Genomic DNA, 111,481 nt, shown 5'->3' on the forward strand with positions numbered 1-111,481 from the left:
AATCCAATGAAACCAGCGCGCTGATCGGCAAGCGCAATGGCCAACGGTTGTGGCTGCATGTTTCCTCGACGCCGGTGTTCGATGCCCGGGGCAAGGTCGAAAACATCGTGATCGTGTTGACCGACATTACCCGGACAAAGCTGCATGAGGTGTTGCAGGACAAGATCATCGGCGCGTTGTTGAAAGAGGCGTCGCTGGAGAGCGTGCTGACCCTGCTGTGCGAGGAGATTGAACACATTGCCCCCGAGGTCGCTGTTTCGATCCTCAGTGTGGACAAGAACGGAATCCTCCACCCCTTGGCCAGCCCGGGCTTGCCGCCGGATTACTCCAGGGCGATCGAGGGCCTGTCAGCCGGTCCGGCCAGTGGCTCCTGTGGCACGGCGGCCTACCGGGGCGAGCCGGTTCTGGTGACGGACATTCACCACGACCCGCTCTGGGCCGACTACAGGGCCCTGGCTCAACAGTTGGCTTTCCAGGCGTGCTGGTCGGTTCCGATCCGCAACGCCGCGGGACGGGTCGCGGCGACCTTTGCGCTCTACTTCCGGGAGTCCCGCGGACCGGATCCTCTTCATACCCATCTGGTAACGGCAGGTATCCACCTGTGCCTGCTGGCCCTGGAGCGGGAAGAGGCCCGGCAGTCCATTCTGCGATTGGCCTTTTATGATGCCCTGACCGGCTTGCCCAATCGCAATTTCCTCCTGGCCCAGGCCGAGCGGACCCTGCTTGAAGCGGCTGAAGAGCAGACCGAACTGGCGGTATTGTTTGTCGACCTGGACCGTTTCAAGCAGATCAACGATGCCCTGGGGCACGCCTCGGGGGACGAACTGCTGCAAGTCATGGCGCAACGGCTGCGCAGTGTGCTGCGGGAGTCGGACATTGTCGGGCGTTTGTCCGGGGACGAGTTCGTGTTGGTGTTGCCACGGATGGGCGCCACCCAGGTCACGTTTTTTCTTGAGCGGCTGCTGCTGACCCTCAGCGTCCCGGCCACCGTTGCCGGGACTTGCGTCGTGTTGTCGGCCAGTATCGGCATCAGCCTGTTCCCCAGGGACGGGCAGGATATGGAAAGCCTGCTGCATTGCGCCGATATCGCCATGTACCAGGCCAAGCGCGTCGAACGCGGCAGCTTCAGCTTCTTTCTCGAGGAGATGAACAAGACCGCCCAGGAGCGCTTGATGCTGGAGACGGACTTGCGCAGGGCCCTGGCCGGCGATGAGCTGTATCTGGTTTATCAGCCGCAGGTGAATCTGCGCAGCGGACGTCTGGTGGGGGCCGAAGCGCTGGCGCGTTGGGTGCATCCGACGCTGGGCCCTATCGGCCCCGACCGGTTCATCCCTCTGGCCGAGGAGTGCGGGCTGATCAATGCGCTGAGTCAATGGGTGCTGGAGCAAGCGTGCGAGCAATTGGCGCAGTGGCGTCGGCAAGGGTTGGGGATCCCTTCCTTGTCGATCAACCTGTCGCCGATCAACTTCCACAACCGTAATCTGGCCGAGTTGATCGACCGGCAATTGCAATATTGCGACTTGCAGCCGAGCGACCTGTGTGTGGAGTTGACCGAGGGCGTCTTGCTCTCCAATAGCGCAGGCACCGAGCAAACTCTCCGCGATTTGCACGCCTTGGGCGTGCGCCTGGCCATCGATGACTTTGGCACCGGCTACTCCAGCCTGGGGTATTTGCGGCGCCTGCCGATCAGCGAGTTGAAACTGGACAAGAGTTTCGTCGACGACCTGGAGCGCGATGCTTCCTGCCGTGCCCTGAGTGAGTCCGTCATTGGTATCGGCAAGGGGCTTGGCTTGCACGTGGTGGCTGAAGGCATTGAACAGGTCGCCCAGTGCGATATTCTCGTGGCGCAGGGCTATGAGGTGGGGCAAGGCTATTTGTTCTCGGTCCCGCTGCCGAGTGAGGCGTTTGCACAATGGGTCATGGCGCGTGACACCGAGCGCTGCGTGGACGAAGGCAGCATGGTGATGACCGCGATCACGGACAACCTCAGCCGGCCATAAGTGGATCCGCCTCGTTCTGCGCATAACGCGTGGGCGGCAGCCCGACATGGCGGGTAAAGGCGACGCTGAACGCGCTCGCCGAGCTATAGCCCACGCGTTGTGCAATCTCCGCCAGGCCAGCTTCCTTGCGGCGTAGCAGATTCTTGGCCAGGGCCATGCGCCAGGTCAGCAGATAGGCCATCGGCGCTGTCCCCAATGCGCGGTTGAAGCGCTCGAAGAAAGCCGAGCGGGAGAGGGCGGCCTCTTTCGCCAACTGCGCAATCGTCCAGGCTTGGGTCGGGCTTTCGTGCATTCGTCTGATCGCCACGGCGAGGCGTTCGTCGGCAAGCCCGCGCAAGAGGCCGGGTGAGGTGGTGGGCCCCGCCGTGGAGCGCAGGGCTTCGATCAGCAGCACCTCCAGCAGACGTTCCAGGATCACTTCCCGCGCCGGCCGCCGCTCGCGGGACTCTTCGCTGACCAGTTGAACCAGGGTGGTGAGTCTTTTTTCGCCGCGAACATGGATCAACCGCGGGAGCAGCGACACCAGCAAAGCCGCGTCCGGCGAGCCGAAGACGCAGTGGCCCACCAGCACCAGCACTTCGTGCGGCCCGTCTTGCACACCCAGGCGGAACCCGCCCTGGAGCTGTGCGACGGGCGCTGTCTGAACGTCCTCGGGCGGCGGCTCAAGACTCGACATCGCAAACCCCGGCGAGGAGGGAATCAGGACAAAGTCGCCGGCCTGGAGCTCGATCGGCTCGCGTCCTTCAACCGCGAGGCGGCACGCCCCTTCGAGGATCACACAGTAGAACGGCTGCCCGGCTTCTGATCGGCGGACACGCCAGTGCCCCGCGCCGCTGACGAGCTTCGAGAACGGCGCGCACGGCTGGAGCAGGCTGACGACTTCCGATAACGGATCAATCACGGCAGGACTCTTGCGAATGAGATATGGACTTTCGAGTGTAGCAAGTCCGGATGCGCGGCCGTATCGTTTCCGTACCGTCTATCACCTGCAGGAAGTCATTGATGAAAACCGTTCTGATAACAGGCTGCTCATCCGGTTTCGGCCTTGAAACCGCCCGGTACTTTCTCGACCACGGTTGGAAAGTCATCGCCACCCTGCGCACGCCGCGCGAGGACTTGTTGCCGCACTCCGAGTACCTGCGTGTGCTGGCGCTCGACGTGACCGACCCGCAGAGCATCCAGCGGGTGGTAGAGGCCGCGGGCCCCGTCGATGTGCTGGTCAACAACGCCGGGATTGGCATGTTCGGCGCCCTTGAAGGTACGCCGATGGACGCCGTTCGCGATATTTTCGAGACCAACACCTTTGGCACCATCGCGCTGACCCAGGCGCTGCTGCCCCAGTTCAGGCAGCGCAAGGCGGGCACGGTGGTGAACGTCACGTCGAGCGTGACCTTGAAGCCCCTTACGCTGCTTTCCGTGTACACCGCGAGCAAGGCGGCGATCAATGGGTTTACCGAGTCGCTGGCGCTGGAGCTTCAGCCATTCAATATCCGCGTGAGCCTGGTGCTCCCGGGACGGGCGCCTGAAACACGCTTCGGTGAAAACGCGCAGGCGCGAATACTCATCCCCGAGGCGTATGCCGATCTGGCGAAGAACGTCTTTGCACAATGGGCTCAGTCGTCGGAGATCACCTTGGCGCGCGATGTGGCCGAAGCGGTGTGGCGTGCTGCCAATGACCCGGCGGCGCCGCTTCGCATTGTTGCCGGAGCGGACGCCTTGGCGTTATAGCTCCGCTAATGCGCAGGTCGTGGTGCCGCCATCTGGGTCACTTGAGCCACGCCCCCGGTGTCGTGCCTGTCAGGTCCCTGAAGAACGCAATAAACGCGCTGTCACTGGAAAAGCCCAACTCGAAGGCGCTGTAGCTGAGGCTGCGGCCGGTGGACAGCAGTTCGATGGCCCGCATCAACCGCCACTGTTGCCGCCATTGCTGATAACTCATGCCGGTCTCGCGCTGGAAGATGCGACCGATGGTCCGGCTGCTGGCGCCGATTTGCTGCTCGAGTACCTGAACGGTTGGTGGCAGTTGTTCGGGCATGGCCAGCAGCGGCTTCAAACGTCTGTCCTGGGGCAGCGGTAACAGCATGGGCTGGCGCACCGCGTCACGAATTTCGCTGAGGCACAGCCCCAGCAAATGAACGAATTTGCCTTGTCGCCAATCGGTGTCGAAATCGGCAATGGCGATGGGTTCCAGGACTGCCCGCAGCAGCGGCGTGACTTCGATCACGCAAACCTGTTGTGGCAGTTCGGCGCACAACTCGGCAGACAGATAAATCGATCGATAGTCCACGGTCTGCTGCATCACCGCGCGATGATTCACGCCCGCGGGTATCCAGGCAGCACGGGAGGGCGGCAGCAGGCACAGATGCCGCGCCAGTGTGATGCGCGTGCAGCCCTGATGGGTAAACAGCAACTGACCGCGTTGATGTTGATGGAGGCCAGAGTCGTGGTCCCCCAGAGTGGACGCGATACCAATGACCGGCGCGGGGTATCGGTCGGGGTTGAAAGCGTCATGGGTGTCGAGCCAGGCCATCGATTGTCCGATTTCAATGATTAGTTGTCTGAGTCTTGATAATACGACGCCTGGCACGCTTCAAACTGGCCGCCTGTTTTTCTGGCGAGTGAAGTCGCGATGAAGTCTACAAAGTGGTTGGGGCTGGCGATTGCCCTGTTGATGTTCCCGCAAATCGCGCAAACCCTTTACAGCCCGGCGCTGGCGGATATCAGTCGGGCCTTTGCCGTGGGGCCGCAACAGGCGGCGCAAACCCTGTCGGTGTACTTCCTGTCCTTCGCTTTCGGCGTGGTGGTGTGGGGGCGGCTGTGTGACCGGATCGGACGGCGGCCGGCCATGCTGGCGGGGCTGTTGTTGTACGCCATGGCGTCGATACTGGCGCTGGCTGCGCGTACCTTTGAGGCCTTGTTGGTCGCCCAGGTGCTGGCGGCATTTGGCGCGGCAGTGGGTTCGGTGGTCACGCAGACCCTGCTGCGCGACCGCTTCAGCGGTTTGGAGCTGGCGCAGGTGTTTTCGCTGGTGGGCATAGCGCTGGCCACCAGTCCGGCACTTGGACTGTTCGGCGGGGCGAGTCTGGTGCAGGCCTTCGGTTATCGAGGCGTGCTGGGCTGTCTGTTGCTGCTGTCCCTGGGGTTGGCGCTGTGGTCCTGGCGAGCGCTGCCGGAAACCCGGCCGCTGCATCTGGCCAGTGTCGGGCTGTTCGAAACGCTGTGGCGCATGCTGCGGGACCTGGATCTCTGGCGTTCGGCGCTGTTGGTCGCGGTGTTCAACATTGCCCTGTTCAGCTACTACAGCCTCGCACCGTTCATGTTTGAAAGGTTGGGGCTGAGTGGTCGGATGTTCGGTTACAGCGGCGTGATCCTGGCCTTGGGGTCGGGCCTTGGCGCCTGGGTCAACAAGCGTTTGTTACGCCGTGGATTGACCAGTGCCCGGTTGATCCGTGTGTCTGCGCTGTCGGGATTGTTCGGCGGTGTTGGCGTGTGGCTTCTGCAGGACAGCGTGCTGTTTGTGTTGGCGATGCAACTGGTGGTGCTGGCGTTCGGCATGGCGATTCCCAATGTCCTGGGTTCGGCACTCTCGAACTACGGTGATCGATTGGGCACCGCCGGTGCGCTGTTCGGTTTGTTGTATTACTTGCTGATTGGTGTGGGGATGCTGCTGGCGGCGTGGTCCCAGGCGTTGGGCCTGACCTTGCTGGTATGCGGCTCGTTGGGATTGCTGTTGGCGCTGATGCCGAAGCAATACCGGGCTTGAGCCGCGTAACCGCCTGATGACCCTGCTTTATGTCCGTACCGAGACCTTGTTCCGCGAATAAATCTGCCGGCATTGCGCGGCAAACCCCACGATGAAAAAGCCTAGCCATACCACCAGCGTGCTCAGCACCACGGGCGCCATCGGATGATCGGCAATCGGATGCGAGACGGGGAGGCGGGTGAGGGTTTCATTGGTGGCGGGCACGAATGACAGCAGGAAACTGAACGACAGCCCGAATGCGCTCAAATACGGGCGCGCTCGCCCCAGGAAACTCACTGCTGGCGCCCACGCACCGGCGTAGGCGGCAAGCAGCACAATGACGCCAAAGGCATGCCCGGCATTTAAACCACCAGTACTGGAGACCCCAAAGGACGTGGCGACCGTGAGCGTCAAACTGATGAGATAGACACTGCCGGCGCGGGTCTTCGGGTCGATCTTGTAATAGCGGATAAAGCTGTAGGCGCCTGCAATCACGGGGATCAGGCTGATAACGGTATGAATGGCGCCTAAAGTCGATATGGGATGAGTCATGGCATGTGTCTCTCTACTAGTTGGTTGGGTGTGAAGGCAAAATAAAAGACCGGTCTTCACCAGTCTTCTCAGTAGGGATCAGCGGGTTGAAGTCAGCCTGCTGATGGACAATTGAACCAGCGCCTGGAAGGTCTCTGGATCGCCGAACCCACGCGCTGCCAGCATGGCTCCATGCACGCTGGCCATGAACGCCTTTGCCTCGATCGTCGAGCTGTCTTGCAAGTGAAACTGCCCGGTGGCGGTGCCCTTTTCGAGGACCGATGTGAGCCAGTCGGTCAGGTCCTGGAAATGCCCGCGAACTTCGGCCGCCACTTCGTCAGGAATCGTCGGCAGTTCGACGGCCAGCATCGCGCAGATACAGAACGGAGAGCTGCCACTACGGATACAGGTGGACCAGTAACCGACATAGGCATTGAGCTGTGCCAATGGATCGGCAACCTGCCGACCGAGCGCCGCCAGGCCTTCCCGTGCTTGCTCGCGATACCGCGCGACCACCACGCGAACCAACTCGGCCTTGCTGGGGAAATGGTGATGAATAGTGGCCTTGGTGATACGCACCCGCTCGGCAATATCCGCATAACTGAAGCTGTTGTAGCCCCCGACAGTCAGCAATGACTGGGCATACTCGGCAATTTCGGTCGCTTTCGGGGACAGTTCTGTGTTCATAGACAATTCCATAAAATTACCGCGCAACGCTGGATATACTCGGCCCCGTGAGAGGGGGTTGAGTCAGCCTGCTGGCTGTTGGATGGGATAAACCTACTAGTAGGTTGGTTTTCTGTCAAGCGACGGCTCCCTACGAAAGGGAAAGCCTGCGGTCGGTCAAGGGAGGTGATTTACATGTATGTATTTCTACAGGCGGCTCGCGTGGTGGTGCAGGGCATAAAGGCGTTGGGCATCGCGGCGAGCAATCGCCCTGGAGACGCCTTGACCCATGGCAATGCCGTGCTTGAGCAACGACACGCGGTGCTCAGCCAGTCGTATGTTGACGACGGCATCTTCGGCTTCGAAGGGAAGCCCTATGTAAAGGCGGTCGCCGCTGCGGCGCGGGCGTCACGAGCGGGAAACTGCGAGGAACAGGCGTGCCTCGCGTTCGATATGCTCGCCAGTACCGGGATCGCGCCGCTCGAACTGATGTCCCTGCAAAACCACGTGGGAATGGAAGGCTATCAGGGCCCTGCGGTCAGCGGCGCGATTACAGGGGTTGTGGAGGCCGATTACGCGGGCCCTGATCACGTCTTCGTCGTCTGCGGCCGGAGCGCGCAGACCAATCTGCAAGACCCCACGACCTGGAACAACGACGCCGTCATCTGTGATCCTTGGGCGAAGAGGGCCTATTTCGTGGCCGATATGGCGGATGAGATGAAGCTTATCAATCGGGTCAGTGGGGGCAGCATGGCTACTTCTCAAAAGTATCGTTTTGAGGGGGCGGGGTGGTGAGTTGCGGGCCTTGAAAAAGAGGCTGGCAACGCGAACGTTGCCGTCTTCAGGATCAGCGTGGCGGTGGGCTGCGTGAGGTCCGGTATTGCGCGGTAATCAGGCGTTGCTGTAGATGCCGGAGAAACCCTGCCTCGAAGGCGTCGCGCCGATCACCTTCCGGATAGCCCCGGCGAGCCTGGGTCAGTTGCCACCACAAGGGTTGGGTGGCGCGTCGGTCCAGCCAGAGCCCAGCACAGCGTCCGCCACTGGCGATTTCCTGGGCGAATTGCTCGTCCCAAGGGGTGGGGCTTTGCGATGAGGCATTGGCGCAGGCGTTGAGGCTGATGGTGGTGGTTGAAGCGGGAGAGGGTGGATCACGTTGTCGCAGGATCGCCATGTCGTAGAGGGCGATGGCGTCCTTGATCAGTTTGTCGGCCAGCTTCTGCTGCTGGTCATCCTGAAAGGCCAGGGTTCGGGCACCGTCCAGGCAGAGCCGGGCGGCGTGGCGTAAGTGATCGACCGCTTCGGTGGGGCTCAGGGAGGCGAGTTTGATCAACGTGGGTGTGGGTAGGCGTGAGAGCAGTGTGCGATCAATCATGGAGAGGGGCTCCGTGATTGGATCGGATTAACACCCGATGTGACAGGCGGTGCCCGGGCGTGAAAGGGGGATAGACCATTCTCCTTATCTCCTTCGTGAGGTTAAGGAACTGCCATCCGCCGTTGCGACACGGTGAGGGTGGCAGACCACGCGAGGGTCGCAAACCGGTACACGAAGGAACACCGGCCAAGCCGAAGCCTGCCTCGCGCGGTCCACCATAGAACGCAGCAGCCATACGCCAGAAGCGTTGGCTACATCGTTGCGGAGCTACCGCGCCTTCGTGTGTGAATACAGGTTGCGACACCCGGTCACAGGTATGTCTGTGACTCAACAAGCCTAACGAAGGGGGGAGCATTGCTCAGTCGGTCATGGACCAGGAAAGCGTGCGAAGTATCTGATAGTTTTGTAGGTATGTCTTGTTGGCGAGTCGGGGGCGATTTGTCACATTTTGTTTCTTTGAGAGAGCTGGCTGGAGCTAGGGGATAGTTTTGGTTTTCTCAATCTACTGCTTCAGATGGGCAGTCGCAGTGTATGAAAGGACTGCTACTGACCAAGAGTAGTCATTCCTGTGTGCCTAAGAAACCTCGCCGATTCAGTCCTATAAATTCAGCCGTAGCTATCCCTCTCGGCACGAAAAAATCAATAGCCCCTAGGATTCAAGGCATCCCTTGGTATGGTGGCATTTTGGTTTTTTCTGGTGTACCGTCATAGCTAATAAAAGTAGAACTGATGGATGAGGGATATAAAATGGATAATTATTTTCAAGATACAATCTCAAAAATATATGGCGACGATGACGATTTTGTTGTTGTCGGATTGACCGGTCGTACTGGTAGTGGTTGTTCTACTGTAGCAAACATTCTCTCAAGCAATAAAAAAGATATAAAGCATTCTCTTTTTTCAGGTCATAATCCTAAAGATAATAATCAAAGAAAACAGAAGGTGGTTTTTGGCTGTTTTGAGCATAATTGGGAACCTTTTGTAACGATTCAGGCTAGTACCGTTTTATTGCTGATGCTTTCTGAAGTGAGTGTTGAAGAGCTAGGGGTTTTTATAGGTGGGTCGGGTGATTTAGATCCTGGTATCTCTCTGAGGACAACTGGTATTCTTAAAGATATTCGTGATAAGCCAGTTATTGTTGGCGATATCGGCTCTTTGCGACGATTTTATACAGAGTTTTTGCCAGAGAAAAATGCAGAGCTTAAAAGAGTGATGGGCGGTGCTGCCTATGTTAAGTTGTTTCAACTTGTCGGCAGTAATCTACGGAACTCTGGCTATGTTACCTCTGATGAGGTTGTTAGTGGGAAGTCTTTTTCGTTGGCCGAGCGAATCAATAAAATAATCAAGGATATTCGTAAGGCGCGGGTTGAGGGGGATAAAACATTTATAGTTATTGATGCAATAAGAAATCCATTTGAGGCTATATATTTTCAAGATAGGTACTCATCTTTTTATCTCATGGCTGTCTCATGTCATGATGACGAACGGACACGTAGATTGCGTGGGCTTGGGTATACCGATGCTCAAATAAAAATAGTTGATGATGAAGAGTACGGCAAGCTAGATGCAACTAATCAAAAGGCCTATGTTAAACAGGATATTAAGGCCTGCTTGCAACGGGCGGACTTGCATGTGAGTAATCCGGATTCAGGGAATATGGTCTCCAATTTCAATTCGTTAGCGGACCAGTTATTAACTTTTGTTGCCCTGATGATTAGACCAGGATTGGTGACGCCAACCCCTTTAGAGCGTTGTATGCAAATTGCATATACAGCCAAGCTTAATTCAGGATGTATTTCTAGGCAGGTAGGTGCTGTTGTTACTGATGTTAATTTTTCAGTCCAGTCTGTCGGCTGGAACGATACACCATTTGGGCAGGTTCCTTGCAGTCTGCGTAATCGATTTGATCTGGCAAATGGCTATGATCAAGACGCTTACTCAGAGTACGAAAAGCTCGATGTGAAATTCATCGATGCAGTTGAGGCGGGAAATGAAAAATTTGTAAAGGTTACTAAAACTGGTAGAAATATTTCATACTGTTTTAAGGGCGAATATAATGCGCTTACCGGTAAAGATAATCAAGTTCATACGAGATCTCTTCATGCAGAGGAAAATGCATTTTTGCAAATTTCAAAATACGGTGGTAGAGGGGTTGAAAATGGAAAGCTATTTACGACTGCTAGTCCGTGCGAGCTATGCTCCAAAAAGGCTTATCAGCTAGGTATAAAAGAGATTTACTATATCGACCCTTATCCTGGGATTGCGATGAGTCATATTTTAATGGGGGGAAGCCGAAACCCAGAGCTTGTAATATTCTCTGGTGCTATAGGCAGAGCTTTTCATAACTTATACTCGCCTAAACTGTCCTACAAGGATGAGCTTAATGCGCTTGCCTTGTAACTAATTTGTTTTTCTCAAGCAGCTTCTACTAATTGGAGACTCTGTTGTGAGGTTGTGAGTTTTTTCATTAAAAATGGACGGATTTATGTTTGCTGTTTTCCTGAGTAAAAACGGTACGAATTTATTTTCTGACAGATCTTCTTTCGGCCAATCGTAGCATCCTCATCGGTGGCTTTCGATCAGCGGCGAATGTCTGAAAGTAGGAAATAAATCTGTCATTTTTTCACAAGCGAGTCGCTTGAACAGTTAGGGGGTATTATGCGTTTGCTTAAGCTTGTAAGGACTGCCTCTCGGGAAGCTAATATTCTTGCTGTGTTAGCAACAGCTGCATTACTTTTCAAAATATTTGTGCTCAACCGCTACTCGGCTCCGTTTTTCGGCGTGTATGAATTTGGGGTTATTGTGGAGGCTGTTTTGGCCTCAGTGGTCGCCAGCTATGTCTTCTATCTACTGGTCGTTCATGTCAAGGAGTCCTCTGATCGCGAAATCCTTCGTCCTTACGTTGAGAAACACTCCAAACGACTCATTGGAGAGTGTCTAGCTCAAGTCAGCGATATTGCAAAAAAAACCGGAGTGGATCTTGATTTTTTAAATTTTACGAAATTAGATGTTTCCTCGGCGTTCTCGAATATTTCACCATATTCGCAGGCGCCGCTAATTATATCTACGCAATCGATGCAATATGCAAATTGGCTTCAGTACTTTAATGAGCATAAGAGTCGTAGCGACGAAAGCATTCGCAAGCTTCTCGATCAGTTACCATTTTTGGATGCAAGCCTTGTTAGCATCATTACGGCTATAGATGACTGTATACATTTTTCAACTCTAAGATTTTTAACAAATATAGAGATAAGAAATGAGGATCTCTCATCTTTTTCAGAGGCTTTCTTTGACTACTGTCTGCTGTGTAGACAGCTAAATCTACATTTGGTGCGGATTGGTTTTTCCCCTGTTACTCCATAGGACCTACTTCAGGTCTGCATCGCTTTACGACGCAGCCCGCCCGAACAGGAGTCAATCGCCTGAGGTAGGTTGACGCGGGTGTTGAGTTTCATACTTTAAATGAACGGGAAGTTAGGTTTCCCGCTCAATTAGGAGCACTGTCAGCCGCTAACGCCGACTGTCTGTCCATCCAACACCGAATCCATCCTCAACTGTGCCAGCTCAATCAGATGCACCACGCCCATCGCCACCTTGCGGTTCGAACCGGTCTGGTTGTCGGCGTGTTCATAGGCCGTGGCCGCGGCGGATTGCAGAATTGAGTAGACGTTAACCAAGGCATTTTCCTGATTCCTGGGGTCAGGTAGATGACCATGCAGCACTGTGTTTGGGACTGCTTTCGAACCAGCATCCGGACCAAGGTTGTAGTGAGACAAAACCCGGTCGGCGATACGAGGATCGATGATTTCAACGCTGGGTGTTACAGGCGGATTGGGGGTAGGTTTGAACATGTGGCGTGACTCCAAGTCAGTCAACAAAGAGAGCCGCAACCATCGCTACTAAACGATTGAATGGGTGGCGGCCGAACGCAGGTTAGTAGACCGGTGACTAGGCCCGGCGCGCACGAAGGCGCCCTGCGCACGGCCACCATAAAGCGAAGGCCGAAGAGACGTGCCTTGCAGAAGGGGACGTATTGCGCCTAGTCAAACGGCGGGCTACTAAACCCGATCACTGATGAGCAGTGACGAGTTGAAGCCTAGCCGCGAGAGCAGGCGCAAACAAGCGGTCAGGATTTTCTAGGAAACTTCACTCAATGGAAAGAGAGTTCTCTTGCGAGAGGCTGAAATAACTGATCTCCGTGACAGGTCGCGAGCATCATCTGACCGTTCTGCCAGATAGATGTGCTCCGCTCATTCATAGTAATCCTGTTCGTACGAAACCTGGACCGTGCTCAGCCAGGCACGTTGATCCACAGGGCTTGCTGGGTGAGGACGCTAAAAGCTTTGCGGGCAAGCGAGCGTCGACCGGCGGCCTGAAGTAGGACCAATCTGTAAGTGCTGAAGGGCATTTTGTAAATGCTCTTCAGGGGCTTTATCGCCGTAAAAACTTCCTCCATGTTCCTTCGTACTCCGAACCAGTACGAAGGAACATGGGTTTGAAATGGAGCAACGATTTTTTCGGACGCGACAAAAAAGATTGTCTCTTCTGTCGGCCCGGCCAGCCATGCTCCTGGTGCAAGGAGCCTGACTGGCGGACCGAAAGCTGGGGCTGCTTCGGTGGTGTCGAACAGAAAGACCCCGCCCCGGCGCCTCCGGAGATCCCCCTCAAGAAGGATCCATGGCCGCAGCCGAAACCGTCACAAGGCGCGATCTTTGCCAAGTCCTGTGACCCCGCAAACTGGTGCTGTACGGAGGCGGGCACGGCTACGGAACCGGCCTCCCATTTCGGCAAGGTCATGGTGTCGAAAACCAAGGCGATTCCGGCGGGGGCCGCCATGCTTGGTGTCACACTGGGAGCCGACGCGGCGCTGGGTCGAATCGCCGGAGGCGGCATCGTCCAACAGGGTTTCCGGTGGATGTTGCGCAGCGCGATGGTGGCCGGTGGTGGTGCCACGGTCTTTATCGCCGGCATGCTCCCCGCCCGCATGGGGGACGGCACCCTGTACAGCGACGACGAACTGCGTCAGATGGCGGCTGCGGCCTCCCGTGTGCGTTTCCAGTTTCGTCACGACGCCGAGGGGGCGTTGCAGCTTTACGGTATTCACACCGGGGCTTCCGGGGACGATAGCGTCCGTATTGTCAAAGCCCAATGGCGGGCCGACGGCCGTACGCTGGAAGCCCATCTGGGCGATGGCATCACCTTGCTCTGGACACCCAACGGTGGCCCGCTGCTCACCCCCGAGCTGAAGTTCCCGGAACATACGGATGCGCCGATGGGCAGCATCCTCGTGCATCCCATTGAGGAAGGGGTGGATTCGCAGATCGACGGTTATCCCGTCGCTGACGACGTTACCCTTGGCGACCGGATCATTACGTTCCCGCTCGATTCCGGGTTGAAGTCGATTTATGTAGTATTTTCGAAGCCGTTTGGTGGCACAGGGGCGAAGTACCACATGCCGCCGTTAGAGTTGCCTGCATTTCCAGATGCCGTTTCTGTGAAAGCCAAAAGCAGTGTTCAGGGCGGAGGAGGGAAACGTGCACGATGGAAAGACCGCAAAGGAAGAATCTATGAGTGGGATAGCAAAACGGGGGCTATCGAGATGTATAACAAACAAGGTAAACATCTCGGTGAGTTCAACCACGAAACGGGCGAGCAGATAGACCCTGCAAAACCAGGAAGAGTCACGCCTAAGTAAATTGCGAGGTTAATAATGTATTTATGGATTAGCGGTTTTTTGGCAGGCGATAACGAGGATGACTCGTTGAAGTACTCCCTGACGGTTCAGCCTGATTTTGAGCAGACAATAATGGGCGTTCTTGGCTGGGATGGGTTTGATAAAAGTCCTGACGGTGAATGGTTACTGACATCCGAGCAGGTGAGAGAAATTGCTGCGGTCGTTAATGAAGTACTACCTACGGAATTGGATTTGTTCATCGGCGTACGTCGTGCCTGACCGTATTCGTCAGGTGTTACATGCGATTTGTGTTGAAACAAGAGAGGCGGGAATGCATCTGTATATAACTGGTTTCTTATCGGGAGATCATGATGATGACTCTTTGAAATATGATCTTGATCGCTCCTGAGTTTGAACAGGTCGTCATGGATGTGTTGGGCTGGAAAAGCTTAGCGGAGGAAAGTGATGGGGAGTTGCTGCTAACCAGCGACGTGGTCCAGCAGATTGCTTCTGTTGTCAAGGAACCGTTACCCAACGATCTGGATCTGTTCATCGGCGTAGTAGCTGGAGAGATAGATTAAGTGCTACGCACAACCCACACCGAAGCAGGGATAGGCAGTGACAGGCTGGTTGACAACCTGAGATACGTAATCGAAGCATTCGATAAAGAAACCGAGTTGATGGCCTTTGAGATTGAGCTTCCTGACGACTGCGAGGAGCAATTATCAGCAGTTATGGCGTGGTCCGCTCCTCAGCGTGGAGATGAAGGCTACGATCTTAGTACCTCACAGTTGGATGCCATTGAAGCATTGGCGGGTAGAAAATTTTACGACCAACGCTATATTTTTCAGCTGACCTGTAATGCCTTTTGAGTCGTCGGTGATGCATTTGTGGATTAGCGGTTTTTTGACCGGTGATATAAGGACGACTCGATGAAATGCCTGGCTTTTGTGAGAGAACAGACTCAAGCCAGCAACTCTGTAATCCACCGAGCCTGCCGGGCAACATCCCGCACCTTCTCTTCAGGCACTGCCTGCCGCGCCCGGGCGAAATTGGTCAGGGTCTTCTGCTTCTCGCGCAACACACGCTGCCACTTGGCCAGGAACACCGGGCTGCGTGCCTGCATCTGCAACGGGCCGAAGTACAGCTCCTCGGCGCTATACATCACCGATCCGACGCGCTCGGCGACGATGATTTCGTAGTCGAAGCGGTTTTCCCGCAGCAGTTCCTCGCAGAGGATGCAGTAGCCATTTTCCATCAGCCATTGGCGCAGTGGCTGCTCACCGCCGTTGGGCTGCAGGATCAGGCGCTCCTGGCCGCTCAGGTGTGCCTTGCCGCTCTCGAGGATGTCGCGGATGGTTTCGCCGCCCATGCCGCAGATGCTGATCGCCGTGATTCCGTCTCCCGGCTCGATTGCCGTCAGGCCATTGGCCAGGCGCACGCTGATCCGCTGCTCCAGGTCGTTCTCGCGCACGGTGCGTTCGGCCGCGTGGAACGGCGTCAATGCCACTTCGCCGGCCACCGCCGCCGCGATAACGCCACGGCGCATCAACGCCACCGGCAGGTAGCCGTGATCCGAGCCGATATCGGCCAGGCGCGCACCTGCGGGCACATGCGCCGCCACGCGCTCCAGGCGCATGGACAATGTCTGTTCGTTCAACGGCAACCCCTTTTCACCACGAGCATCCGGCACCTTTGGCCGGATCGGGGCGCGACTCTATCGAGCAACGCCATGCATTTCAAATGCCGGCGACCGGGGCCATGGTTTCCGCTCGCTTCGGCTCGAAAGCCGACCCTCACACCCCACGCTCCTTGGTAACACCCCGCAGGTACGCCGCCATCGCCGCAAACCGTTGCCGGGTTTCCCATTCGAACACCCGGTTGACCAGCGGATCCAGCATCCACCCCAACCACCGTGGTCGCAGCCGGACGCTAAACGTATAAATCAGCTCCGAGGTTGCATCGTCAATATCACGATGGCGCATTGAAGCCGCCCACCACTGAAAGCATCCCGCCGGTTCCACAATTACCGCTGCCGCCACTTGAGCAGGCAGGTAGTTAACGAACCGCGTACGCAACGCAAACAGACGTTTCCAACCACGCCCTTGGTTGATCGTGATCGCACCGATATAGGGGTGATTGCCCCCACCCTCGACCGCCGCATGGGACAGCAACGTATCCCACTGCCGACGCACACTATGGTTGTGAAAAGCTTCAAAAGCATCGGCGGCCGAGGAGGGCATGATCAGGCTGATTCGACGTTGCTTCATTGCGCTTCCTCGACAACGGCAGACGTGAATTTCCAGCGTTGGAATTCAACCTCGAACTCTTCCAACTCCAGTAACCCCATGCACGGGAGCGCTCCCGTCAGGCGAAGTTCGTTCTTCTCCAACTTGCAGGCGAGCAGCACCGCCGCCATGCAGGGAATCTCCGGCCCGTTCCCGCCCGGTGCGGTTAACTGCCAAGTCAAACAACCTTGTTTGCCACCCTCAAGCACCCCACGTACTTGAACCTTCATGGCCCCCTTATCGCTGCCCAGCGGATCAAGCACCCGCGCGGACAGCGCGTCCAGCCGAGCCGCCCATCGATCGATCGGCAATGGCACGCCAAGCCGGCGCAAGGCGGCTGCCGACCAGAGGCAGATATGCTGAATCCGCAGTTCCAGCGCCGCATGGAATTCGACATCGCGCACACCTGGGTATCGGGCCGGAAACAGGGCCAGGTCCGGCACATCGCACGCCGCTCCCAGGCGTGGGCCCAGGCCGACGAAGCTGAAGCGCCGGATGTCCTGCCAACCGTATTGCTTGCGCCATGCGCCGCCATTCCAACGCGCAAAGGCCAACCCGGCATAACCAAACACCGCCTTGATGGTGGCGATGCCACGTGCGGCCTGCTGGCCGGGGGCGATAACGGTCCTGATGCTATCCACGCGGGTAAAGGACTTGGCCAGGTGATCGACCACTGCGGACGACAACCCGGGCACGCTGCTGGCTCCCGAAATGGCAAGCACCCCCGCGGCTTTTGCCTGCGCGTCTACATTGGCTGAGAAGTGCTCGACAAAGTCCCGACCGTCCGCGAGGTCCAGGTAATGTGCGCCGGCAGCACACGCCGCCTTTGCGACGCGATAGTCCTGGCCCTGAAAGGGGCCGGCACAGTGGATGACCAAACCCGGCGAAGCTTCGGCGAGACGGGCTTCAAAATCGATGGAATGGATATCAAGGGGGAGGGTGGTTACGGTCTGTCCGGAGCTGAATCTGTGGACGCTCCCGCCAGTGCTGCGACTGGCCGCGATCACGGTCAAACCGGGCTCCTGTGCGAGGCGTTGGCAGATACGCGCTCCGAAGTTGCCCAAACCGCCGATTACAATAACGCGCATGACTATCCTTGACATAAGCTCTGATCGGCTAGGGTATAAGGCTGCACCGCACAGTTCAATGAAGGTCGAAGTCCCTCCGCAAATCCTCGATACCTTCAGGGCTCGCGGTGGTCCGCTGAACGTTGAATGCACTCCAGAACAATAACGATACCGAGGAACGCAAGATGTCCGAACTCAAGCTTCACCCGCAAGCCGCCGCGTCGCTGCAACACTGGCATGACATGGTCGCCCACGGCGACCTGGCCGCCTTGCCCGAACTGTTGGCGGCGGACGTGGTGTTCCGTTCTCCCATGGCGCATACCCCATACCCTGGAGTACTGGTGGTCTCGACTATCCTCGGCACGGTCATCAAGGTCTTTGAAAACTTCACCTATCACCGTGAGTTGGCTACGGCTGATGGCCTCAGCGTGGTGTTGGAGTTCAGCGCCGAGGTGGCGGGGCGACAGCTCAAGGGCATCGACATGATTCGTTTCGACGAAATCGGCAAGATCGTCGAGTTCGAAGTCATGGTCCGCCCCATGAGCGCGCTGCAGGCACTCGGTGAGGAAATGGGGCGGCGTTTGGCACCCTACCTGGCGGCCGCGAAGGCCCAGGGCTGAAGTTCACGTCTTCAGGCGCCGGCACGACTACCGGCAAGGCGTTGAGCGGGGTTCTTTTTCAAGCCAAGGAACCCCGTAACAATGCTCACCGCCAGCAGTACCACGCAGGCAATCAGTGCCTGTTCCATGCCGAGCATAAACAGCGCTGGCTGCGAGTGCCGGACCAGGCCGCCAAAGAGCGCTACGCCCATCACGCCCCCGACTTGTCGCGCCGCATTCAGCAGGCCGGAGGCGACGCCCGCACGGTTTGCAGGAACTGCCGTCAGTACCGCCTGGGTGATTGTTGGAATCACCAGGGCGATGCCACTGCCGGCAAGGAGCATCGGCACGACCAGAAGCGTGTAGGACTGCGCCGCCAGTGCGGGCAGCATCAGGGCGTAACCGCAGGCAGAAACCGTCAGTCCCGCCATCACCAGGACCCGCTCGCTCAGGCGCTCGGCGAGTCGCCCGGCGAGGATATTCATCAGCATCAGCACCGCCATCATCGGCAGGAAGGCCAGGCCGGTGCGTTGCGGAGTCAATTGCCAGATCGACTGGAAGAGCAGGCTGAAGGTAAAGACCATTCCGTAGAACACCAGGTTGATGATCAAGCCGATGGCGGTCGTGCTACTGACTGTCCGATCCCGGAACAACTCCAGCGGCAGCATCGCATCGGGGTTGCGCGCCTCCAGCCAGAGAAAGGCGCCGCTGAAGGCGATGCACAACCCCATCACGCCCAGGACAGTCGGACTGGACCAACCCAGTTCGGTGGCTTCGGTCAGGGCCAGGGTCAGCGTTCCCAGCGCAAGTACACCGGTCACTTGTCCGGGTAGATCAAGGCTGCGTCCGTGCTGTGCTACAGAGGCGGGAGCATGACGCGCGGTCAGCCAGAGACCGATCAGACCGATGGGCAGGTTGATCAGGAAAATACTGCGCCATCCCAAGCTTTCTATCAGCACGCCGCCGAGTACCGGACCCGCGGCCAAGGCGATACCACCACCGGCGCCCCACCAACCGATGGCCCGGCTGCGGGCAACCGGGTCCTCGAAAACCTGGCGCAGCAATGACAGCGAAGTGGGCACCAGCAGCGCGGCACCCAATCCCTGCACCACTCGCCAACCGATCAGGGCGGCCAGGGATGTCGCCAGGCCGCAGCCGACAGAGGCAAGGCTGAACAAGGCGAATCCCGCCATAAACACGCGCTTGGCACCAAAGCGATCCCCCAGCGCCCCGGCCAGCAGCAGTGAGGAGGCGAATACCAAGCCGTAGGCGTTGACCACCCATTGCAGGTCCAGGACGTTGGCGCCGAATGCCAGACGTAGCGCATCGAGCGCGACATTGACGACGCTGACATCGATCAGCACGACGACAAATCCGAGGCAGGTGGCCACCTGGGTTAAACCGGGGCGCGAGCGGATCGGGCTGGGCATGGGAGCTTCCTTCACATGGAAAGCCTCTAGCGTACGGACGGTCCTTCTGTTCGAATACTCCATAAACCTGCACAGTTAACCGGAGAAAATGCACCGATGTTTGACTGGGAAAACCTGCGTTATTTCATCGCCGTGGCCCAGACCGGGAGCCTTTCCGCAGCGGCACGGCAACTGAAAGTCGACCACGCCACGGTTGGTCGACGTCTGGGCGCGTTGGAAACCGAGTTGCAAGTGCGTCTGGTCGACCGCCTGCCGCGCGCCTGCCGGCTCACGGCCCTGGGCCGGCAGGTGTTCGAGTTGGCCACGCAGATGGAGGCGAGTGCCTTCGCCGTGGAGCGCGTAACGCGCGCCGAACAGCCGTCGATGACGGGGAGGGTGACCCTGAGTGTTCCCCCTGTGCTCGCCAGCAATTTCTTCGCCCGACACTTGGGGGTATTTCGTCAGCAGTACCCGGGCATCCAGTTGTCGATTGCCAGCCAGGTACAGAGCGTCTCGCTGGGACGGCGCGAGGCGGACATTGCGGTACGGCTGTTCCGCCCGAGCGAGCCGCGCAATGTCACGCGAAGATTGGGCCGGATGCCCTTCGGGCTGTACGCCAGCTGTGACTACCCGCATGCACAGCAACCGGATGATTGGGGCTTCATTATCTATGACCCACAGTATGCGGATATGCCCCATCAGAAATGGATGCTGACGGTCGCTGCTCATCGACCGATCGTCTGTGAAGTCAGCGACCTCAGTACGCAGAAAGTGGCGGCGCTCACGGGGATCGGTGTGGCTGGCCTGCCGCTCTTCATGGGCGAGGAGGAGCCTGGCCTGCAACGATTGCCGTTCGAGGGTGAGGCTTTCCATCGCGACATATGGCTGGTCGTGCACGCCGATCTGCGTAATTCGCCGATGATTCGAGCGGTTATCGACTTCATCGTCGACGCAATGAAGCAGATGTTCGAGATTGAGGTGAGCGATGAGTAGGGATGCCGGGCTCACCCATAGTGATCCTTTCGTGTCCCGGCCTTGGCCTCCGGTACGGCAGGCATATCTTCTGCAACCGCGGATACATGCTTCGCCCGGCTGGGCACAAACGCCATCCAGCGCGTCAAGCCATGCCGGCCACTGACCCCCAGTTTGGTGGTGGCGCGCTTGAGGTAGGTTTCCACCGAGCTGTTCTTGACGTTCAGGCGCTGGGCCATTTCCGATACGGTGATACCGGTCAGCAGGCCCAGGCAAACCTCTTGCTCGCGCGCGGAAAGGTTGACCGCATCCTGCGCCAACCTTCCGCTGAAGGCCTGATGCAGGGACTCCAGCTCCGAGTCGGCCTGCGTGGTGCCGGTCCATCGTGTTCCGGGTTGGGCCAGCAGCTGTGCACGGTGCGCCACCAGCGGTAGCAACGTATCGGACAGGCTCTTGAGCAGCGTCAACTCAGCCACGGAGAACGCCCGCAAACTCGCCAGGCGATGGACGCAGATGACCCAGCGCAGATCGCCACTGCCCGACACCAGATGGCACTGGTGAGTGCTGCGCCGTGGGTGTTGCGGGCTCGGCGGTGTCTTGAGCTGGATCAGCAATGGCGCCTCCATCTCCATGACGCTTTGCAGCAGCGGATGGGGCAGCGTGTCCGGCGCGCAAAGGTCGTGGGGCTGGCCGGCGCTGCCGAGGCATTTGCTCGGGCCGATACGGGTCCGGTCCGCATCCAGGGTCCATTCGCTGAGGTCCAGTCCGTGAATCGGCACCAGGCTGTTGACGAACGCCAGCATATGCTCGGCAAAGGCGTCCTCGGCGGCGCTGGAAACCAGTTCGCCCAGGCGCAGGTAAAGGTACGGATCGTGGCCGTGGGTGAGGTCGTGCGTCAGCTTCATGCTGTTATCTTCCCTGATAGTGATTGTTCGAAAAGTAGCTCCATGCTGGGGGCGCCGTTATCAGTCGATGATATCCGACATTCAATCTCAAGGTTTTATCCTACGTCTGTACTGGGAAATAGGGACGCAAACTGTAGGCTTTTCAGGTGGAGGGAAACCCTGGCAAACCCCCTATGGCCATTGGCCTTTATGGCTGTCGAAGCCTTCTGCGCAAGGGTTGTCCGGGGCGGCTTTTCAGTCGTTGTCGGGGTTTCAAGGGACAGACAGGGGCGGCAGGCTGCTGTCTAATAAGCGGTTCATCAGCCTGCAAGAAGGATCTTGTTCCAATCAGCTTCGAGCATTCTCCGAGGTCATGATCTGCAAGGGCACATGGATGCGCTGGCGAAGCGGATCGAAGTCCGGCCGGGTTTGCAGCTCCACCATCAGTTCGATCAGGGCCTGTGCCAACAGCGGCGGCTGTGAGTCGATTACCAGGCTGATCAGGCCTTGCTCCAGTGCTTGTCGCGAACGTTCGGTGGACTCCGGCAGGATGCTGCACAAGGTCGGTGGCCGGGGTTGTTGCGCGAGGGCACTGATGATCCCGTCGCCACCGCCGCCGACCACGCACAGGCCGCGCAGATCGTCATGGCGCGCCAGCAGGTCCAGGGCGACTTCCTCGGTGAGATCGTTATTGTCCAGGTTGATCACTGCCTCGAGCATTTTCAGCCCCGGCGCGTGCTGTGCCAGATAGCTGCGCAGCCCGTCGATGCGGGCCTGGTGCCCGAGAAAGCGGTGCCCGCCCAGCAGCGCGGCGACGCTTCCCCGGCGGGCGCCGCAGGTGTGCGCCACCAGCCAGCCCATGGTGCGTCCCACCTCGTGATTGTCCTGGCCGACATAAGGCTCCTGTGCGGCTTCGTCGATATCCGAAAGCAACGCGACCACGGGTACGCCGGCGACACGGATCTGGGCGATGCAGGCGTTGATCAATGGGTGGGCGAAGCTGACCACCGCCAGGCCGTCGCATTGCACCGCGAGTTGTTCGATCTGGGCCACGATGGCACTGGGGCTGCGATCGAAGACGTAGTCGAACTGGCAGCTCAGGTTGGCGTCGGGCTGGCGTTGCGCCGCTGCGTTGATCGCCGCTGCAAGGTTACCGTAGAAGGCCTGGGCGGTGCCGAGCAGGAGAATGCCGAAACGGTAGCTGGGACGTCGTTCGCGGATGCGTTGGCCGATCAGCCGGGCGGCGAAATAGCCGACGGCTTCGGCCGCCTGGAACACCCGCTCGGCGGTTTGCGGATTGACCGGGGCGCGGGCATTGAGCACTCGGTCGACGGTCGCGACACTCAGGCCGGCCTGTTCGGCGACGGTGGCGATGGTGGGGCGTACACGCGAGTTCATGGCAGGCCTCAGGAGTGCCTTGATAGAAAACTATCAAGCGCTACAGGGACCGGATGATAGCTTGATAGGGAATGAGTGCAAGGGATTGAGGAGCATTTCCCGGCTCCCTATATTTTCCTCCAGCGATGTGATCCCACATCCAGGCAAGCGCCTGAAATCACCCAGCTTGCGGAGAATAAGAAGATGCCCGAACCAAGCGCGACCTTTACCCATGCCCCCCGAGCTTCATCCCGTGACTATCGCCTGACCGGCCCCGAAGCTGCCCGCGCGGTGGAAAAGGGCCTGGCCTCGGGCCAATGGTATCAATCGCCGATACCGCGTAAACATCTCAAGGAACTGATGCAACGTCGCGACGGCCCGGCCTTGCGCGACACTGCGATCTGGCTGCTGGCACTGGTTGCGACGGGCTGGGGCGGCTACTGGTTCTGGGGTTCCTACCTGTGTATTCCGTTCTTCTTCGCCTATGGCGTGCTCTACGGCACGGCCGCCAATCCCCGTTGGCACGAAGCCGGTCATGGTACCGCCTTCAAGACCCGTTGGATGAACGATGCGATCTATCAACTGGCGAGTTTCATGATCATGTTCGAGCCCCATGTCTGGCGCTGGAGCCATGCCCGGCATCACACCGATACCATCGTCGTCGGCCGTGATCCGGAGATCGTCGAGCCACGGCCGCCCAGCCTGGCGAAGATGTTCCTCAGCCTGTTTGCCCTGCCTCATGCCTACAAAACGTGGTGTTCGGTGGTGCGGCATGCCCTGGGACGGATGGACCCTCAGGAGAAGACCTTCATTCCCGAATCCGAGTGGCCCAAGGTGATTGCCTGTGCACGTATCTGGCTGGTCATCTACGGCCTGACCGTGGGGGCTGCGTTGTACCTGCAGAGTGTGTTGCCCCTGATGTTCATCGGCTTGCCGACCCTGTACGGCGGCTGGCTGTCCTACCTGTTCGGCCTCTCGCAACACGTGGGGTTGGCCGAGGACACCCTGGACCACCGCAGCAATTGCCGCACGATCCATATGAATCTGCTGCTGCGTTTTATCTACCTGAACATGAACTATCACCTCGAGCACCATATGTACCCGATGGTGCCGTACCACGCCTTGCCACAGTTGCACGAGGCGATCCGCAACGATTGTCCGCCGCCTTACAGCAGCCTGTTCGCGGCGCTCAGGGAGGTACTCCCGACAATCTGGCGCCAGCGCAAGGACCCGGGTTATTTCATTCAGCGGCCGGTCCCGCAGCCTGCACAGGCTCCAGCCCGGGCCTTGGCCACCAGCTGACACCGGCACCTTCCTTCATTCAGAACAACAAGAGAGATAGTCATGACAGATCAATGGATCGACGTATGCGCCGTGGACGATATCGATGAAGAAGATGTCATCCGCTTCGACCATGCCCAGCATAGCTATGCGGTCTACCGTTCGGCCGAGAGCGAGTTTTTCGCCACCGACGGCCTGTGCACCCACGAGTCCATTCACCTGGCCGATGGCCTGGTGATGGAGCATGTCATCGAATGCCCCAAGCACAATGGGCGCTTCGATTACCGCTCCGGCAAGGCCTTGGGGGCGCCGGTGTGCGTCAACCTCAAGACCTACCCGGTGCGGGTCGAGGCGGGCCGGGTGCTGTTGGCCATTGCCCACTGAGCGGAGGGCGGTTCTGTCATGAATATTGGCAACGCTCCACTGGTCATCGTCGGCGCCGGACATGCGGGCGGCCGGGCCGCCTTGACCCTGCGCGACGAAGGTTACTCCGGACGCCTGATCCTGATCGGCGATGAAACTCATCCGCCCTACGAGCGTCCGCCGCTGTCCAAGGGCCTGCTGCTGGGAGCCCAGGCCCTGGGCGATTACAGCTTGAGCGACCGTTCGCAATTGGCCGGGCTGGAGATCGAGCACTTGTCGGGCACCACCGTGCAACACCTGGATACCCAGGGGCATCGATTGCAACTGGCCGACGGTGGCTGGCTGCCCTATGGCCGTCTGCTGCTGACCACCGGCGGTCGGGCGCGGCGGCTGCCCAATGTTCCCGAACACTGGCGCAATGTGCTTTACCTGCGGACCCACGATGAAGCTATGGCCTTGCGTGAGGGCTTACGTCCGGAGACGCGGCTGGTGATTGTCGGCGGTGGATTTATCGGGCTTGAAGTCGCGGCCAGCGCCCGGGCCCTTGGCTGCCACGTGACTCTGCTCGAAGCCGGTCCGAGACTGGCCGGGCGGGTACTTCCCCAGCGCTTGTCCGAGGCTTTGCTGGCGTTGCATCGAAGCCAGGGCGTGGAGGTTCGTCTGGGGGTGGTGATCGAGGCGGTGGAGGGCGGCGAGCAGGCCGAGGCGGTACGTCTGGTGGATGGCCGTCGCTTGCCTTGTGATCTGCTGCTGGTGGGGATCGGCATGCAACCCAATATTGAACTGGCCAGGGCTGCGGGACTTGAAGTGGGGCAGGGGATTCGGGTCGATGCGCAATTGTGCAGCAGCGCGCCGGATGTCTTCGCCGCCGGGGATGTCTGCGAGTTCCGCCTGCATCCGCAAGGGGCTTTTCAGCGCCAGGAAACCTGGCGTAACGCCGAGGCCCAGGGCCGTCATGCCGCGCTCAATCTGCTGGGCGCCGAGTTGCCCTTCGAGATGATTCCCGGTTTCTGGTCCGATCAGTACGACTGGGGACTGCAGACCGTCGGGGTGATTGCCGGTAGCGAACCGAGTGTCAGCCGGACGCTTTCAGGAGGCGCTTTCCTGTTGTTCTACCTCGATGCCGAACGGCGTTTGCAGGGGGCCTGCGCCTGGGGGCCGGGCAACAGCGGCGCCAGGGACATCAAGTTGTGCGAGCGCCTGATTGCCAGTCGAATCCCCCTGGATGTGCATCTCCTGGCTGATGCCAGCGTGCCTCTCAAACCCTTGCTGCGGAATTGATATGCGTGAATTTCTGGTGTTTCAGTCCTTGTGGGCGATGCTCGATCACCGTGGCCAATGCGAGCAACCCCTGGAGGCGCAACTGGAGCGAATTGCCGTCGCCGGCTTTGATGGGGTTACCGATCATTTCTGGATCGGGCCACACGCGGCACGCCTGAGCGCCGCTGCCCGGGGGCTTGGTTTGCAGATCGAAGGCCAGGCCTTTCCGCGCACGGTGGATGACCTGGCGGCAACGCTCGATGTTGCTTGTCGTCATGGTTGTCATCACCTCACCTTGCAGGCGGATGTGCGTCCGCGAACCCTGGCCGAGGCTGTTCGGTTGGTCGAGGGCTGGCAGCGCTTGGCCGAGCAGGTGGATTTTCCGATTCTCCTGGAAACCCATCGTTACCGACTGACCAGTGACCTGTTGTTCACCCTCGACCTGCTCGCCGAGATGCCGGATCTCCAATTGCTGGCTGATCTGTCCCACTATGTCGTCGGTCGCGAACTGCCGGAGCCGGCCGCTGCCGAGGACGACCAGCAGATCCGGACGATCCTGCACCACAGTTGGGGCTTCCATGGTCGCGTGGCCAGTTGCGAGCAGGTCCAGGTGCCCTTGGGTTTTGCCCTGCATCAACCTTGGCTGGAGCGTTTCCTGGGTTGGTGGCGCTATGGGATCGAGGATTGGCTGAGCCGTCCGAATACCCCGGCCAGCCTGTCCTTCACTTGTGAGCTTGGGCCACCGCCGTACGCCATTACCGGAGCCGATGGCCTGGAGATCAGTAACCGTTGGGACGAGGCGCTGATGCTCAAGGAGCAGATACGTCGGGTGTGGAATGACAGCCTCCAGCCTCGGCACAATGCCCGTCGGCTCAACCTGTGAACCGGTGATAGCCGGATAATCCGCCGGTCATTGTTTTGCGCTGACTCGATCAGTCGGCGCTCACCGAGTCAGCCGAACCATCACCCTTGAGCTCATCGGCAAACCGGCGCATCAGGCGCACCAGGTCATCCACATCCTGGTCGTCCCAGGTTGCGAAAATGGCCTGCCCAAGCCTTTCACGTGCTTCATCGATCCGATCGGTCATCACCTTGCCTTTCTCGGTGATGACCGTTTCACGGACGCGGCGGTCGTTCGCGTTCGCCTGGCGGTCGACCAGGGCGAGGCTTTCCAGTTTCGCCACCTGCCGGCTGACCGTGCTGTAGTCGCGTCCCACGCGATCAGCCAACTCGACAACGCCGATAGGGCCTAGCCGTTCAACCAGGACCAGCAGCGGGAACAGTGCGCCTTCGAGGGAGATACCGGCTTCTCGAACCATCGCTTCGTCACGCTGTGGGCGGTTCATAACGCCCACAATCTCGACCAATGCCCCATGAAGCTCACGAATCCGAGTATTGATATGTGTATTTTGCACATTTTTTGTTGACACTATTTTCCCTCCGGGCTAACACTGATATGTGCAAATTACACATATCGAGGTCGAGATGAAAGCGCAGTGTGAAGTCGATGTACTGATCTGTGGTGCGGGGGCGGCGGGTCTGACGTTGGCGATTGACCTGGCGCGAAGGGGGATTTCCTTTCGCCTGATCGAGAAAATGGATGGCCCGTTCGGCGGTTCCCGTGGCAAGGGCATTCAACCCAGGACCCAGGAAGTCTTCGAGGATCTTGGCATTCTGGACCGGCTCGTCGTGGCGGGCGGGGTATACCCGCTGCAACGGCATTACCGCGACGATGGCGGTTACAGCGATTCCGATCTTATGGAACCTAATGACACGACGCCGGGCGAGCCTTATCAACTGCCGCTGATGGTGCCGCAATTCCTCACCGAGGGCGTGATGCGCGAGCGTCTGCTTGAGCTGGGGCGGCAGCCTGAATTCGGTTGTGAGCTGGTCGCTTTCGAGCAGGACGCGGACGGCGTTACGGCGCAGCTTTCAGGCCCGAAGGGCGAACAGAGTCTGCGCGCGCGCTGGCTGGTGGGTGCCGATGGCGGTCGCAGTTTTGTGCGCAATGCCCTTGGCATCGGCTTCCCGGGCAAGACCCTGGGCGTTCGCGCCATCGTCGCCGATGTGCTGCTGACGGGGCTTGCGCGGGATGTCTGGCACTGTTTCAACGATGGCGACATGCAGCGGCAGCTTTTTCTTTGCCCGCTCGCCGGGACCGAAATGTTCCAGATACAGGGGCCAATTCCGCTCGACGTCGATGTCGACCTTGGCGTCCAAGGGCTGGCAGCCATGGTGGCGGAGCGTACAGGACGCGACGATATCCAGATCCGGTCCGTGTCCTGGGCATCGGCGTACAACATGAACGCTCGGCTGGCCGATCACTACCGTGTCGGTCGGGTGTTCCTCGTCGGGGATGCCGCGCATATCCATCCGCCGACCGGTGGCCAGGGCCTCAATACCAGCGTGCAGGACGCCTACAACCTGGGTTGGAAGCTGGCGGCGGTGGCGCAGGGGGCGCCCGATACCTTGCTCGATACCTACGAGGAAGAACGTCGGCCGGTGGCGGCCTCCATGCTCGGGTTGGCAACCAGGCTGCTCGATGCCCAGACCCGAGGACAGATGCGCCGTGGCCGGGAAGTGCACCAGCTCCATATCGGTTATCCCGAGTCCTCGCTTGCGCTGGGACCGGCCATATCTGCCAGCGGCGTGATCGCCGGCGACCGTGCCCCGGATGCCCCGGTCCGGGGGGCCGCCGGTCAATCGAGCCGACTGTTCGAACTGTTCCGAGGCGGGCATTGGACGCTGCTGGGCTATCAGGTCGAGCGTGGTTCGGTGCAACCACGCCCGGGCCTGCATATCCATGTTTTCGGTCCGCACGGTGACGTGTTCGACTCGGGAGGCCACTTTCACGACGCCTATCATCCGGCGGCCGGCGATTGGCTGCTGGTGCGGCCGGATGGCTACATTGGGGCGATTATCGCGGCCGGGGAGGAGGCGATGCTGGAGGCCTACCTTGAACAGGTCGGGCTCGGCAGCGCGGTCGCTGGTCAGGTCCCCGAGTTGCTGTCGATAAACTTCTCGTAATAGAGATGGAAACCGTCGACATCCTGTTCGGTCAACCACGTTTTGACCGCCTCTATCATCGGCGGCGGACCACACAAGTAAATGTCGAATGGATTGGCGTTCATGGCCTGGCGATCAAAGTGTTCGGGAATTCGCCCTGTCTTGCCTGGCCATTCCGCCGCCGGCTGGCTGACCACCAGGTGATACTCGAAACCTTCGATGCGGGTTTGATAGTCCGCCAGGCGACTCAGTTCGCACAAATCAGTGTGCTGATTGACGCCATAGAACAGCTTGATGGGGTGTTGGCATCCGCCCCTGTCGGCCATCTCGTCGAGCATGCCGAGAAACGCCGAAAGGCCCGTGCCGCCGGCCACCATCACCAGCGGCTTGTTGACCTGGCGCAGATAGAAACTGCCCAGCGGGGCCTCGAACTCCAGCGCTTGCCCAGGTTCACAACGTTCGCGGATAAAGTTGCTCATCACACCATCCGGCAGCAGCCGAATAAGGAATTGCAACTGATTGCCCGGGTTGGGCCGGTTGGCGAAGGAGTAGGAGCGCCAGGCATCGGTGCCGGGCACCTTCAGGCGCGCGTATTGGCCGGGCAGGAAGTCCAGCAAGCGTTCACTGGAACTGGCGTCGACATGCAGGATCGCCGTGCTGCCGGAAACCTGCTCGACCTTGGCGATAACGGCCTGTATGCGCTGGGTGGCGCCGGCATTGCACAGGCTTGAATCGAAGTCGAAGTAAAAGGATGCCGCGGACTGCACGCGGGTCTGGCACGAAAGCATCCTGCCTTGCGCCAGGTCGGTTTCGCTGAACACTTCGTCGTCGACGTAGTCCTGTGTGTACTGGCCGGATTCGCAGCGCCCCTGGCAGGTGCCACAGACACCTTCGCGACAATCCAGGGGAATGTTCACGCCGTTGCGCAGCGCGGCGTCGAGCAACAATTCGTTGGCCTTGACCTCAAAAAACGAGGTCTTGCCATCGGCAAAATTGAAAGCCACTTTGTGGTTCATGGCGCGTACTCCGTGGCTTACAGATGGTAGAAATCGAGCACTGAATTGATCGTGTCGTTGAGCAGCAGCACATGCTTGCGGGCGATCTTCCAGCTCTCGCCGTCGGGCCGCAGGCGGTAGGTGGCGCGGCCGTAGAACTGCTCGGAAGTGGCCATGCGGTAGTACAGCGTCTGCCAGTTGACCCTGACCTCCAGCTCATCGTTTTCCAGCGCCGCGATGCGCACATTGTTGACCATGTGCAAGGTGCGCGGCATCGGGATGGTCGAGGCGGCTTTGCCGGTGCGCAGGCGGAATACCCGATCTTCCAGGCCACCGCGGTTGGCGTAGTAGATCAGCGACATGCCTTTCTTCGGATCGGTGGTGTAGACGTGCTCCGAGTCCCATTGCGGCAGGTGGAACTCGCTGTCCTCGCTGAACAGCTCGAGGTAGGCGTCCCAGTCCTGGGCATCGCAGAGTTCGGCCTTGCGGTAAAGAAATTGCTCGACACGGTATTGCAGTTGCGAATTCATGCTTACACCTCGCGCAGTTGCAGGGGTTGTTCTTCGGCGGCCTTGCGCGCCAGGCCTTCGAGCAGGAAGCGCTGCCAGTTGCCGTGCTGGTTGACGTAGAGCCCTTCGTGGGTGAATTCGGTTCCGGTCAGGGCCGGTTCGATGCCGAGGGTTTCGCTGTTGCGGGTGGGGCCGGTGACCCATTTGTCGTGGCCGCGGGAGATGTCACTCCAGCGCTCCAGGCGAGCCTGGAAGCCGCGTTGGGCTTCACGGAATTCCACCAGGTCGTCGGGGGTGCCGAGGCCGGAGACATTGAAAAAGTCTTCGAACTGGCGAATACGGTTTTCGCGATCGGCATCCGACTCGCCTTTGACTCCCAGGCAGAAGCTGTGGATCTCGGTCTTGTTCCAGGCCAGGGGACGAATGATCCGCAACTGCGAGCTGATCTGGTCAAGGAAAAACATGCTCGGGTAGACGTTCAGGTTGCGCAGGCGATGCATCATCCACTCGGCCTTGTCCTGGCCATACTCTTCGATCAGGCGCGGCATGATCGTGGCGTAACCAGGGCGCACCGCCGGGTTGGGCATATCGCTGAACAGCAGGCTGTGACCGTTGTTGAAGGAGAACCAGCCGTCGTCGGTCTCGGCATCGCCGGCGCCCAGTTTGCTGTAGTCCAGGGTGTCGCCCGAAGCGGTGCCTTTTTCGGCGTTGACCTGTTGGCGATGCTGCACCGTGGCGACGTAGTTGTAGTGCACGGTACTGACGTGATAACCGTCCAGGCCGTTTTCGTTCTGCAGCTTCCAGTTGCCGTCATAGGTGTAGGACGACTTGCCGGGCAGCACTTCCAGCTCGCCAGTGGCCGATTGCGCCACCATCATGTCGAAGAACACCTTGGCGTCGCCCAGGTAGTCTTGCAGGCTGTCGTTGCCGTCGACATCAAGGCTGACGAAGACAAAACCCTTGTAGCTTTCGATACGGGCTTTTTTCAGGCCGCGGGTGGCCTTGTCGAAACCCTCGGGGTACTCACCCGGCGCCTTGACCTTGACCAGGCGGCCATCGCTCTTGTAGCACCAGGCGTGGAAAGGGCAGGTGAAGGTCGACTGGTTGCCCTTGCCGACGCGGGTCAGGGTCGTGCCGCGATGCTGGCAGGCGTTGATCAGGGCGTTGAGGCGACCTTCGCCGTCACGGGTGATGATCAACGGCTGGCGACCGGCACGCATCGTCATGAAGTCGTGTTTGTGGGCGATCTCGCTTTCGTGACAGGCGTAGATCCAGTTCTTCTCGAAGATCAGTTCCATCTCGAGATCGAACAGTTCAGGCTCGGTGAACATTTCCCGGGCGATACGGTAGATGCCTTCCACCGGACGGAAGTCCAGGCAACCCTGGATGAAGGTCTGCCATTGGGCGACGCTTTTCGAATAATGCATGAGTCGGTACCTGTTTCATCGGGCGAATCGGTACCTGCATTTAAAGTGGCCGCCAGCCTTGCGGTCTATCCGCATAGTTGGCGAAGACAGTCCGGAAATTTTGTGGCCGGTAATCGCCCACTAAATACTGGAAACAAGGTCGTCTGCTCACGGGATGACACCTGCCGCCCGCCTATTATGTAACGATGACTTGGCGCGGGGATTGCTTCTGTACCCGCGAACGTGCCGTCAGAGCGCGTACCGATAAAAGCCTTGTTGAGTAACGCCGATGAGTAGCAAACCCGAACATCATTTTCGAGACATCCATGCCGATCGCTTCGATCTGGCCGGGGCGCACTCATGGATGTCGGCTATCTGCGGCCCCCATTTGCTCTATGCGAGCAAACCCGACAGCATCCAGTTCCACCACAGTGGCAACGTGCTCAAATCGATGTCGACCACCCTGGGCATCATCGAATACGGCACCGATGTCACGGTCGGCGTCACCGACGTCGACAGCTTCAACAGCTACAGCCTGAGCCTGCCCTTGAGCGGTGAGCAGGAACTGAGCAGGGGCGGGGTGCTGTTACGCTCTGATCGTGATCATGGCGTCATCGTTTCGCCTAACCAGAGCCAGCAATTGAGCATCACCGGCGACTGCCGCAAGCTGCAGGTGGTCATCACCCGCAGTGCCATGCGCAAGACCCTGGAAGACATGTTGCAGCATCCCTTGGACACCCCGCTGTGTTTCGAGCCCGAAATGGATGCGGTGACCGGGTCCGTTGCCTCGTGGTGGCGCACGGTCAGGCACTTTATCGAGGAAATGGAGCGCAGTGAGCTGTACGGCCAGTTGCTGTTCAATCGTGACCTGGAGAGCGCCTTGCTCAAGGGCCTGATCCTGTCCCAGCCGCACAACTACTCCACCGAGCTGCGCGAACGTCTGGGCATCAAGCTGCCGCACTACCTGGTTCGCGCCAAGGACTTCATTCATGCCCATGCCCGTGACGCGCTGAACCTCGACGATATCGAGGCCGCCGCCGGGGTGTCGCGTTTCAAGTTGTTCGAAGATTTCAGGAAGTACTTCGAAATGTCGCCCATGGCTTACCTGAAGAAATACCGCCTGATGGGTGTCCGCCAGGAAATCCTTGAAGATCGCTCGGCCCACAATATCTCGGTGATCGCGATGGGCTGGGGGTTCAGCCATCTGGGGCGGTTTTCCTGCGAATACCGCAAGCTGTTCGATGAGACGCCGAGCATGACCCTGCAGCGGGTCGATGCCCGGCGTGACAGGTCCTTGTAAGGGGCTCCGGCAATAGGCTCTGTGTCGGGTGTCAGGCCCCGATGGATTTCGGATCAGTGGCACCGCCCCAAGGGGTTCGACATGCTTGAGGTCAAACAGTAAGGCTCGCCTACACACATAGACTGAAACCTTTGATTGCCAGGCGGGTGGTCGATGGCACTGGATATTTCTTCTGTACTGCTGCGAGACTTGAGAGGCCAGCCAGCGGATAACCGCTGAATCACAGTGGCCAGCTTGGGAGTCTGTAGATTGTCAGTAGAACCTAATGCCAAGGGCGGCAAGCCTGACTCCGCATGGTCGGTGTTCCTGGTGTTCTTGCGCCTGGGGCTGACCTCTTTCGGCGGTCCGATTGCGCATCTGGGCTATTTTCGCGAGGCGTTCGTGGTTCGACGCCAATGGCTCAGCGAGCAGAGTTATGTCGATCTGGTCGCCTTGTGCCAGTTTCTTCCGGGGCCCGCCAGTAGCCAGGTCGGCATTGGAGTAGGGCTTTCACGTGCCGGGCTTCGGGGGGCTGTCGCTGCGTGGGCCGGGTTCACCTTGCCGTCAGCTATCGTCCTGGTTCTGTTCGCCCAGGGGATGTCCATCTGGGGAAGTGCATTGCCCAGTGGCCTGCTGCACGGCCTCAAGATCGTCGCGGTGGCCGTGGTGGCTCAAGCGGTCTGGGGCATGGCGCGCAATCTTTGCACCGATGTGCCTCGGGTGACCATAGCCGCCTTCGCTGCCTGCGCCGCTTTGCTGTGGCCCAATGCCTGGGGGCAGATCGGAGTGATCGTCTGCAGCGCTGTCATCGGTTTGCTGCTGTTCAAACCGGCTCAAGGTCGGGCGGCGGAGTCTTTGCCGATCTCGGTCAGTCGCAAAGCCGGGCTGATTTCGCTGGTGCTGTTCTTCGCCCTCTTGGTTGGCTTGCCGTTGGCGATCGAGGTCTGGCCTTCACCCTGGCTTGCCATGGTGAACGCCTTCTACCGTGCCGGTTCCTTGGTCTTTGGCGGCGGGCACGTGGTGCTGCCGTTGCTGCAGGCGGCCACGGTACCCAATGGTTGGGTCGCCAATGATACGTTTCTCGCCGGCTATGGCCTGGCGCAGGCGGTTCCGGGCCCGCTCCTGACCTTTTCGGCTTTTCTCGGGGCCTCCATGAGCGTCCAGCCTTCGGGTTGGGCTGGCGCGACGCTGTGCCTCATCGCTATTTTCGTGCCTTCGTTCCTGCTGGTGATCGGTGTGTTGCCATTCTGGGAGCGCCTGCGGCACAGCGTGCGCACCCGGTCGGCGCTTGCCGGGGTTAACGCGGGGGTGGTCGGGTTGCTCCTGGCGGCCTTGTACAACCCGGTCTGGAGCAGCGCAATATTCAAGCCTCAGGACTTCGGCCTGGCGCTGCTGGCCCTGGTCGCCCTGATGTTCTGGAAGGTCCCGCCGTGGTTGGTCGTCCTCGGTTGTGGCTTGCTCGGATGGCTGCTAAGCGTTGTATAGGGTGGCGGTGACGCTGCCGTCACCCAGGTGGCTGGCTCGCTCAGTAGCGCAAATTCTCCTGGCGCAGTCGCGCGAAGCGCTCAAGGGACGAGGCATCGAGCGCTTGCGCCGCGTCCGCTGCCGCGCCGTCGTGGATCGCTTGCCACACCGCTTGTGAACCGACCGAAGCCCGGGTCGCCGCCAGATCGAAGGTGTCGGGGTAGAGCGCGTGCAGGGTGGCGAGCAGCGTCAAGCCGAGGCTGGCGGCGGGACGCGGAGCGGCGGTCGTGTCGCGCACGATGCTGACGCCATGACAGAGTTGACCGCGCCAGGTCGACTCGGTGGGGACGAAATCGATCTTTTCGAAATGCATGCCTGTATCCAGTGCATTCAGCCTGTCTGCCAGTCGGCCGGCGTCGATCCAGGGGGCGCCTATCCATTCGAATGGATGTGCTGTGCCGCGTCCGACACTCAAATTCGCACCTTCGAGCAAGCCGACTTCCGGGTACAGGTCCAGTTGCGGCAGCGTGCGCAGGTTCGGTGAGAGCGGCACCCAGCCCAGGCCTGTGTCGGCGAAGGTCATGGAGCGGCGGTAGCCTTGCATCGGTACGACGCGCAGGTCCGCGCCGATGTGCTTGTTGTGGTTGAACAGACTTGCCAGTTCGCCGACGGTCATGCCGGGGAGCAGCGGAAGCGGGAAATAACCGGTGAAAGAGGTGTGGCGGCTGTCCAGCAGCGGCCCGCCGAAGCGCTGCCCGCCGAGTGGATCGGGCCGGTCCAGGACAAACAGCGGTATGCCTCGTGCCGCCGCGGCTTCGAGTGCGTAGCCCAATGTGGTCTCGTAGGTGAAGAAACGCACGCCGGCATCCTGGATATCGAAGACCAGCGCATCCAGCCCCTGGAGCGAGCCGGCCGGGAAGCGCTGTGTCGCACCGTAGAGGCTATGGACGGTGAGACCCGTGGCGCTGTCGAGCGTGTCGCCGACCCGCTCGTCGAGATCGGTGTTCAGCCCGTGCTCCGGCGAGAACAGTGCTGTCAGCCTGACGCCTGGCGCATGGGCGAGCACGTCGACGGTGCGCCGGCCGTTGGCGTCGAAGCCGCTGCGATTGGTGATCAGGCCCACGCGCAGGCCGGCCAGTGCTGCAAACTGCTGCGCCTCCAGTACGTCGATACCGGTCCGCACCGGGCCGGTCGAGGTGGGCAACTGAGTGGCGGCCTGCAACGCCGGCCATGCCGACGGCTGCAATCGAGCGATTTGCGCGGTGCTGGTCGGTGTCGCCCGGCTGGCCAGCAGCGCGAGCAATTGGGCACGCAGCGGGCGCGCGTCACCGCGATCATTCGGATGCACGCGGTTGCTCAGGATGACGATGAACTGGTGTGTCTGGGGATCGATCCACAGACCCGTGCCGGTATATCCGGTGTGGCCGAGCATGCCAATGGGCGGTAGACGATCACGATTCGGTACCAAGGGGGCGGCCAGTTCCCAGCCGAGTCCGCGCCACGGCGGGCTCGCGAGGGGCGAGGCGGTCGTGGCGAGTGCGCTAATGCTCTGCGGTCGCAGGATCGGCGTGCTGCCCACGCGTCCGTCGTTCAGTAGCATCTGCGCGAAGCGGGCGAGGTCGTCCGCGGTGGAAAACAGCCCGGCATTGCCGGAGACACCGCCCATCCATTGGGCGGTCGGATCGTGCACGCGGCCCTGGCGCATGCCGGCCTTGTCCGGGGTTGTCGGGGCACTGCGTGCCGCTCGCCCGACGTCCGGGAGAAAGAGCGTGTCGCGCATGCCGAGCGGAGCAAAGATATAAGCTTGGCAATAGGCATCGAGCGAACGGTGGCTGATCCGCTCGACCAGTTCGCCGAGGACCACGAAATTCAGGTCGCTGTAGATGACCCGTTCACCGGGTGCGCTGCGCGGAGACTCTGCGGCGATGGCCTTCAATACGCCTTCGCGGCCGGGCTGAGCGGGGCGTGCGGGCAGGTCCGCGCGTAGCCCGGAGGTGTGCGCCAGCAGGTTACGCACGCTCACTGTGTCCTTGCCGTGGGCCGCAAAGGCCGGCCAATAGTGTGCAACGGGGGCATCCAGGTCGAGGCGGCCGGTTTCGGCCAGTTGCATGATCGCCGTGGTGGTGGCGATGACTTTGGTCAGGGAGGCGAGGTCGAACTCGGTGTCCAGCGTCATCGGCTCAGGGGCCGGTAGTGTGGCGCGCTGTCCAAAGGCCTGGCGGTAGAACACATGGCTGGCGTCCCCGATCAGCACGACGGCCCCCGGGATACGCCCGGCGGCGATCTGCCCCTCGACGATCCGTGCGGCTTGCAGGCGAGCGGCCGCATCGAGGTCGGCGGCCCCGGCGATCTGTATTGTTGCCAGGCCGGCGAGGAGCACCGAGCCTTTCAGTGCCCCGATCAACGTTGCGGCAAATCGGCGGCGGCGTAGTGATTGTGCGGGTTCCATAACATCCATCCATCGCTGTCGGCGGCGTCGGCGGCCTTTATCTGGGCACTGATCGCGGCGGCGTCAAATACGCGATGATCGAAGGCATAATCGCGAAAGGCTTGCAGCCACGGGCGAAAACGCACGCCTGGCAGGTGGGTGCGCTTCACGGCCTCCGCCAGGGAGCGCCTGACGATCTGGCCGGGATCGGTGACCGGGTTGCTCAGCCCCGGCAGTCCCCAGGTGAAACCGGATGGGTAGAGCATCGGCGAAATATAGTCCAGCGGTGCGCCGAGGGTTTCGAGTTGCTGGCCGATGGCGGTGTCGTCGAGATTCCAGCAAACATAGCCGAAGATGTCGGCGGAGACGAATACGTTGTAGGGTGCCAGTCGCGCGCGGGCGGCTTGCAGGAAACCGACGATCGCCGCTGTCCGGTTGCCCCGGGTATTCGGCTGGGCAAAGTGTAATCCGCCCTTGTCAGGAAAGCGCACATAGTCGAACTGAACTTCATCGAAGCCCATTTGTGCTGCCTCCTCGGCGATATCGAGATTGTGCTGCCAGACGTCGTGGGAAAACGGGTCCATCCATTGCAGCTTTTCGTTATCGCGCCATGGCGCGCCTTGCGTGGTGTGCACGCTCCATTCCGGATGCGCGCTGGCGAGCGGGTCGTCCTTGAACACCACGATGCGCGCGATCAGGTACAGGTGTTGCGCATGCAGCCTGGTCAGCAGTGCCGGAAAGTCCTGTACCTGCGGTGCGCGCTCGGCCAGATGGGCGGTGGCGCCACTCTTCTCGCGGGCCGCGCTGTGATAGGGCGTCAGGCCGCGATCGCCCTTGACGTCGATTACCAGGGCATTGATGACCGTGCTCTGGGACAGGCTGACGGCCTGGTTGCGCAGGGTCGCGCTGGTCACGCCGAATACCGACAGATAGACCGCTTTCGGACGAAATGGGGTCAATACGAGGGTGATGGGCGTTTCGTCGGACACCTGGGCTTGCGCACGCAGGTACCCGGGCGCGCGAGCTCCGACGCTCGTGGCCGCCTGGGCGGTCTCGAAGCTCCCGTGCTCATCGGTGCGGGTGACGCCGGCCGAGGTGGTGATGATTGCGCCGACCAGTGGCTCCTGCGTGCTTGAGTCGAGCACGACGCCGCTCACGGCCAGGGCTTCCTGGCCTGTCAGCAGGGTGGCGACGGTGAGCAGTAGCGCAATCGCGTATCGCCTTGAGGAACGGAGGGTCATGGTGTGTTCCCCGCTGCGGGTGTCGTCGGGGTATCCGGTTCGCCGAGCAGGCGGGCGAACGCCCTGGCGCCATAGGCGTCGATCATCAGGAAGCGCGGCAGTGCCAGCAGCCGTGCGTGGCGGTCTGCCTTGCGGGCGTCGAGGGTGAAGGCGGCCACGTAGTGCTCTTCGGCGGCCAGTGCGAGCAATTCGTCGTCGTAGATGCCGTAAGGCCAGGCGAGCATGTCGATAGACGCGCCCGTTTGAGCCTCGAGACGGTGACGTGAATTGTCCAGTTGCGTGCGGACGAACTGCTGGAAGTCGGCGGGTGTACGCTGTTTGCGCTCGACCTTGAAATTGGGATGCCAGTAGGTGTGCGACTGGATGTCGAACAGCCCGCTCTGCTTCAGGGTCCGCAATTGCTCCCAGGTCAGCGCATAGGAAGCGTTCGAGATCGCCGATGGATAGATGAACAGCGTGACCGCAAAGCGATCGCGCAACACAATGGGTAGCAGTTTTTCGAAGACCGAACGATGCCCGTCGTCCACCGTGATCACCACCGGCTTCGGCGGCAGCGTCGCATGGGGATCGCGCAGCCAGTCGACCACCTCACGCAGCGGCACGATCTGGTAGCCACGCTCGTGCAGAACCTGTAACTGGGCTTCGAAGGTGCTCATGCGCACGGTCATCGAGTCGTCCGCCGTTTCCGAGAAACGGTGGTAAACCAGAATCGCGACACGGGGTTCCGCGGGCGGTGTGACGCCGTCCGTGCCCCAGGCCAGTGCGCAGAGACCCGCCAGCACGACACACACCATGAATTTACCGCACATCTGAGCGCTCCTGCGCAAGTCACGCTCACTCGCGTCATCCGTCTCGCGAATGCGAGGCGGATTCAGTGTGTGTCGAGTCCGGCCGCGTCCATATGATGAAAGTCAAAGCCGTGTGACATGGCACTGTCCGGAGTGCTGACTTGATCTATATCAAGGTTAGCTCATCGTTGCCGCGCGACTGTGTGAAAGGACACTATCGGAGGTCTACGTTCATGAATATCGATGAGGCGATTTCGGGCCGTCGCTCGATACGCGAATACACCACGCAAGCCGTTGACGAACCGCTTATTCAGCGCTTGATCAATGCCGCCATCCAGGCGCCCAGCGCGGTCAACCAGCAACCGTGGACGTTCACGGTGATACGTGATCAGGCGTTGCTGGATCGGATCTCTCGCGAGGCCAAGGCCCATATGCTCGCGACCATGCCCGCGGGAACCCTGTCCGAGCACTTCCATTCGGTGCTTAATGATGCGGATTTCCAGATCTTCTATCAGGCACCGGTGCTCATCCTGATTTCGGGGAGCACCCAAGGCCAGTGGATGGTCGAAGATTGCGCATTGGCTGCCGAGAACCTGATGCTCGCCGCCTATGCCGAGGGGCTCGGCAGTTGCTGGATCGGGTTTGCCCAGCGTTTTCTCGATACGCCGGAGGGGAAGAGCCTGCTGGGTCTTCCCGCCGAATGGTTGCCGGTTGCGCCGATCATCCTGGGGCATCCCAAGTCCGTGCCGGCCCCGGTCCAGCGCAACGAGGCGCAGATCCGCTGGATTGGCTGAACCGGGCGATCAGACCGTTGCTCCTACTTGGGCGCGGGGGGTGTCGCCGGCACCATCCGCCAGCCTTCAGGACACTCGCGCACATAGGGGTAGTAGCCCTTGGCTGACGGACAGTAATACCAGTTTGCCGCAGAGGGCGTCGCAGGCGCGGTGACCACCGGCGGTGCTGCGATCACCACCGAGGGCGGGATATCCGGGTAGTAGTACTCAGGGACCGGGTAGTAGTAGACCGGATAAGCCGGAGCGTAATACGGGCCGCTGAGACGTCCCGCCTCCCAACCCAGGCCCAGGCCAAGCGCCAGCCCCCACCAACCCGCGCCGCCTCGATAACCGCCTCCGCGCGGTGCGGCGCTGGCCGGTACCGCGAGACTGGTAGCGATCACAAGCATGCCCACGAGAACGCAACGTTTTACCGAATCGATATTCATGATCTCTGTCCAATAATGGAACGTTCAGTGGCGCTTATTGTTCGACGGTTTCGTCGCGGTCTTCTTCCTGCGCCGGGGTGAGCGATTGCATGGGCATCTGCCAACCATCGGCGGCGGAGGCCCGGTGGTGCATCACTGTCCAGAACAGATCGAAAATGGTCTTCTGTTCGGCGGCCAAGGTGTCGTAGAAGGCCTGGGTACGCACCTGCGCCGCATCCAGGCGTACCAGGTGGGCCTGCATCCACTGGGTCTGGGCGCGCAGGCGCTCTATGCCCCTGGCCATTCTTTCCGGCGTGGTCTGGTCAACCAGTGCCTTCGGGGCGGCGGCGTCCTTTTCACCTTCGCCGTTGTCCTTTTTCAGTTGCTCCTTGGCATCGGCCAGGACCCCTGACGACCAGGTCTCCCAGGCCGGCAATTGCTCCGCTTTCAGATTCAGTTTGCCTTTGAGATCGTCAAGGGTCAGTTGGGTATGTTTGATCCAGTCGAACTCCGAATGGAGTTTGAACATCCCCCCTGACGCTGGCATTTGCGGATTCGCCATGACCTGGGTGGAGGGCAACAGAAAAGCGCTGGCTGCCACCAACAAGCATTGAGCGATCAAACCTGACTTTTTCATCTTCAGCCCCTGCCGGTACCGTGATTGTCAGGTCGAGCATAGGAGTGGCGCACGGGGGGGAATCTGATCTATGTCAGAAGACCCCGAGTGCCTTGATGAATGTTTTCTCAGCGCGCCAATCCGGGAAAAAAGTCTGACGGCGGCCTCGCTAGCTATTTGTTCTTCCAGTATTTCTGCATTTCGAGAAACAGAAACGAGGCGGTCCAGGAAATCAGCACCAGGCCAGTCAGGCCCTGCAGCCCGGTCAGGTACTTGAGGTGGCCGACGGGGGAGATGTCGCCGAAACCGATCGTGGTGTAGGTGGTGAAGGAAAAGTACACGCAGTCCATGAACGAGCCATCGAAGTTGCCCTCCAGGCTTCCCCATTTGCCGGAACTGACCATCAGGTAATAGACCAGGGCGAAGCACCAGACTTCCGCCGCGTGGGCCACCAGCGCGCCGAATACCCCGATGACAATCCTGAAACGATTCGAGAGCTTGAGTCGGGGCAGCCAGTCGTTCAGCCGTAACAGGCACTCGTAGTGGATCACCACGACGACGATGACGGCCAGTGTATTGATCAGGGTGACTGCCAGCATGGTCGGCCTCCAGCAATGGAAGAAAAATGATCGCCTACCACCCTCGCGCCTGGTACCGATCAGTGCTTTCTACCCTGGGGCGACGAAAAATTATTGAGCTAAATCAACAGTGCTTTTTGTAGACCGATAGATGGCCATTTGTTGATAAAGATCAGGGGGCATTGGCAAGGGCGCCAGATACTTGCCACACCCCCTGGAGTTTCCAACGGAGACCCGGGAAAGCGCGCCGTCACAACCGATGTACCCAAGGCTGGCAAACACCGCGTAGCCATTTCCATACCATGGCATGCCGGGCAGGAGAGATCATGAGTACCGCTCCAGTCGTTTCTACAACGCATCCGGCGATCGTTTCAAACGGCCTGAGCAAATGGTTTGGCGAAGGCAATGCGCGCATGCAGGCGGTCAACCAGGTATCACTGGTCGCCGGGTTTGGCGAGATGGTGTTTATCGTCGGTCCCTCCGGGAGTGGCAAGACCACGTTTCTCAGCATGATCTCCGGCATCCTGCGCCCCGATGCCGGCACGGTGACCATCAATGGCCAGGATATCTGGAGCCTGGGCACTGACCAATTGGCCGAGCTGCGCCTCAATAACATTGGCTTCGTGTTTCAGGACTATCACCTCTTCGCGCGCTTGACCGCCGCCGAGAATGTGGCGATTCCGCTGATTCTCCAGCATCACGACTGGGACGATGCCATTGTCCGGGCTCGGCGCAGCCTGGAAGTGGTCGGCCTCAAGGATCGCGGGGATATTCTGCCGGTCAAGCTGTCCGGCGGCGAACAACAACGGGTGGCCATTGCCCGGGCGATTGTCGGCGAACCACAGATTCTGATCTTCGACGAGCCGACCGCGTCCCTCGATGGCGATACCGGGAAAATGATCATCGCCTTCGTCAAGACCCATATCCTCAACCAGCAGCGGTGCATCCTGATCGTCACCCACGATGCGCGGATCAACGAGTACGCCGATCGCATCATTCACATGGAAGACGGGCGCATCACCGAACTGGAACGGGTCGCCTCATGAAAAACCGTCTGCTGTTCGGTGTGGCCGTACTCGGTGTCCTGGCCGGCCTGGTGGCCGCCTATCTGTTTGGGCGCACTCCACAGACGCCGCCGCCGGTCTTCGCCCCGGCGAGCAGTCCCTATGAGACCGCGATTTATGCCAACGGCATTATCGAGAGTGAACAGTCCGGCGGCTCCGACATCGTGATTTACCCGCAGGTGGCCGGGCCAGTGACGCAACTGTTGGTGCACGAGGGGCAGAAGGTGACCCTGGGGATGCCGTTGGTGACCCTTGACGATGCCGTGCCCAGGGCCAATTTCGAGTTGGCACAGGCCAATCTGAGCACTGCCCGGGACCAGTACAGCAAGCGTCTGGCCTCCTACGGCATGGACCCCAAGTCGATCAGCAAGGATACCCTCGATACCGCCAGGGACACGGCGGCCCAGGCCCAGGCGGCGTTGAAGGCCGCGGCGGCGACGCTGGCGCAGTATGCGATCAAGGCGCCCGCGAATGGGGTGGTGTTGGCCATCAACAGCACCGTCGGCAGCTATGTGTCGTCCCAGGGTGCCTATAACACCTACACCGAGGGTTTCACGCCGTTGCTGGTCATGAGTTCCGAGCAGGATCATCTGGCCGTGCGCTGTTACATCGACGAGATCCTGATTGCCCGCTTGCCGGCGCCTGAACATATCCGCGCGCAGATGCAGATCCATGGCACGGAGATCAAGGTGCCGCTGGAGTTCGTGCGGGTGCAGCCCTATGTTTCGCCGAAAATCGAGTTGTCCGATCAGCGCCAGGAGAAAGTCGACCTGAGGGTCTTGCCGGTGATTTTCCGCTTTGAGAAAAAAGACCTCCCGATGGTGTACCCGGGGCAGTTGGTGGATGTTTTCATAGGGCAGAAATAATGGACCAGTCGCGCGTGTTTCGCCCGATGCGGCCCTGTGGCCGCTGGCTGGTCCTCAGCTTGTTGACGCTGACCAGCGCTTGCACCCTCGGTCCGGATTTCTCACGTCCGGCGGCCCCGGCACAGGAGGGTTATATTCGCGATCCGATCAGCGCCACCGTGGCCGCCCAAGGGCAGGCGCAGCGCTTTTTGCCGGGGGCCGAGGTCGCGCCTGACTGGTGGCGGCTGTTCCAGTCCGCTTCGCTGGATGCGGTGGTCCATCAGGCGATTGCCAACAACATGACCCTGCGGGCAGCCGAGGCCAGCTTGCGGCAAAGCCAGGATACGCTCATGGCCGGCTATGGGGTTTTCTACCCGCACCTGGACGTTCACGCGGGCGCCGATCGTGAGCGCAGCGCACCCATCCAGCAAGGACTGGGTACCAAGGGCTCGATCTTCAATGTCGTGACCTTGAGTGGCACGATCAGCTACACCCTGGATATTTTCGGCGGCGAACGTCGAACCGTGGAAGGCCTGCAGGCCCAGGTCGATCATCAGACCTGGCTGACCCAGGCGGCTTACCTCACCTTGACCGCCAATGTCGTCAATGCCGCCATTGCTCGCGCGGCTTATGCCGCGCAGATCCAGGCCACCGAACAACTGATCGAACTGCAAAAGCAGCAGTTGCAAACCACCCAGGTGCAGGTACGCAGTGGTACGACGCCGTATTCGGCGATCCTCAGCTTGCAAAGCCTGATCGCCAGCAACGAGGCGCTGTTGCCGGCCCTGCGGCAGAAAGTCAGCCAGGCCGAGCATTTGCTGGCCACCCTGGAAGGCGTTGTACCGTCCGAAGTCAAACTCCCGGACATCCAGTTGAGCGGGCTGTCGTTACCCAAGGATCTCCCCGTCAGCCTGCCTTCGGTATTGGTCCGCCAGCGCCCGGACATCCTCTCCGCCGAAGCACAGCTGCACCAGGCCAGCGCCGCTATCGGCGTGGCTACGGCGGCGATGTTTCCCAGCTTCAGCCTGACTGGCACCTATGGCACTGCCGGATCGAGCCCCGGATCATTGTTCGCCGGTGCCGGGCGTTTCTGGAGTGTCGGGCCGTCGATCGATATCCCGCTGTTCCAGGGTGGCAGCCTGTGGTTTGGCCGCAAGGCCGCGATCGATGCCTATCAGCAGGCCGCGGCGGGTTATCGGGAAGTGGTGCTGGAATCTTTCGCCCAGGTCGCCGATACCCTCAAGGCACTGGAGTTCGATGCCCAGGCCTTGCAAAAGCAAGCCGAAGCCCAGGCCGCCTCCGCAGAGGCCTTGCGGTTGTTGCAAGCCAACTATCGCTCGGGCCTGGTGACCTATCTGGATCTGCTGGCCGCCGATGTGCAACTGCATCAGGTCAACATCGCCTATTTGCAGGCGCTTGCCCAACGTCATCAGGACACCGTCGGCCTGTTCGTTGCCCTGGGGGGCGGCTGGTGGAACCGAGCCGACGCCACCGGCAGCAGGCCCGGCCCATGAAGCACTTCGGCATTCTGCGCATAGGTTTCAAACTCCTGGTCAATGACCGCTCCAAGTTTTCCGCGTTGCTGGTGGGTATTACCTTTTCGGTATTCCTGATGATGCAGATGACGGCGATGTTTGCCGGGATCCTCAACCGGGCCTACTCGACGGTGACCAATATCGGTGCGGCGATGTGGATCCTGGACCCGGCCGTGAACACCCCGACCAGCGTCATCCCGCTGCCGGATTACCTGCTTGATGCAGTGCGCAGCATGGACCAGGTCCGCTATGCCGTGCCGATTTTCATCGGCGGCGCCCAGGTCCGGCTGGCCAGCGGCACTTACCAGTCGGTCAGTGTGATCGGCCTGGATGACACCAGCCTGTTCGGCCGGCCGTTACTGGAGCAGGGGGCCATCGAGGATATCTACGCCGAAAACGCGTTCATCATGGTCCACGATGCCGAGTTTTCGAAGCTGGAGAACCCAAGGATAGGCACCGCCTTCGAGCTCAATGATCATCGCGGCACCATTGTCGGCATTGCCAAGGTCCTCACCAGCGGCCTGACCGGGGTGCCGACGCTCTACACCACCTACCGGCGCGCCATCGAATACCTGCCGACCACCCGGTTCACCATCTCCTATATCCTCCTGGATCCCCGCGATGAAGCGGCCGTGGGCCAGATCAAGCAACAGGTCTCGAAGTTGGGGTACATCGCCCTGACCAAGGACGAGTTCAACCAGCGCATCGCCAATTACTACATCTATCAGACCGGGGTAGGCACCAATATCCTGATGATGACAGTCATCAGCTTTCTGGTCGGTCTGTCGATTTCCGGCCAGACCTTCTACACCTTTATCCTGGAAAACCTGGACAAGTTTGCCGCCCTCAAGGCCATTGGCGCCAAGAGCCGTGAACTGATCTACATGATCCTGTTCATGGCCACGTTCACGGCGATGACCGGTTATGGACTGGGTATCGGCCTGGTCACGCTGATGATCTCCGTGGCGCGCTCCAACCTGCCCAACTACGCGGCCATCATCACGTTCTGGAACCTCGGGCTGGCCTTCGTCATGGTGCTCCTGATCGCCGGGGTCTCCAGCTATGTGGGTATCCGCAAGGTCCTGAGAATCGAGCCTTTCGATATTTTCAGAGGGTGATGACAACTCGCTGGAGCGCATCGTGATCCTGCTCGGTTGCTGGCCAGGGGGTCAGCACGATTGCCCCCTTGACCGCTCCCGCCCTGAGTTGCGCCAAGGCCTGGTTGGCCTCGGCCAGGGGAAAAACCGTGACGTCGCAATGTACCGGTGTATGGCGGATTTCGTCGAAAAAAGCCGTGCCGTCGTCGCGCGTGAGATTGGCTACCGAGCGTATGCAGCGTTCGCCCCACAGTAGCCGGTAGGGAAAACCTGGCACATCGCTCATATGAATACCGGCGCAGATCACACAGCCCCCGCGGACCGTGGAGGCCAGCGCCTGTGGGACCAACGGACCGACCGGGGCAAAGATCAGGCTCGCATCCAGCAGATGGGGTGATGGCTGGTCCGAAGGGCCCGCCCAGGTCGCGCCGAGTGCACGAGCGTAAGCCTGGCCTTCGGTGTCTCCGGGCCGGGTGAAGGCATAGACTTGCTGTCCCCGGCCCAGCGCCACCTGGATCGCCAGATGGGCCGCCGCGCCGAAGCCGTAGAGACCCAGGTGCTGCGCCGTGCCGGCCATGCGCAAGGCGCGAAAGCCGATCAAGCCGGCGCAGAGCAGGGGCGCGGCTTCAGTCGCGCTCATGCCTTCGGGCAGGGCAAAGCAGAATCGGGCATCGGCCACTGTGTATTGCGCATAGCCGCCGTCCAGGTGACAGCCGGTGAATTGCGCTTGCTCGCAGAGATTTTCCCGGCCCGAGCGGCAGAATTCGCATTCCCCGCATGTCCAGCCCAACCAGGGCACGCCGACCCGCTGGCCGATCCAGCTGGAGGCGACATCGCTGCCGACAGCGATCACTTCACCGACGATTTCATGCCCGGGCACCCTGGGCAGCACCGCCTGGGGTAGTTCTCCGTCCAGCAGATGCAGATCCGTGCGGCACACGCCACAGGCCAGCACCTTGATCAGCAGTTGCCCTTGCAGGGGATGCGGAATCTGCCGTTCCTCCGATTGCAGGGGCTGGCCGGGGGCGTGCAGGACCATGGCATGCATGACGATTCTCCTGAAACAGTGATGTTGCAGCGATCCCGGATCAGCTGCCCATGTTGTTCAGCGGTGCCGCTCGAAGAGAGGCGTCGTCCCGTCCATGGCCTGACCCGATGGGCCGGTGAGGGCGATAACATGACGGGCTTCGCAGGCCGACGGCATCAGGGCGGGGAACTCCTCGGGCGTGAGCGTCTCCTTCTCCATCAGCAGGTTGGCACCGCTATCCAGATCGGCGCGCCGCTGCTTGAGCAGCGCCTGCGCACGTGTATAGGCTTCATCGAGCAAGACACGAATACCCAGGTCGATCTCCCGGGCAGTCTGTTCCGAGTAGTCTTTTTCGCCCATGCCAGGCAGATGTTCACCCAGATAGGTGGAAGACCGCCGTTCCAGTACCGACTGGCCGAGCTCGGCGCTCATGCCGAAGCGGGTGATCAACTGCCGGGCGATATCGGTGGCGCGTGCCAGATCGTCGGCCGCACCAGTGGAGATCTGGCCATAGACGATGTATTCGGCCGCGCGTCCGGCCATCAGCACCACAATCCGATCCTTGAGCATCTGGCAACTGATCAGGAAGTGGTCTTCGGTCGGTCGCTGCAAGGTGTAGCCCAACGAACCGGCGGCACGGGGAATAATGGACACTTTGTGCACCGGGTCCATCCCGGGCAGGGTCGCGGCAGCCAGGGCATGTCCCATCTCGTGATAGGCCACGATCAGGCGTTCTTCGGGATGCAGCAGGCTGCTTTTGTGTTCAAGGCCCACGACGATGCGTTCTACCGCGTTGGTGAAATCTTGCAGGTTGACGCTCGAGCCTGCCCGGCGGGTGGCAACGATTGCGGCTTCATTGATCAGGTTGGCCAAGTCGGCCCCGGTGAAACCAGTGGTGATATCGGCAATTCGCTCGGCATCGGTGCCGGGGTCCAGGGTGATTTTCTGCAGATGGACCTTGAGAATGGCCAGGCGTCCCTTGCGGTCGGGACGGTCGATCAGGATCTGCCGATCAAAGCGACCGGCGCGCAGCAGGGCGGGATCAAGAATTTCCGGGCGGTTGGTGGCCGCCAGCAGGACCACCCCTTCGCGGGGGTCGAAGCCATCCAGTTCCGCCAGTAGCTGATTGAGGGTCTGTTCTTTTTCATCGTTGCCCCCCAGGGTTCCCACGCCGCGTGCCTTGCCCAAGGCATCCAGCTCGTCGATGAAAATAATGCAGGGCGCGGCCTGCCGTGCCTGCTCGAACAGGTCGCGGACCCGGGCGGCGCCTACGCCAACGAACATCTCGACGAATTCGGACCCCGAGATGGAAAAAAACGGTACGCCGGCTTCACCGGCAATGGCCTTGGCCGCCAGGGTCTTGCCGGTCCCCGGAGGACCGACCAGCAGCGTGCCTTTGGGAATATGGGCGCCCAGGCGCGAGTACTGTTCCTTGTCCTTGAGGAAGGAGACGATTTCCACCAGCTCGGCCTTGGCCTCGTCGATGCCGGCGACATCGGCAAAGGTCACGCCGGTATCGCGCTGGACAAAGACCTTGGCCCGCGACTTGCCGACATTCATCATTCCGCCGAGGCCCTGCTTCTCGGCCATGCCGCGGAACAGGAAATGCCAGACCACCATGATCATGACAAAGGGCAGCAGCCAGCCGATCAAGCCGGTGAGCAAGGTGTTTTCAGTGACCCCGGAGAAGGTGGCATTGGACTGTGCCAGTTCGGTCGCCAGGGCGGGGTCGACGCGTACCGTGCTGAATCGATCATGGCCATTGATGGGTTCTTGCAGCTTGCCGCTGATCTGATCCTTTTCCACTTGCAGGTCACTGACTTTGTGCGCGTCCAGCAACTGGAGGAACTGGCTGTAGGGCAGGCTTTCCACTGGGTGGTTTTGACCGAGGAACATCTGCAGCGCGGCAAACGCCAACAAGGCGATGAAGAAATACGACAGGTTCCACTGATGAGTCTTTTTCATGACCTTGGCCCAGGGAGCAAAGAGGGAGGAGAGGGCGGTATTTTCAAAGTCGGGCTATTGCCGGATTCGTCGTTCATGACGGACCGCAACAGCTCGGTCACTCCCTGTTTTTACGCTTTGGGGCTGAGAAATCATTGAGTTATATCAACAATGCTTGAATCCCCCTGTTGCAGTACTGGGCGTAATGTTGGCGGCGACTGCGGGGTTGGCGCGCTCCGAACGGGCTTTGTGCTGACAAGGGCGTCATCTGTGCAGTTGCCTGTTCCGGCTTAACGCAAGGAACGGCAAAACCGTTGAATGGCTTCGCAGGCCCGACACAGCGAATCGTCATCCAAGGCATAGGCGATACGGATGTAGGGGCCCAGCCCGAACGCGCTGCCTTGCACGACGGCCACATCCGCTTCATCCAGCAGCGCGTGGGCCACATCTTCATCGCTGCGTAGCACCCGTCCAGAGAGGGAGGTGCGGCCAATCAGGCCGGCACAGGAGGCAAAAGCATAGAACGCGCCCGTCGGACTCACGCATTCCAGTCCTGGTATGTCATTCAGCAGTGCCACCATCAAGTCGCGACGACGCTGGAAAACCGCCCGGCTTTCCTGGATGAAGTCCTTGGGGCCTTCCAGTGCCGCGAGTGCCGCTTGTTGTGAAACCGAACTCGCCCCCGAGGTCTGTTGCCCTTGCAGCTTTTCCATGGCATCCAGCAACCAGCGTGGCCCGGTGGCAAAGCCGATGCGCCAGCCGGTCATGGCATAGGCCTTGGAGACGCCGTTCATGGTCAGGGTTCGCGCTGCCAGCCGTGGCTCCACCTGGGCCAGGGTATGGAAGGTTTGATCGTCGAAGATCAGGTGTTCATAGATATCATCGGCCAGGATCAGCACCTGGGGATGGGCCAGCAATACCTCGGCCAGTGCCTGGAGCTCCTCCCGGCTGTACACCGCGCCGGTGGGGTTGGACGGCGAATTGAGGATCAGCCAGCGGGTCTGCGGCGTGATTGCGTCATTCAGTGCCGAGGCGGTCAGCTTGAAACCCGTATCGGCATCACAGACGACGATCCGGGTTTCGCCACCGCACAGCTGGACCATCTCCGGGTAACTGACCCAGTAGGGCGCGGGTACTATGACCTGGTCGCCCTCGTTCAGCGTGGCCGCCAGGGCGTTGTAGATCACCTGTTTGCCGCCGTTGCAGACCAGGGTGTCCTGCCAGGTGACGTCCAGGCCGTTCTCGCGCCGGAACTTGGCGGCCACCGCTTCACGCAGCGAACGGACACCGGCGACCTGGGTGTAGCGGGTGTGGCCGTGTTCGATGGCATCAATGGCCGCTGCGCGTACATGCGCGGGCGTATCGAAGTCCGGTTCGCCCGCGCAGAGTGAAATGATCGTTGCGCCTTGCGCCCGCCGTTCCGCCACCCGGTCCATGATCCGGTAGGTCGCCGAAGGTTGCGCGCTGGCCAGGCGCCGGTTCAGGCGTTGAATATCGATGCTCATACTTTCCTCTGCAGGTTGTGATAACCCAATGCGGCCCTGGCTTCTTTCAGGGTTTTGCCTTGGCTGATCAGGGCGCGAATCTCGGCTTCGACCGTTTCGATCTGGCGGGCACAGGCCGCTACTTCGACGGCACGGGCACGGGGCACGATCACCACGCCGTTGGCATCGGCGACCACGATGTCGCGGGCGCAAACCCGGGCGCTGCCGATGGACACCGGTTGGTTGACTGACTGAACCTGTACGCGGTCCTTGCCGGTGCGCATGAAGCGGCCCTTGCTGAAGATCGGGTAGCCATCGCCCAGCGCCTTGTTCACGTCTCGGCAGACACCGTCGATGACGGTGCCGGCAATCCGTCGTGCGCCGGCGTACTGGGTCATGATGTCGCCCCAGACCGTGCAGTCGGTGCGCCCGCCGTTGTCGATGACCACGATGTCACCGGGCGCCACGTCCTCGATAAAGTCACCCACGGTGCCGGGCGGCACGCTGGCCGTGACGTAATGCACGGTGAACGCCGGGCCGACGATCACCTGGCTGTAATTGCCCAGGGGCGCGATCTCGAGGCATTGGCCGGGCAGGCCGAGCTTGTCCATGGCATCGGACACGCCCGGGGTGTCGAGCCCCTCGAAGAGGGCCACCAGTTGCCGGTCTTCCGGGCTCATCGGCTGTGCTCCACATGTATGGCTTCGAACTGGGTGTCATGCATCACCTCGGCCACCGAGCCGCCGCCGCGCACGGCCTCGACCATGCCGTCCTGGCGACGGGCAATGCGTTCGCCAAGGTCGAGCACTTTGTCGATGTGGACAGTGGAGACGAACACCGTGCCGCAGTTGTCGGCGATCACATAGTCATCCTCGCTGACGGCCACGCCGGCCACGTTGATTGTCACGGCGGCATCGACCTGCACCACACGATTGCGCGCGCTGATCATCGTGACGCCACGGCCGTAGACCGGGTAGCCGATCGCTGCGCTGCCGTCGATATCGCGACTGAAACCGTCGATCACCGTGCCGCGTACCTGCTTGGCGGACGCGGCATTGGCGAGGATATCGCCCCAGCAGGAAATGCCTTCGAGACCGCCGGCAATCACCAGTACACGATCGTCGCTGTCGATCTGTTCGACCACCGGAGTGATCAGGTGCACGGTGGGTGTTTTATCGGACTTGGGCGCCAGCAGCACGGTACTGGCCCGGCCGACGATTTTCGGGCACGTCCACAGCGGACGTAGCCCTACCGTGGCACCGGGCAGGCCGAGGAAATCGAGCGCATCGGACACGGTGTTGGTGTCCAGCGCCGCCAAGCGTTCCAGCAAACTCTTGTGGGTCATGGGGGAGCCCCTGTGGTGACGGAGGCGCCCAGTGTCGGCGAGGAGGTTTGATAGGTATATTACTAATCACAGAAGCGTTGGATACGCTGAACCTATGGATAAACCATGATCAATTTCCGTCTGATTCGTCACCTCTGGTTGTTCCTGGCGGTTGCCGAGGAACAGAATTTCGGCCGCGCCGCCAAGCGTCTGGGCATGTCCCAGCCACCGCTGAGCGAGCAGATCCAGGTCCTGGAACAGGCGCTCAAGGTCACGCTCTTCGAGCGTTCGCGACGGGGTGCGAAACTGACCCCGGTCGGGGCCGCGATCCTGCCGGCGGTACGCAAGTTCGCCGAGCAACTGGAGCGTCTGGAACTGGCCGTGGAAGAGGCGGTGGCGGGGCAGTCGGGCCTGTTGACCATCGGCGCGATTTCAACGGCCATGTTTGACGTGTTGCCGGGGCTGATCGAACAACTGAAGCGTGAATACCCGCACCTCACGGTGTCGGTGCGGGAAATCGACAGCGTTGAAGCCGTCCCGGCGCTGGAGGCCGGGGATATCGATCTGGCGTTTGCCCGGCTGGACGGTGATCTGGGGGCGTCGATCCGGTCACTGCCATTGACGGAAGATCGTCTGGTGGTGGCATTGCCCGTCGATCACCCATTGGCCTCGCGTTCGCGTATCAGTCTGTCGAGTCTGGCCAACGAAGCCTTGGTGATGTTTTCTCGGAAGGTCAGCCCGGTGTATTTCGATAACCTGATTGCGACCTGTCGGGCCAGTGGTTTCTCCCCGCGTGTCTTGCATGAAGTGCGTTCGGTCGCGTCGCAGATCGCCTTTGTCAGCTATGGCCAAGGTATTGCGCTGGTACCGGCGTCGCTGAAAAAGCTGGCTCCCGCCAATGTGGTGTTCCGACCGCTGAGCCAGAAGTTGCAGGTGGTCACCACCGCGATGGCCTGGAATACCAGCCGACCCAATCCATTGGTAGAAGCCCTGGTCGCCCGGTTTCGGGCCAAGGTGTGACCGGGGTGTTGTTCAAGGCTGATAGGTTTTGCGTATGAAAACCTTCCTGAATCAGGAATTTACAGAAAACCTGATTCCCTTGAGATTGTCGCCTGTACCGTCGGCAATTCGTGTCCGTGCGAAAACCTTTTGTTCAAGGAGTTACTTCCGTGCCCTCACCGGAAACATTCACCCATACGCAGCTCCCTCTTACAGTCGAAGGGGTTCAACTGAACGTGGCGGCCATTTATCGTGAGGGTGACTTGGCGCCTATTGTCTTCCTGCATGGTTTTGGCTCGACCAAGGAAGACTATGCCGACATCGTGCTGCAGGGTGCCTTTTCCGGTCATCCCTTTGTCGCGTACGACGCGCCGGGCTGCGGTGAGAGCCAGTGCAGTGATTTATCGAGGATCTCCATCCCTTTCCTGCTGCAGACGGCCTTGCAGGTGCTGGAGCATTTCGGTATCGAGCGCTTCCATCTGGTTGGTCACTCCATGGGTGGGCTTACCGCGCTGATGCTGGCCCATCAGTTCCCGGAGCGGATACTCAGCTTTGTCGATATCGAGGGCAATATTGCCCCGGAAGACTGCTTTCTCAGTCGACAGATCGTCGATTATCCGGCGGACGATCCCGAGGTTTTTTTTGCCGCGTTTATCGAGCGTACTCGCCAGGCTCCGGCGTATGCCAGCGCGCTATATTCGGCCAGCTTGCGACACAAGGTGCGGGCCGGCGCGGTGCGTGGGATCTTCCAGTCAATGGTCGAGCTTTCCGATAACGCTGACCTGATGGGCAAATTTCTCGGCCTGAAATGTCCGCGCATGTTCATGTATGGCGAACAGAACGCCTCGTTGTCCTATCTCTCGCATATCCAGGCCGAAGGCGTGCGGCTGGCCCCCATCGCGCAGTGTGGCCACTTTCCCATGTATTCCAATCCGCTTGCGATGTGGCAGCAGATTGCCGATTTTCAGAACGCCGGCCAACGGAGTCCTTTACCCAAAATGGATTGAGCCTGGCCGTCGACCTCCAATAAAAACGCCCCGAATCCTACAGGCGAGGCGTTCTTCTTCTGCTCAGGTGCTTAGTGCCCGGCGCTCTGCCCACCGTCCACATGCAGGATCTCACCCGTCACAAACCCGGCAGACTCCAGGTAGACAATCGCCTGGACGATATCGCTGGTTTCCCCCATCCGCCCGACCGGATGCAGGCGGCCCAGCGCCTCATGGGTTTCTTCGGCATGCATCGGGGTCTTGATGATCCCGGGGCTGACCGCATTGACCCGGATCCCGCGCTTGGCGTACTCGATGGCCAGGGACTTGGTCGCCGAATTGAGCCCACCCTTGGTCAGCGAGGCCAGTACCGACGGCACCCCGTCGATGGCGTGATCCACCAGGCTGGTGGTGACGTTGACGATATGACCCTTGCCTTGTTTCTCCATCTCGCTAATCGCCAGCTGGCTGATGTAGAAGAAACCATTCAGGTTCACCGCCAGCACGTTGGCATAGTCTTCGTGGGTGTAGCCGGTGAACGGCTTGGCGATAAAGACCCCGGCGTTGTTGATCAGGCTGTCGATACGACCAAAACGGGCGACACCTTCACGGATGACGCGCTCGGCGGTGGCCGGGTCGGCAATGTCACCGGCGACGGTGAGGATATCCGGGTCTGTGGACGGCTTGACCGAGCGGGCGGTGGCAACCACCCGGTAATCGAGATCACGGTAGGCCTTGACCAGCGCCGCGCCGATCCCTTGGGAAGCGCCAGTAATCACAACGACTTTTTTTGCATGGCTCATGATAAAACCTCGATGGAAAGTAAGGGGGTAGGGCGTGATCAATCAAGCAGCGGCGGAGGCGATTTCCCGCAGCATCTGTTCGTAGTACTCGACCGACTGCGAGCCGGACACCAGATGACGGCCGTTGAGGATCATGGCCGGCACCGAGTTGATGCCGCGTGCGCGGTAGAAAGCCTCGAGTTCACGGACTTCGTCGGCGAACGCGCCGCTGGCCAGCACTTCACGGGCAGGCGCCGCCTGCAGTCCCGCTTCGGTTGCCAGACGCACCAGGGTTTCCCGGTCGCTCGGGTTCTGCCCGTCGCTGAAATAGGCGCGCAGCAAGGCTCTCTTCAGTTCGATCTGCCGACCTTCCTGCAAGGCCCAGAGCAACAGGCGGTGGGCATCGAAGGTGTTGTAGAAATGGCTGCGTTTTTCCAGGTCGAACTGAAAACCGATGGCCTCGCCCCGGGTCATCAACATCTGCTTGCCGGCGGCGACTTCTTCGGCGCTGCGGCCGTATTTGCGCATCATGTGCCGCACCGCGTGCTCGCCTTCGGCCGGCATGTCCGGGTTCAGTTCGAAGGGTTTGAAGGTCAACTCGACCGAGACTTCATCGGCCAGGTTGGCGATGGCCCGTTCCAGGGCCGTCACGCCCAGGGCGCACCAGGGGCAGACCACATCGGAGATGAAGTCGAGCTTGACGGGCGCGTTCATGACGGGTTCTGCGCCAGTTGCTGGCGGTATTGGGTGGTGCTGATGCCGGCGTAGCCCCAGTTATCCGTGTCGACTTCCTCGATCACGATGTGGGTCAGGTCCGGGCGTTTGTTGAGCACCCGTTGCAGGGTTTCAGTGATTTCGGCAATCACCTGGGCTTTCTGCTCCGAGGTAACGCCATCGCGGGTTATGCGCACGCTGACAAAAGGCATGACAAGTCTCCAGTGACCTGCCCATCGGCATGATGGCAGGCAGTGGGAGCAATTTATTAGGTTGTTAAACGCGGATAAAGGTGGGGCCAAGAACATCATTAGTGAGGTGGTGTAATGAGTTTTGCGCTTGATCGGCGGGTTCGCTTACCCGGTTTGTGATCTATAGTCCTTATCGGATCAGTTGATAATCTCTTTCGCACGGACGCTACAAGGAGCCCCAGCCCGCTCCTTGGGCCATAACCCCGGCGGATGCCCTCTAGCCTAGAAGTGTTGGTACAACGCAGGGAGCACAGCATGTCGATCCAACGACCAGACGGACTGAGGTCGGCTCCCACTATTGCCAGGTCTGCGGCCGCCATTGCCAGGACCACCCGCGGTTTTTTCCAGCGTGGGCTCGATCAGGTCAAGGAAGCCTACATCCTGTTTCCGCTGCTGGCCGCTGTCCTTTTGCTGGCTATCTGGACGGCAACGCTGTACCTCATCAACAGTGAACTGGTACGGGCGCAACGCGGCGCAACCACGGCCAGCCTGGAGATCGGCGCCACCTACGAGGCCCAGATGTTGCGTGCCGTCCACGAAATCGATCAAACCCTCAAGCTGGTCAAATACACCTATGAGGCCGAAGGCGAGCGTAATCCACTGCCCAGGCTCAAGGAGCGGGCGTTATTGCCGCCGCCCCTGTTGTTTGACGTCAGTGTGGTCAACCCGGACGGCGGGCTGGTGGCGAGTACGCGGGCCAACGATACGGAAGCTATTTCGGACCGGGATGAGCAACAGGCACTGCAGCACGACGACACACTGTTGATCAGTCACGCCTGGAAAAAACCGCAGACGGGAGAATGGCGGCTGCGTTTCAGCCGCCGGCTGAATGCTCCGGACGGTGGGTTTTCGGGCATCGCCCGGGTCGAGGTCGATGCGGCCTATTTTGTCAGCAGCTATGACGCCTCGAAACTCGGCGACCATGGCGTCCTTGGTTTGTTGGGTACCGACGGCATTTTTCGGGTACGCCGAAGCGGCGATGCGGTGCTGGCCGGCGATGCGGTGGATTATGCGGCGTTGGTCCCGGACACCGAGGACACCCAAGCACTGTTGGCGACCAATACCTGGGACGGCGTGCGCCGCTACACCAGCGCCCGTCAGCTCTATGACCTGCCCCTGGCGGTGATCGTCGGGTTGTCTGAAGAAGAACAACTGGCCACGGTGACCGGGCAGGCGCATACCTATTTGTGGCGGGCCGCGGGCGGCAGCCTGTTGCTGGTGTTACTGGTCGGCCTGCTGAGCCGGATGAGCTGGCAGCTCGCGCAAAGCCGCTTGCGCACGGCCGAAGCCCAGGCCCAGCTGGTCGCCATTGCGCGTCAGGCCGGGATGGCGGAAATCGCCACCAATGTCCTGCATAACGTGGGCAATGTGCTCAATAGCGTGAATGTCTCCGCCGAAGTGGTTACCCGCAAGCTGCGCACCAGCAAAGCCCTGGGTCTGAGCAAAGCGGTGCAGTTGATGAACGAGCATGTCGAGGATCTGGGTCACTTCATCTCCCAGGACGAGAAAGGCAAGCTGCTTCCGGGCTATCTGAACCAGTTGGTGGACGCTTTGGCGCTCGAACAAAAGAGCATGACCGACGAACTCGATCAATTGACCCAGAGCATCGATCACATCAAGGAAATCGTCGCGGCCCAGCAGTCTTATTCAGGGGCATCCAGTCTTGCCGAGGCCGTGCAGGTACCGCAGTTGATCGAGGATGCGCTGCGCATGAATGCCAGTTTCCTCGCTGCCCGCCAGGTCACCGTGGTGAAAGAGTTTGCCGAAACGCCCTGTTTGCAACTGGACAAGCACCGCTTGCTGATGATCCTGGTCAACCTGATAAAAAATGCCGGCGGCGCGATGGACAATCCAGCCGATCGACCTCCGCTGATTACCCTGCATACCGAGATGCTGCCGGAGCAGACCCTGGTCATCAAGGTGATCGACAATGGCGAGGGGATTGCCGAGGAGAATCTGACGCGGATTTTTGCCCACGGATTCACCACGCGCAAAGACGGCCATGGTTTCGGATTGCACAGCTGCATCCTGGCGGCCATGGAGATGGGCGGGGCATTGAAGGTCCACAGTGACGGGCCGGGACAAGGGGCAATCTTCACCCTGGAACTGCCCAGCCAGGTTTCGAGCCCGGCAGCGGCTGCATAACCCGGGCGTATGGGGTTTTGTCGTCTACAATTTTGCTCGTGGTATCGCTGGATTTTATTGAGCCAACGTTACAAGGAATAGAACGAATGGCCGCAGTCCTCCCCGACACTTCATCAGTCAATCGCCAAGCGTGTTCCCGAGCGAAAGCGTGCCCGGATGTATTCGCATCCCCTGTTGTGGTTGCATTGAACCCATGAGGCTCGCACTCAATACGCTGGCCTTGGCCGTGATGACGTTATATACCGCCACCGTGAAGGCCGACGACGCCACGATGCCCACGTTTTCCCTGAGCAGTTTCGGCACTGCGGGTATTGTTCACTCCAGCGAAAAAAACGCCGACTTCACCTCCAGCATCTACAAGCCCAACGGTGCCGGTCACACCCGTAGCTGGGATGCGGATGTCGACAGCCTGATCGGTGCCCAGGTAACGGCCAACTTTACCCGGCAGCTCTCGGCCGTGGTGCAGGTCATCTCGGAGCAGAATTACGACAACAGCTACCGTCCCACCCTCGAATGGGCGAACTTCAAATACCAGTTCACGCCCGATTTCAGCCTGCGCGCCGGTCGCACGGTGCAGCCGGCTTTCCTGCTCTCCGACAGCCGCAAAGTGGGTTACACCCTGCCATGGGTACGCCCGCCGGGAGAGGTCTATAGCCTGATACCGGTCACCAGCACCGATGGCCTTGACCTCAGCTACCGGCTGCACTTCGGTGACCTGACCAATACCGTGCAGGGCAATGTCGGCCAGGGCGATTTCCGGATGCCCGCCAACACCGGCAGGACCTTGAGCAGGGACGCGTGGGGCATTTCCAATTTGACTGAATACGGGGACTTGACCACCCGCGTCACCTACCAGAAAACCCACGTGACCGTGGAGTCGTTCAATCCACTGTTCGACGGTTTCAGGGACTTCGGTGCGCAAGGCAATGCGATAGCCGACCGTTATGATGTCAAGGGCAAGCCCTTTGAGTTTATCGGCGTGGGGGCCATCTATGATCCAGGCAAGTGGTTCGTCATGGGCGAATGGGGGCATATCGACAGCCATTCGGCAATAGGGACGATAAACGCCTGGTATGTCAGCAGTGGCTATAGAATTGACACCTTCACACCCTATGTCACCTACGCTCGCTCCAAGACGGTCAGCGAAACGTCCAGCGCGGGTCTGACGACATCGGGTTTATCGCCAGACCTCGCGAGCGTCGCGGCTGGCCTTAACGGCGCACTCAACACCCAACTGGCATCGGGCAGCGGCCAGCAGACCCTGTCCGTCGGCATGCGCTGGGACTTCACGAAGAATATGGACGCCAAACTGCAGTACGATCACACGCGTTTAGACAGTAACGCCAGTGGTCCGTTGGTCAATCTCCAGCCGGGCTATGAGCCGGGAGGCTCGTTCAATCTGCTCAGCCTCGCTGTCGATTTTGTCTTCTGATGGCGCCGATCCTGCGGTGTCTCAAACGTGCCGGTTGCACGCTGGCAGGGTTCGCCCTGTGCCTGGGCAGCACGCTTGCCATGGCCGATGTGGTGGTGGTTGTCGCCGCTGCCAGCCCGGTGCAGGCGTTGACGCGCAATCAGGTGGCGGACATCTTCCTGGGCAAGACCAATCGTTTCCCCAGCGGCAAGCCGGTCACTCCGATCGACCAGACGGAAGGCTCCGCAACCCGTGATGAGTTCTACACCAGCTTCACCGGCAAGTCGGCCGCGCAGCTCAAGGCGCACTGGTCGAAAATCATTTTTACCGGCAGGGGCCAGCCGCCGGAAGCGGTAGCCAATGGCGCGGAAGTGAAGAAACGGATTGCCGGGAATCCCGACAGTATCGGCTATATCGAGTCCCGTGAAGTGGATGCCAGCGTCAGGGCGCTTCCTCCCGACCCGCAATGAGGGGTTACCTGCCGAGGGTCTTGTTGGCTGCCTGTGCCTGGAGCAAGACCCCGAACTGATCGGCGGGCACCGGCTTGTTGAAGTAGAAACCCTGGAATTCGTCGCAGGCGTTGTCCCGCAGGAAATCGGCCTGTTCGCGGGTTTCCACGCCTTGGGCCACCACGGTCAGGCTGAGGGTTCGACCCATTGCGATAATGGCCTCGGTCAGGGCCTTGTCTTCCGCCACGCTGGTGACGTCACGGATAAACGAGCGATCGATCTTGATTGAGTCGAGTGGAAACTGCTTGAGTGCCGAGAGCGAAGAGTAGCCAATCCCGAAATCATCGATGGCGATCCGGATCTTCAGCTTTTTCAGGCCGTTCAACACCTGCAGCGCTCTTTTGACATCCTGCATGAGCAGGCTCTCGGCGATCTCCAGTTCCAGCAGGCCGGGCTCCATGCCGGTCTCTGTCAGTATCGTGGCGAGGTCGGTGAGCAGATTGTCATCGACAAACTGCCGGGCCGTCAGGTTCACGGCAACCCCCAGATGCGGCAGCCCCTGCCGTTGCCAGGCGATGTTTTGCAGGCAGGCCGTTCTCAGCACCCACTTGCCGATGGGCACGATCAAACCGGTTTCCTCGGCAACGGGGATAAACTGCATGGGGGCTATCAGCCCCAGGTCCGGGTGTTCCCAGCGTAACAGGGCCTCCATGCCGGTGATCCGGCCGCTACGGATATCGCGTTTGGCCTGATAGTGAAGCCGGAACTCGTTACGTTCCAATGCATGGCGCAAGCCGAGTTCCAGGGTCAAGCGTTCCAGCGACTCGGCGTTGAGTTTCTCGGAGTAGAACTGGAAGTTGTTTTTACCCTGTTGCTTGGCCTGATACATGGCGATATCGGCATGTTTGGTCAGCGTCTGCTCGTCCAGGCCATCTTGCGCATAGAGGCTGATGCCGACGCTGGCGGTTACCCGGAACTCTTGTCCTTGAAGCTTGAAAGGCTTGGCGATGGCCGAGAGGATTTTCTGCGCGGTGTCCGCCACATATTTGGCCTCGGACAGCTCCGGTAGCAGGACCACGAATTCGTCGCCACCCAGGCGGGCGACGGTATCGCTGGCGCGCAGGCAGGCCGTGAGGCGGCCCGCGACTTCCTGCAGCAGTTGGTCGCCGGCATGGTGGCCCAGCGTATCGTTGATGTGTTTGAAGCGGTCGAGGTCGAGGAACAGCACCGCCAGTTGCCGATGATCACGGCGCGCTTCACTGATGTTCTGGCTCAACAGTTTGCTGAACAGGCTGCGATTGGGCAGCGCCGTGAGACCGTCGTGGTAGGCGAGGTACTCGACGCGCTCGGCATAGGCGACCTTGTCTTCGGCGGCGCGCAAGCGACTTTGCGCCAGCTGCCAGTTCATGCGGCTCAGCAGGCCGGCCAGAAGCACCAGCAGCAGACTGCCGGCGGCGGCTCGCCACAGGTAGGTCTGCGCTTGCCGGGTCACGGCGGCCAGGCGTTCTTCGGCGGATAACCCGACAATCACCGCCAGGGGAAAGTCATACAGCTGGCGCACACTGGTGTAGCGTTGCACGCCATCCCAGGCATTGGTCGAGAGCCGCGCCTGGGTGTCTTCGGTATTGGGCGCCAGTGTCGCGTAGTCGACGGCATCGCCGGCCAGCACCGACTCTCCGCTGCGTCGTACCCGGAAAATGCCATCGGTGCCCAGGAGTCCGAGTACGCCCCGGTCGCCGAGTTTCGAATCGTCATAACTGCTGACGAAATAAGCCGCATCGACTTCGACCCGGGCAATGCCCGAGAACGCGCCGTTCGCTGCATTGAGCCGACGACTGAAGCGCAATCGCCATTCCCCCGTCAGCGGATTTTTCCAGGGGCGACTGATCAACAGCGTATCGTTGTGCCGCAGCGTCTGTTGTTCGTCCGGTTCGGTGATATTTCCCGCTTCGTTGGCGCGAGTACTCGCCACGGGTTCACCGTCCGGGGTGACCACACTGACGTCAAACAACAGGGCCGGCGGCAACAAGGCCCGCTCCTTGAGCTTGGGCAGGGGATTACGCTCACCCTCGGTCTCATAGGTGTATTTGACCAGCTTGAGGGTTTGGTCAATTTCACGAACGGCGCGCAACATCTGCGCTTCGTAGGTAGCGCTGATCTCCAGGCTGGTGGTGGCCGCGTTGCGTTGCGCCCGCGTCTGTTCGATCTTGATCAGGTAGAGGGTGGCCGACCAGATGGCCAGTACCAGCAGGGCGGCCAGCAGCGGGAACAAGATGTAGGCTTCCTTGATCGGCTCCAGAAGGCGCCGAAAGAGGCTGTCGCGGTTCTCGGAAGGTGGGGCGACGGGCGTTGCGCTATCGGGAGCCGATCTCAGTCCGTTTGTCCGTTGGATCGACATGCAGTGCTCCCTGCGTTGTAGCAACACTCTAGGCTAGCGGGCATCCGACGGGGTGATGGCTCGAGGACGGGGCCTTGTAGCGTCCGTGCGAAAGAGATTATCAACTGATCCGGTAGGAACTATAGACCACAAACGACACCTGCCCTCCGAGGGGCACTCCGGGATACCCGATCTATCCCTTCTCTGAATTCTCAATACCGGCAATCAGGTCCGTGGCCAATGCGAATGCCGTCGTTCTGGCGGGAGCGCCCAGCGTCTGCGTTCTGGCACTGGCCGTTAGCACAAACGCCACCCGGTTGAGTGGGACTTTTGTGGGGGCGCGGTTACTTTTCCAGCACGACCGGCGGTTTACCTTTCTGCGCTGCTCAGATACTCAAACAACTTGGCCGCCTCCGGGGCCAGTTGCGCTGTGTCCTTGACCCCGACAAACAAGGTGCGCCGCGCCCAGTCATCGCTCAGGTCGACGGCTATCAGGCGAGTGCCGAGCAGTTCGCTCCGTACCGCCTGCAACGGCAATATCCCGATCCCCAAACCCGCTTCGATCATGCGGCAGATACCGTCGAAGCTGCTGACCTGAATGCGTACCTTGAGGACCTTGCCCGCGCTCACGGCGGCATCGTTGATCCGGCGCAGCAGCGAGCTGCCCTGATTGAGCGCCACGTAATCGAAGCCGAGCGTGTCCGTGAAGGACACACGGCCCGCATTGGCCAGCTCATGGCCGACAGGCACCAGCAGCACCAGGCGATCGTTGCGATAGGGCAGTGTGTAGAGCCCCTCGGCCGGCACGTTGTCGGCAAAAATACCGATATCGGCGCGTCCGTTCTCCACGGCTTGAATGATCGGTTCGCTGAGGGCTTCTTCCAGTCCGATGCGCACGTGGGGGTTGGCGCGCAGGAACAGCGTCAGGTCACCCGGCAGGAACTGGACCACCGCCGAGGTGTTGGCGAATAGCCGTATATGCCCGCGCACGCCCACCGCGTAATCACTGGCATCAGAGGCCATGCGGTTGACCCCTTCAAGAATCGTCCTGGCGTGCTCGACCATCCCTTGTCCCGCCGCCGTCAGTTCAAGCCCCCTCGGCAACCGCACGAACAACGGACACTGGGTCGTGCGCTCCAGCTCGGCCAGGCGCTTGCTGGCCGCCGAGACCGTCATATTGGCCTTGTCGGCGGCGCGGGTCAGGTTGCCGGCCTCGGCGGCGAAGATCAGCAGGCGCAAGGACAACAGGTCGAAATGCAGGGGATTGATCATCAAAAGAGTCCAAGGCTTTCCAGTTTGGAAAGGATAGTGGCGAAATATGAAATTTTCATCTGCCGGGTTTGTGTCGATTATCCCTGTCACAAGTACTCGACAAGAACGGAAAACGCCATGGATTTACCTCTGCAAGGTGTGAAGGTCGTGGAGCTCGGCCAACTGATCGCCGGGCCCTTTGCGGCGAAGATGCTCGGTGAGTTTGGCGCCGATGTGATCAAGATCGAGCCGCCAGTCACCGGCGACCCGCTGCGCAAGTGGCGCTTGCTGCACGACGGGACGTCCGTCTGGTGGGCCGCGCAGTCACGCAACAAACGCTCGCTGACCCTGGATTTGCGCCAGGCCGAGGCGCAGCAGGTGGTGCGCCAACTGGTGGCCGATGCCGATGTGCTGATCGAGAACTTCCGTCCGGGCACCCTGGAAAATTGGGGGCTGGGCTGGGACACACTGCATGCGTTGAACCCCAGACTCATCATGTTGCGCGTCTCCGGCTACGGTCAGACCGGCCCCTACCGTGACCGGCCCGGCTTCGGCGTGATCGGCGAAGCCATGGGGGGGCTGCGGCATCTCTCCGGTGAGCCCGGGCGCACGCCGGTCAGGGTCGGCGTTTCTATCGGCGACTCGCTGTCGGCCCTGCACGGGGTGATCGGGATTCTGCTCGCCTTGCGTCACCGTGAACAGAACGGCGGGGAAGGCCAGCAGATCGACGTGGCGCTGTATGAATCGGTGTTCAACATGATGGAAAGCCTGCTGCCCGAATACTCGGTGTTCAACACCGTGCGTGAACCCGCCGGCAGCAGTTTGCCGGGGATCGCCCCGACCAATGCCTATCGTTGTCGCGACGGCGGTTTTGCCCTGATCGCCGGCAATGGCGACAGCATCTATCAACGCCTGATGGAAGTGATTGGCCGCCGTGATCTGGCGAATGATCCCGACCTCGCGCAGAACGACGGCCGCGTGTTGCAGGTCGAGCGCATCGATGCCGCCATCTCCCAATGGACCGCGCGGCTGGGCCTCGATGAAGTGCTGTCGATCCTGACCGAGGCGCGGATTCCGGCCGGCAAGATCTACAACGCGGCCGATATCGCCCAGGACCCGCATTACCGGGCGCGCGACATGCTACTCGACAGCCAACTGGACGACGGCACTCCAGTGACCTTGCCCGGCATCGTGCCCAAGCTGGGCAGCACACCGGGCCGCGTAGCGCGCCCGGCACCCACTCTCGGCCAGCACACCCGCGAGATTCTCGACCAGCTTGGCATCGAGCCCGCGCAGCAGGCCGACTGGCGCCAGCGCGGCATCATTTGAACCCGAGGAATGCCCATGCAACGTCTTTTCCTGCAGGAAGTCGCCACCCGTGACGGCTTCCAGAACGAAGCACGGTTTATCGAAACCGCCGACAAGATTGCCTTGATCGATGCCCTCAGCCAGTGTGGCTTCGCCAAGATCGAGGTCACCTCGTTCACTTCGCCCAAGGCCATTACCGCGCTGCGGGATGCCGAAGCGGTGATGCATGGCATCCGCCGCAATCCGGCGGTGGAGTACACCGTGCTGGTGCCCAATGTGCGCGGCGCCGAGCGGGCCCTGGCGTGCACTATCGATGAAGCCAATCTGGTGATGTCGGTCAGCGAACCCCACAACCGTTCCAACCTGCGCATGAGCCGCGAGCAGTCGTTTGCCCAGCTCAGCGAAGTGTTCAGTGTGATCGGCCAGGCACCGGTAGCGATCAATGTGTCGTTGTCGACGGTGTTCGGTTGCCCGATGCAGGGCGATGTGCCGGTGGGGGAGGTGCTGCACTGGGTCGAGCGCTTTGCCGAACTGGGCGCCCGTGGCGTGACCCTGTGCGACACCACCGGCATGGCCTACCCGAGCCAGGTCGAGGCGCTGTCTCGTGCGGTGCGCGAGCGTTTTCCGGCGCTGCAACTGACCTTGCATTTCCACAATACCCGTGGCATGGCCCTGGCCAATGCCCTGGCGGCCATCGAGGCCGGTGTCGACCGTTTCGACGCCTCCCTTGGCGGCCTCGGCGGTTGCCCCTACGCGCCGGGGGCCAGCGGCAATGTCTGCACCGAAGACCTGCTGCACATGCTGCAGTTGATGGGGTTTGACACCGGGGTCGACCTGGACCGCGTGCTGGCCGCAGCCGCGCAGTTGCCGGGGCTGGTCGGCCACGAGATTCCCAGCCAGATCCTCAAGGCCGGCAAGCGCCTGGACCTGCACCCGATACCCGCCCATGTCGCCAGCCTGGAAAAACAGGTGCCATCGACCCGAACCCAGGAGTTGCAACCATGATCGACCATCTTGACCACCTGGTGCTGACCACGATCGACCCCGTGGCCGCCGAAGACTTCTACGTGCGGGTCATGGGTATGCAGGTGCAGACCTTTGCTGGCGGGCGCAAGGCGTTCGCCTTCGGCCAGCAGAAAATCAACCTGCACGTGCGCGGTCACGAGTTCGAGCCCAAGGCGCACCTGCCGGTGCCGGGGGCGCTGGACCTGTGTTTTATCGCCTCGATCCCCCTGGACCAGGTGATTGCCCATCTGGCCCGTGTCGACTGGCCGATTATCGAAGGCCCGGTGTTGCGCACCGGAGCCACCGGGCCGATCCGCTCGGTGTACGTGCGTGATCCGGACCTGAACCTGATCGAGATTTCCGAGCTCGTGCAGCCGGAGCGTGCAGTATGAGGGTGGTGTTTCTCGACAGCGCCAGTCTGCCCGTGGGCATTGCACGTCCAGCTTGGGTGACGGACTGGCAGGACCGTTCCGACACGACACCGGAGCAGGTGGTGGAAGCTGCCCGCAATGCCGACGCCGTAATCACCAACAAGGTACGCATCGGCCGGGCCGAACTCGAGCAACTGCCCAACCTGAGATTTATCTGCGTCGCCGCCACCGGTTACGACTGTATCGACCTGGTGGCCTGCCGTGATTTCGCCGTAACGGTGTGCAATGTCCCGGCCTACTCGGCGCAAAGCGTCGCCGAGTCGGTGATCGCGTCGATCTTCGCCTTGCGCCGGCAGCTGTTCGCCTACCAGGCCGCCGCCGTGCGCGACTGGCCGGATTCGCGGCACTTCTGCGTCCACCGCGCGCCGATCCGCGATGTGCAGGGCAGTGTGCTGGGTATCGTCGGCAAAGGTGGTATCGGCCAGGCCACGGCACGTCTGGCCAGTGCCCTGGGTATGCAGCTGCTCTATGCCGAACACCGTGGTGTGGTTCCGGTGCGCAAGGGTTATCAGGCGTTTGAAACGGTGCTGGCGCAAAGCGATGTGATCTCGCTGCACTGCCCGCTGACCGAACACACCCGCCATCTGATCGGTGCCGCGGAGCTGGCACGGATGAAACCCGGTGCCTTGCTGATCAATACCGCCCGCGGGCCGTTGGTGGATGAGGCGGCGGTGCTCGCCGCCTTGGACAGCGGTCGCCTCGGCGGCGCGGCCCTCGATGTGCTGGGCCAGGAGCCGCCAACGGCTGACCACCCCTTGCTCACCCAGCGCCATGCCAACCTGATCGTCACGCCCCATGTGGCCTGGGCCAGCCAGAGCAGTCTGCAACGCCTGGCCGACGGCATCCTCGGCAACCTGCACGGCTACTACTCGGGGAACCTGATCAACCTCGTCTCGTAACGGCTTCACCCCCTAACAAGAAGGTCGACCCATGACAACAATAACAATAGGAAAACCGCGCCCTTCAAGGCTGCGCGGGGTGTTTCGCCATCTGTATGTACAGGTGCTGCTGGCGATCGTGCTGGGCATTGTCTTCGGGCATTTCTACCCCAGCCTCGGCGAAGAAATGAAGCCGCTGGGCGACACCTTCATCAAGCTGATCAAGATGCTGATTGCGCCGATTATCTTCTGCACCGTGGTCAGCGGCATTGCCAGCATGCAGAGCCTCAAGCGCATCGGCCGGGTCGGCTTCAAATCGTTGCTGTACTTCGAGGTGCTGACCACCCTGGCGCTGGTGGTGGGATTGATCGGGGTCAACCTGATGCAGCCCGGCACCGGCATGCATATCAACCCGGCGAGCCTAGATGCCCATGCCATCGACAGCTACAGCAAGCTGGCCCATGAACAGAGCGTGGTGGGGTTTCTCACCCATATCGTGCCCGGTACCGTGTTCGGCGCCTTCGCCGAGGGCGATATCCTCCAGGTGCTGTTTATTTCCATCCTGTTTGCCTTTGCCTTGCAGATGCTCGGTGCCGCCGGCAAGCCGCTGCTGAACCTGATCGACCTGGTGGCCCAGGCGTTTTTCCGCATGGTCCGGATCGTCATGCATGTCTCGCCGTTGGGGGCCTTCGGCGGCATGGCCTTTACGGTCGGCAAGTACGGCGTGGGTTCGCTGGGGGCGTATGGCAACTTGCTGATCTGCTACTACGTGACGGCGCTGTTTTTTGTCCTGGTGGTGCTCAATCTGGTGGCGCGATTGGCGGGCTTCAGTCTGTGGCAGTTCCTCAAGTACATCCGCGACGAGCTGTTCCTGGTGCTGGGCACCTCGTCTTCGGAGTCGGCCTTGCCGCGTTTGATGGGCAAGCTGGAGCGCCTCGGCTGCGAGAAATCGGTGGTGGGCCTGGTGGTGCCTTCGGGTTACTGCTTCAACCTCGATGGCAGCTGTATCAACATGACGGTGCTGGCGATTTTCATCGCCCAGGCGCTGGATATCCACCTCGACCTCTGGCACCAGGTGACCTTGCTGTTCATTCTGCTGCTGACCTCCAAGGGCGCGGCCAGTATCACCGGCGGGGCGTTTATCACCCTGGCGGCGACCCTTGGCAGCCTGGATGTCATCCCGGCGGCGGGGTTGGTGCTGGTACTGGGGGTCTACCGGTTTATTTCCGAGGGCGGGGCGTTGATCAATGTGATCGGCAACGGTGTGGCGACGCTATTTATCGCCAAGTGGGAAGGGGCGCTGGACGAAGAGAAGCTGGCGGCCGAATTGCACAAGGGCTGTGCCCGTGAGCGGGAGGTAGAGTCCTGAACGAGTTGTCGTGAGGCAGCCCCAAGACCGCTCAGTCCACGAAAACTGAGCGGTTTTGGGTTTTTGAAGCAGCTTGCCCCGACTTTCTGGCGTTGTTTTCCCCTGCGTCGGGAGCGCCAAGCACAAAGGTCCCGAACTTGAGGGTATCGGCGAGTCGCTCCAGCGTCAGGGCGAACAGGTCCGCCAGGCAAGGCAGGTTGAAATGCGCTTCCATGGTCGCCGACGCGTTCCAGTAGCCGGTCATGATCCAGACGTCATGGCGCGAAGAGCTGCGCGTCAGGCTGTACGAGGTGCAACCGGAGAGGTTCTGCAAGGTTTCAACCAATGCGTTCAGTCGAGCCTGCAGGGCTGTTGAACAACTGTCTCTTGCGTGGATTTCAACGGTGCTGATGGCAACGAGGTGCATGGGGGTTACCTAGGTCAAGGTGGATCGGCCCGTGTGTATCCAGACCCGCGGGAACTGTGTGGCATCGACCCGCATGTCCGTACTCCTGGGTACTCAATAGGATCACCCACACGATACCCAGCCCTCGACTGGACGTCATTGCACAATATGGTCACACTATTTTTCAAAACGGCCAAATGTTCCCTCAGGCCCGAGGTTCAATTTCCTTGATGCAACGTTCATCCGACGATCTGGCGGGCTCACGGGATGTCGATAACATTCCTCGTCCCGTTTATGCCCTGAATGCTTCCCTGGTCTCCGAAGACTGGGAGCATGCCAAGCACCAGCACCGCAAGGCACAACTGCTGTATTCGGTACGCGGCATCCTCAATTGCGAGGTCGAGGACGGGGTCTGGATCGTGCCGCCGCAATGTGCGGTGTGGATCCCGGGCAGCATGCTGCATGTGGCTCGCAGTTCTGGCGAAACGGAGTGCTACTGCCTGTTTATCGAGCCTGAGGCCGTCGCCAATCTACCTCGATTCTGTTGCACCCTTGCGGTCTCGCCGCTATTGCGGGAACTGATCCTGCGGGCGGTGAGCCTGCCACATCTGTATGACGAGCAGGGGCGCGATGCCCGTCTGGTCGCGACGTTGCTCGACGAGTTATGCGAGGCTCCGGTGGAAGACCTGCACTTGCCCATGCCGCGAGACCGGCGGCTACGGCAACTGGCGCAGCGGCTGCTGGACGAGCCTTCGGCCAAGGTGCCGATGAGCGAATGGGCTACGCGTATCGGCATGAGCGAGCGGAGCATGAGCCGGCTGTTGTTGCAGGAAACCGGCGTGAGTTTCGGTCGCTGGCGCCGACAGTTGCATATCATCCTGTCACTGCGACGCCTGACCCGGGGTGACAGTGTGCAGGCGGTTGCCCTGGACCTGGGCTACGAAAGTTCCAGCGGGTTTGTCACCATGTTCCGCAAGGCGGTCGGCAAACCCCCGGCGCGCTATCTGCTGGAGCGCGTGGTCAACACCACGCGGGAGGGCGGCTTTGCCAATGTGCCCGGTGGTATTGTGCTGGCTGCGGATAAATGAAAAAGGCTCCGTATCTTTCGATACGGAGCCTTTTTCCATCTACGTCGGCAATCCTCGATCAAGCCTGCGGAATAGCCTGGAAGGGCGACTCCTTATCCGTACGCTCCTTGCTGCCCCAGGCCGCGACACCGACCTTGATGGCATAGAACAGGATGCTGAAGACCACGAACAGGAACAGTGCCGTCAGCGTGGCGTTGGTGTAGGCGTTGAAGATCACGTGCTGCATCTGGGTGATGTCCTTGGCCGGGGCGATCACCTGGCCGGCGTCCAGCGCGACGCTGTATTTCTTCGCCAGGGCGAGGAAGCCGATGGCCGGGTTGGCGTCGAACAGCTTGATAAAGCCGGCGCTGGTGGTGCAGATCAGCAACCAGGCGGCAGGCAGCAAGGTCACCCAGATATAGCGCTGGCGTTTCATCTTGATCAGCACCACGGTGCCGAGCATCAGCGCGATACCGGCCAGCATCTGGTTGGAGATGCCGAACAGCGGCCACAGGGTGTTGATGCCGCCCAACGGGTCGATCACGCCTTGATACAGCAAGTAACCCCACATGGCCACACAACCGGCGGTGGCGATCAGGTTGGCGGTCCAGGACTCGGTGCGCTTGAGCGCCGGGACAAAGGAGCCGAGCAGGTCCTGCAGCATGAAACGTCCGGCACGGGTACCGGCATCCACCGCCGTCAGGATAAACAGTGCTTCGAACAGAATCGCGAAGTGGTACCAGAACGCCATGGTGTTTTCACCCGGCAGCACATGGTGGAGGATCTGCGCGATACCGACCGCCAGGGTCGGTGCACCGCCGGCACGGGCCAGCACGGTGGTTTCGCCGATGTCCTTGGCCACGGCCAGCAGGGCGTCTGGAGTAATCGCGAAGCCCCAGCTGCTGACGGTCTGCGCCACGCTCACTGCATCAGCGCCCACCACGGCCGCCGGGCTGTTCATGGCGAAGTAGACGCCCGGATCGATGACCGAGGCGGCGACCATCGCCATGATGGCGACGAAGGACTCCATCAGCATGCCGCCGTAACCGATGTAGCGGGCATGGCCTTCGCTGGCCAGCAGCTTGGGCGTGGTGCCGGAGGCGATCAGCGCGTGGAAACCGGAGACCGCACCGCAGGCGATGGTGATGAACAGGAACGGGAACAGGCCGCCTTTCCAGACCGGGCCGGTGCCGTCGACAAACTGGGTCAGCGCCGGCATTTTCAGCACGGGCATGGTGATCAGGATACCGATGGCCAGGGCCATGATGGTGCCGATCTTGAGGAAGGTCGACAGGTAGTCACGGGGTGCCAGGATCAGCCACACCGGTAGTACCGCGGCGACAAAACCGTAGCCGATCAGCATCCAGGTGATCTGGATCCCGGTAAAGGTGAAGGCTTTGGCCCAGACCGGGTCGGCGGCAATCTGCCCGCCGAGCCAGATCGAGCCGAGCAGCAGGAGCACGCCGACAACCGAGATTTCACCGATACGGCCCGGGCGGATGTAGCGCATGTAGATGCCCATGAACATCGCGATCGGGATGGTCGCCATCACCGTGAAGATGCCCCATGGGCTCTCGGCCAGGGCCTTGACCACGATCAGCGCCAGCACCGCGAGGATGATGATCATGATCAGGAAGCAGCCGAACAGGGCGATGGTCCCCGGCACGCGGCCCATTTCCTCACGGACCATATCGCCCAGGGAGCGACCGTTGCGGCGGGTGGACATGAACAGGACCATGAAGTCCTGCACGGCACCGGCCAGCACCACGCCGGCGATCAGCCAGAGCGTACCGGGCAGGTAGCCCATCTGTGCCGCCAATACCGGACCGACCAACGGCCCCGCGCCGGCAATGGCGGCGAAGTGGTGACCGAAAAGAATGTGTTTGTTGGTCGGCACATAGTCCAGGCCATCATTGTTGAGGACGGCGGGGGTGGCGCGACTGGGGTCGAGCTGCATCACCTTGTTGGCGATAAACAGGCTGTAGTAGCGGTATGCGACGAGGTAGATAGCGACTGCGGCGACTACGATCCAGAGGGCGTTGATGGCTTCGCCGCGGCGCAGGGCCACGACACTCAGCGCAAACGCTCCCAGGACAGCCACGGCAAACCAGACAAGGTGTTTAGCCAGACGGTTCATTGCGTGTCTCCTGCCAACAGTCGGTAGACTGCGGCGGTAATTTTTATAATTGTGTCCGCGGTGCGGAGCTGGCCCAATATCCGTGGATGCGGTCAACAAAAGTATCCGCACGACTACGTACGCAGCCTCTACGTAGTTCTACTGAGAGTCCCTGGAATTCGTCATGCAGCTCAAGCATAAAATCGTTGCCCTGGGGATCCTGCCCCTGGTCCTGGCTATCGCGGTCATCTGCGCGCTAGTGATCTCCCTGAACCGCCAACTGGGCGATCAGCAGGCGCAGCTGATCGAAGACAGCATTCTGGCGAGCAAGCGTGCGGAGCTGAAAAACTACGTCGCCATGGCGCAAAGCCTGATCGCGCCGCTCTATGACGACGGCAAGGGTGACGCCCATGCCCAGCAGCAGGTGCTGGAAGAACTGCGCAAACTGAGCTTCGGGATCAATGGCTACTTTTTCGTCTACGACCGCCAGGGCCGCAGCCTGATGCACTCGCGACAGTCGGAGCTGGTGGGCCAGTACCTCTGGGATATGAAGGACCCCCACGGCCTGCCGGTGATCCAGGCATTGCTGAAAAGTGCCGAATCCGGGGAGGGCTTTCAACGCTACGCCTGGAACAAGCCCTCGACAGGGCAGGTGACCGACAAGCTCGCCTATGTGGTGATGCTGGATAATTGGGGCTGGATGCTCGGGACCGGCATTTACCTTGAGGACGTCGAGCGCGCCACCCTGCAGGCCCGTGACGAGGTGGCCCAGGGCATCCGCAAGACCATGCTGGCGATTGCCGCGGTCGCCCTGGTGGCCGTGCTGTTGGTCTTCGCCAGCGGCATGACCCTGAACGTCAGCGAGCATCGCCTGGCGGACAAGAAGCTTCAGCGTTTGACCCAGCGCATCGTCAGTTTGCAGGAGGAGGAGCGCTCGCGGGTTTCCCGAGAGCTGCATGACGGGATCAGCCAGGTCCTGGTGTCCATCAAGTTTCAGTTCGAGCTGGCCAGTCATGTGCTGGAGAAAGGACAGGACCGGGGCCTGGGTATTTTGCGAGAGGCCGTCGAGCGCCTGGGGGAGGCGATTGGCGAGGTGCGCAGTCTTTCCCATGACCTGCGCTCGTCCTTGCTCGATACCCTGGGCCTGGCGGCGGCGATCGGTCAGCTCGCCGCCGAGTTCGAGCAGCGCAGCGGGTTGCTGGTGACCTACGACAACAATGAATTCGATTGCCAACTGGCCGATGGGCTGCCGGTCTCGTTGTTTCGTATCGTGCAGGAAGGCCTGACCAATATCGAACGCCATGCCCAGGCGCACAACGTTTCGATTACCCTGCACGGGTCCGCCGAGTCCATCAGGCTGACGGTGATCGACGACGGTATCGGTTTTAACGTCGCCCAGGTCGAGCGGCGTCACGCCGGCATCGGCTTGCGTAATATCCGTGAACGGGTCGAGCATTTTGGCGGGCGCCTGGAGCTGGCGTCGACGCCGGGAAGAAGTGTGCTGGATGTGCTGCTGCCGCTTAAAATGCCCGCTACAAAGTACTGACTCAGCCCACAACAAGAGCGAGCGCCCCTGATGAGCCTGGTTTACCCAATCCGCGTCGCCCTGGTCGACGATCACTCCCTGGTCCGGGATGGGATCAAGGCCTTGCTGGCGATCATGCCCGCCCTGGAAGTGGTGGGCGAAGCCGAGAGTGGCGCCGAGGCGCTGGAGATGGTGCGGCGCTGCCAGCCGGACCTGCTGCTGGTGGATATCGGCCTGAAGGACATGAACGGACTCGAGCTGACCCGGGTGTTGAGCAAAACCTACCCCTTGTTGAGGATCCTGGTCCTGAGCATGTACGACAACACGGAGTATGTCAGTGAGTCCGTGCGTTCCGGGGCCAGTGGTTATGTGCTGAAGAATTCCCCTTCACGGGAAATCATTGCCGCCATTGAAGCCATCGCCAGCGGCGGGACCTTCTACAGTGCCGCCATCGCCCAGCGGTTGATCGCCGACAAGCCCGCCGATAACGAGCTGACACCGCGCGAGAGCCAGGTGCTGCGCAAGATGGTCGAGGGCATGAACAACAAGGAAATGGCCCGAGAACTGGATATCAGCGTGCGCACGGTGGAAACCCATCGTTTGAGCATCCGCCGCAAGCTCAACATCGACAAGCCCGCGGCCCTGGTCAAATACGCGATTGACCATGGGATCATTTCGCATTAAATCGGCTTAAGGCCGCAGCGCAATGGCATAAGCCAGCACGTTTGATTATTGGACAGGCAAAGCTCGTCCGGTCGATGCTCGGGAATCTTCTTGACGATGGAGTTCCCCATGAGTGCACGACGCCAACTCAAACTAGGCGCCTTCATGCGTCCGGTCAGCATCCACACCGGCGCCTGGCGTTACCCTGGCGCTTATCCCGATGCCAACTTCAACTTCACCCACCTCAAGCGTTTCGCCCAAAGCCTGGAGCGCGCCCGGTTCGATGCGTTTTTCATGGCCGATCACCTGGCCTTGCTGAATATGCCCATCGAGGCCTTGAAGCGCAGTCATACCGCCACTTCGTTCGAACCCTTCACATTGTTGTCCGCCCTCAGCCAGGCCACCGAACATATCGGCCTGGTGGCGACCGCATCGACCACCTATGACGAGCCGTTTCATATCGCCCGTCGGTTCGCTTCCCTCGATCATTTGAGCAACGGTCGCGCCGGCTGGAATATCGTCACCACCGCCAACCCCGATGCGGCCCTGAACTTTGGCCTGGAGCAGGCCTTTTCCCATGATGAGCGTTACGCCCGGGCACGGGAGTTCTACGATGTGGTGACCGGGTTGTGGGACAGTTGGGCGGATGACGCCTTTGTGCGCGATGCCGACAGCGGCGTGTACTTCGATCCGGACAAATTGCACACCCTGGACCACAAAGGCCGTTATCTGAGCGTGCGCGGACCCTTGCATATCGCCCGTCCCGTGCAGGGGTGGCCGGTGATTGTCCAGGCCGGCTCATCCGAGCCGGGACGCCAGCTGGCGGCTGAAACGGCCGAGGTGATTTTTGTCGCGCCCGGCACCCTGGAGGAGGGCCGGGCGTTTTATGCCGACATCAAGCGCCGCATGCATCTGATCGGTCGCAACCCGGAACACTTGAAGATTCTGCCCGGGGCCTTTGTGGTGGTGGGCGATACGCAAGAGGAGGCCCGGCGAATCCGCGCGCACCTCGACAGCCTGGTGCATGAGCAGAGTGCCATGGCCTCGCTGTCGGTGGCCCTTGGGGTCGACGCCACGAAGTTTGATCCGGACGGGTTTCTCCCGCCAATCCCCGAAACCAATGGTAGCCAGAGCTCCCGCGAACGGGTGCTGGCCCTGGCTGATCGCGAGCAACTGACGGTCCGTCAATTGGCCCAGCGCCTCGGCGGTTATGCCGGTTTGTCGTTCGTGGGGACGGCCCGGAGCATTGCCGATGAGATGCAGCAATGGCTGGAGACCGAGGGCAGTGACGGCTTCAACATCATGTTTTCCTGGTTGCCGGGCGGACTGGATGATTTTGTCGACAAGGTGGTTCCCGAGTTGCAGGCACGGGGCATTTTCCGGCGTGAATATGAGGGGACGACCCTGCGGGAAAATCTCGGATTACCACGCCCGGAGAATCGATTCTTTTCCTAGGTGCCGGGGGGCAGGCTGGTCACGGCCATCGACTGGCGGTTACTGATAGTATGTCGCCATGACGATGGAGATTGGTTATGCCCTATGAGCTGGATAATCGCTTGGTGATTGGCGTGGCATCGAGCGCTGTGTTTGACCTCAGTGCTTCGGATGCGGTCTTCAAGAGTCAGGGGGAGGAGGAGTATCGGAAATTCCAGGAGCGCAAGCTGGACGAGCCGTTGCCCAAGGGTATCGCCTTTCCTTTTATCAAGCGCCTGCTCTCTCTGAATGATCTGAGCGCCGATCCGCAAGACCCCCTGGTGGAAGTGGTGCTGCTGTCCAAGAATGATCCGGACACGGGGCTGCGGGTGATGAGAACCATCGATCACTATGGGCTGGGGATGACGCGGGCGATCTTCATGCAGGGCAAGTCGCCTTACGAGTACATCCCGGCCTTGAATATTGCGCTCTTTCTTTCGGCCGACAAGACCGATGTGGATGCCGCCATCAAGGCCGGGTATCCGGCGGGTCAGGTGATGGACTCGAAATCCGATGATGACGAGGATGACGATACCCTCAGGATCGCCTTCGACTTTGATGGCGTCCTCGCGGGGGATGAGTCCGAGTCGGTGATGCAGGCGTCCGGGCTGGTGGGCTTTCACGCCCATGAAGTAAAAAATGTGGCGCAACCCCACAACCCGGGACCTCTCAAGGAGTTCTTTGTGCGTATTGCGAAGATCCAGTCGGAGGAAGAGAAATACAAGGCGCAGAACGCCGAGTACAAGAACCGTCTGCGGGTTTCCATCGTGACCGCCCGCAGTGCGCCGTCCCACGAACGGGCGCTGAATACACTGAAGAGTTGGGGCGTCATGGCCAACGACGCTTTTTTCCTCGGCGGCATCGAGAAAGGTCGGGTGCTGGCGGTGCTGAAACCGCACATCTTCTTCGACGACCAGTCGGGGCACCTGAAGTCGGCCAGCGCGGTCGTGCCTTCCGTGCATATTCCGTTCGGTGTGACGAATCAGCCGAAAAGCTGACTCATCCTGGTCATCTGCCGGAAAATGCTCCCGGGTGCGATTCGGCTTGCGATCTTCAGTACGTTGCTGAGACCTGGGCGGATTTCGGGCTTTCCGGCCTCTATCCCTTTGATTGCAAGTCGTACCAGAAGCGCCACCTCCATGCCTTTTGTACCCTTCATTTCCTGAGCAAACTCGTCTCGGTATAACGGAGTTTCAGTGCCCGGCGGAGCAACCTCGACAACCGAGACGCTGGACTGCTTCAGTTGCGCCCGTAAACATCGGGTATACGCATGGAGTGCGGATTTTGCTGCGCTATAGATAGGCGCGGCGGGGAAGGGAACAAACGCAAGACCGGAGGATATATTGACGATCATGCTCTCGGGCTGTTTGAGTAACATCGGAAGAAACTGCTGGATCATCCATATCGGGCCATTCAGGTTGATGTCTATTTCCTGGGTCAGGTTGACGAGCTCGGACTCGTTCTTCAGCCGGATATTACGCATCACACCTGCATTGTTGATCAGTATGTCGAGATTGGCGAATTGTTCGCTGACGTTCAGAAATAATGAGCGAATACTCTCCGGGTCACTCACGTCGCTTTGAAAAGTGTGTATGCCAGGCAGTAACGCTTGGACTGAGTTGAGCTTCTCCCTATCGCGCCCGGTAATAATTACGGTATTCCCTAGCGCCATCAATTGACGAGCCAGTTCGAGCCCGATCCCACTGCTTGCGCCCGTAATCAGGACAACACGGTTATTCATTTTCATCAGGTTAGCCCTCGTTTTTTGATACGAGCGGCCAGCATGGGCGATACACTATCCAAATGAAAGAAGGCACCCAAACGTTAGATACTTACCCGGCGGAGAGTGTAAAAGATGAGGGACATTCCGAACTTTACCGAGGAGCAGATTGCGGCGGCGCGGTTCTATTCCAGCCTGACTCCCCCGGTAGACATAGATCCGCGTATTTCATCGTTGGTGACGGACCTTATCGGTCGTGTCGCGGACAAATGGACGATGTTGATCCTTGAGGCCTTGATTGATAAAAAACCTTTGCGCTTCACTCGTTTGAGCGAGCGGGTAGAGGGCATCAGCCAGAAAATGCTGACTCAGACCTTGCGCGCGATGGAGCGTGATGGATTGGTGCAACGTACGGTGTACGCCGTGGTTCCCCCGAAAGTCGAGTACACCCTCACTTCTTTAGGCGTGACCTTGAGCGCGGCCTTTTGTGGCGTTTGGGTTTGGGCCGCCAATAACCTGGATGAGATCGAGAAGTCGCGTCGAGATTTCGACGAGAATAAAAAATAAAGCCGCCCATTGTCGGGAGGCTATATCTTGCAGGTCGGCAAGTCCGCAGCCAGCGTTGCCGTCAAGGCTTCTGCCGTATAGGCCGCCGGGTCGCGAAAGCCGACAAAACCATCAAGGATCGACCTGGCCCATCAGCTCAGCCACCGACTCCTGCCGTTTGGCATAACGCTGGGCCAGCACCGCACAGACCATCAGCTGAATCTGATGGAACAGCATCAGCGGCAGGATCAGCACGCCGATGGTGCTGCCGGCGAACAGCACCTGGGCCATCGGCACGCCGGTGGCCAGGCTTTTCTTCGAGCCGCAGAAGAGGATGGTGATGCGGTCTTCCTGGTCGAAGCCAAAGGCCTTGCCCAGCACGGTGGACGCCAGCAGCACCAGCCCGAGTATCACGCCGCAGACCACCACCAGGCCGGCCAGGTCCCAGAGCGGGATCTGATGCCAGATGCCTTCGTTCACCGCTTCGCTGAAGGCGCTGTAGACCACCAGCAGGATCGAGCCCTGGTCAACGAACTTCAGCCAGGCCTTGTTACGTCCCACCCAGGCACCGATCCAGCGTCGGGCGATCTGCCCGGCAATGAACGGCAGCAGCAGTTGCACGCTGATCTTCAGGATCGCATCGAGGGTCGAGCCACCGCTGCCGTGCACATCCAGCAACAAGGTCACCAGCAACGGGGTGAGGAATATGCCGAAGAGGCTCGACGCCGCCGCGCTGCAAATCGCCGCCGGCACATTGCCCCGGGCCAGGGAGGTGAAGGCAATCGCCGACTGCACCGTGGCTGGCAGGGCACAGAGGTAGAGCATGCCCATATACAGCTTGTCGCCGATCAGCGGCGACAGCAGCGGCTTGAGCGCGACGCCCAGCAGCGGGAACAGGACAAAGGTCAGGCTGAACACCAGCAGGTGCAGGCGCCAGTGGCCGGCGCCGGCGATGATCGATTCGCGCGACAGTTTGGCGCCATGCAGGAAGAACAGCAGGGCAATGGCGATATTGGTCAACCAGCTGAAACCGACGGCGACCTGGCCGCCAGCGGGCAGGAAGCTGGCGAGAAGCACCACGCTGACCAGGGTCAGGGTGAAGTTGTCGGGCAGGAAACGAGGGCGGGTCATCAGGCGGGTCATCCAGAAGCCAGAAACAGTAGAGGGACTTTAGCCTGTCTACGGATTGCCGACTAACGCCAATAAGTCCATGAATGTCGCCTAACGGACATAACGCATGGCCCCGTCAGACGATTTTCTTTACCGACACCTGAATCGTTCGACGCCAAGTCGAAAGTGTCCTGTCTACTTCAAGTAGCAGGCTCCGATCCAGTCCTGGGGGTTGGGTGCCAGTTGCCGGGCCAGGGGCAAGTAACGGGCATCCAGTTGCGCGGCGAGCCAGTAGAGTTTGTTGCTGCTTTTCGGCTCCCAGGTGCCGCTGTACCCGGCCTCTCCGACGTTGGCACGGTCGCGGTCAAACTTCACGCTGGTATGCACGAACTCCTGATGGCTGCGTTGACCGTTGGCAGAGGGCACCAGCCAATCGAGCGAACGGACCAGGGAGGAACCGGTGGGGGCGGTGTAAGTCAGCCAGTTGCCACCGTAGGGCTTGGCCGCCAGGGCCGCCTGAACCAGCGGCTCCAGGTCATAGACGACGTAGTGCAGTGCATCGCGCTCCCTGAAGTCGAACACCGAACCATCCGGCAGGAGATTGTCCGCCACCTGTTGCTGGAACAGCTGGAAGGCCTGTTCGAGCATGGCGTGATCAGCCAGTGCGGCGGCGGCCATTGTCACCAGCTTGACGCGATGGCTCTGCCAGTTGTTGATCTCCTTACCGCCCTTCGAACCGTGGAACTGCCGGATTTGCGCGATGTAGCCGTTTCCGAGCTCGCGCAGGAAGGCCTGGCTGGCGGCCCGCGTTTGCGGGCTGAGTGCGTTGGCGGTGAGGGTATAGGTATCGATCAGTTGATCGAGATTGGTCTCGTCAATCGGGTTGAAGTCCGGCTGATAGGTGCGGGTCCAGGCGGCAAGTCCCTCGTCGACCTGTTGCAGATAGCGCGGATCGGCGCTCAGGCGCCAGGCCAGGGCGGCTTGGCGCAATACCGGCCAATCCTTTTCCGCCGCGATGCTCTGCTCACGGATGCCCTGGTTCGGCAGGGTACCTTCCGTATGCAGATGGGGCTGGGCGTGGGTGCCATCGCCGAGATGCCCTTGTGCGGCAGCCAGCAGATGCTTGGCGGATGGGCTGGTGGCGGCGGGCTGGCAGAGGCTCATGATCTGAGGTGAGGCGGCGACTGTCGAGGCGGCGCTCGAGAAGGTGCTGAGCAATGTTGCGCTGATGCCAAAGACCCAAGCTGCTGTACCGGGAAAAACTCGTGACATGCTCTATCTCAACGTTTGATAGGTGAAACCAGTGCTGCTGGTAAGTGGTGGAAAAACTAGCACAGCGTGGTTTCTTTCTTGATGAAACCGGCGAGCGGTAACCTCCATGAAGAGGACGACAACGGCCATGGAGCTCAACACTTCGGCGGCTTGCAGCAAGTAGACCCGGTCAAAGCCGCCGTCAGTGTGAGGGCCGGCTGAATTCCGGAATTTTTTGAGCCGAATGTCGGTTACCCACCACCAGAGCCAATATCGCCAGCCCCTGGACCCCGGCCGCCAGCCCCAACAGCAGCAGTTCGCCATGGGACCCGCCCAGTGACTTCAGTGCACCAAAGAACGCTGGCGCAAAGGCATAGCAGCCTTGGGCGGTGGCGACGATCAGCGTCACCACGCGTTGTGTTTGCTGGCGCGGGAATTCCGCTTGGGCAATCAGCGGTGGCAAGGAGGTGGCGTTGCCGATCCCAGCGCCAAAGAGGATGACCCCCAGCCACAGCAGATCGGGGAAGCTGCCTAATCCGGTCATGACCAGACAGCCGAGCAACTGGCAGCCATAGCTCAGGCAGGCAACGGTGCGCCGGTTGGCATTGGGTGGCATCAGCCAACCGACCAGAAACCGGCCGGCGATGGCGCTTGCCGTTGCCAGGCCCATTGCCAATCCGGCCTTTGCCTCTGTGACGTGATCGACCAACAGCAGGAACAAGTGGGTAATCAGCCCGATCTGGGCGAACAATCCCAGGGACATGGCGGCCGCCAATGTCACGAATCGACGATTGCACCATAGCGAGGTTGCCTTGCTACCCGGGGAGACGGTCGGCTGCTCAGGTGGCTGATCCGCCCCATCGGCATATTGCCCGAGGTCTTCAGGCCGAACCTTGAAGACCTTGATCGACAGCACGGCAATCGTCGCTACCGACACCAGGCCAACCCCTAGCGCGGCCTGGGTGAAGCCGATCCGGTCGATCAGGAACACCCACGCGGATGAAAAGATCACCCCGCCGATACTGGCGCCGTTATAGGCCATCGCCAGGGCGGCCGGACGCTTGGCCACAAACCATGGGGCGATCAGCGCGTTGACGGCGGCGGCCCCCATGGTCACCCAGCCTAATCCACTGAGCAGTGCGGCCAGGAACAATTGGTAGGGTTGATCGGCTACCGACCATCCATAGACGCCGATGCCGAGCAGGATCGATCCGAGCACAGTGGTGCGGGGCAGACCCAGGCGCTTGTACAAGACGGGCAGGTTCACCACCACCAGGGTGCCCGCGAGAAAGTGCAGGGTGACGGCGGCCGAGCACAAGGGCAGCGACCAGCCGGTTCGCTGAATCACCGCGTAGAGGAAGATCGGCGGACCGTAGAAGCCGATCCCCCAGCCGAATACCGCCATCACAAAGGTCGCCGCCACGACCTTTCGGCCAAAAAAATTCGATTGCTGCATGGGTGAATCCCTTCAAGTGGTTTGGCATCAGTATGATGATGAAAAAACCGCGATACTTCGCAAAGGAGTGAACTATGGATGTCGAAGCGGCTGATCTTTCCCTGGCGGCGGTGGCCGGTGCGATTGCTGATCCGGCCCGCTCGCGGATGCTTTGCAGCCTGCTGGATGGGCACGCGCGCACGGCCACGGAGTTGGCCGCCGTGGCCGATATCGGCGCGTCCACCGCCAGCGGCCATTTTTTGCGTTTGCGTGAGCAGGGGCTGGTGGAGATGCTGGTCCAGGGGCGGCATCGCTATTACCGATTGGCCAATCCCCAGGTGGCGCATGCGCTGGAGGCCTTGTTATCGCTGACTGATCGGCGCATGACGCCGTTTCAGCCCAGCACGCCTTCGGCCTTGAAGCGGGCCAGGACCTGTTATGACCATATCGCCGGGGAAGTCGCGGTCAAACTGCATGACGCCTTGTTGCAGGCGAGCTGGATCGAAGAGCAGGGCAAGGACTATGTCCTCACGGAAACGGGCGCCGCGTCGTTGGTGCGTCTGGGCATCGATATCGAGGCCGTGTCGCGCCAACGCCGACGCCTGGCCTATCCCTGCATGGACTGGAGCGAGCGCTCACCACATATCGGCGGTGCGTTGGGCGCAGCCCTTCTGGACCTGCTGCTCAAGCGCGGCTGGGTGAACCGCCATCTCGACTCCAGGGCCCTGAATCTGACGCCGAAAGGCGCGAAGAGCCTGGCAACCGCGTTTGGCCTAAAGGCTCGTTAAAGGCGTCACTGCGCCGTTTCCGCGCCTGCCGCGTCGCGCTCGTTGACCAGCGCCAGCAGCGTCAGGCGATTCTGTGACAGCATCACGTTGCGCACGGTTTCCATGCGTTGCTGGTCGATGGTGTCCCAGCCCAGCGCCCGCAGGACGGGCGCGCGCTTCACGCGAAACACGATGCTCTGGCTGTTGAGGGCCATCGTCCGGATGATCGTGGCTTCGTCATCGGCGGGCCGTCCGGTCAGGCGCCCGACGATGCTGCGGGTGACGTGGGACAACCGCTGATTGAGGCCTTGCTCCATCAGCTTGGCGGCCGATGGCGGACCCAGGCCGGCTTGCTCGCAGGCCATGAAGCGACGCCAGTCGGCGGATTCCGGCGTCTCGAGAATGAACGACAGGAAGACGCCAAGAATATCCAGGTAACGCTCGATCAATGTCTGGTCATCGGCGTGGGGATCTTCCAGCGCCGCTTCGGCGGCCGAGACCTCGTCGGTCAGCTGTGCCCAGAGCTGCGCGAGGATGTGCTCGACGCAGGCCAGGTAAACCCCTTCCTTGTTGTCGAAATAGTATTGCAGCGCCGGCGCATTGACCCCGGCAGCGGTTGCGATCTGGCGCGTCGAGGCGCTTTCGAAACCATGGGTGGCGAACTGGTCCACGGCGGCTTCGATAATCCGCAGGCGCGTTTCTTCCCCGCGCTGGTAGCCGCCTTCATTTGCTGGTCGATGTCGTGCCATGGGTAAGCCTGGAAAAAGAATGCCCGGACAAATTATATCACTTGACATAAATTCGCCATCGCCGCATTTTTTACCAACTGGAATATTTTGGAGTGCGGCATGTCCGTCGATCAGCCTATCGGTCAACACGGTCGCCTTGAGCCCGTGGCTGACAGCAATCTTTCCGAGCGTCGCAACAAGCCGCCACGAGCCTTGATCGGGGTCGGCGTTGTCGCGCTGCTGGCGCTGACCGGCTGGGGCGCGCACTGGTGGTTCAGCGGGCGTTTTATTGAAAGCACCGATGACGCTTACCTGCAGGCCGACAGCATGACCGTGGCGCCCAAGGTCGGTGGGTATGTCGCGCAAGTGCTGGTCAGTGACAACGAAACCGTGAGTATCGGCCAGCCGCTGGTGCGCCTGGACCCGCGCAAGTATCAGGCGGCGCTCGACGAAGCCCAAGCCACCGTGATCTCGCACCAGGCCGATGTGGCCCGGGCCGAAGCCGAGTTGGTGGAGCAGGGGGCCAGCATTGCCCAGGTTCGCGCCCAACTGGACGGCGCCAACGCCGACCTGCGGCACGCCCAGACCCAGGTCAAACGTTACGCGCCACTGGCCCGTTCCGGTGCCGAGACGGAAGAACATCTGGCCGACCTCAACAATCAACTGGCCCAGGCCAGCACCGGCCTGACCGCGCATCAAGCCTCGTTGCGCGCGGCCGAAACCCGCATCGGCACACTCAAGGCACAATTGCAGCAGGCCCAGGCGCAACTGGCGGTGGCCCAGGCCAGTGCCCGGCAGTCGCAGCTGGACCTGGACGACACCACGGTGATCAGCACCCTGGCCGGCCGGGTGGCCGACCGCAGTGTGCGGGTCGGTCAGTTCACCCAGCCCGGTACGCGCCTGCTGACCGTGGTGCCGGTGCAGGCGCTATACCTGACGGCCAACTTCAAGGAAACCCAGATTCACCATATGCAACCTGGCCAGGCAGTCACGGTGCACGTTGACGCGTTGGGCAGTGAAGATCTGAGCGGGCATATCGACAGCCTCTCGCCCGGCACCGGTTCGCAGTTCGCGCTGTTGCCGGCGCAGAACGCCACCGGCAACTTCACCAAGATCGTCCAACGGGTCCCCGTGCGTATCCAGCTGGATGTGCCGGAGTCGGCGCGCGCGGTGCTGATGCCGGGCCTGTCGGTGACCGTCGACGTGGACACCCGCCACCATGGCTAACGCCGCGACGGCCGCCACCACGCAGGGCGCGCCGCAGGAGGCCAATGCCTCGGTGACCGACTGGATCGCGGTCGCGGCCGGTTCCCTCGGTGCCTTGCTGGCCACGCTGGACATCTCCATCACCAACTCGGCCTTGCCGCAGATCCAGGGGCAGATCGGCGCCTCGGGCACGGAAGGCACCTGGATCGCCACCGGCTACCTGATGTCGGAGATCGTCATGATCCCGCTGGCGGCCTGGCTGACCCGGGTCTTCGGCTTGCGCCGGTTCCTGATGGGCACGGCAATGGCTTTCACGCTGTTTTCGTTTTTCTGCGGCATGTCCAGCAGCCTCACGGGCATGATCCTGGCGCGCGTCGGCCAGGGCTTTGCCGGTGGCGCGATGATCCCCACGGCACAGACCATCATCGGCACCCGCTTGCCCCGGCACCAGATGGCAATCGGCATGTCGATGTTCGGCCTCACCGTTTTGCTCGGGCCCTTGATGGGGCCGGTACTGGGCGGCTGGTTGACCGAGAACGCCAGTTGGCGCTGGTGCTTTTTTCTCAACCTGCCCATCAGCCTGGCGCTGATCGCCTTGCTCTGGACCGGCATCCGCCCGGAAAAAGCCGACCTTCAACAGTTCATCAAGGCGGACTGGATCGGCATCCTTGGCCTGGCCCTGGGTTTGAGCTCGCTGACGGTGATCCTGGAAGAGGGCCAGCGTGAGCACTGGTTCGAGTCCTCGCTGATTGTCGGTCTGAGCCTGCTGATGTTGCTGGGTTTTATCCTGATCGCTATCGGTCAATTCACGGCCCGCCAGCCCATCATCAAGCTCAGCCTGATGCGTAACCCGCGCTACGCCAGCGTGATTCTGATCGTGTCGACGGTGGGGGCGGCCATCTATGGGATTTCCTACCTGCTGCCGCAGTTTCTCAACAGCATTGCCGGCTACAACGCCCAGCAATCCGGGGCAATCATGCTGCTCTCCGGCGTACCGGCGTTCATGATGATGCCGATCCTGCCGCGGCTGATGCAGCGCTATGACAGCCGCTGGCTGGTGGGCACCGGGCTGGTGCTGTTCGTGATCAGTTGCATGATGAGCCTGAATCTGACGATCGACAGTGTCGGCCATGATTTCGATGCCTCGCAGCTGGTGCGCGGCTTCGCCCAGATCCTGGCGATGATGCCGCTCAACCAGATCACCATGGCGGCTGTCCTGCCCCACGAAAAAGGCGAGGCGGCGGGGCTCTACAACATGTCGCGCAATATCGGCGGCTCCATCGGGCTGGCCCTGACCGGGGTGCTGATCGATCGGCGCAGCAGCTATCACGACGCGATGATTCGCGAATCGCTGACGGCCAACAGCACCTTGGGCCAGGACCATATGGCGGCGCAGACGGCGTCCTTCATGAGCCAGGGCGGTGACCAGGCCCTGGCGCAATTGCAGACGGTCGGCCAGTTGAGTCGCGACATCGCCTTGCAGGCGTCGGTCATGACCTTCACCGATTGTTTCTACCTGCTGGGTATTGCCTTGGCCCTGTGTATTCCCCTGGCCCTCTTACTCAAGAAACCGACCCTTGCGCTGAGCCCTGCACGATGATCGATAGAACCCTGATTTCGGCCCTGATCGTGGGCCTGCTCGCCGGTTGCACCGTCGGCCCCGATTACCACGGTGCGCCCGCGGTTGCCGAGAAAACCGTGGCTGCGGGACGTTTCGCCCACGCTGATCCCATTGCCGTCAGCACCCCGGCGGTTGCCCACTGGTGGCGTGAGCTGGGGGATGCACAACTCGACAGCCTGGTGGAAACCGCCCTCAACGACAGCTCGGATATTCGCGTGGCCCAGGCGCGCTTGCGCCAGGCGCGGGCCGGGCTGCACGGCCGGCAGGCCGCCGAGCTGCCCAAGATGAGTGCCAATGCCACGGCGATTCGTATGCGCTCTCCCGACCTTTCCAGCCTGACGGGGCAGCAGAGCAGTGGTGGTCGCGGGCCGCTGTCGCTGTATCTGACGGACTTCGATGCCAGCTGGGAAGTCGACCTGTTTGGCGGTACACGTCGCGCCATCGAGGCGGCTTCTGCCAGTGCCGATGCCTCGGCCGAGAGCCTGGCCGATGCCCAGGTGCAACTGGCTGCCGAAGTCGTGCAGGCCTATGTCGGTTTGCGTGACCAGCAAACCCGCCTGGCCCTGGTCGATGCCTCGGCGGGCCTGGAAGCCCAGGTGGTCGATCTGACCCAGCAGCGTCGCAGCCGTGGCGTGGCTTCGCAATTGCAGTTGGAACAAGTCACCACCCAATGGCAGACCACCCGTGCGCAGCGCCTGCCGTTGCAGGCGCAGATCATTGAGTCGCTGGATCAACTGGCGGTGCTCTGTGATCTGGAGCCGGGCGAACTGGACGGCCGGCTCGGTCAACCGGGTGCGTTGCCGAGCGTCCCCGCCAGTGTGCCGATCGCCGACCCGGCGGCGCTGATCAAATCCCGCCCGGACATTCGTGCCGCCGAACGTCAACTGGCCTCCAGCACCGCGCAGGTCGGCGAGAAAAAGGCCGACTGGTTTCCCAAATTGTCCCTGACGGGTGACCTCAGCTTCAGTGCCGCGGCGCCTTCGCATCTGCTGCGCACGGACAACGCCACCTGGCTGTTGGTCCCGCGCCTGACCTGGAACGCCCTGGACTTCGGTCGTGTGGCAGCCGATGTCGACAGCGCCGAAGGCGGCGTCGACGAAGCCCGGGCCCATTACCGTGGCGTGGTCCTCGGCGCGCTGCGCGACGCGGATACCGCCCTGGCGCGCTACGGCCACCAGCGTGAAAACGTGGTCCTGCTCCGTGATATCGAAGCCTCATCGGCCCGCGCGGCGAGCTTGACCCGAGAACGCTACGACGCCGGTACCGCCAGCACCCTGGACTGGCTGAATGCCGAGCGCACGCGCTTTGATGCCGAGCAGAATCGAGTGAGCGGGGACAGTGAATTGCTGAAGGATTTTGCTTCGTTGCACAAGGCCTTGGGGTTGGGCTGGCAGGGCTGAGTCAAGCTGCAGTGCTGGCAGCGTGCCGCCGATGGAGCCCATCAGGCCAGGGCGCTGGACAGATTGTTGGAAATAACCGTCCGGTTTCGGCCATTGGATTTTGCGACGTACAGGGCTTTGTCAGCGATATCGATCAACTGCTCGGGGGTGTCGGCCTTTGATCCGGACAAGGCACTGATGCCAATGCTGATGGTGACGACCTTGGCCGGTGATTCACAGTGTTGAATGGCACTGCGCTCCACGTCTGTTCGGATTTTCTCGGCGATGATAAAAGCGCCGACATAATCAGTACCAGGGAGGACGATGGCAAATTCCTCTCCGCCATACCTGGCCGAAAGATCATGTTCCCGAGTGATATTTTTCTTGATCAGGGTGCTCACGGATTTCAGGCATTCATCGCCTTGTACGTGGCCGTAATGGTCGTTGTACTTCTTGAACAGATCGATATCGATCAGGATGAGGGCGAGGTCATCGGGTTTGCGCTGGGCTTTACTTATTTCCGAGTCGATAAACAGGTCGAACTTGCGGCGATTCGAGAGCCCGGTCAAGCCATCTTCGAGTGCCAGTTGGCCGAGCGCCTTGTTCGCCTCGATGTAGGCCCTTTCGGAATATTGCAGCTCTTTTTGTGCTTGAATCTGCTGGCTCATGATTTTTATCAGGCGGTAGCCCAGCAGGCCGAGAATAAGCAGCAATATGGACGATATGATAAAACTCGCAAGGGACTCTCGACGCCAGTCCGTCAATATTTCATCTCTTTCAAAAGCCGCGATGACCACAAGCGGATAGCCATCGACGCGGTGAAAACTGATGATTCTTACGACATTGTCAATAAATGACCTTATTGTTGCGGTGCCCGAGGCGACACCCGGCGTCAATAAGGCGAATACCTCCCCGCTTGAAATGTCCGTACCCACCTCAGTGTCGTGAAAGGGGTGACGCACGATGATCTGCCCTGCCGAGGAGGTGAGATTGATGATGCCATTCTTGCCCATGTCGATGCTGTCGTAGAGGCTGAGGAAGTATTTAAGATAGACAGTGGCTATTGCCACGCCTGCAAAGCTGCCGTCAGGATGATCGATCCTGCGCGATAGGGTGATGACCCATTCGTTTGTCAGGCGGCTGCGGATCGGAGGGCCCAGGAATGGAGTGGAACCGGCATGGTCGCGATGGTAGATGAAATAGTCGCGGTCCGAGTTGTTCAAGTTGGATTGGTTTCTATCGTTTGAGTTTAATAACCAACGTCCTTGTTCGTCGTAAATGGAAAAGCCATAGATTTGTGGTAGGCGTTTTTGTTGAGCTTTTAATATGATCTCCAGATTTTTCAGCTCCTCCGGCCCAGTGCCTTCAACGTTGATCCGTTCCTGGACACCGAGTATGGCGGTATCGGCTTGGGTGAGGGTGGCGGCTATGCTGGACGACAAGGCCTTCGAGAGGTTTGACATCTCGATCTCTTTTTCATGCAGGTGATACCCCAGGGAGTTGGAGATTCCCCAGAGGCTGATGCCGATCAATGAGATACAGACCGCCGCCACAAAGAGAATCACATGACTGATCTTGAGCTTGGTATCCGCCCACTTGGCGCTGAAAGCTGAAGTTGTTTTTGTGAGCATGAACAACACATCCATGTGATTGAAATGGCTTTGTGTAGCTTATGTTTTTTTTATTAAAGTGAAATCATCTTTTTGGGTGCTCTTGTTGTGTTGGTCAATCTTTTCGAGTGTGATTCAAGGGCGTTTTGTCTTTCCGAGAAGTGTAGCGGACAGGCGCTGATATCACAGCGCGAGGGCTCGATCCTGAATGACTTGCTTCATCACGAGAGTTGAGCTGAGACGCTGCACATTGGGCAGCACGGACAGTCGCTCATCGCGCTGGTATTGCTGGTTGAACAGCGCCTTGCTTGAATCCCTATGCCTGATGCCGCTGCGCATACTGCTGCGCCAGCGTTATGAAGTCCTGTGATTCGGGGAACGCCTCGAAGTCATGCACGGCCCCGGTGGTGACCCAAGGCAGCTTTTCACGAGTCCAGGTTTCAATGAACGGAGCGAATTGTCGTGGGTTATCCAGCAGACTGGAGCGGACACCGACGATCGCTTCGTTGCCCGCTGGGCGGGTAAACAACCAGCTCAGGCAATGAGGGCAGAAGTAGTGTCGCGTTGTCCCGTGCAAGCCGCCGATCACCGGCTCGCCTTGGGTGATCACGAACTGCTCGTTCGGCACTAGCGCACTGAGGGAGAACGCACTGGCCGACATTTTCTGGCAGCCGGTGCAATGGCAGGCCGTGGTGATGATCGGTGGGGCGCGCAGTTCAAAAACGACCTGGCCACAGCGACAACTGCCGTAGGCGAATACTGGGTGACTCATCACTACCTCCTTTCCTCTTGACGCTTTAGCGAACGCTACTGGCGTCTGGCCCTGTGGCCAGGTGGGCAGCCCGTCCGGCAGGATCAGCCTGGGTGTAGCTCGTGGCGCGACAGCGGCATTGGCCAGTGAGTGGCATGGGTATAACTCCTTCAAGGGTAGAGGTGGCGGACGAGGCGGGGTGTCCGTGGGATATGCTTGACCAGCATGAGGCCGCGCCTCACGAAAGAAAATTAGCCAAAATTGCCCAGCGGCTCACAGGAAATGTATGAACGCGCCTCAGCTACAGTGGGAAACCCAGCGTGCCTTTCTGGCGGTATTGCGTACCGGCAGTCTATCGGGGGCGGCCCGTTTGCTGGGCATCGCACAGGCCACCGCGCGTAGGCGGATCGAGGCGTTGGAGCAGAGCGTGGGCGTCAGCCTGTTTGTCCGCTCACCAGCGGGTCTGCTGCCGACGGAGATGGCCAAGGACCTGATCAGCCATGTCGAAGCCATGGCCATGGCGGCTAACGCGTTCAATCGAGCGGCGTCGGCGGATGCGCAATTGTCGGGCGGCACGGTGCGCCTGACCAGCAGCAAACTGCTCGGGGTCGAGGTATTGCCGCCCATGTTGCGCACGCTACGCCAGACCTACCCGCAACTGGCTGTCGAGCTCAGTGTGTCGAACCGTCTGCAGGCGCTGGCCCGGCAGGAGGCTGATGTGGCGGTGCGTATCCGTCGGCCGACCGAAGCGGCGGTGGTCACGCGCAAGGTCGGTGATCTGCAAGTCGGCCTGTATGCCACCCCTGAACTCCTGGCGGAGCAGGGCGCGCCGGATACCGTTGCGCAGTTGGATGACTATCCGCTGATCGGGCCTGACCGCAATCTGGTGGAACTGCAGTTTCTGCGCGAGCGCGGCTTCGACTGCACGGCGCAGCGCACGCTGATTCGTACCGATGATCACCTCGCACAACTGGCAGCGTTGCGCGCGGGGTTGGGGATCGGCGTCTGTTCCAGCCAACTGGCTCGACGTCACGGACTGATACGCGTACTGCCCGGACAGGTGGAATTTTCCGTGGATGTCTGGATCGCCATGCACCAGGACATGCGACGGGTTCAGCGTATTGCCTTGGTGTTCGATGCGCTGGGAGCATCGCTGACGCAGTTTCTGGGGACTGACTAAGTCCCCGGGTTGCTTGATCAAGCGTGCTTCACCGTCTGCTTTCTGCTCGCGAAATTGGCCAGCAAGTCGAGACTGGAGCAGAACACAAAGTAGACCAGCGCCACGAACAGGAAGATCTCCGTAGGGTGGACCATCACCCGGTTGCTGACCTGGGTCGCCACGAAGGACAGTTCGCCGACACCGATCACATAGGCCAGGGAGGTGTCCTTGATCAGCGAGATCCACTGGTTGAGGAACGACGGCAGCATGATCGGCAAGGCTTGCGGCAGGATGATCAGGCGCATGACCTGGACGGGTCGCATGCCCAGCGCGAGGGCCGCTGCCCATTGGCCGTCCGGCAGGCTCTGGATACCGGCATGGACCGAGTACGCCAGGTACGCGCCGCCGATCAGCGACAGGGCGCAGACCACGGTGAACAGCGCCGGGATATCCACGTGGAAGATGATCGGCAGCAGGAAGTAGCTCCAGAAGATCAACATCAGTACCGGGATCGCCCGCAGGAAACCCAGCACCGCGATCAATATTCCCCGTGGCCAGCCCTTCAGGCTGCTCAAGGCTATGCCCAGCACCAGGCCCAGAAGGGCGGCGGATACTCCGGACAGTACGCTCAGCATCAGGGTCAGGGCCGCGCCGCCCAAGGGACCGTCGGGGTAGGCGCCGATCAGGAAGTACTCGAGGTTGTCGCTGATAACGGAAAAGTCCATGTCATGCGGCTCCCTGGCGATAACGTTTGGTCTGGCGGATCCATTGGCCGGCCGCTTCGAGCAGCGCAATGCTGAAGATGTAGAGCAGGGTGGCGAAGCCGAAGGCCTGGAAGGTCTTGAAGGTTTCGGTCTCCACCTGGCGCGAGGCGTAGGACAGCTCGGCGAGGCCGATGGCCATGGTCAGCGAGGAGTTCTTCAACGCATTCATGTATTGCCCCAGCAGCGGCCCGAGGGCGGTGCGCAAGGCTTGGGGCAGGACGATATAACGCCACACCTGTGCCGGCCGAAAGCCCATGGCCACGCCGGCCTCGCGTTGCTGCGGGCGCACCGAGGCGACACCGGCGCGAAATTCTTCGGCGATAAAGGCCGAGGTATACAGCGTCAGCCCCCAGAAACCGGCAATAAATTCAAAGGACGGCCAGCTGATTTCAATGCCGGACACGCTCACTTCATGGGGCGTGTTCAGCCAGCTCACCAGTCCTTCGGGCAGCAGGGCACTGAGGCCGAAATACCAGAAGAACAATTGCACCAGCAGCGGCGTGTTACGAAACAACGCCAGGTAGGCCCGTGCCGGCCAGGACGCCAGGCGCGAGCTGCCCAGGCGCGCGAGGCAGACCAGGAAGCCGAGCCCGGTGGCCACCAGGCAGACCACGGCGGACAGGGCCAGGGTGAGGAGAAAGCCATCGAACAGCCATTTCAGGTAATGCGGGCCCAGCAATTCACCAAACATCAATCACGGTGTCCATCCAGAATACAAAGAGCCCGCGCGGAAAACCGCGCGGGCTGTGGGTGTACGACGGGGAGGGCGATCAGCTCTTGTCGCCGATCTTGTACAGGCGGGCCAGCGGTGTCTTGGTGTCCGGGCCGAACCAGGTGTCGTAGATCTTCTGCGCCTGGCCTTTGCTTTCCAGCTCGACCAGCGTCTGGTTGACCAGGTCGGTCAGGGCGGTCTCGCCCTTGGGCAGGCCGACGCCGATCAGGTCATTGGAAATGGTGAAGGGCGGCACTTCGTACTTGTCCTTGTCCGGGACGTTGGCCAGCAGGCCGATCAGCTTCGGACCGTCCTGGGTAATGGCCTGGACATTGCCGTTGCGCAAGGCGGTGAAGGCGAACGGGGTGTCGTCATAGGCGATGACTTTGGCGCCGGGGAATTTCTCGCGCAGCACGCCTTCGTTGACCGTGCCCTTGTCCACGCCGACACGCCATTTGTTCAGGTCCTCCTGGGACTTGAGGGTGCCTTTCTTGACGATGAACTGCTGGCCGGAACTGAAGTAGGGAATGCTGAAATTGACCTGCTCGGCGCGCTCCGGGGTGATGGTGAAGTTGGCCAGGATCAGGTCGACCTTGTTGGCGACCAGCAGCGGCACGCGGTTGGCCGGGTTGGTCGGTTGCAGTTGCAGCTTGACGCCCAGCTTGTCGGCGATGGCCTTGGCGTAGTCCACGTCCAGGCCTTCGATCTGTTTGCTCTTGGCATCGATAAAGCCGAAAGGTGGGTTGCTGTCGAACGAGGCGACGCGCAGAACGCCGGATTTCTTGATGTCCTCCAGGCGGTCGGCATGGGCCAATCCCGAGAGGACGGCGAGGGTGAGGGCAGTGAGGGCAGTCAATTTCTTCATGGTGATCTCAACACTTGGTGGATGATTCTGGTGCCGAGTCTTGCAGTCCATGAATAAACAATAAAAGAATATAAAAGAATTTATTGATACTTTTATGGAATAAGTCGGATTTCCGGGGACTTCGTGTAAACCGCGGGCTAGAGCGTTGCCGATCACTGGCTCGGACGAATGCTTCTACACTGAAAGCATCAGGTTTATCCCGTCGAGGGCAATATGAAAATCTCACTTCGCTTGGCGTTTTTCAGCGTGGCGGCGACGCTGGGCTATCTCGGGCTGGCGGTGTGGGGATTCGGTGGCTGGTCGGCCTTTGCTGCCCAACCCGCATTGCTTGCGATCGCCGTGGTGACCCTGTTGTTGGCGGGCTCGGCGCTGTTTACCGAAGCCAACCTCAGCTCCGGCGTGCGCGAGGATCGCGGCAATCGCTGGGTGATTCCGGTCATCGGCGCCCTCGGCTTGCTGCTGGTGGGGCTGGTGCCCTGGACGGCTCGCCTGGGCTGGTGGACCTTTGGTGGTGAGGGCGTGCGTTGGCTCGGCGTGCTGCTGTTTACCGTTGGCGGTGTGTTGCGGATGTGGCCGGTGTTTGTGCTGGGCAAGCGCTTCAGCGGGCTGGTTGCGATCCAGCCGGGGCATCGGCTGGTGACCACCGGGCTCTATCGGGTTTTGCGCAACCCGAGCTACCTCGGGCTGCTGGTCAACTCGCTGGGCTGGGCACTGGCTTTTCGCTCCGGTGTCGGGGTGTTGCTGACGGCGTTGACGCTGATCCCGCTGATTGCGCGCATGCACTCGGAGGAGGCCTTGCTCAAGGCCGAATTTGGCGAAGAGTACGAGGCTTATCGTGCGCGCACCTGGCGCCTGCTGCCCTGGGTTTATTGAGCTGTTGCGTCACGCGTTCTGATTGCCCGAGCGGGTAAACGAATAGCGGTCGATATCCTGCCGGAGCTGCCAACCCTGGCTTTGCCAATAACGGGCCGCGTCCTCATTGGTCTTGAACACGTCGAGATGACACTTGAGGATGCCGTGGGTTTCCAGGATCGACAGGCAGCGTTCGACCAGTGCATTGGCGATGCCCTGGCGCCGATAACGGGGCAGCACGAGCAAGTGCTGCAAGTAGCCCCGACGACCGTCATGCCCGGACATGATGCAACCGCCGAGTTCGCCGTCGACTTCAGCCACGAAGCTCATCCCCGGGTTTCGCTCCAGGTAGCGGGCGGTCGACTCACGGGAGTCGGCGTCACGCAGGGAAATGCCGGGTGTATTGCGCATAAGGTCGATGACCGCCTGGTAATCGTCCATCGTCATGACACGGATATTGATCATGGGGCTGAGCCTGGCTGTGTGGATTGTCCGGCCTGGCAGCCTATCAGAAGCCACTCAAGCGTTGGCATGCCGATCCGCCAAGGCACCTTGCTGGCGGATGCCTGTTCTGTTTTTATGACTCGACCGGTCGCGCGGAGACTGGTTTCGCCAACCCTGTTCCGGAGAAGTGTTGATGTTCCTGATCCTTGCCCTGATCGTCCTCCTCGTCGTATGGGGATGGTGGACCTATCCACGTGTAGGAGGTCTGCTGTTTGACCTGATCACGAGTCTGGAAGCACGACTCTCCCGGGTGAAGGAAGTCCCGGTGACGATTGAGCGGATGACCTTGTCGACCTTCCAGGGCGGGACTCAAAGCAACACGCCGCCGCTGTTGCTGATCCACGGTTTCAGTGCCGACAAGAACCTCTGGCTGCGCTTTGCGCGATTCTTCGTTGCCGACCACCGGGTGATCATTCCCGACCTGGCCGGGCACGGCAAAAGTGGTTTCGAAACGGGTGGTGACTACAGTATCGCGACCCAGGCGCAACGCATGGTCGAACTGCTGGACGCCAGCGGGATCGACAAGGTGCATGTGGTCGGCAGCTCCATGGGCGCTTACGTTGGTACCTGGCTGGCGGCGCATTTTCCGGAGCGGGTGCTGTCCCTGGCGTTGATGGGACCGGTGGGGGTCAACCTGCCGCAACCCAATGAAGTGGAAGAGTTGGTCAAGCAAGGCAGGAACCCTTTTCTGATCCACTCGCGGGCGGAGTTCGATCGGTTCTTCTCCATGACCATGGCCTCGCCCCCCTGGATACCTGACGTGTTGCTGGCGGCGGAGTCGCAGACCTATATCGATCGGCGTCCTGAACTGGCGGAAATCTTCGACGACTTCCATGACAGCCCGCGCATGGAGCCCTGGCTGAACACTATCCGTGTCCCGACCCTGCTGCTGTGGGGGCGTGAAGACCGCATGGTCCCCCTGGCCAGTGCAAAAACCTGGATCTCCGGCATCCCCCATGCGCGCCTGGAGTGCTGGGACGGCGTGGGCCATCTGCCGATGGTCGAGCGCCCGGAGCAGACGGCGGCGCAGTATCGTGAGTTTCTGACTGCGCAATAAGCGATGGACGCGCCACCGCTCTTTTCGCCAAGAGCGACGCCAGGGGTCAGGCTCGGGAGGAGGGCGCACGAACCTTGCCGAAGTGCACGGACAGGTAAGTCCCGATCGCCAGGGCTCCGACCATCAGTGCGATGAACTCCGAATTTAAGCCGACAGTCACGGGCTGTCTCGACAGCAGGGCAAGGCCCACCAGCAGATTGAAGGCACCCCAGAGAAAATTCACCAAGGGTGACGAGGGGCCTTTTCCTCGTGGTTTTGCAAAGGGTGTGGGAAAGACTTGACCGCACAATCCGGCAGCGATGTGCGGAAGGGCATTGCAAAGAAAAACACCGGCAAAAAACGCTGTGATGGACATGGATCACCTTCAGGCTGGGCATGGATAAAGGTTGCTGGTTTCAGCTATCGGTAGCGCGGCTTGTCGGGGCGACGCGCCGGGAGATGAAGGCCGCGATTGCCGGTCCGGCCAGCAGCACCACGCCGAAGCGCGCCATCTGCATGGTCATGACGAAGGGCACGTCGACGTGGCTGGAAGCGGCGATGATCGCGACGGAATCCGCGCCGCCCGGGCTGGTTGCCAGGTAAGCGGTGAGCGGGTCGATGCCGGCGGCAAAGACGAACACCAGGGCCAGGCAGCCACAGATCGCGATCAGCGCCAGGGTACTGGCGAGGATCGCCGGAAAGGCTTTCAGGGCGTACCTCACCAGTGGTCGGGTGAAGGGCAGGCCGATCCGCCAGCCAATAACCGCATAACCGAGTGCCAGCAACCAATGGGGGATCTCGATGCTGATCAAGCCCTGATGCGTGAGGAAGATCCCGCCGATCATCGGCACCAGCAGGGAGGCCACCGGTATTTTTGCCAGGCGTGCGACCAGCGGGCCGGCGGCCACAAGGGCCAGGGTCTGGGCCAGTGGTAGCCAGTCAATGCTCGGAAACAAGATGACCGAATGCACCTCATGCACCACGCCGGCACCGGTGAAGTGGGTAATCAGCGTGGCGATGACCGCCACCAGGATCACGCGGGTGTACTGCATGCAGGCGACGAGTTGCGCGTCGGCCCCGGCGTTCTCGGCCATCAGGATCATCACCGTGGCGGCGCCCGGGCTCAGCCCCCAGATAACGGTGGTTCCCGGCAATACCCGCAGGAGGGTCAGTCCCCAGCCCAGCAAACCGGCGGCGACGACGACACCGATCACGCCCAGTACAAACAGCGGCCAACTGCCGATGGCGGCACCGGCAAGCGATTGCACCAGGGTTCTGGCAATCATGCAGCCCAGAATGCCCTGGGCGAAGGCGGAGGCCAGCCCTGGAATCCGCACCCGGGTGTTGACGAAGGTGATGGCGGTGATGACGGCGCCCAGCATGGGGCCGAGCAGCAAGGCAGCTGGAATGCCGACCCAGGTCAGGGCCAGGGCGAACAGGGCTGACAATCCCAGGAGCACGCTCCACTGTCCTATCGAGGCGAGCTTGCCGGTTCTGGAAATGGCGAGATGAGCATCTGCGTTGGACATGGAAACCCCTTGATGAAACCGGACTGGAGGCTGGGCGTTGCTTCGGGTCGGTGCGATGCTAGAATGAGAGGATATCCTCTAGTAAAAATAGTGAAGGACATCCTCTCATATGTCAACAAAACCTATCGCCAAGGGTCAGGAGCCCAAACGTGCCAAAGGGCATATTCGTGTGGCGGCCATTCTGGAAGCTGGGGTCGAGCTGTTTACGGAAAAGGGTTTTGATGCGACGACAATGACGGAGATCGCTGCGCGCTCGGGGACGGCGATTGCCTCGCTCTACCGGTTTTTTCCGACCAAGGAGTCCGTGGCTGAGGCGCTGTTGATGAACTACGTCGAGCACGCCTTTGAATCTCTCGCTGAGCTGGGCGCGCAAGCCCGCACCATGACAGCGTCGGAACTGGCTTCTGCGTTTATCGACTTCAGTCTCGCGCTGCAGTCTGAGCGTCAGTTCGCCATCAACCTGGTGGATGTCGCGGGGGCCAGCGAAAGCCGGCGGCAACAGTTTCGCAAGGCCATGGTGGAAGGTATCGAGGTGGCATTGCGTGAGGTGATTCCGTCCCTGGCCCCGGCCAAATCGAAGGCCGTGGCCATGACGCTGCTGAACGTGTTCAAGGGCGTGGGACGGATCAGCGGGGAGGCGGCCGCCATGCAACAGGTGCTGCTGGCGGAGGCCAAGGATATGGTTCGGCTTTATCTTTCGGCGCTGGAGGCCTAGGTCTATACCGGGTTTTCGTCAACGTCGACCTGATTGATGCGGTTGTACACGTCTTGCAAATGGGCAAAGTCGGCGCAATAGAGGTCTTCGATGACTTTGGTGTCGGTGATGGGCCGTTCGAAGGTATGGCCAAAGTCATCGGGGGCGTCGAGGCCTATCGTGCGTTTACTGGCCTGTTCAGCGCTGAGGGGGGGCTTGCGAGCGAGCACTGCTGCCGAAGCGGTGCAATCCCGATATCCTGTCGGGCTTACTTCACTAACGCGGATCACGCCATGTCCAGGTTATCCTTCGCCATCCGAATACTGTTCGCGTGTTGCCTGTTAGTCGCTACCGCTAACCACTTGCGGGCAGATTTTCAGCACGGATTCTTCTGGGACTACGGGTATGGGGAAAGTGCGCACTGGGCCAGCCGTGTGTTCTGGGGCGCGTTGACCTTCCTTGATCCGTTGGCCGCGCTGCTGCTATTCATCAAGCCCAGGGCAGGCATTGCCCTGATCGCCGCGATTATCGTGGCTGACGTTGCCCATAACACTTACTACGTCGCGCTGAATCAGCAGTGGCTGGCGTCTTTCTATCTGTCTCAGGTGGCCTTTCTTGTCGCGGTCATGCTGCTTTCGCCCAGGGTCTGGCAGGCGACGCCAAGCCGTCTGCGCCTCGATTCGTAAGTCCTATCAAACTGAATGATTGCTGAACGACCTTCGGATGGAGGTGAATCAAGCCAAATGCCGCACATGTAGGCCATGTTGTGTCTGATATTGTCTGGCCATTATTTATGCTTAAGCGTTGGGTCAAATAAATTCAGCAAGGGATAATGCGATTTGATCAGGTACAGCTCGTTGAATGGAGCAGGGCGCTACGCCTTGTTCTGCATGGTTCTATGCATACTCAGCTTGCCCTTTCAGCTATTTCCGTCCCATTCGGATTTTGGTCTTCAAGGAAAGACAGTCAAGTTGTTCAATGGGACGCTCAACCATGTAGCCTATCATCGGGGCCCCGGTGTGGACCTCGTGACAAAGAACCTGGAAACTGGGAGCTATCAGGTGTTTTCAGTCGTCAGACTGAGCAATTTCAGCAATAGATCCGGCCTGCTCAAGGGGCAGCCCATTGAGCTGAGCCATCTTGCAGGCAACGTGTTGACATGCCGGATCAATGGCATCGAGTTCTGTGCCGCGCGTTGTTGGGATGCAGCCAGCTGCATCAAAATGCAACGCTTGGTTAGCGACAAAACCGGCCAATTTTTCTCGTGGTTCTTATTTTCGTTCGCTGCGTTCTTTGCTGTGTGGTCCTTCGCAGAGCATCTGTACCATAAGCGCTTGAGCAGAGTGCGAACGTGATTCAAAGGAGGGGGGCTTGCGCCACCCTCCAATTCGACACTACTTGTAGTGCTGCTCAAACATCGCCACCTGCTCCGGCTTGATCAGCTGGAACGGCACCCACACATCCGGTTCAACCGCTTCGCCCTTGATCATCTTGATCGCCGACTGGACCGCCACGGTCGCCTGGGCCTTGGGGTCCTGGAAGACCGAGGCTATCAGCATCCCGCGCTTGATGGCCGCGAGGCCGTCAGGCAGGCCGTCGATGCCGACAATCGCAATCTCACCCTTGGCCTTGCCGGCCTGCTGCAAGGCCATGGCGGCGCCAATGGCCATCTCGTCGTTGTTGGCCACAATGGCGTCGAAGTGGGTGCCCGCCAACAGCCAGTTGCTGGTCAGGTCCATCCCTTTGTTGCGCTGCCACTCGGCACTTTGCTGCTCGACAATCTTGATCCCGGGATAGTCCTTGAGCACCTGTTTCACACCCTCGGTTCGGTCATGGGTGGCATTCTGCGCGAGGTCGCCCATGATGATCGCCAGGCTGCCTTTGCCCCCCAGCTTCTCGGCCAGATAACGCATCTGCAGTTGCCCGGCCTCGATATCATTCGACGCCACGGTGACCACACCCTTGGGCAGGGTACGTTCGTCCGGGTGGCGGTTGACGTAGACCAACGGGGTCTTCGCCTCGACGGCAGCGCGGGTCATATTGGCGGTGGCGGAGGTGTCCACCGGCAGGACGATCACCGCATCAACCTTCTGGCTGAGAAAGCCCTCGACCTGGTTGAGCTGACGCACCACATCGCCCTGGGCATCCTCGAACTGGATCTGCACGCCCTCCTGTTTGGCGGCGGCTTCCAGGCCATTGCGCACATAGGTCATGAAGTTGTCGTCAACCCGGGCAATGCTGACGCCGATGCGATAACCGGCGCTGGCCCATTGGCTGAAGAGCAGTAACAGCGTGGCAAAAAGCAGTGTGTAGCGACGCATGATGGTTTTCCTTTTGTTGTTATGAGTTGAAATTCATCAAGATCAAACATGAAGACCTCCGGCGCACTGCAAGTTGAATCCGCCGGAAGTACCGCTCCTCAATCAAGCGTGAACGCCTGCCGAAAGCGCTCAAGTGCCGTTTCGCTGTCGCCGCTGGCCCAACCCTCGAGCCCGACCACGCCGGTATATCCCATGCCGAACAAGGCCCTGGCAATAGCCGGATAATGAATCTCGCCGGTGCCGGGCTCCTTGCGTCCGGGGGCATCGGCGACCTGGATTTCGCCGATGGCGGGGCCGGCGCGCTGGATCAGTTCGATCAGGTTCCCTTCGCCGATCTGCGCGTGGTAAAGGTCAAGGTTCATCTTCAGATGCGGGCTCCCCACAGCCTCGATCAGCGCCAGGGTGTCATCGGCGCGGGCGAACGGGGTACCGGGGTGGTCGACCTCGGTGTTGAGGTTTTCCAGCAGGAACACCCGGCCGGCGTCTTCACCCAGGCGGGCGATTTTTTCCAGGGTCTTGCAGGCGCTCAGCCACATGCGGCCGGTGGTGCAGGCCACCGGTTTGACCGGCAGGCCCTTGTCGCCCAACCCCGTGCCATGCAGGTTGAGGCTCGGGCAGTTCAGTTGTGCGGCAACGGCCAGGGATTCCCGGGCGCTGTCGAGCAACTGGCGGATCTCTTCGGGGTCGGTCAGGTTGCCCGAGATATAGCCGGTCATGGAGGTGAAGTCGGCGCCGGTGGCGACCAGGGCGGCGATGTCCTTTTTTGTCCAGTCCCAGATTTCGGCGCTGAAGCCCAGTGCATGAATGCGTTTGACGCGCTCGGTAAACGGCAGGTCGAGGAAAACCATTTCGGCGCTGATCGCCAGCTTGAAGGGTGAGAAGCTCATCAATGGGCTCCTTGCACACGTACGGTTTTACCTTGCTGGAAGGACTCGATACAGGCGCGGGCAATGGCCAGTGCCGCCCGGGCATCTTCGCCGCTGGCCAGGGGTTTTTCCCCAGAACGTACACAGCCGACAAAGTGATTGAGCTCGGCAATGTAGGCATCACGCAGCAGGTCGGTGTCCAGGCGCAGCGTATCGGCCTGGATACCGCCGGCCAGATAGCGCACCAGGTCCGAGTCATTGACGTTGCCCATGGTCAGCATGCCGGCGCTGCCGAAGACTTCCCCGCGCACATCGTAGCCATACACCGCCTGGAAGTTGGCCTCGGCCGTGGCGATGGCGCCGTTGTCGAAGCGGATCGTCACCACGGCGGTGTCCAGCAGGCCCTTGTCCTTGTACTCCGGGGCGATCAGGGCATCGGCCATGGCATGCACCTCGACGGCTTCAGCGCCCGGGTTGAGGTAGCGCAGGGTGTCGAAGTCATGGATCAGGGTTTCGAGAAAGATCACCCACTGCGGTGAGGCGGCCGGGTTGTTCAGCGCCGGGTCGCGGGTCAGCGAGCGCAGCAGTTGCGGCGTGCCGATACGGCCGGCGACCACATCCAGGTGGGCGGTGCGAAAGCTTCTGGCAAAGCGCCGGTTGAAGCCGACCTGCAGCGTGACGCGGGCATCGGCGGCGGCGGCGATGGCGCGGTCGGCTTCGTCCAGGGTGATGGCCATGGGTTTTTCGCAGAACACGCCTTTGCCGGCGCGGGCGGCGCTGATCACCAGTTCGGCATGGCTACGGGCCGGGGCGGCAATCAGGACGGCGTCGATCTCGGGGTCATCGAGCAGTTGCTGTGGATCGGTATAGACCCGTGCCCCGCCCAGCTCCGCCGCCAGGCGGGCGGCCTGGCCGGGCACCGGGTCGGCGATAGCACTCAGGCAGGCACCGGGAATGTGCCGGGCGGCGGTCTGGGCATGAAAGCTGCCCATGCGACCGGCGCCGATAAGTCCCAGGCGGATGATCTTGGATGTGCTCATGAAAAATGACTCCGTCTTATTGTTGTTCATAGGGCTTGGCAGCAGGCAATGCCGTGGCTGGTACAAGGCATGGGAGCAAAGGCTGTGCCAATATTTAACTACTTGATATTTAACGGATTTATCTATGGGTATTTGAAGTGATTGTTCAATCGGATGACATGTCTATACTGACATGTCAAAAATATGAACATTTAGGCGGATGTCGATGACGGTGAACCCACAACTGATGGCCTTCAGTGCGCAGGATCTCGACTATCTGACCGCCTTGGGTCCCGCATCCTTGAGCGAGGGGCCGATTGCCGCCCTGGAGCAGGCTTGGTTGGCTTGCCGGCAAGGGCATCAGGATCGACCGGAAGGGGTCAGGCAGGTGATCTGGGACTCCTGGCGGCGCAGTGTCAGTGCCGGTCTCGATCCCGAGGACGGCGAGTATCGTCTGGTGACTCCGCAGGCTCTGAGCGCAACGCTGTCGGCCAATCGCGCGTTGATCACCGCCGCCGCGGAAGTCATGCGCGGGTTGCTGGCCTACAACCCCAGGGGTCATATCAACCTGACGGACGCCGAAGGAACGACCCTGTATTTCTGCGGCCTGGACCTCACACCCGTGGGCAGCCGATTGCTGGAGTCGGTCCAGGGCACCAACTGCACGGGCTTGGCACTGGCCGAAGACCGCCTGATGTACGTGCTGGCCGAGGAAAATTTCGGCACTGGCCTGCGTCGACGGCGCATGCACTGTGCCGCCGCACCGATCCGCGATGCCCAGGGCCGGACACTGGCCATGCTGACCCTGACCGCGGAGCCGGGCTGGTTCCATTTCCATACTTTGGGTACCGTGCAGGCGGCGGCCGAAGCCGTGTCGCGGCAGATGGCCTTGCAGGCCCTGCTGGATGAACAACAAGCCGTCCTTGAGGTGCTCAACGAAGGGCTGGTGGTGCTTGATGAGCGCGGCTGCATCAAGGCGCTCAACCGTTATGCCCGGCAACTGTTTCGCGTCGGCCGGGACCTGCTGGGCAGTCCGTTCGAGCGCCTGGGGCAGAGCGAGCTGACCGCCGAAATGTTATTGCGCAGCGGCGAGGGACTGCGGGATCTGGACTGCACCTTCGAGCTGCCTGACCGCAGCCACCTGGCGTGCCTGGTGTCGGTGTGCTCACTGGAGCAGGGCGGACGGATTGTTTCGCTGCGGGAGAACCGCCGTATCCGCGAAATTACCCGACGCATTATCGGCACCCAGGCCAGTTACACCTTCGAAACCATCCAGGGCAGTTCGCGGGCCATCCAGGACGCCTTGCACCTGGGCCGGATCGCCAGTCGCAGTGATTCCACCACCTTGATCCTGGGGGAGAGCGGCACCGGCAAGGAGCTGTTCGCCCAGGCGATCCATAACGCCAGCGAGCGTTGCAGCGGTCCGTTTGTCGCGGTCAATTGCGGCGCCATTCCCCGCGACCTGGTGCAGAGCGAACTCTTTGGTCATGTCGAGGGCGCCTTTACCGGCTCGGCCCGTGGCGGTTCGGCCGGGAAGTTCGAACTGGCCGATGGGGGTACCATCTTCCTCGACGAAATCGGCGATATGTCCTTCGAAGCCCAGGTCAGCTTGCTGCGGGTTTTGCAGGAGGGCGAGGTGACGCGGGTAGGGGCGAAAAAATCCCAGCGGGTCGATGTGCGCATTATCGCCGCCACCCACCGCAACCTGAGCCAGGCCGTGGCCGATGGGGCTTTTCGCGAAGACCTTTACTACCGCCTCAATGTCCTCAACCTGACGGTCCCGCCGCTGCGGATGCGCCGCGAGGATATTCCCTTGCTGGCGCGATATTTTCTCGGTCGCTGTGCCCAGTCGCTACGCAAGTCGGTGTTGGACCTGTCCCCCGAGGCCCTGGAGATACTGTTGGCCTACCACTGGCCGGGAAATGTCCGCGAGCTGGAAAACACCATCGAGCGCGCGACCAACCTGGCGATGACCGAGTTGATCCAGCCGGGCGACCTGCCGCTTGAAATCAAGCAGCGGCTCCAGCCGCCGGTACCGGGCCGTGTTCCTGAGCCCCGGGCGGCGTTGGACCTGGGCACCCATGAGATGAACGCGATCATCGCGGCCCTCAAGGACACCCGAGGCAATGTCCGCGTCGCCGCCAGGCAACTGAACGTCTCCCGTGGCGGGCTGTACAACAAGATGCAGCGCTTCGGACTGAACGCCGACGCGTTTCGTGATGCGGCAAGCGGTTGAGCTGCTGGCTCGATCCGCTTGCCTTGGAAGTGACGCCGTGCAGGCCTCGATGGTGCGGTTCCAGTCGTCCGTCTTGCCGACGCCGGCGACCCATTTATCCTTTCAACCGGGTCCTCCCCCAGAGCAACCCCAACACCGCCGCCAGGGACGACGCAGCGAGCACGCTCAGTTTTGCCGCCGAGAGTAGTCTCGGGTCGGTAAACGCCAGCGACGAAATGAAAATCGACATGGTAAATCCGATACCCGCCAGCAGGCCGACCAGGGCGACACCACTCCAGGTCACGCCTTCAGGCAGCCTGCAGATGTTCAGCTTGACCAGAACCACGCTGGCCAGCATGACCCCCAGGGGCTTGCCCAGTACCAGCGCCAGTATCACGCCCATGAACACATGCAGGGACAGCCCATCGTCCAGATTGACCCCCTGCAGGCTGACGCCCGCGTTGGCCAGCGCGAAGAGCGGCATGACGCCGAACGCCACCCACGGATGCAACCCGGCCTGAACGCGCTGGACCGGCGGCAACATTTCCCGCTGGGCCTGCCGGAGTTGCTTCAGGGGTTTGGCTACGGTCTGTGGGCTATCGCCCGAAGCGGAAAATCGATCCATCAGCTCCTGGAACGTCCGCCCGATAGTCTCCAGCGGCTGTTCCTTGGCGGGCCGGGAGCTGACCGGGGTCATCAGGCCGAGCATCACGCCTGCCAGGGTCGGATGCACGCCGGTCTTCAACAGTCCGAACCAGACAATAGCCCCCGGCAGCAGGTACGCATACGCCTTGCCGATGCCCATCCGCTGGAAGACCAGCACCAGCAACAGGCCGCCGGCCGCGATCACCAGTCCCAGGTAATCCAGGCTGGCGGCATAGAAGAGGGCAATGATCAGGATGGCGACGATGTCATCGATAATTGCCAGGGCCAGCAACAGGACGCGCACCCCGCTTGGAATCGATTTGCCCAACAGGGCAAGGACACCCACGGCAAAGGCAATGTCCGTGGCGGTGGGTACGGCCCAGCCGTTGGCTGCCGGGGTACCGTGGTTGAGCAGGGTGTAGATGATCGCCGGCATCAGCACGCCGCCCAAGGCGGCACCCAGGGGCAGGGTGGCCAGCTTCAGGTTGGCCAGTGCCCCGTCCTTGATCTCCTGGCGGATTTCAGCCCCTACCACCAGGAAGAAGATGGTCATCAGTCCATCGTTGACCAGAAAGTGCAGTGAACGCGAGACCGTGAAATCACCCAGGCCCAGCGTGAGCGGGGTGTTCCAGAAATGTTCGTAGGAGTCCGCGACGGGGCTGTTGGCCCAGATAAGGGCCACAATCGCGGCCAGCAGAAGCACGATGCCGCTGACGGCTTCGATATGCGAGAAGCGCTCCAGGGCCGACAAGGCGCGTTCGGTCAGAGCCTGCGGGCGAGGGATGGAAGGCGAGGCTGGGTGTCTTTCAGGCACAGCAATTCTCCGTTGGCGGCCCGACCAACGTTTATGCTTTAACCTGCGCTGTGCCGTATGCAGCAGCGCACCCAGCGCGATGATAAGAACCTGATGGGCGAGATGCAAATCCCCTGTGCCACACGACTCGATGGAGGCCTGCTGGCTCGTCGCGACCCAGCCCTGGGTTATGGGGTTTCTTTTTTAGAGGCGCTACCATCGTCCGAAGACTGAAGAAACCCCCGGGCCATCTGCTGGTACAGCTCGGGGCTCATCCGTGAACTGACCGCCTTGGCAATCAGCGCGACGGCCATGAGGCTGATCACCATCCCATGACTGTCGATCATCTCCATCACAATGATCGCGGAAGTGATGGGGGACTGGGTCACGGCGGCCAGGAAACCCACCATGCACAGGGCAATCATCGGCTGCGCGGCCAGGCCGAAAAAGTCGGCGGCATTGGCCCCCACGGCGGCGCCGACCGCCAGGGACGGGGCAAAAATACCGCCGGGAATACCGGAAAAATAAGTCACGAGGGTGGCGAGAAAGCGCGTGACAGGCGCGTGCCAAGGCAGGCCGGTATCGGAGGCAATGATATGGGTGGTGATGCCGTAACCGCTGCCAAATGACATCCCGCCACTCAACCAACCGAGGATCGCCACCAGCAGCCCGCAGACGCCTGCGAACCAGACCGGGTGGGTGCGGCGCCACTCCCAGATGATGAAATGACGATGGCGCTGGGGCCACAGCAGCATGCGGCTGAACAAACCACCCAGCAGCCCGCAGCCGACACCCGTTGCCAGCGCCGCGAGGGCGATGTCGAGTGTGATCTCCTGAACGTTGAAGTGACCGAAATAGTTGTAGTTGCCCTGCAAGGCGATGGCGACCATGCCCGACAGGATGATGGTGCTGAGCAGCACGCCGCTGGTTCTGGTTTCCAGCTTGCGTCCCAGTTCCTCCACGGCAAACGCGACACCGGCGAGGGGCGTATTGAACGCGGCGGCGATGCCCGCCGCGCCGCCGGCGAGGATCAGGTCTTCGCTACGGATGATGCGTGCATTGGGCAGGTAGCGATGAAAGAAATGCATGATCGAGGCGGCGACCTGGACCGAGGGGCCTTCGCGTCCCGCGGAAAAGCCGCCGGTCAGCGCCAATGTGCCAAGGCCTATCTTGGCGAAGGCGATACGCAGCGACACCAAGTGGTTGACCGGCGCGCCCTTGTGGGCCAGGCGGGTGGCGGCGATCACCTGGGGAATGCCACTGCCTTGGGCACCGACAAAAAAACGCGTGGTCATCCACACCACTAGCATGCCGACCAGTGGTGTGTAGATAAACGGCAGCCAGGGACGTTCGGCGGTGTGCAGGGCAAATTGTGTCAGCGCAAGGTCCGCCAGCCGGGCGAACATCACCACCAGTAATCCGGCGAGGGTCGCGGCAGCCCAGAGGGTTACGCGAGTGCGCCAGCGCAGGGAGGCAAAACGACGACGTAGCAGCAATAACGGTTTGATCACCCGGCAGGATTCCAGTTGAGGTTCAGGACGGCGCAAGGAGCAAGATTAGCCCGATAAGCGATCCCCTCCAACGGGTTTCGCGTGTATCGAAATGCTCCTGCGCCGAACCCTGCCTGACCTGCGGCGCCACCTGTTACAGCGAAAAGCGCGCCAGCATCCCATCCAGCTCCACTGCCAGACGCCCCAGCTCCTGGCTGGCATTGCTGGTTTGCGCCGCACCGCTGGCGGTCTGCATGGACAGATCGCGGATGCGTACCAGGTTATGGTCCACTTCACGGGCTACCTGGGCCTGCTGCTCGGCGGCGGTGGCGATCACCAGGTTGCGTTCGTCAATGCCGGCCACCGACCTGGAGATGCTCCCCAGCACATCCTTGGCCACCTGCGCCCGTTGGCGTGTACGGCCGGCCTGGGCGGCGCTTTCGGCCAGGGCCAGGACCGTGTCGCCGGTGCCCTGATGAATACCGTCCATCATCTTTTCGATTTCCCGGGTTGACGCATCGGTGCGTTGCGCCAAGCCACGCACTTCATCGGCCACCACGGCAAACCCGCGCCCCGCGTCACCGGCCCGCGCCGCCTCGATGGCCGCATTGAGCGCCAGCAGGTTGGTCTGGGCGGCCACGCTGCGGATCACCTCCAGCACCTTGCTGATGCCCTGGGTCTCCACCGCCAGGGCCTGGGCACGAAGGCTGGCCTGTTCGACCTGATCGGCGAGGACGCTGATATCGGCCATGGTCTCGTCCAGTTGCTGCTGGCCTTCGCGCACGGCAGTGCTGGAGCTGCGGGACTCGCTGGAGGTCTCCACCGCATTGCGCGCCACTTCCTCGACCACCTGGCTCATCTGGGTGACGGCGGTGGCGGCGTGTTCGATCTCGCCGTATTGCTGATGCAGGTCCTGGGCGCTGTCATGCATGATCGCGCCCATCTCCTGGGTGGCCGCGTTCAGGCGGCCGACGGCGCCGCCGATCTGATTGATCACCGCGTGAAGTTGATCGCGCATATGGCCGAGCATCTGCAGCAGTTGCGCCACTTCATCCTGGCCATGGGCGACCACCAGTTGACTGAGATCGCCGGCGGCCACGGTCTTGGCCACCTGCAAGGCCTGGCGCAGCGGCCGGGTGATGCTCACGCTCAGGCGCCAGGCCTGCAACAGCATCAGCACCAGCGCCACGCCGATGACAATCGGCAGCAACAGCTGGACCTTCTTGAAGGTGCTGGCGGTGTTTTCCAGGGCCTGCGCGGTGGTCTGCTTGTTCAGCTCGCGGAGCAGTTGCACCTGCATGTCCATCATCGAACCCTGGTTGGCCAGGTCGTTGTTGGACAGGTTGGTGGCCTCGCTCATTTTCTTCTGCTCGACCAGATCGATGGCCTGCTTGAACAGGGTGACAAATTGCTGCGAAGCGTCCTGCAGCAACTTGATCGAGTCCCGCTCGGTGCCTTCCGGGACCTTGGCCAGGTACTCGGTAAACCCCTGGTTCACCTCGGCACTGAGCTGTTGCAGGTTGATCTTGCGGTTGGTCAGTTCGGCCGGGTCGTTGGCATACACCAGCAACAGCGCGGCTTCGGTGCGCATCTTGGCCAGGTCGATGGCGATGGCGTCGGCCTGGGCGATACTCGACAGCGGTCCTTGCTCGATCAACTCGCCGTCATGGCGAATGTGCTGCATGGCCGTCAGGCACAACCCGCCCAGGGCGACCAGCAACAGGGCACAGAGCCCGAAGCTGGCCAGCAGGCGCTTGCCGATACTCAGGCGGCGCAGCAGGGCAGGTCGTTGGGAGGGCTTGCGGAGAAAGGCGAAACGAAGGTTCACGGCGTCGGGCTCTTAATGAGGAACTACGCCAGCGGTTGTAACAATATTGCATGATGGCTTTATGACGCTTTTGTGGATGACGGGAATTTCATGTTCGAACGGTGATGGCATTGCCCCTTGCAGACGGAGAACGATCAGACGAGCTACGCTCTAGGGAATTTCCTACCCTATGTCCTGTTATCCCTACCCAAAAATAGGGATGCACCGATGGTGGAGGGGCACGCATGCAGCGATGATTTTTTAACGCCAGTCAGTGCTCACGGCCTCTATTGCGCGATCCGCCTGATTGCGTTTACGCATTTCGGAAGCACTGCGCAGGTGACGGACCAACGATATCCAACCACTCCCGACCAGTGTTGGCGGGGATTGGCAATTGAATGCTCAAGGGGGTGGTGATGGCAGGTCTGATGGATTCCGTGAACAGTCGAACCCAGCTGGTGGGGCAGAATCGCCTCGAATTGCTGTTGTTCCGCTTCGATGAACACCAACTCTATGGCATCAACGTGTTCAAGGTGCGAGAGGTCATGCCCTGTCCGGCGTTGCATATCATGCCCAAGTCCCACCCCGTGGTCTGCGGTGTGGCCAATATTCGCGGCACCTCCATTCCGATCCTGGACCTGGCGCGGGCTACCGGTTTGCCTGGGGTCCAGGACATGGCCTCGGCGTTTGTGATCATTACCGAGTACAACACCAAGACCCAGGGTTTTCTGGTCTCGGCGGTCGAGCATATTGTGAACCTGAACTGGGAGGACATTCATCCGCCACCCAAGGGCAGTGGCTCCGATCATTACCTGACCGCCGTGACGCGGATCGATAACCGGTTGGTGGAAATCATTGATGTCGAGAAGGTGTTGTCCGAGGTGGCGCCCACCAGCGAAGTCATCTCCCTGGGGGTGATCGATGCCCAGACCAATGCCAAGGCCCCCGAATTCCTGGTACTGACGGTGGACGACTCGGTCGTGGCCCGCAAGCAGGTCAGTCGCTGCCTGGAGTCGGTGGGGGTGAAGGTGATAGCGCTCAACGATGGTCGCCAGGCCCTGGACTACCTGCATGGCATGCTCGACGAGGGAAAGTCGCCGGCGGACGATCTGCTGATGATGATCTCCGATATAGAAATGCCGGAGATGGACGGTTACACCCTGACGGCGGAGGTGAGAAATGATCCTCGGCTGCAGAAGCTGCATATTGTTTTGCACACGTCCTTATCCGGCATTTTCAACCAGGCGATGATCAAGAAAGTCGGGGCGGACGACTTTTTGGCCAAGTTTCGCCCCGATGACCTGGCCAGTCGCGTGGTTGAGCGTATACAGGCGGTCGGGAAGGGCTGATCGTCTGTTGTTGCTCAATGCGGTGCTGTTTCGACGGGAGGAGGCCGTAGGCCTTGTGCGGGTGAGGCACCGCTCATACTCGGCCGCTAAAGCCAGGTATTCACCACCCGCCGATCCAGCTCCTCCCACTCCGCCATGCCCAGCACCCGGGTGGTGTTCAAGCCGCGCAAATAACCGCGCAACTGATTGGCGGTGGCCTGGAGAAGCTCGGGGTCGGCCGGGCTTTCGGCCAGCAGTACGGATTCGTACTGGACCAGGTAATCGGCCACCCGCTCACGGAAATCGGGCAAAACGGCGTCGCGGATCAGGTCGAATGTTCTCAAGGAGACCTCCTTATGAGTCTTTTATTGTGGTGATGGGGTGTGTCGCTGCCTGCACGGCGGACAACTATTGCTAGACGTAATACTCACCATCACGAAACGCAAGTTCTACTTTGTCGACAATAACCGGAAAATCGCCGCCATCGAACACATTGCTTATTTTCAGGAAGAGATTGATGCGCCCTTCATTTGTGCTTGCCGTGGCCTTGGGCTCTTTGTTGCTGGCCGGTTGTGCCTCCGCGCCGAACGACCCGACCCTGACCTTGCAGACCAGCAAGACCCCAGCCCAATACGCCGACTGCGTCGTACCGAAATTGCAGCACAGCGCGTTGAACCCGACCGTCTCGCAGACCCAGCGCAGCTACCGGATCGTGGTGACGAGCAAGGTCTCGGCGGACAACGTGCTGGAGGCCCACAAGGCTGGGACGGGTGGCAAGGTGTTCGTCTACGAGCGGCATTTGCTGGCGTCGAACTTTCTGCCTTCGAGTTTTGAACGTGCGGCTCAGGATTGCATCTGACGTCGGCGTGTAAACGTTCTTTATCGCGCTCCTTTGGTTGGCCGCAACCGACCCATTTTTTTGCCCCGCACCGGGTTCGGTTGTGGGGCTTTTTTTGTTTGGGGTGTCGTAAATTGGTCAGGCTTTTTGGATCCTGCTTTCTGCTTTCAGTGAGCTAGTAGTATGAATGAGTCCATGATGTGAATGCATGCGGTTTTCAGGCTCATTGTTTTTTTATTAACTTTCCATAATTTAACGCCAAATGGGTGCTCAGTTAGCTCCATTGAAAAAGCGAACATCTGGGGGTATCCGCCTGTGTCATTAGCTCGAATATATCCATCTCCGCTTTTGTAAAATTTTATTGTTAAATTTCCTCTGCTTAACATGAAGCCCTCTCCCTCACTACGTATGAGTATTTTTGCTCTATCTGCTGCACCAAGATTTATCTTTTCTGAGAGGTTTTCAATGTGGATTTTGATTTTATCCAGTGCTTGCTTTGTATTGTCGATTAGGTGGGTTTTTGCTGGGCGGAAAGAAACCTTAGGCAAACTCTTCGATTTACTGAGTATCAATGGGAAGGTTATGCAGCCATGAAAAGTTTGTGAGAAAAAAATACCAACTAAAATTCTACTAAGGTTTAGAATTTTAATAGGGTAGGTGATTGTTCTTCTAAAAAAATAAATTGGTTTCATAAAATAAAAGCCTAAATATTTTCCACTTACACCCTTGTAGATCCCGATCTTAGGCTCGCTCAAGGCTTTATGGGCTTTTACTCTTGAAACTTCAGAGTCAAGAAGAGAGTATTCTATGATGCCATCAGGATCTTGGTTGTCGTCTTCTACCCCATAGTAGTATGGGTTGTAAGATCCGATTGTCTGCCACCCTCGCGACGAACAGTTATATAGTAAATCTACCCTGATGTCTCCTTCGGGATTTAAATAGGTTCCAGTGTGGCGATCGCTTTTAAATTCGATAGTAAGCTGGGCGCTTGATTTGCTGAGAATTGATATTGGCGAAAA

General features: G+C 60.5%; 107 protein-coding genes and 2 pseudogenes (2 of these 109 only partly in view). 52 read left to right on the plus strand and 57 right to left on the minus strand.

Annotated elements, in window-relative coordinates; genetic code table 11:
• Window positions 1-2,000 carry the 3' portion of an EAL domain-containing protein gene (locus M5C56_RS10515; protein WP_103495617.1) on the plus strand. It extends 625 nt beyond the left edge of the window, so the window shows 2,000 of its 2,625 coding nt (coding positions 626-2,625); its start codon lies beyond the left edge, outside the window; the stop codon is at window positions 1,998-2,000.
• Here the strand turns inward: M5C56_RS10515 and M5C56_RS32480 are convergent.
• Complete coding sequence (locus M5C56_RS32480) at window positions 1,987-2,901, minus strand: AraC family transcriptional regulator (RefSeq protein ID WP_103495618.1); 915 nt, start codon at window positions 2,899-2,901, stop codon at window positions 1,987-1,989. The genes M5C56_RS10515 and M5C56_RS32480 overlap by 14 nt on opposite strands.
• Window positions 2,902-3,002: 101 nt before the next feature.
• Between M5C56_RS32480 and M5C56_RS10525 the strand changes: the two genes are divergently transcribed.
• Window positions 3,003-3,728: an SDR family oxidoreductase gene (locus tag M5C56_RS10525; protein ID WP_103495619.1), complete on the plus strand. Its 726-nt coding sequence runs from the start codon at window positions 3,003-3,005 to the stop codon at window positions 3,726-3,728.
• A gap of 37 nt (window positions 3,729-3,765) precedes the next feature.
• On the opposite strand, the gene M5C56_RS10530 is transcribed toward M5C56_RS10525, so the two are convergent.
• Complete coding sequence (locus tag M5C56_RS10530) at window positions 3,766-4,530, minus strand: helix-turn-helix transcriptional regulator (RefSeq protein WP_103495620.1); 765 nt, start codon at window positions 4,528-4,530, stop codon at window positions 3,766-3,768.
• 99 nt (window positions 4,531-4,629) lie between these two features.
• Here M5C56_RS10530 and M5C56_RS10535 point away from each other — a divergent pair, with 99 nt between their 5' ends.
• The gene (locus tag M5C56_RS10535) at window positions 4,630-5,763 is read left to right on the plus strand and encodes a multidrug effflux MFS transporter (protein WP_103495621.1); all 1,134 of its coding nucleotides are present in this window, start codon (window positions 4,630-4,632) and stop codon (window positions 5,761-5,763) included.
• 27 nt (window positions 5,764-5,790) lie between these two features.
• Here the strand turns inward: M5C56_RS10535 and M5C56_RS10540 are convergent, their stop codons facing one another.
• Together M5C56_RS10540 and M5C56_RS10545 are read right to left on the minus strand one after the other, a co-directional pair.
• Entirely contained in the window at window positions 5,791-6,294 is a 504-nt protein-coding gene (locus M5C56_RS10540) for a hypothetical protein (protein ID WP_103495622.1), read from the minus strand.
• A 78-nt stretch (window positions 6,295-6,372) separates the two neighbouring features.
• Entirely contained in the window at window positions 6,373-6,960 is a 588-nt protein-coding gene (locus M5C56_RS10545; RefSeq protein ID WP_103495623.1) for a TetR/AcrR family transcriptional regulator, read from the minus strand.
• A gap of 174 nt (window positions 6,961-7,134) precedes the next feature.
• Here M5C56_RS10545 and M5C56_RS10550 point away from each other — a divergent pair, with 174 nt between their 5' ends.
• Window positions 7,135-7,734: a hypothetical protein gene (locus M5C56_RS10550; RefSeq protein WP_103495624.1), complete on the plus strand. Its 600-nt coding sequence runs from the start codon at window positions 7,135-7,137 to the stop codon at window positions 7,732-7,734.
• Window positions 7,735-7,786: 52 nt separating this feature from the next.
• Here M5C56_RS10550 and M5C56_RS10555 read toward each other — a convergent pair whose 3' ends face one another.
• Window positions 7,787-8,311, minus strand: coding sequence for a LasR-specific antiactivator QslA (locus M5C56_RS10555; protein WP_103495625.1), 525 nt, complete (start codon window positions 8,309-8,311; stop codon window positions 7,787-7,789).
• 747 nt (window positions 8,312-9,058) lie between these two features.
• On the opposite strand from M5C56_RS10555, the gene M5C56_RS10560 reads away from it, so the two are divergent.
• Both M5C56_RS10560 and M5C56_RS10565 read left to right on the plus strand, forming a co-directional pair.
• The gene (locus M5C56_RS10560) at window positions 9,059-10,711 is read left to right on the plus strand and encodes a hypothetical protein (protein ID WP_247263148.1); all 1,653 of its coding nucleotides are present in this window, start codon (window positions 9,059-9,061) and stop codon (window positions 10,709-10,711) included.
• A gap of 258 nt (window positions 10,712-10,969) precedes the next feature.
• Entirely contained in the window at window positions 10,970-11,674 is a 705-nt protein-coding gene (locus tag M5C56_RS10565; RefSeq protein ID WP_247263147.1) for a hypothetical protein, read from the plus strand.
• Between the two features lie 140 nt (window positions 11,675-11,814).
• Here M5C56_RS10565 and M5C56_RS10570 read toward each other — a convergent pair whose 3' ends face one another.
• Window positions 11,815-12,162, minus strand: a complete 348-nt coding sequence (locus tag M5C56_RS10570) for a hypothetical protein (RefSeq protein ID WP_103495626.1) — start codon at window positions 12,160-12,162, stop codon at window positions 11,815-11,817.
• 644 nt (window positions 12,163-12,806) lie between these two features.
• On the opposite strand from M5C56_RS10570, the gene M5C56_RS10575 reads away from it, so the two are divergent.
• The 4 genes and pseudogenes from M5C56_RS10575 (at window position 12,807) to M5C56_RS10590 (ending at window position 14,857) form a co-directional block, all read left to right on the plus strand.
• Window positions 12,807-14,006, plus strand: coding sequence for a colicin E3/pyocin S6 family cytotoxin (locus M5C56_RS10575; protein ID WP_247263146.1), 1,200 nt, complete (start codon window positions 12,807-12,809; stop codon window positions 14,004-14,006).
• A gap of 15 nt (window positions 14,007-14,021) precedes the next feature.
• A complete protein-coding gene (locus tag M5C56_RS10580; RefSeq protein WP_103494318.1) occupies window positions 14,022-14,264 on the plus strand; it encodes a pyocin S6 family toxin immunity protein in 243 nt (80 codons plus the stop codon).
• A 52-nt stretch (window positions 14,265-14,316) separates the two neighbouring features.
• Window positions 14,317-14,566: pseudogene (locus tag M5C56_RS10585) on the plus strand (pyocin S6 family toxin immunity protein).
• Window positions 14,567-14,857, plus strand: coding sequence for a hypothetical protein (locus M5C56_RS10590; RefSeq protein ID WP_348648041.1), 291 nt, complete (start codon window positions 14,567-14,569; stop codon window positions 14,855-14,857). It abuts the pseudogene before it with no gap.
• Window positions 14,858-14,949: 92 nt separating this feature from the next.
• Here the strand turns inward: M5C56_RS10590 and M5C56_RS10595 are convergent, their stop codons facing one another.
• The 3 genes from M5C56_RS10595 to M5C56_RS10605 form a co-directional block, all read right to left on the minus strand.
• On the minus strand, window positions 14,950-15,645 hold the full coding sequence (locus M5C56_RS10595; RefSeq protein ID WP_281438766.1) for a class I SAM-dependent methyltransferase: 696 nt from the start codon (window positions 15,643-15,645) through the stop codon (window positions 14,950-14,952).
• A gap of 136 nt (window positions 15,646-15,781) precedes the next feature.
• Window positions 15,782-16,255, minus strand: coding sequence for a hypothetical protein (locus M5C56_RS10600; protein WP_103494320.1), 474 nt, complete (start codon window positions 16,253-16,255; stop codon window positions 15,782-15,784).
• Window positions 16,252-17,376 (minus strand): saccharopine dehydrogenase NADP-binding domain-containing protein, encoded by a 1,125-nt coding sequence (locus M5C56_RS10605; RefSeq protein ID WP_349292289.1) that lies wholly within the window; start codon window positions 17,374-17,376, stop codon window positions 16,252-16,254. Before M5C56_RS10605 ends, M5C56_RS10600 begins: the two co-directional genes overlap by 4 nt.
• Before the next feature lie 149 nt (window positions 17,377-17,525).
• Here M5C56_RS10605 and M5C56_RS10610 point away from each other — a divergent pair, with 149 nt between their 5' ends.
• Entirely contained in the window at window positions 17,526-17,960 is a 435-nt protein-coding gene (locus tag M5C56_RS10610) for a nuclear transport factor 2 family protein (protein WP_103494322.1), read from the plus strand.
• Window positions 17,961-17,971: 11 nt separating this feature from the next.
• Here the strand turns inward: M5C56_RS10610 and M5C56_RS10615 are convergent, their stop codons facing one another.
• Window positions 17,972-19,369, minus strand: coding sequence for an MFS transporter (locus tag M5C56_RS10615; protein ID WP_103494323.1), 1,398 nt, complete (start codon window positions 19,367-19,369; stop codon window positions 17,972-17,974).
• Window positions 19,370-19,465: 96 nt separating this feature from the next.
• Here M5C56_RS10615 and M5C56_RS10620 point away from each other — a divergent pair, with 96 nt between their 5' ends.
• Window positions 19,466-20,341, plus strand: a complete 876-nt coding sequence (locus M5C56_RS10620) for a LysR family transcriptional regulator (RefSeq protein ID WP_103494324.1) — start codon at window positions 19,466-19,468, stop codon at window positions 20,339-20,341.
• Window positions 20,342-20,352: 11 nt separating this feature from the next.
• On the opposite strand, the gene M5C56_RS10625 is transcribed toward M5C56_RS10620, so the two are convergent.
• Window positions 20,353-21,225, minus strand: coding sequence for a helix-turn-helix transcriptional regulator (locus M5C56_RS10625; protein WP_103494325.1), 873 nt, complete (start codon window positions 21,223-21,225; stop codon window positions 20,353-20,355).
• 327 nt (window positions 21,226-21,552) lie between these two features.
• Window positions 21,553-22,602, minus strand: coding sequence for a LacI family DNA-binding transcriptional regulator (locus M5C56_RS10630; protein ID WP_103494326.1), 1,050 nt, complete (start codon window positions 22,600-22,602; stop codon window positions 21,553-21,555).
• A gap of 183 nt (window positions 22,603-22,785) precedes the next feature.
• On the opposite strand from M5C56_RS10630, the gene M5C56_RS10635 reads away from it, so the two are divergent.
• Genes M5C56_RS10635 through M5C56_RS10650 form a run of 4 tightly spaced genes read left to right on the plus strand, consistent with a single transcriptional unit; the run spans window position 22,786 to window position 26,368 of the window.
• Window positions 22,786-23,883: a fatty acid desaturase family protein gene (locus M5C56_RS10635; protein ID WP_103494328.1), complete on the plus strand. Its 1,098-nt coding sequence runs from the start codon at window positions 22,786-22,788 to the stop codon at window positions 23,881-23,883.
• Between the two features lie 42 nt (window positions 23,884-23,925).
• Window positions 23,926-24,246, plus strand: coding sequence for a MocE family 2Fe-2S type ferredoxin (locus tag M5C56_RS10640; protein ID WP_103494329.1), 321 nt, complete (start codon window positions 23,926-23,928; stop codon window positions 24,244-24,246).
• Window positions 24,247-24,264: 18 nt separating this feature from the next.
• Window positions 24,265-25,506, plus strand: coding sequence for an FAD-dependent oxidoreductase (locus M5C56_RS10645; protein ID WP_103494330.1), 1,242 nt, complete (start codon window positions 24,265-24,267; stop codon window positions 25,504-25,506).
• Between the two features lies 1 nt (window position 25,507).
• Window positions 25,508-26,368, plus strand: a complete 861-nt coding sequence (locus M5C56_RS10650; RefSeq protein ID WP_103494331.1) for a xylose isomerase — start codon at window positions 25,508-25,510, stop codon at window positions 26,366-26,368.
• Between the two features lie 49 nt (window positions 26,369-26,417).
• Here the strand turns inward: M5C56_RS10650 and M5C56_RS10655 are convergent, their stop codons facing one another.
• Window positions 26,418-26,831 carry a MarR family transcriptional regulator gene (locus tag M5C56_RS10655; protein ID WP_247263145.1) on the minus strand — a complete coding sequence of 138 codons (414 nt, stop codon included), beginning with the start codon at window positions 26,829-26,831 and terminating at the stop codon, window positions 26,418-26,420.
• Window positions 26,832-26,970: 139 nt separating this feature from the next.
• Here M5C56_RS10655 and M5C56_RS10660 point away from each other — a divergent pair, with 139 nt between their 5' ends.
• Entirely contained in the window at window positions 26,971-28,512 is a 1,542-nt protein-coding gene (locus M5C56_RS10660) for an FAD-dependent oxidoreductase (RefSeq protein WP_103494333.1), read from the plus strand.
• On the opposite strand, the gene antC is transcribed toward M5C56_RS10660, so the two are convergent.
• From antC to antA, 3 genes are read right to left on the minus strand one after another with little or no spacing between them, the layout of a single operon-like run.
• The gene (antC, locus tag M5C56_RS10665; RefSeq protein WP_103494334.1) at window positions 28,476-29,507 is read right to left on the minus strand and encodes an anthranilate 1,2-dioxygenase electron transfer component AntC; all 1,032 of its coding nucleotides are present in this window, start codon (window positions 29,505-29,507) and stop codon (window positions 28,476-28,478) included. The genes M5C56_RS10660 and antC overlap by 37 nt on opposite strands.
• A 17-nt stretch (window positions 29,508-29,524) precedes the next feature.
• Window positions 29,525-30,016, minus strand: a complete 492-nt coding sequence (gene antB, locus M5C56_RS10670; protein ID WP_103494335.1) for an anthranilate 1,2-dioxygenase small subunit — start codon at window positions 30,014-30,016, stop codon at window positions 29,525-29,527.
• A gap of 2 nt (window positions 30,017-30,018) precedes the next feature.
• Window positions 30,019-31,422, minus strand: coding sequence for an anthranilate 1,2-dioxygenase large subunit (gene antA, locus M5C56_RS10675; protein WP_103494336.1), 1,404 nt, complete (start codon window positions 31,420-31,422; stop codon window positions 30,019-30,021).
• A gap of 268 nt (window positions 31,423-31,690) precedes the next feature.
• Between antA and M5C56_RS10680 the strand changes: the two genes are divergently transcribed.
• Together M5C56_RS10680 and chrA are read left to right on the plus strand one after the other, a co-directional pair.
• On the plus strand, window positions 31,691-32,701 hold the full coding sequence (locus M5C56_RS10680) for an AraC family transcriptional regulator (protein WP_103494337.1): 1,011 nt from the start codon (window positions 31,691-31,693) through the stop codon (window positions 32,699-32,701).
• A 249-nt stretch (window positions 32,702-32,950) separates the two neighbouring features.
• Complete coding sequence (chrA, locus tag M5C56_RS10685) at window positions 32,951-34,165, plus strand: chromate efflux transporter (protein ID WP_103494338.1); 1,215 nt, start codon at window positions 32,951-32,953, stop codon at window positions 34,163-34,165.
• 40 nt (window positions 34,166-34,205) lie between these two features.
• Here chrA and M5C56_RS10690 read toward each other — a convergent pair whose 3' ends face one another.
• Genes M5C56_RS10690 through M5C56_RS10700 form a run of 3 tightly spaced genes read right to left on the minus strand, consistent with a single transcriptional unit; the run spans window position 34,206 to window position 38,622 of the window.
• Complete coding sequence (locus M5C56_RS10690) at window positions 34,206-36,593, minus strand: serine hydrolase (RefSeq protein ID WP_103494339.1); 2,388 nt, start codon at window positions 36,591-36,593, stop codon at window positions 34,206-34,208.
• The gene (locus M5C56_RS10695) at window positions 36,545-37,813 is read right to left on the minus strand and encodes a putative glycoside hydrolase (RefSeq protein ID WP_103494340.1); all 1,269 of its coding nucleotides are present in this window, start codon (window positions 37,811-37,813) and stop codon (window positions 36,545-36,547) included. Before M5C56_RS10695 ends, M5C56_RS10690 begins: the two co-directional genes overlap by 49 nt.
• Window positions 37,810-38,622, minus strand: a complete 813-nt coding sequence (locus M5C56_RS10700; protein WP_103494341.1) for a polysaccharide deacetylase family protein — start codon at window positions 38,620-38,622, stop codon at window positions 37,810-37,812. Before M5C56_RS10700 ends, M5C56_RS10695 begins: the two co-directional genes overlap by 4 nt.
• Window positions 38,623-38,834: 212 nt before the next feature.
• Between M5C56_RS10700 and M5C56_RS10705 the strand changes: the two genes are divergently transcribed.
• A complete protein-coding gene (locus M5C56_RS10705) occupies window positions 38,835-39,395 on the plus strand; it encodes a nitroreductase family protein (protein ID WP_103494342.1) in 561 nt (186 codons plus the stop codon).
• A 23-nt stretch (window positions 39,396-39,418) separates the two neighbouring features.
• On the opposite strand, the gene M5C56_RS10710 is transcribed toward M5C56_RS10705, so the two are convergent.
• The 3 genes from M5C56_RS10710 to M5C56_RS10720 form a co-directional block, all read right to left on the minus strand.
• Complete coding sequence (locus M5C56_RS10710) at window positions 39,419-39,784, minus strand: hypothetical protein (protein ID WP_247263144.1); 366 nt, start codon at window positions 39,782-39,784, stop codon at window positions 39,419-39,421.
• A 73-nt stretch (window positions 39,785-39,857) separates the two neighbouring features.
• Window positions 39,858-40,439 (minus strand): Spy/CpxP family protein refolding chaperone, encoded by a 582-nt coding sequence (locus M5C56_RS10715; protein WP_103494344.1) that lies wholly within the window; start codon window positions 40,437-40,439, stop codon window positions 39,858-39,860.
• A gap of 152 nt (window positions 40,440-40,591) precedes the next feature.
• Window positions 40,592-41,017: a potassium channel family protein gene (locus M5C56_RS10720; protein ID WP_103494345.1), complete on the minus strand. Its 426-nt coding sequence runs from the start codon at window positions 41,015-41,017 to the stop codon at window positions 40,592-40,594.
• A gap of 305 nt (window positions 41,018-41,322) precedes the next feature.
• On the opposite strand from M5C56_RS10720, the gene M5C56_RS10725 reads away from it, so the two are divergent.
• From M5C56_RS10725 to M5C56_RS10740, 4 genes are read left to right on the plus strand one after another with little or no spacing between them, the layout of a single operon-like run.
• Window positions 41,323-42,042, plus strand: coding sequence for an ABC transporter ATP-binding protein (locus M5C56_RS10725; RefSeq protein ID WP_103494346.1), 720 nt, complete (start codon window positions 41,323-41,325; stop codon window positions 42,040-42,042).
• Window positions 42,039-42,926, plus strand: a complete 888-nt coding sequence (locus M5C56_RS10730) for an efflux RND transporter periplasmic adaptor subunit (protein ID WP_103494347.1) — start codon at window positions 42,039-42,041, stop codon at window positions 42,924-42,926. The genes M5C56_RS10725 and M5C56_RS10730 overlap by 4 nt, the downstream gene beginning before the upstream one ends.
• Window positions 42,926-44,419 (plus strand): efflux transporter outer membrane subunit, encoded by a 1,494-nt coding sequence (locus tag M5C56_RS10735; protein ID WP_103494348.1) that lies wholly within the window; start codon window positions 42,926-42,928, stop codon window positions 44,417-44,419. Before M5C56_RS10730 ends, M5C56_RS10735 begins: the two co-directional genes overlap by 1 nt.
• Window positions 44,416-45,558 (plus strand): ABC transporter permease, encoded by a 1,143-nt coding sequence (locus tag M5C56_RS10740; RefSeq protein ID WP_103494349.1) that lies wholly within the window; start codon window positions 44,416-44,418, stop codon window positions 45,556-45,558. The genes M5C56_RS10735 and M5C56_RS10740 overlap by 4 nt, the downstream gene beginning before the upstream one ends.
• Here the strand turns inward: M5C56_RS10740 and M5C56_RS10745 are convergent.
• From M5C56_RS10745 to M5C56_RS10765, 5 genes are all read right to left on the minus strand, one after another.
• Window positions 45,548-46,585: a zinc-dependent alcohol dehydrogenase family protein gene (locus M5C56_RS10745; protein ID WP_103494350.1), complete on the minus strand. Its 1,038-nt coding sequence runs from the start codon at window positions 46,583-46,585 to the stop codon at window positions 45,548-45,550. The two genes, M5C56_RS10740 and M5C56_RS10745, sit on opposite strands and share 11 nt — an antisense overlap.
• Before the next feature lie 57 nt (window positions 46,586-46,642).
• Entirely contained in the window at window positions 46,643-48,529 is a 1,887-nt protein-coding gene (gene ftsH, locus M5C56_RS10750; protein WP_103494351.1) for an ATP-dependent zinc metalloprotease FtsH, read from the minus strand.
• Between the two features lie 269 nt (window positions 48,530-48,798).
• Window positions 48,799-50,013, minus strand: coding sequence for a pyridoxal phosphate-dependent aminotransferase (locus tag M5C56_RS10755; protein WP_103494352.1), 1,215 nt, complete (start codon window positions 50,011-50,013; stop codon window positions 48,799-48,801).
• Window positions 50,010-50,672, minus strand: a complete 663-nt coding sequence (locus M5C56_RS10760) for an RraA family protein (protein ID WP_103494353.1) — start codon at window positions 50,670-50,672, stop codon at window positions 50,010-50,012. Before M5C56_RS10760 ends, M5C56_RS10755 begins: the two co-directional genes overlap by 4 nt.
• Window positions 50,669-51,337, minus strand: coding sequence for a diguanylate cyclase (locus M5C56_RS10765; protein ID WP_103494354.1), 669 nt, complete (start codon window positions 51,335-51,337; stop codon window positions 50,669-50,671). The genes M5C56_RS10760 and M5C56_RS10765 overlap by 4 nt, the downstream gene beginning before the upstream one ends.
• Before the next feature lie 105 nt (window positions 51,338-51,442).
• Between M5C56_RS10765 and M5C56_RS10770 the strand changes: the two genes are divergently transcribed.
• Both M5C56_RS10770 and M5C56_RS10775 read left to right on the plus strand, forming a co-directional pair.
• A complete protein-coding gene (locus M5C56_RS10770; RefSeq protein WP_103494355.1) occupies window positions 51,443-52,336 on the plus strand; it encodes a LysR family transcriptional regulator in 894 nt (297 codons plus the stop codon).
• A gap of 149 nt (window positions 52,337-52,485) precedes the next feature.
• Window positions 52,486-53,322 carry an alpha/beta hydrolase gene (locus M5C56_RS10775; protein WP_103494356.1) on the plus strand — a complete coding sequence of 279 codons (837 nt, stop codon included), beginning with the start codon at window positions 52,486-52,488 and terminating at the stop codon, window positions 53,320-53,322.
• A gap of 71 nt (window positions 53,323-53,393) precedes the next feature.
• Here the strand turns inward: M5C56_RS10775 and M5C56_RS10780 are convergent, their stop codons facing one another.
• Genes M5C56_RS10780 through M5C56_RS10790 form a run of 3 tightly spaced genes read right to left on the minus strand, consistent with a single transcriptional unit; the run spans window position 53,394 to window position 55,009 of the window.
• Window positions 53,394-54,104, minus strand: coding sequence for an SDR family oxidoreductase (locus M5C56_RS10780; protein ID WP_103494357.1), 711 nt, complete (start codon window positions 54,102-54,104; stop codon window positions 53,394-53,396).
• Between the two features lie 42 nt (window positions 54,105-54,146).
• The gene (locus M5C56_RS10785; RefSeq protein ID WP_103494358.1) at window positions 54,147-54,797 is read right to left on the minus strand and encodes a DsbA family oxidoreductase; all 651 of its coding nucleotides are present in this window, start codon (window positions 54,795-54,797) and stop codon (window positions 54,147-54,149) included.
• A complete protein-coding gene (locus tag M5C56_RS10790) occupies window positions 54,794-55,009 on the minus strand; it encodes a 4-oxalocrotonate tautomerase family protein (protein WP_100939466.1) in 216 nt (71 codons plus the stop codon). The genes M5C56_RS10785 and M5C56_RS10790 overlap by 4 nt, the downstream gene beginning before the upstream one ends.
• 294 nt (window positions 55,010-55,303) lie before the next feature.
• On the opposite strand from M5C56_RS10790, the gene M5C56_RS10795 reads away from it, so the two are divergent.
• From M5C56_RS10795 to M5C56_RS10805, 3 genes are all read left to right on the plus strand, one after another.
• Window positions 55,304-57,193, plus strand: a complete 1,890-nt coding sequence (locus M5C56_RS10795) for an ATP-binding protein (protein WP_103494359.1) — start codon at window positions 55,304-55,306, stop codon at window positions 57,191-57,193.
• 193 nt (window positions 57,194-57,386) lie between these two features.
• A complete protein-coding gene (locus M5C56_RS10800) occupies window positions 57,387-58,625 on the plus strand; it encodes a porin (protein ID WP_103494360.1) in 1,239 nt (412 codons plus the stop codon).
• Entirely contained in the window at window positions 58,625-59,074 is a 450-nt protein-coding gene (locus tag M5C56_RS10805; protein ID WP_103494361.1) for a substrate-binding domain-containing protein, read from the plus strand. The genes M5C56_RS10800 and M5C56_RS10805 overlap by 1 nt, the downstream gene beginning before the upstream one ends.
• Before the next feature lie 4 nt (window positions 59,075-59,078).
• On the opposite strand, the gene M5C56_RS10810 is transcribed toward M5C56_RS10805, so the two are convergent.
• Window positions 59,079-61,325, minus strand: coding sequence for an EAL domain-containing protein (locus M5C56_RS10810; protein ID WP_247263143.1), 2,247 nt, complete (start codon window positions 61,323-61,325; stop codon window positions 59,079-59,081).
• Between the two features lie 474 nt (window positions 61,326-61,799).
• On the minus strand, window positions 61,800-62,702 hold the full coding sequence (locus M5C56_RS10815; RefSeq protein WP_103494363.1) for a LysR family transcriptional regulator: 903 nt from the start codon (window positions 62,700-62,702) through the stop codon (window positions 61,800-61,802).
• Window positions 62,703-62,819: 117 nt separating this feature from the next.
• On the opposite strand from M5C56_RS10815, the gene M5C56_RS10820 reads away from it, so the two are divergent.
• The 5 genes from M5C56_RS10820 to M5C56_RS10840 are packed head-to-tail and all read left to right on the plus strand — an operon-like array spanning window position 62,820 to window position 67,672.
• Entirely contained in the window at window positions 62,820-64,010 is a 1,191-nt protein-coding gene (locus M5C56_RS10820) for a CoA transferase (RefSeq protein ID WP_103494364.1), read from the plus strand.
• A gap of 15 nt (window positions 64,011-64,025) precedes the next feature.
• Window positions 64,026-64,994, plus strand: coding sequence for a hydroxymethylglutaryl-CoA lyase (locus M5C56_RS10825; protein WP_103494365.1), 969 nt, complete (start codon window positions 64,026-64,028; stop codon window positions 64,992-64,994).
• Window positions 64,991-65,386: a VOC family protein gene (locus tag M5C56_RS10830; RefSeq protein WP_103494366.1), complete on the plus strand. Its 396-nt coding sequence runs from the start codon at window positions 64,991-64,993 to the stop codon at window positions 65,384-65,386. The genes M5C56_RS10825 and M5C56_RS10830 overlap by 4 nt, the downstream gene beginning before the upstream one ends.
• On the plus strand, window positions 65,383-66,324 hold the full coding sequence (locus M5C56_RS10835) for a D-2-hydroxyacid dehydrogenase (protein ID WP_103494367.1): 942 nt from the start codon (window positions 65,383-65,385) through the stop codon (window positions 66,322-66,324). Before M5C56_RS10830 ends, M5C56_RS10835 begins: the two co-directional genes overlap by 4 nt.
• 31 nt (window positions 66,325-66,355) lie before the next feature.
• On the plus strand, window positions 66,356-67,672 hold the full coding sequence (locus M5C56_RS10840) for a dicarboxylate/amino acid:cation symporter (RefSeq protein ID WP_103494368.1): 1,317 nt from the start codon (window positions 66,356-66,358) through the stop codon (window positions 67,670-67,672).
• Between the two features lie 31 nt (window positions 67,673-67,703).
• On the opposite strand, the gene M5C56_RS10845 is transcribed toward M5C56_RS10840, so the two are convergent.
• Window positions 67,704-68,078 carry an antibiotic biosynthesis monooxygenase gene (locus M5C56_RS10845; RefSeq protein ID WP_103494369.1) on the minus strand — a complete coding sequence of 125 codons (375 nt, stop codon included), beginning with the start codon at window positions 68,076-68,078 and terminating at the stop codon, window positions 67,704-67,706.
• A 209-nt stretch (window positions 68,079-68,287) separates the two neighbouring features.
• Between M5C56_RS10845 and M5C56_RS10850 the strand changes: the two genes are divergently transcribed.
• Window positions 68,288-69,145, plus strand: coding sequence for a helix-turn-helix transcriptional regulator (locus M5C56_RS10850; RefSeq protein WP_103494370.1), 858 nt, complete (start codon window positions 68,288-68,290; stop codon window positions 69,143-69,145).
• Between the two features lie 58 nt (window positions 69,146-69,203).
• Here M5C56_RS10850 and M5C56_RS10855 read toward each other — a convergent pair whose 3' ends face one another.
• Window positions 69,204-71,261, minus strand: coding sequence for a carbon starvation CstA family protein (locus M5C56_RS10855; RefSeq protein ID WP_247263142.1), 2,058 nt, complete (start codon window positions 71,259-71,261; stop codon window positions 69,204-69,206).
• A 163-nt stretch (window positions 71,262-71,424) separates the two neighbouring features.
• Between M5C56_RS10855 and M5C56_RS10860 the strand changes: the two genes are divergently transcribed.
• The 4 genes from M5C56_RS10860 (at window position 71,425) to M5C56_RS10875 (ending at window position 75,899) form a co-directional block, all read left to right on the plus strand.
• On the plus strand, window positions 71,425-72,786 hold the full coding sequence (locus tag M5C56_RS10860) for a cache domain-containing protein (protein ID WP_103499786.1): 1,362 nt from the start codon (window positions 71,425-71,427) through the stop codon (window positions 72,784-72,786).
• Window positions 72,787-72,816: 30 nt separating this feature from the next.
• Window positions 72,817-73,449, plus strand: coding sequence for a response regulator transcription factor (locus M5C56_RS10865; RefSeq protein ID WP_103499785.1), 633 nt, complete (start codon window positions 72,817-72,819; stop codon window positions 73,447-73,449).
• Window positions 73,450-73,557: 108 nt separating this feature from the next.
• Window positions 73,558-74,883 (plus strand): LLM class flavin-dependent oxidoreductase, encoded by a 1,326-nt coding sequence (locus M5C56_RS10870; RefSeq protein WP_103499784.1) that lies wholly within the window; start codon window positions 73,558-73,560, stop codon window positions 74,881-74,883.
• A 77-nt stretch (window positions 74,884-74,960) separates the two neighbouring features.
• Window positions 74,961-75,899: a 5'-nucleotidase gene (locus tag M5C56_RS10875; protein ID WP_247263141.1), complete on the plus strand. Its 939-nt coding sequence runs from the start codon at window positions 74,961-74,963 to the stop codon at window positions 75,897-75,899.
• On the opposite strand, the gene M5C56_RS10880 is transcribed toward M5C56_RS10875, so the two are convergent.
• A complete protein-coding gene (locus M5C56_RS10880; protein WP_103499783.1) occupies window positions 75,884-76,648 on the minus strand; it encodes an SDR family NAD(P)-dependent oxidoreductase in 765 nt (254 codons plus the stop codon). The two genes, M5C56_RS10875 and M5C56_RS10880, sit on opposite strands and share 16 nt — an antisense overlap.
• A gap of 108 nt (window positions 76,649-76,756) precedes the next feature.
• Here M5C56_RS10880 and M5C56_RS10885 point away from each other — a divergent pair, with 108 nt between their 5' ends.
• Entirely contained in the window at window positions 76,757-77,188 is a 432-nt protein-coding gene (locus tag M5C56_RS10885; RefSeq protein ID WP_103499782.1) for a helix-turn-helix domain-containing protein, read from the plus strand.
• Between the two features lie 111 nt (window positions 77,189-77,299).
• On the opposite strand, the gene M5C56_RS10890 is transcribed toward M5C56_RS10885, so the two are convergent.
• From M5C56_RS10890 to M5C56_RS10900, 3 genes are all read right to left on the minus strand, one after another.
• Window positions 77,300-78,298, minus strand: coding sequence for a bile acid:sodium symporter family protein (locus tag M5C56_RS10890; protein ID WP_103499787.1), 999 nt, complete (start codon window positions 78,296-78,298; stop codon window positions 77,300-77,302).
• A gap of 174 nt (window positions 78,299-78,472) precedes the next feature.
• Window positions 78,473-79,549, minus strand: a complete 1,077-nt coding sequence (locus M5C56_RS10895) for an alginate lyase family protein (protein WP_103499781.1) — start codon at window positions 79,547-79,549, stop codon at window positions 78,473-78,475.
• 181 nt (window positions 79,550-79,730) lie between these two features.
• On the minus strand, window positions 79,731-80,984 hold the full coding sequence (locus tag M5C56_RS10900) for an MFS transporter (RefSeq protein WP_103499780.1): 1,254 nt from the start codon (window positions 80,982-80,984) through the stop codon (window positions 79,731-79,733).
• A 74-nt stretch (window positions 80,985-81,058) separates the two neighbouring features.
• On the opposite strand from M5C56_RS10900, the gene M5C56_RS10905 reads away from it, so the two are divergent.
• Window positions 81,059-81,751, plus strand: a complete 693-nt coding sequence (locus tag M5C56_RS10905) for a helix-turn-helix transcriptional regulator (RefSeq protein WP_103499779.1) — start codon at window positions 81,059-81,061, stop codon at window positions 81,749-81,751.
• A gap of 5 nt (window positions 81,752-81,756) precedes the next feature.
• Here M5C56_RS10905 and M5C56_RS10910 read toward each other — a convergent pair whose 3' ends face one another.
• Window positions 81,757-82,479 (minus strand): CerR family C-terminal domain-containing protein, encoded by a 723-nt coding sequence (locus M5C56_RS10910; RefSeq protein ID WP_103499778.1) that lies wholly within the window; start codon window positions 82,477-82,479, stop codon window positions 81,757-81,759.
• Between the two features lie 99 nt (window positions 82,480-82,578).
• On the opposite strand from M5C56_RS10910, the gene M5C56_RS10915 reads away from it, so the two are divergent.
• Genes M5C56_RS10915 through M5C56_RS10925 form a run of 3 tightly spaced genes read left to right on the plus strand, consistent with a single transcriptional unit; the run spans window position 82,579 to window position 86,685 of the window.
• Window positions 82,579-83,685: an HlyD family secretion protein gene (locus M5C56_RS10915; protein WP_103499777.1), complete on the plus strand. Its 1,107-nt coding sequence runs from the start codon at window positions 82,579-82,581 to the stop codon at window positions 83,683-83,685.
• Complete coding sequence (locus M5C56_RS10920; RefSeq protein ID WP_103499776.1) at window positions 83,678-85,264, plus strand: DHA2 family efflux MFS transporter permease subunit; 1,587 nt, start codon at window positions 83,678-83,680, stop codon at window positions 85,262-85,264. The genes M5C56_RS10915 and M5C56_RS10920 overlap by 8 nt, the downstream gene beginning before the upstream one ends.
• Window positions 85,261-86,685 carry an efflux transporter outer membrane subunit gene (locus M5C56_RS10925; RefSeq protein WP_103499775.1) on the plus strand — a complete coding sequence of 475 codons (1,425 nt, stop codon included), beginning with the start codon at window positions 85,261-85,263 and terminating at the stop codon, window positions 86,683-86,685. Before M5C56_RS10920 ends, M5C56_RS10925 begins: the two co-directional genes overlap by 4 nt.
• 41 nt (window positions 86,686-86,726) lie before the next feature.
• Here the strand turns inward: M5C56_RS10925 and M5C56_RS10930 are convergent, their stop codons facing one another.
• The 3 genes and pseudogenes from M5C56_RS10930 to M5C56_RS10940 form a co-directional block, all read right to left on the minus strand.
• Window positions 86,727-88,295: a sensor domain-containing diguanylate cyclase gene (locus tag M5C56_RS10930; RefSeq protein WP_103499774.1), complete on the minus strand. Its 1,569-nt coding sequence runs from the start codon at window positions 88,293-88,295 to the stop codon at window positions 86,727-86,729.
• A gap of 162 nt (window positions 88,296-88,457) precedes the next feature.
• Window positions 88,458-88,550: pseudogene (locus M5C56_RS10935) on the minus strand (AsnC family transcriptional regulator); the annotation flags it as partial.
• A 40-nt stretch (window positions 88,551-88,590) separates the two neighbouring features.
• The gene (locus M5C56_RS10940) at window positions 88,591-89,046 is read right to left on the minus strand and encodes a GFA family protein (protein ID WP_103499773.1); all 456 of its coding nucleotides are present in this window, start codon (window positions 89,044-89,046) and stop codon (window positions 88,591-88,593) included.
• Window positions 89,047-89,311: 265 nt separating this feature from the next.
• Here M5C56_RS10940 and M5C56_RS10945 point away from each other — a divergent pair, with 265 nt between their 5' ends.
• On the plus strand, window positions 89,312-90,205 hold the full coding sequence (locus M5C56_RS10945; RefSeq protein ID WP_248766925.1) for a LysR family transcriptional regulator: 894 nt from the start codon (window positions 89,312-89,314) through the stop codon (window positions 90,203-90,205).
• 17 nt (window positions 90,206-90,222) lie between these two features.
• On the opposite strand, the gene M5C56_RS10950 is transcribed toward M5C56_RS10945, so the two are convergent.
• The 3 genes from M5C56_RS10950 to M5C56_RS10960 all read right to left on the minus strand — a co-directional run bounded on the left by M5C56_RS10950 (window position 90,223) and on the right by M5C56_RS10960 (window position 92,525).
• Window positions 90,223-90,909 carry an amino acid ABC transporter permease gene (locus tag M5C56_RS10950; protein WP_103499771.1) on the minus strand — a complete coding sequence of 229 codons (687 nt, stop codon included), beginning with the start codon at window positions 90,907-90,909 and terminating at the stop codon, window positions 90,223-90,225.
• A gap of 1 nt (window position 90,910) precedes the next feature.
• Entirely contained in the window at window positions 90,911-91,639 is a 729-nt protein-coding gene (locus tag M5C56_RS10955) for an amino acid ABC transporter permease (RefSeq protein ID WP_103499770.1), read from the minus strand.
• Between the two features lie 79 nt (window positions 91,640-91,718).
• Window positions 91,719-92,525, minus strand: coding sequence for an ABC transporter substrate-binding protein (locus M5C56_RS10960; RefSeq protein WP_103499769.1), 807 nt, complete (start codon window positions 92,523-92,525; stop codon window positions 91,719-91,721).
• A 213-nt stretch (window positions 92,526-92,738) separates the two neighbouring features.
• On the opposite strand from M5C56_RS10960, the gene M5C56_RS10965 reads away from it, so the two are divergent.
• On the plus strand, window positions 92,739-93,398 hold the full coding sequence (locus tag M5C56_RS10965) for an isoprenylcysteine carboxylmethyltransferase family protein (RefSeq protein WP_152739621.1): 660 nt from the start codon (window positions 92,739-92,741) through the stop codon (window positions 93,396-93,398).
• 9 nt (window positions 93,399-93,407) lie between these two features.
• On the opposite strand, the gene M5C56_RS10970 is transcribed toward M5C56_RS10965, so the two are convergent.
• A complete protein-coding gene (locus M5C56_RS10970) occupies window positions 93,408-93,842 on the minus strand; it encodes a GNAT family N-acetyltransferase (protein ID WP_103496187.1) in 435 nt (144 codons plus the stop codon).
• 172 nt (window positions 93,843-94,014) lie between these two features.
• Between M5C56_RS10970 and M5C56_RS10975 the strand changes: the two genes are divergently transcribed.
• Window positions 94,015-94,938 (plus strand): alpha/beta hydrolase, encoded by a 924-nt coding sequence (locus M5C56_RS10975; protein WP_103496188.1) that lies wholly within the window; start codon window positions 94,015-94,017, stop codon window positions 94,936-94,938.
• A 46-nt stretch (window positions 94,939-94,984) separates the two neighbouring features.
• Here M5C56_RS10975 and M5C56_RS10980 read toward each other — a convergent pair whose 3' ends face one another.
• Window positions 94,985-95,293, minus strand: a complete 309-nt coding sequence (locus tag M5C56_RS10980; protein ID WP_103496189.1) for a hypothetical protein — start codon at window positions 95,291-95,293, stop codon at window positions 94,985-94,987.
• Between the two features lie 40 nt (window positions 95,294-95,333).
• The gene (locus M5C56_RS10985; protein ID WP_103496190.1) at window positions 95,334-96,446 is read right to left on the minus strand and encodes an AbrB family transcriptional regulator; all 1,113 of its coding nucleotides are present in this window, start codon (window positions 96,444-96,446) and stop codon (window positions 95,334-95,336) included.
• 169 nt (window positions 96,447-96,615) lie between these two features.
• Here M5C56_RS10985 and M5C56_RS10990 point away from each other — a divergent pair, with 169 nt between their 5' ends.
• Window positions 96,616-97,161, plus strand: coding sequence for a TetR/AcrR family transcriptional regulator (locus M5C56_RS10990; protein ID WP_247263140.1), 546 nt, complete (start codon window positions 96,616-96,618; stop codon window positions 97,159-97,161).
• A gap of 59 nt (window positions 97,162-97,220) precedes the next feature.
• Complete coding sequence (locus M5C56_RS10995; RefSeq protein ID WP_247263139.1) at window positions 97,221-97,826, plus strand: hypothetical protein; 606 nt, start codon at window positions 97,221-97,223, stop codon at window positions 97,824-97,826.
• A 381-nt stretch (window positions 97,827-98,207) separates the two neighbouring features.
• On the opposite strand, the gene M5C56_RS11000 is transcribed toward M5C56_RS10995, so the two are convergent.
• From M5C56_RS11000 to M5C56_RS11015, 4 genes are all read right to left on the minus strand, one after another.
• Window positions 98,208-98,396, minus strand: a complete 189-nt coding sequence (locus M5C56_RS11000) for a hypothetical protein (protein WP_177099156.1) — start codon at window positions 98,394-98,396, stop codon at window positions 98,208-98,210.
• A 138-nt stretch (window positions 98,397-98,534) separates the two neighbouring features.
• On the minus strand, window positions 98,535-99,461 hold the full coding sequence (locus M5C56_RS11005; RefSeq protein ID WP_103496195.1) for a sugar ABC transporter substrate-binding protein: 927 nt from the start codon (window positions 99,459-99,461) through the stop codon (window positions 98,535-98,537).
• 98 nt (window positions 99,462-99,559) lie between these two features.
• Window positions 99,560-100,348 carry a TIM barrel protein gene (locus tag M5C56_RS11010; protein ID WP_103496196.1) on the minus strand — a complete coding sequence of 263 codons (789 nt, stop codon included), beginning with the start codon at window positions 100,346-100,348 and terminating at the stop codon, window positions 99,560-99,562.
• Window positions 100,348-101,367, minus strand: a complete 1,020-nt coding sequence (locus M5C56_RS11015) for a Gfo/Idh/MocA family oxidoreductase (RefSeq protein ID WP_103496197.1) — start codon at window positions 101,365-101,367, stop codon at window positions 100,348-100,350. Before M5C56_RS11015 ends, M5C56_RS11010 begins: the two co-directional genes overlap by 1 nt.
• Before the next feature lie 199 nt (window positions 101,368-101,566).
• Here M5C56_RS11015 and M5C56_RS11020 point away from each other — a divergent pair, with 199 nt between their 5' ends.
• Entirely contained in the window at window positions 101,567-103,582 is a 2,016-nt protein-coding gene (locus M5C56_RS11020) for a sigma 54-interacting transcriptional regulator (protein WP_247263138.1), read from the plus strand.
• Between the two features lie 94 nt (window positions 103,583-103,676).
• On the opposite strand, the gene nhaA is transcribed toward M5C56_RS11020, so the two are convergent.
• The 3 genes from nhaA to M5C56_RS11035 all read right to left on the minus strand — a co-directional run bounded on the left by nhaA (window position 103,677) and on the right by M5C56_RS11035 (window position 108,317).
• Window positions 103,677-105,020, minus strand: coding sequence for a Na+/H+ antiporter NhaA (nhaA, locus tag M5C56_RS11025; RefSeq protein ID WP_103496198.1), 1,344 nt, complete (start codon window positions 105,018-105,020; stop codon window positions 103,677-103,679).
• Between the two features lie 167 nt (window positions 105,021-105,187).
• Window positions 105,188-106,510 carry a chloride channel protein gene (locus M5C56_RS11030; protein WP_103496199.1) on the minus strand — a complete coding sequence of 441 codons (1,323 nt, stop codon included), beginning with the start codon at window positions 106,508-106,510 and terminating at the stop codon, window positions 105,188-105,190.
• Between the two features lie 133 nt (window positions 106,511-106,643).
• Complete coding sequence (locus M5C56_RS11035) at window positions 106,644-108,317, minus strand: methyl-accepting chemotaxis protein (protein WP_103496200.1); 1,674 nt, start codon at window positions 108,315-108,317, stop codon at window positions 106,644-106,646.
• A 395-nt stretch (window positions 108,318-108,712) separates the two neighbouring features.
• Between M5C56_RS11035 and M5C56_RS11040 the strand changes: the two genes are divergently transcribed.
• Window positions 108,713-109,645, plus strand: coding sequence for a chemotaxis protein CheV (locus M5C56_RS11040; RefSeq protein ID WP_103496210.1), 933 nt, complete (start codon window positions 108,713-108,715; stop codon window positions 109,643-109,645).
• A gap of 86 nt (window positions 109,646-109,731) precedes the next feature.
• Here the strand turns inward: M5C56_RS11040 and M5C56_RS11045 are convergent, their stop codons facing one another.
• A complete protein-coding gene (locus M5C56_RS11045; RefSeq protein ID WP_103496201.1) occupies window positions 109,732-109,968 on the minus strand; it encodes a hypothetical protein in 237 nt (78 codons plus the stop codon).
• Window positions 109,969-110,141: 173 nt separating this feature from the next.
• Between M5C56_RS11045 and M5C56_RS11050 the strand changes: the two genes are divergently transcribed.
• Window positions 110,142-110,483 carry a hypothetical protein gene (locus M5C56_RS11050; protein WP_103496202.1) on the plus strand — a complete coding sequence of 114 codons (342 nt, stop codon included), beginning with the start codon at window positions 110,142-110,144 and terminating at the stop codon, window positions 110,481-110,483.
• 146 nt (window positions 110,484-110,629) lie between these two features.
• Here M5C56_RS11050 and M5C56_RS11055 read toward each other — a convergent pair whose 3' ends face one another.
• A protein-coding gene (locus M5C56_RS11055) for a hypothetical protein (RefSeq protein ID WP_247263137.1) crosses the window boundary here: on the minus strand, window positions 110,630-111,481 show its 3' portion. 75 nt of this gene lie beyond the right edge of the window; only the last 852 of its 927 coding nucleotides appear in the window; the start codon falls outside the window, past its right edge; its stop codon occupies window positions 110,630-110,632.

The organism is Pseudomonas sp. MWU13-2862 (assembly GCF_023242495.1).
GTDB lineage: Bacteria > Pseudomonadota > Gammaproteobacteria > Pseudomonadales > Pseudomonadaceae > Aquipseudomonas > Aquipseudomonas gingeri_D.

Excerpts from the sequence above, each read along its gene's own strand:
- M5C56_RS10525 (WP_103495619.1), top strand. The coding sequence starts at position 3,003 with ATGAAAACCGTTCTGATAACAGGCTGCTCATCCGGTTTCGGCCTTGAA.
- M5C56_RS10530 (WP_103495620.1), bottom strand. The coding sequence starts at position 4,530 with ATGGCCTGGCTCGACACCCATGACGCTTTCAACCCCGACCGATACCCC.
- M5C56_RS10535 (WP_103495621.1), top strand. The coding sequence starts at position 4,630 with ATGAAGTCTACAAAGTGGTTGGGGCTGGCGATTGCCCTGTTGATGTTC.
- M5C56_RS10540 (WP_103495622.1), bottom strand. The coding sequence starts at position 6,294 with ATGACTCATCCCATATCGACTTTAGGCGCCATTCATACCGTTATCAGC.
- M5C56_RS10545 (WP_103495623.1), bottom strand. The coding sequence starts at position 6,960 with ATGAACACAGAACTGTCCCCGAAAGCGACCGAAATTGCCGAGTATGCC.
- M5C56_RS10550 (WP_103495624.1), top strand. The coding sequence starts at position 7,135 with ATGTATGTATTTCTACAGGCGGCTCGCGTGGTGGTGCAGGGCATAAAG.
- M5C56_RS10555 (WP_103495625.1), bottom strand. The coding sequence starts at position 8,311 with ATGATTGATCGCACACTGCTCTCACGCCTACCCACACCCACGTTGATC.
- M5C56_RS10560 (WP_247263148.1), top strand. The coding sequence starts at position 9,059 with ATGGATAATTATTTTCAAGATACAATCTCAAAAATATATGGCGACGAT.
- M5C56_RS10565 (WP_247263147.1), top strand. The coding sequence starts at position 10,970 with ATGCGTTTGCTTAAGCTTGTAAGGACTGCCTCTCGGGAAGCTAATATT.
- M5C56_RS10570 (WP_103495626.1), bottom strand. The coding sequence starts at position 12,162 with ATGTTCAAACCTACCCCCAATCCGCCTGTAACACCCAGCGTTGAAATC.
- M5C56_RS10580 (WP_103494318.1), top strand. The coding sequence starts at position 14,022 with ATGTATTTATGGATTAGCGGTTTTTTGGCAGGCGATAACGAGGATGAC.
- M5C56_RS10600 (WP_103494320.1), bottom strand. The coding sequence starts at position 16,255 with ATGAAGCAACGTCGAATCAGCCTGATCATGCCCTCCTCGGCCGCCGAT.
- M5C56_RS10605 (WP_349292289.1), bottom strand. The coding sequence starts at position 17,376 with ATGTCAAGGATAGTCATGCGCGTTATTGTAATCGGCGGTTTGGGCAAC.
- M5C56_RS10610 (WP_103494322.1), top strand. The coding sequence starts at position 17,526 with ATGTCCGAACTCAAGCTTCACCCGCAAGCCGCCGCGTCGCTGCAACAC.
- M5C56_RS10615 (WP_103494323.1), bottom strand. The coding sequence starts at position 19,369 with ATGCCCAGCCCGATCCGCTCGCGCCCCGGTTTAACCCAGGTGGCCACC.
- M5C56_RS10620 (WP_103494324.1), top strand. The coding sequence starts at position 19,466 with ATGTTTGACTGGGAAAACCTGCGTTATTTCATCGCCGTGGCCCAGACC.
- M5C56_RS10625 (WP_103494325.1), bottom strand. The coding sequence starts at position 21,225 with ATGAAGCTGACGCACGACCTCACCCACGGCCACGATCCGTACCTTTAC.
- M5C56_RS10630 (WP_103494326.1), bottom strand. The coding sequence starts at position 22,602 with ATGAACTCGCGTGTACGCCCCACCATCGCCACCGTCGCCGAACAGGCC.
- M5C56_RS10635 (WP_103494328.1), top strand. The coding sequence starts at position 22,786 with ATGCCCGAACCAAGCGCGACCTTTACCCATGCCCCCCGAGCTTCATCC.
- M5C56_RS10640 (WP_103494329.1), top strand. The coding sequence starts at position 23,926 with ATGACAGATCAATGGATCGACGTATGCGCCGTGGACGATATCGATGAA.
- M5C56_RS10645 (WP_103494330.1), top strand. The coding sequence starts at position 24,265 with ATGAATATTGGCAACGCTCCACTGGTCATCGTCGGCGCCGGACATGCG.
- M5C56_RS10650 (WP_103494331.1), top strand. The coding sequence starts at position 25,508 with ATGCGTGAATTTCTGGTGTTTCAGTCCTTGTGGGCGATGCTCGATCAC.
- M5C56_RS10655 (WP_247263145.1), bottom strand. The coding sequence starts at position 26,831 with ATGAACCGCCCACAGCGTGACGAAGCGATGGTTCGAGAAGCCGGTATC.
- M5C56_RS10660 (WP_103494333.1), top strand. The coding sequence starts at position 26,971 with ATGAAAGCGCAGTGTGAAGTCGATGTACTGATCTGTGGTGCGGGGGCG.
- antC (WP_103494334.1), bottom strand. The coding sequence starts at position 29,507 with ATGAACCACAAAGTGGCTTTCAATTTTGCCGATGGCAAGACCTCGTTT.
- antB (WP_103494335.1), bottom strand. The coding sequence starts at position 30,016 with ATGAATTCGCAACTGCAATACCGTGTCGAGCAATTTCTTTACCGCAAG.
- antA (WP_103494336.1), bottom strand. The coding sequence starts at position 31,422 with ATGCATTATTCGAAAAGCGTCGCCCAATGGCAGACCTTCATCCAGGGT.
- M5C56_RS10680 (WP_103494337.1), top strand. The coding sequence starts at position 31,691 with ATGAGTAGCAAACCCGAACATCATTTTCGAGACATCCATGCCGATCGC.
- M5C56_RS10690 (WP_103494339.1), bottom strand. The coding sequence starts at position 36,593 with ATGGAACCCGCACAATCACTACGCCGCCGCCGATTTGCCGCAACGTTG.
- M5C56_RS10695 (WP_103494340.1), bottom strand. The coding sequence starts at position 37,813 with ATGACCCTCCGTTCCTCAAGGCGATACGCGATTGCGCTACTGCTCACC.
- M5C56_RS10700 (WP_103494341.1), bottom strand. The coding sequence starts at position 38,622 with ATGTGCGGTAAATTCATGGTGTGTGTCGTGCTGGCGGGTCTCTGCGCA.
- M5C56_RS10705 (WP_103494342.1), top strand. The coding sequence starts at position 38,835 with ATGAATATCGATGAGGCGATTTCGGGCCGTCGCTCGATACGCGAATAC.
- M5C56_RS10710 (WP_247263144.1), bottom strand. The coding sequence starts at position 39,784 with ATGCTTGTGATCGCTACCAGTCTCGCGGTACCGGCCAGCGCCGCACCG.
- M5C56_RS10715 (WP_103494344.1), bottom strand. The coding sequence starts at position 40,439 with ATGAAAAAGTCAGGTTTGATCGCTCAATGCTTGTTGGTGGCAGCCAGC.
- M5C56_RS10720 (WP_103494345.1), bottom strand. The coding sequence starts at position 41,017 with ATGCTGGCAGTCACCCTGATCAATACACTGGCCGTCATCGTCGTCGTG.
- M5C56_RS10725 (WP_103494346.1), top strand. The coding sequence starts at position 41,323 with ATGAGTACCGCTCCAGTCGTTTCTACAACGCATCCGGCGATCGTTTCA.
- M5C56_RS10730 (WP_103494347.1), top strand. The coding sequence starts at position 42,039 with ATGAAAAACCGTCTGCTGTTCGGTGTGGCCGTACTCGGTGTCCTGGCC.
- M5C56_RS10735 (WP_103494348.1), top strand. The coding sequence starts at position 42,926 with ATGGACCAGTCGCGCGTGTTTCGCCCGATGCGGCCCTGTGGCCGCTGG.
- M5C56_RS10740 (WP_103494349.1), top strand. The coding sequence starts at position 44,416 with ATGAAGCACTTCGGCATTCTGCGCATAGGTTTCAAACTCCTGGTCAAT.
- M5C56_RS10745 (WP_103494350.1), bottom strand. The coding sequence starts at position 46,585 with ATGCATGCCATGGTCCTGCACGCCCCCGGCCAGCCCCTGCAATCGGAG.
- ftsH (WP_103494351.1), bottom strand. The coding sequence starts at position 48,529 with ATGAAAAAGACTCATCAGTGGAACCTGTCGTATTTCTTCATCGCCTTG.
- M5C56_RS10755 (WP_103494352.1), bottom strand. The coding sequence starts at position 50,013 with ATGAGCATCGATATTCAACGCCTGAACCGGCGCCTGGCCAGCGCGCAA.
- M5C56_RS10760 (WP_103494353.1), bottom strand. The coding sequence starts at position 50,672 with ATGAGCCCGGAAGACCGGCAACTGGTGGCCCTCTTCGAGGGGCTCGAC.
- M5C56_RS10765 (WP_103494354.1), bottom strand. The coding sequence starts at position 51,337 with ATGACCCACAAGAGTTTGCTGGAACGCTTGGCGGCGCTGGACACCAAC.
- M5C56_RS10770 (WP_103494355.1), top strand. The coding sequence starts at position 51,443 with ATGATCAATTTCCGTCTGATTCGTCACCTCTGGTTGTTCCTGGCGGTT.
- M5C56_RS10780 (WP_103494357.1), bottom strand. The coding sequence starts at position 54,104 with ATGAGCCATGCAAAAAAAGTCGTTGTGATTACTGGCGCTTCCCAAGGG.
- M5C56_RS10785 (WP_103494358.1), bottom strand. The coding sequence starts at position 54,797 with ATGAACGCGCCCGTCAAGCTCGACTTCATCTCCGATGTGGTCTGCCCC.
- M5C56_RS10790 (WP_100939466.1), bottom strand. The coding sequence starts at position 55,009 with ATGCCTTTTGTCAGCGTGCGCATAACCCGCGATGGCGTTACCTCGGAG.
- M5C56_RS10795 (WP_103494359.1), top strand. The coding sequence starts at position 55,304 with ATGTCGATCCAACGACCAGACGGACTGAGGTCGGCTCCCACTATTGCC.
- M5C56_RS10800 (WP_103494360.1), top strand. The coding sequence starts at position 57,387 with ATGAGGCTCGCACTCAATACGCTGGCCTTGGCCGTGATGACGTTATAT.
- M5C56_RS10805 (WP_103494361.1), top strand. The coding sequence starts at position 58,625 with ATGGCGCCGATCCTGCGGTGTCTCAAACGTGCCGGTTGCACGCTGGCA.
- M5C56_RS10815 (WP_103494363.1), bottom strand. The coding sequence starts at position 62,702 with ATGATCAATCCCCTGCATTTCGACCTGTTGTCCTTGCGCCTGCTGATC.
- M5C56_RS10820 (WP_103494364.1), top strand. The coding sequence starts at position 62,820 with ATGGATTTACCTCTGCAAGGTGTGAAGGTCGTGGAGCTCGGCCAACTG.
- M5C56_RS10825 (WP_103494365.1), top strand. The coding sequence starts at position 64,026 with ATGCAACGTCTTTTCCTGCAGGAAGTCGCCACCCGTGACGGCTTCCAG.
- M5C56_RS10830 (WP_103494366.1), top strand. The coding sequence starts at position 64,991 with ATGATCGACCATCTTGACCACCTGGTGCTGACCACGATCGACCCCGTG.
- M5C56_RS10835 (WP_103494367.1), top strand. The coding sequence starts at position 65,383 with ATGAGGGTGGTGTTTCTCGACAGCGCCAGTCTGCCCGTGGGCATTGCA.
- M5C56_RS10840 (WP_103494368.1), top strand. The coding sequence starts at position 66,356 with ATGACAACAATAACAATAGGAAAACCGCGCCCTTCAAGGCTGCGCGGG.
- M5C56_RS10845 (WP_103494369.1), bottom strand. The coding sequence starts at position 68,078 with ATGCACCTCGTTGCCATCAGCACCGTTGAAATCCACGCAAGAGACAGT.
- M5C56_RS10850 (WP_103494370.1), top strand. The coding sequence starts at position 68,288 with ATGCAACGTTCATCCGACGATCTGGCGGGCTCACGGGATGTCGATAAC.
- M5C56_RS10855 (WP_247263142.1), bottom strand. The coding sequence starts at position 71,261 with ATGAACCGTCTGGCTAAACACCTTGTCTGGTTTGCCGTGGCTGTCCTG.
- M5C56_RS10860 (WP_103499786.1), top strand. The coding sequence starts at position 71,425 with ATGCAGCTCAAGCATAAAATCGTTGCCCTGGGGATCCTGCCCCTGGTC.
- M5C56_RS10865 (WP_103499785.1), top strand. The coding sequence starts at position 72,817 with ATGAGCCTGGTTTACCCAATCCGCGTCGCCCTGGTCGACGATCACTCC.
- M5C56_RS10870 (WP_103499784.1), top strand. The coding sequence starts at position 73,558 with ATGAGTGCACGACGCCAACTCAAACTAGGCGCCTTCATGCGTCCGGTC.
- M5C56_RS10875 (WP_247263141.1), top strand. The coding sequence starts at position 74,961 with ATGCCCTATGAGCTGGATAATCGCTTGGTGATTGGCGTGGCATCGAGC.
- M5C56_RS10880 (WP_103499783.1), bottom strand. The coding sequence starts at position 76,648 with ATGAAAATGAATAACCGTGTTGTCCTGATTACGGGCGCAAGCAGTGGG.
- M5C56_RS10885 (WP_103499782.1), top strand. The coding sequence starts at position 76,757 with ATGAGGGACATTCCGAACTTTACCGAGGAGCAGATTGCGGCGGCGCGG.
- M5C56_RS10890 (WP_103499787.1), bottom strand. The coding sequence starts at position 78,298 with ATGACCCGCCCTCGTTTCCTGCCCGACAACTTCACCCTGACCCTGGTC.
- M5C56_RS10895 (WP_103499781.1), bottom strand. The coding sequence starts at position 79,549 with ATGTCACGAGTTTTTCCCGGTACAGCAGCTTGGGTCTTTGGCATCAGC.
- M5C56_RS10900 (WP_103499780.1), bottom strand. The coding sequence starts at position 80,984 with ATGCAGCAATCGAATTTTTTTGGCCGAAAGGTCGTGGCGGCGACCTTT.
- M5C56_RS10905 (WP_103499779.1), top strand. The coding sequence starts at position 81,059 with ATGGATGTCGAAGCGGCTGATCTTTCCCTGGCGGCGGTGGCCGGTGCG.
- M5C56_RS10910 (WP_103499778.1), bottom strand. The coding sequence starts at position 82,479 with ATGGCACGACATCGACCAGCAAATGAAGGCGGCTACCAGCGCGGGGAA.
- M5C56_RS10915 (WP_103499777.1), top strand. The coding sequence starts at position 82,579 with ATGTCCGTCGATCAGCCTATCGGTCAACACGGTCGCCTTGAGCCCGTG.
- M5C56_RS10920 (WP_103499776.1), top strand. The coding sequence starts at position 83,678 with ATGGCTAACGCCGCGACGGCCGCCACCACGCAGGGCGCGCCGCAGGAG.
- M5C56_RS10925 (WP_103499775.1), top strand. The coding sequence starts at position 85,261 with ATGATCGATAGAACCCTGATTTCGGCCCTGATCGTGGGCCTGCTCGCC.
- M5C56_RS10930 (WP_103499774.1), bottom strand. The coding sequence starts at position 88,295 with ATGCTCACAAAAACAACTTCAGCTTTCAGCGCCAAGTGGGCGGATACC.
- M5C56_RS10940 (WP_103499773.1), bottom strand. The coding sequence starts at position 89,046 with ATGAGTCACCCAGTATTCGCCTACGGCAGTTGTCGCTGTGGCCAGGTC.
- M5C56_RS10945 (WP_248766925.1), top strand. The coding sequence starts at position 89,312 with ATGAACGCGCCTCAGCTACAGTGGGAAACCCAGCGTGCCTTTCTGGCG.
- M5C56_RS10950 (WP_103499771.1), bottom strand. The coding sequence starts at position 90,909 with ATGGACTTTTCCGTTATCAGCGACAACCTCGAGTACTTCCTGATCGGC.
- M5C56_RS10955 (WP_103499770.1), bottom strand. The coding sequence starts at position 91,639 with ATGTTTGGTGAATTGCTGGGCCCGCATTACCTGAAATGGCTGTTCGAT.
- M5C56_RS10960 (WP_103499769.1), bottom strand. The coding sequence starts at position 92,525 with ATGAAGAAATTGACTGCCCTCACTGCCCTCACCCTCGCCGTCCTCTCG.
- M5C56_RS10965 (WP_152739621.1), top strand. The coding sequence starts at position 92,739 with ATGAAAATCTCACTTCGCTTGGCGTTTTTCAGCGTGGCGGCGACGCTG.
- M5C56_RS10970 (WP_103496187.1), bottom strand. The coding sequence starts at position 93,842 with ATGATCAATATCCGTGTCATGACGATGGACGATTACCAGGCGGTCATC.
- M5C56_RS10975 (WP_103496188.1), top strand. The coding sequence starts at position 94,015 with ATGTTCCTGATCCTTGCCCTGATCGTCCTCCTCGTCGTATGGGGATGG.
- M5C56_RS10980 (WP_103496189.1), bottom strand. The coding sequence starts at position 95,293 with ATGTCCATCACAGCGTTTTTTGCCGGTGTTTTTCTTTGCAATGCCCTT.
- M5C56_RS10985 (WP_103496190.1), bottom strand. The coding sequence starts at position 96,446 with ATGTCCAACGCAGATGCTCATCTCGCCATTTCCAGAACCGGCAAGCTC.
- M5C56_RS10995 (WP_247263139.1), top strand. The coding sequence starts at position 97,221 with ATGGGCAAAGTCGGCGCAATAGAGGTCTTCGATGACTTTGGTGTCGGT.
- M5C56_RS11005 (WP_103496195.1), bottom strand. The coding sequence starts at position 99,461 with ATGCGTCGCTACACACTGCTTTTTGCCACGCTGTTACTGCTCTTCAGC.
- M5C56_RS11010 (WP_103496196.1), bottom strand. The coding sequence starts at position 100,348 with ATGAGCTTCTCACCCTTCAAGCTGGCGATCAGCGCCGAAATGGTTTTC.
- M5C56_RS11015 (WP_103496197.1), bottom strand. The coding sequence starts at position 101,367 with ATGAGCACATCCAAGATCATCCGCCTGGGACTTATCGGCGCCGGTCGC.
- M5C56_RS11020 (WP_247263138.1), top strand. The coding sequence starts at position 101,567 with ATGTCGATGACGGTGAACCCACAACTGATGGCCTTCAGTGCGCAGGAT.
- M5C56_RS11040 (WP_103496210.1), top strand. The coding sequence starts at position 108,713 with ATGGCAGGTCTGATGGATTCCGTGAACAGTCGAACCCAGCTGGTGGGG.
- M5C56_RS11050 (WP_103496202.1), top strand. The coding sequence starts at position 110,142 with ATGCGCCCTTCATTTGTGCTTGCCGTGGCCTTGGGCTCTTTGTTGCTG.